Source organism: Porphyromonas sp. C0026D3, assembly GCF_056590775.1.
The window spans coordinates 1-115,343 of record NZ_JBWPWU010000006.1; the positions used below are offsets into that span (position 1 = coordinate 1).

Consider the following 115,343-nt stretch of genomic DNA (forward strand, 5'->3'; position numbering starts at 1 on the left):
ATTACGATGGGAGAGTAGGTAGCCGCCACTTATCGAGAGACGCATAGGAGCAACCCTCCTGTGCGTCTCTTTTTTTTGTCTTCTGCTAGATCTTTGTCTTGCTATGATCTTTTCCAGACAGACTTTGTAATGTCTTCAGCAGACGATAGTTCTTTTGAGTTATGCTTAATAGTCCTTTTTTATTTGTATATTTGGGAGGTTTTGCTGGTCTAATATATGGCAAAAAAGCAAAGCATAACACGAACTAACGATTGAAGACAACCATATACTCTATATGAATACACTTACGGCAACGAGCGGAGATGCTTTTGAGCAAAACTTGTTGAGTCTGCAAGGCAATATGTACAGTTTTGCCCTTTCTCTGACTGCTGACTCAACAAAAGCTCAGGATTTATTGCAAGACACCTCACTCAAGGTACTCTGTAACAAAAAGAAATACCGAAAGGATACCAACTTCAAAGGATGGGTCTTTACAGTCATGCGCAACCTTTTTATCAACGACTACTATCGTATGGCACGCACTCGTGATATATTTGATAGCAACGCCGATATCTCCTACCTAGGAGCTCAAAAAGACAGCGAGGGGATGCAGACGCCCGACCGAGCCGTCTCACTGCTAGAAATCAACCAAGCTATAGGTGATCTTGATGAAGAGTACCGTGACCCTTTCGGCATGTACTTGGCTGGGTATAAGTACCGCGAGATTGCCGACCGAATGAACCTACCGATTGGAACGGTCAAGAGTCGCATCTTTTTCGCCCGCAAAAAGCTACAAGAAAGCCTCAGTGACTACCGATAGTGGGAGTAGCCCATGCTCCAACGACTCAAAAAATAGGAATAATCTAAAACAGAAGCCGGATTTTTTGGGAGATAGGAGAAATGTGGGTACATTTGCACACACAATAGGAGGAAGTGTGGGTGAGTGGCTGAAACCACCAGTTTGCTAAACTGACGTACGGGTAACCGTACCGGGGGTTCGAATCCCCCCGCTTCCGCAGGAAAGAAACCGCTCAGAGCCTTATACGCTGGCTTTGAGCGGTTTTTTATTTGAAAACGTGGGTGCAAAATCGGGTACATCGGCATTGATAGGGTCTAATTTGGGTACATTTTCAAGGTTTGTCCCCGTTTGGGTACATAGACTGTTTTTTCGCATTAGTCACTCCCTTTATCTCCCATTAAATTAGTACCTTTATTGTGTTAATGGATTTAGGAATTACTAACCAAACGATAATGATTATGAATGCGAAGAGACTACTGATGGCGGTTGTGGCGGTGCTGATGGTCACCGCTTGCAACACCAATAAGCCGAATGGAAAACTACTAGACCCTAGTGCTATGCTATACGTTAATGTAAAGGATGAACTCCCCAGAGCTGAGAATGAGGGGACAGAGACAGAGGAAAGACTGCTTACCCCTGCGGAGATCGTAAAAGAGAGCCTAAACTTTTGCCTGGATACTCCTAGCGGTGTTATAAACGTCCTCAATGGTATTGGTGATGAAATGAAGGACTACGAAAACAACCGTATCAAGATGTGGGGGCAGCAGATCATTCGTGAAGATGGTAAGCTGGAGGAGTATTTCATCAAGTCTAAGAATGTGCGAATAATTGCTAGCAATGTACCTGGAAAGACTAATCCTACAGTTGACGAAGGTATCATTGCCTATATCCCCAATAAGGTCATGCAGGAGGGGTGGATTAAGATTAAGAAAGCATACGATGCAGGAAACTATGAGGAGGTCTATAGACTATTCCAAGAGGTTTACACTGCCATTCCAATCACTCCAAGTGAGTATGCCAAGCTGAGAGAAAAGGGGGAGAATTGATTGCCTCGAAATACAAAGAAAGACGGTACCGATGGTTAGGTCGGTGCCGTCTTTCTTTTTGTCCTACTCTGCCTTGAAGCAAACGTAGCTAAAGCCGTTGGGGGTCAGGTTGTCATTGTTGGTGATAATAGCTACCTCAAAGGAGTAGGCTTGGACGTTGAATACCCGTGCAGCCAAGCTCCAGCGGTCGTTGTTGTCATTGCTGTCGGTTATCTGCACGGTGGGTATGTACTTGTCGTCGGGGATGGAGTGGTAGACAGTGTATCGTTTGGTGCTGTAGCTATAGCTCACTTGTGGATAGCTCGTTCCACTCCTATTCTTGTACTTGCCAAACGCCTTCTCTATACCGCCACTACTGTTGACCATTACCCCGCAGAGTGGCATGCCCGGGGTGTCGATGTAGTCGGCTTTGAGCCCGCCCTTCATCTTGAGGGCGGGAGAGCCTGTGCCGAGGTAGTCGAAGTCTAAGTACCGTCCTGCTCCGCCGTAAAAGCGCACCCCTCTCGGTGTGATGATCGCTTGCTTGTAGTCGGAGTTGTAGACTTGGCGTACTTTTAGCCCCGTGACGGAGGCGTCGACGTTGGCGGGGTAGTCTCGGCGGAGTGCGTAGAGGTGAACCCATATCTCGTGACGGATGGTGTGCCTGCCCTTGTTGAGGACAAGTGTGGTGGTGAACTTGCCGGTACTGTCACTTGAGCTCTCGTATTGTTTGCTTTCTTCATTGTACCAGAGAAGGGGCAGTCCTTTGTCGTTTGGCTCGAGGATGATCCATTTTCCGCTGACCTCCTTGAGTGTGGTGCCGTCCACATAGAGCCGTGTGCCGTAGTATATGCAGCTTTCGAGGGCAACCTCAGATCGGTTAGGACGGAGCGGGTAGGAGTAGAGGTTTAGGTTGTCAAAGGATATGGTAACGGTGGTGCTGTCGTTGGCGACGGTAAAGGTCTGCTCGGCTTGGGCGGATGAGTAGGCTGTACTGATTGGCTTTAGGGTGAGTGCGGTGGTGGTATCAATGGCGTTGGCTCGGAGGACCTGCTCGATGGACTGCGTACTCATGCGCCCGACAGAGAGGTAGGGGGTGCTGTCTGTCGTGTCCTTGTAGTCAATACGGTCACCACCGAAGTGTATGTCTCCGAAGTGTCCGGTGCCGTCGTGGTTGATGGCTACCTCGGAGGTCTCGGTGCTTTGCCCGAAGTCCTTGATACCCGCTTTGATGAAGTTGCCCTTGCCCTCGTTGTAGCCCGATATGGAGGTGGTAATCTCGTTATCGTTGTTGCTCATCAGGATAGCCTTGAGCAGTATGAGTGCGCCGGCTATCTGTACTTTTTCGCCCTTGCCGAGAGCGTTGAGGAGGTACTGTATGTCCTCAAACCTGCTTGCGTCGAGCTTACCACTCTGCAGCTCCTTGCTTATCTTGTCGAGTGTGGCGATGGCGGTGTTGGCGTTGGAGAGACCTTGTCGGAGCTCTTCCTCGGGGTTGCTCCAAGGCTCCCATGCGCTGTCATCCTTGGTACCTTGGCGGATAAGCACCGTTGAGTTTTGCATGGTCGCTTTTTGTTGCACCGGACCACCTGAGCTATCACTCCAGTTATTTGTTGTCTCAAGCGTGCAGTAATACCCATCTCTCCAGCCGGTGGGGATTCCGATGGCGGACTGCAACTTAAACTCCTTGACGGTGGTTCTATTATAGTTTTGTCGGTACCACTTTGGCAGCTGGTTATCCTTGCGGGTGTCCTTGACATCTAAGCCGTCACCTTTATCGCCTTTATCACCTTTTACTCCATCCTTTCCTGGCTCTCCCTTGATTTGTATATATATTTCTGGCTTTGAGTTGACGAATCTTGTCATCCGCATGTATCTAGCATTACCAGGAACAGTGGTCGTTGTGTTCACATTACTCCAACTATCGGAGCAATACAGGTAATTGCCGATGTATTTCTTATCTCTGTCGTAAAAAAACAATCGGGTGCGCTCCTTGCTCTGAGCCATAGACTTAACTGGTGATTGCTTTATGACTAGCTTATCCTCGCCTAATATATCTATGAAGTTGGTCGCCCTTTCGATTGCGCTGAGATCAGAAAAAGTGTAGCCATTGTTTATGTCGTAAAAACCAGACAAAAAACTGAACAAATCCACCAAATTAGTACGTACTCCTGCTCCGTCTCGGCCTAGTGCCTTGATACCCGTGTCGGTGTACTTGGTGCCGTCCCACTCATGCCAATTGCCGTTGAGTATCTTGGGGGCCTTGCCGTCATCTCCTACACTAGTGCGCCCGGTATCGATGTACTTGCCCTGCGATGGGACATAGACCTCCCAAGTCTTTGTTGTTGGATTGATCCGTGGTGGGTTGGCGTTGATGGCGTCTATCTCTGCCTGTAGGTCTTCTGGTGCGGGGGTCCAATCGGTGGCGATGGTGCCACGCTCGATTTTGACTACGGGATTTGAGCAAGGGAAACCAATGCGGATATAGGCGGTCTTTGCTGGTGGTGTCAGGGTCTTTGTGTAGCCTGCCGGTCTCTCACTCCAGTCAAACGACCAGCCTATAAACACCTTATCCTTATCGTGGTAATGTATGATCGGTACTGACACCCCGCCCTTCTTGAGCTTAAATGTCAGTGGCATTGCTCCGTCCCACTCGTGGTAGGTCGGGTCGTAGGCAAAGTCTTTATACAGCATTACCTTGTAGTCCTTGTCTCCCGGGTTGCCTTTGTTGTAATCTCCAAAAAGATAGCCGGGTATCATCCTTGACATCACGGCGAGGTTGCGTCCACCTACCTGTATGTTATCAATTGATGCTTGCCGTGCTATCTCCAACTGCTTGTTGAGGGTGGCGTAAGCATCCTTGTAGACGGAGTAGCGTCTGTCTACCTCGGCTACCTCCGCCTTGGTGGCCACTCCATCTGCAATAGCCGATGTGATGTACTTAGTGAGGTTGTCAACAGCTCCGGCACAGCTCACCTTGGCATTGAGTAGGTCAGCAGAGTTGGCGAGTGAGCTATTGTAGAGCTTATCATACCTAGCTAGTACCCCTGACCACTCGGTGTTGACCACGTTGATGTAGCCCTTGATTTGTGTCGCTTCCTGCTGCGTGATTACTCCATCCCTAAATGCTCCGTCTACGTATGTCTTTAGGTCGGCACTAGCTTTGTTAGCGGTATCTACTCCTTTGCGTACATTATCTATCTCTGCCTGCACGTCCTCGGGGGAGGGGGTCCACTGCTGGGGTACGACTGTGCCTTTGACGAGTGCTATATGTGTGATGGTCGTGACAAACCCTGCCTTGCCCTGCTTGAGCTGTGCGGGGATGTAGAGGCGTAGGTAGGTGTTGTCGGCGTTGTGCTCGGGGTTGGTAGGGTGCTGGTGTCGCCAGGCAAAGGTGGCGTCCCATACTTTCTCGGTGGGGTTGTATTGAGTGTTTGCCAGTCCGATGTATCCTCCTGAGTTGTTGATGTACATGAGTGTGTCATCTGTGCCGATGTTGCCCCATATCCGTAGTGAGTAGGTGGCTCCCTCTATCATCTCGGTGGGGGTGGATATGCGGTACTCGGCCACTACGTAGTTTTGGTTGCTGATTTGGCGGTCGCTGTTCAGTATCAGGTTGCGCCCGCCGACCTGTATGTTGCCGTCCAGCTCTTTGGCTTTGGCAATTGCGTCGGTGTAGGCTTGCTTGGAGGTCTCTTTGATCACCGCCTCCACCCCTTTGGTGCTGCCGTCGGGACGGCGAAACTCTATGCTGTCGCTGTAGATGGTGCCGGTCTCGAGGTCGATCAGCATGTTGCCGGTGCGTGAGCGGATGAGCTTGGTGGCGATGTGCGAGGGGCTTATCTCCGTAAAGCCGTAAAGGGGCGTAAAGTCTCGGCTTCCCTCGGTGCCGTTGAGTAGCCCCACCAGCAGTCGGTCGGGGGTGACCTCTAGGGGCTTGGTGCTGACGACGTACCGTGGCGTGGGCTTTAGCTCGGTGTAGATGTAGGCCTGCCGGTCCTCTGCCTTGAGGGTGTAGGTGAGTGTGGGTATCGTGGTCTCCACGGTCTTTGGCTCGGGCTCTAGGGTCGTGCCCGGCACCCTCCGGCGTATCACCTGCCGGGGTATCGTCACGGCACCGCCCTTACCCTCGCTCCACTGAAAGCTACCGCCTACGAACTCAAACTGCAAAGCTGGTGAGCCGATGACGGCATACATCGTCTGCAGGGTCTCGGGCTTGAGTGCTTGGGTAAAGCCCTCCAGCTTTAGCTTCTCCACCATCTCCCGCACCGCTTGGGTGTCTTTGTAGGTGCGGTCTTGGAGCTTCACCAGCCCCGCCCGCAGCTCTTCACGCTGTCGCACCTCTGCATTCTCGAGGGTGGCGATTTGAGTGGCGAGCGAGCCAACCATATAGGGGGCGTTTGAAAAGGTGATGCGAGGGGTGTAGGGGCTGTTGAGCGACGTCCGCACCGAGCTAATCCGCACCTCACTAGAGGCACCCTCCAGCCTTACGATCGTGCCGACCACCAGCTTATGAGCCACCGTGCCCCAGTTCTTCTTAGCCCAGAGCCCATCCAACTCAGCACGGTACTGCAGGCGTGGCTCCAGTCGCTCCGCCATATACTCCGCCCCTTTGAGTAGCATCTCGCCCTCGGCACTTGTGATGTACTCATCGGGGAGCGAGCAACCAAAGATCGCATACTTATCCCCAACCGCAGGGTAAAAAGTGGTAGGTTCAGGCATCAACACCCCGTCCACTTCCTTACGCACCAGCCGGAACCGCTTCTCACTGTGGACATACCCGACCAGCTTATCCTCCTTTGTGGCGAGGTCAAAGGTGCGCCCCGCCAGGCGACCGCTCTGAAACTCCAGCCGCATCGTATCTCCTCCCACGCGGTGCCGGCCGTAGTCAATCGTATTGGCATCGTCCAGGACGTCCCATTCCTCACCCACTTGCTCCACCTTGCTCACCGTACCGACCCGCTTGGGGTAGACGGAGGAAGCGTCAAAGGCACGCTCCGAGGTATTGAGCCGTGTGTCCCCCTCTAGCGAAATGTACCGCCCTTCAGCGTCCGCAACAAAGGTGCGACCACCCACCGACACCTTGCCCCCCTTGGGGAGGTGAAGCACGTGCCCGCCATACTTCGCAGGGTCGATGTTGCGGTTTCCGCCCACCACATAGAGCCGACCTAGGGCCCTCTCCTTGGGGTCCGGCTCCACGGTGATGTCCTTTTTCAGCCCCTCGCGATAGGCGAGCAGGAGTGGATCCGCCTTGTGCCGCTCCACTCTGCCGAAAGAGATGGAGCCGTCCGTCAGCTGCACCTCCGTTTCGAACTTAGAAGCTACCATACGGCACGCCTCCAGTAGCGAGGTGTTGTTGAACGCCATCACCCGGGTAGCGTCGCCGGTGGTGCAGGCACCCACCTTCCAGCCGGTGAGGCAGCCCGAAATGAGTTCTGCGTATTGGTCTGTCCGTCCCGTAAAGACGAACTTCGTCCGCCCGAGCTTGTCTTTCACCAGCACCCGATCCAGCTCCATGTGTCGTCCCTCGAGGTTGAGTGTATAGCGGTACTCCCGTGTGCTTACCTTCACCACCTTGGGGGTAGAGAAAAGCGAGTACCGCTCCCCTCGCCACGTCACGTAGCAGAGCTCAGGCACCGGTGCCTCCTCCGCCAATACAAAGTCAAGGGAGATGCGGCCGAACCGCTCCAACGTCTCCTCACAAAAAGAGCTATCCAGGGCGACCACCTCGCGCCACAGCTCACCATCAGGTCTATATATCTTCATAACGTCAAAAAGTTTAGGTCCACCTCCCAATAAAACGTATCGCCATACAGCTCAAGGGCAGAGGTACCGCCCGATTGATACTCCATCTCCACGCCGTCCACCAGCGTCTTGGGGGCAAAAAGCACCGACACCAGTCGGTCGTACGCTCCCCATAGTTCCGCCCCTTTTGCCTTGATCAAAAGCTTCAGAGAGCGAGAGCTCCGCCCCTGTACCACCGTACCGTTCGTTACATAGAGACCGCCGACCATACCCGTTACCTGTTCCGAGGCTCCCGGCTTAATTGCCACCGTGCTACCTGCGAGTTGCGACCCCTCAAGGAGTGCCTCCGAAAGCGTCGTTGGCTCCTTGGATAGCACCACCTTGGGGGTGTCCAGCACGCCCGAGAGGCGCACCTCCGTAAGTGCGTCGCTGAACTCCTCCCGAGTGACGTTGGTAACCCGAAGTGGGACCACCCGACCGAGGAACTGCACCTCCGCCACCTCTTTAGTGAGCAGCGAAGCCCACAGCCCCGGCATCTGCGTAGGGGTTGCGCCAATGACTACCTCCACCTCCTTGCTACCGGGGTAGAGTGGCTCTGTGGTGTCCACCTCTGTAGGGGCATCGCCCCACTCGTTCACGAGCCGTTTCTTGGGCTTCGGAGGGGTGAAGAGCGAGGCGAGCGACCCTTGCTTTGCGTCTACGTCTATTCCGTTGATGGTCATCATCATAATATAGTGTGTTGTGTTTTTTGGGGGTAGGTGTCCGCCCGAGCAGAAGCCCGGCACCGGATGAGAAAAAGTATCTGATACTTTCGAGATGAAATATCCGATACTTTCGGAAGAAAATATAGGGAACTATTTTCCATGAGATGGGACAAGTCAAAGTGTTTCTATTTCACGTACCAAACGAAATGGTTTCACGTACCAAACATTTGTGTTGCTCTGCGGAGGGGTGCGTTACTTCATCGTTAGCCCGTTGGTCACCACGTCCTTGATGTTGGTGTCGATGCTTCGGGTGTGGCTCTCCACCTGCTCGGTGAGCGAGCGGATCGCCCGCACCTCTTGCCACCCTTTTGTCTGCAGACCTAGGAGCGTGACGGAGTAGGTGTCAAAGTTTTTGGAGAACTTATCCACCATCTGCACCTGCAGATTGAGGAGGGCGTTATTCTCATCCACACTCTCCTGCGACGCTTGTGCAATGCCCTTGGCCTCTGCGTGGCGACCATCCTCAGTGGAGAGAGCGTCACTGCCAATCGCACGAGCCATCGCCTCGTACTTCTTCCGTACCGCCTCCGTGGTGCTGTAGTAGCTCTGGCGAAGGGCTTCTATCTCCGCCTCCGTATAGGTGCCGTCCTCGCCTGCCTTGGCGAAGTTGTCGTACCACTTCTGCATCTCACGCACGAGATACTTATTCTTGATGATCCGCTTGATGGCTCCCTGCATGGTCTTTTCGAACGTCTCTGCAGGCGACTTCATGGCGTCATCGAGGTTGCTGATCCACTCGAGTGCGTCATTCGTCACCGCATCCAGGGAGGTGCCTGTGATGGCGTCCTTTCGCTCCTTCTCCGCATCTGCTATCTGCTTCTGCATCTCTAGGATATTGGAGTAGTAGTCCTGCATCTCTTTGCCTAGCGCACTCCATAGCTTTGGTGACTGCTTGAGCTTCTCGATCTCTTCGATAGAGAGCTTTTGGAGGTTTTCAAAAGCGTTCCAATTGCCCCCTAAAAAATGATTTCCTTGGAAGATGTCCCGCCCAAGTGTCTGCTTCAGCAACTCGGCCTCCTCCCTCAATCTGCCCACCACGTAAAAGCCGTGCGAAGACTTGGCACCAAAGCCGAGGAAGCCGTCCTTGGCACCGCTGGACATCCACTTCTCCATCATCTCGTAGGTCTCCTTTTGCCCCTGCTTGAGGAGGGCGAGCGTCTTTTTGTACGCCTCACCCACCTTGTCTGGGGCGAGGGACCGCATTAGCTCCATATTGGCGCGTGCCAGCTCACGGGTAGAGCTGATGAGCGACCGGTACGCCTGCTTCTGCTCCTCGCTCAGCTCGGTATTTTTTGAGAACCACTTCGCCACCATCTGCATGATAGAGATGGCGGAGCTGATGATCGATAGGATCACCGTGCCGGCCTCCAGGGTCTTCATGGCCTTTTGCGTCCCCGTGGTAGCTGTCTTCACCCCTTTGACAGAAGTGTTGGCAAAGGTCATGATGCCGTCGATCATGCCGATCACGGAGGAGGAGAGACTGCCCGCATCCTGTATGATACCACCGAGCGTGCCACCCACTGACTGGCCGAGCTTGTCAAAGCCACCCGTCAGGTTGGTCAGCGTCTTGTGGAGGTCTTGCCACTCCTTGAAGGAGCGACCGGTGCCACCCTTGCTCGCTTCCCGCTTTGCCTTCTTTACCGCCTCTGTCAGCTTCGTCGCCTCCGCGCGCTTTACGGCCAACTCTTCGGGGCTAACATCTGAGCCTGTCTCCATTGCTTGAAGGGCTGCCTGAGCTTCGGCGAGCTTCTGAATAAGGGCATCGAGAGACATATCTGCCATCTTGTCCAGCCACTCTTGGAACTCATCGCTGCGCATGGCAAACTGAAGGTCAATCGCCTCAAGGGCGGTCTTCTGCTTCTCCTCCGCCTCCTTGATATTGTCCTCATCGCCACGCTCACGAAGGACCGCAATCTCCGCTTCCGCTTCCTCCATCACCGCCCGTCGCTGTTGCTCATAGGTGGCGTACTTCTCGAGTAGGCTTTGGTAGTACTTATCCTTGTCCTGCGTCCACTTCTCCTCTGCCTGCGCCTCTAGGTCGTAGAATAGGGCGTTGGCCTGCTCTTGCGTCGCCTTGTGCTTGGTGATGTACTCCTGCTTGCTCTTCTCGATGTTGTTGAGCGTGGTTTGATACTGAGCCTCTATCAGCTCCATACCGGACAGACCGGAGAGGGCCGACTGCCGAAGGCTGTCTGCACCGCTCTCTACCTGCTTGTGCACACTCTCTTCAAACGACTTGCGGAGGCGTGCCGCTTCGTCCACCAGCTTTTTCGCTTTAGAGCCGCCACTGCCGGTAGTAGAGGAGCCGAGGAGGTTGTCGAGTGCTGACTTGGCGGTATTCAGCTCCTTCGTTTTCTCCTCAATGAGCGACGCAAAGGTCTGCCCCTCCTCTAGCTTCCAATCGCCCTTGCGGAGCTTGCGGAGGTCTTCCTCCAGTCCTTTTACCTTGGCTCTGGCACTATCCACCTCGTCACTGAAGGTAGCTTTCTTTACCTCCTTGTCAAAGCCTGATAGCGTCTCCTTGGCTGTCTTGATACTGCGGTCCAGCTTCTTCAACTTATCATCATCCTCTAGGGTTGTGAAGCCCTTGAGGTTGATGCCGGATACAATCTTCTCCCGCTCCTTGAGTAGTCTGTTCACCTCCTTCTCCTGCAGTGCCCGCTTGTCGGCTGTGGTCATGCGGGCGGTGGCTAGCTCCCGCTCCGACTTGGAGACATCCGCTTCGGCCGCCTTTATATCAGCCTCTAGGTGGCTCAGTCGCATGGCACTGCCTTGGTCGACTACCACGATGTTTTTCTTCTGCTTTCTTAGGTCGTCAAGGTGAGCTCTCTTCTTGGAGAGGAGTAGGTCCTCGTTGGCTCTGGTGAGCTCCTTGGTAAGCTGAGTGGCACTCATCAGCCTGATCTCCTCGTCGCTCATATTTTTGAATATCTTGGGGAAAAGGTCGTTGAGCCTGGAGCGAGCGTTGTGGAGCTCTAGGAGGGTGGAGGACTCGCTCTTCATCACCTGCACCGCTGCCATCGCCTTATCCTTAGCTTCATTAGCATCGGCCTTTGCCTTCTCATTCGCTTCGTTGAGGCGGTTTTGAGCCTTCTCCACCTCGGAGGTGCGGTCCCGAAGGATAGCGTAGGCAGCGACTAGGCCAATCACCGCCCCCACGAGAGCGACAATCGGGTTGCCCTTGACGGTAGTGTTGAAGATAGATTGCACCTTGGTGGCTACCTTGGTGCTGGCAATGTAGGAGGCCAACCCCTTTTGGTGAATGCCCATAGCCACGGAGCAAGCCACGATGGCTGCTCTGGCACTGCCGTAGGTGATGATAAAGGTGCCGAGTACACGGCCCACCTCTTTGTAGTGCTCCACTAGGAAGGAGACGCCCTGCAGACCCTTGGAGAGCATGCCCTCGCTCTGCTTGCCGATCTCGTTGATCATGATCTGAATGGCGTCCTGGATATTGGCGATCTGACCCGTGAGCGACTTACTTTGCTCCTCCATGAGGTTGTTGAAGCGAGTGGCACGCATGCTCTGCATCGCCTGCTCAAACTCCTTGGCCCCCACCTTGCCGGCAGTCACCAACTCGGACACCTTGTCCTTGGAGACGCCAAACTGCTTCGCCAGCTCTTCCGCCAAAGGAATACCACGTCCCATGAACTGGATCATGTCACGGGTGTAGACCCGCCCCTGCGTCATCGTGGTGCCGTAGAGGTAGACGAGGTCGGAGAGGGGGAGCGATAGCCCCGAGGCGATATCCCCCAGCATTAGGAGCTTGTCATTGATATCCTCTGCTGCCACCCCGTAGGCGAGGAGCTGCTTGGCCCCTTGCGTCACCCCTTGGAGGTCAAAAGGGGTCTTTGCTGCGGTGTCGGCCAGCTGTGTGATGAGTGTCTGGGCCTTGCCGGCACTGTGTAGCATCGTGCCGAAGGCAATCTCCAGCTGCTGAAACTCACCCCGCACCGCCGTCACCTGCTTGGCAAATGCAGCGACAGCCCCGACAGTGAGAAACTTTGCCCACTTGCCGGCCAAGAGATCCAAGCTCCCGCCATACTCAGAGCTCACCCTTGTGCCCGAGGTCATCGACTCCTCCAGCTCGCTTATCTTGGAGCGGAGACGTTCGACTTCTGCCGAACTCTTGGAGGTGTCTATCTCGGGGAGCCTAAACACCGTGGGCGGGAACTTGAGCCCGCCAAAAGGGTTGCTGGGGAGCTCAAGTTCCGCCTTGATCTTCAGGTGCCGCTGTATCATCTGCTCGGTGCGAGCGGTCATCTGCTGCAGCTCTCGGAGCTTCCGCCGAAACTCCCTATCGTCCAGGTCTATACTGTATGATTTGTGTGCCATCTCTATTTACTGTTGCTGTGCTTGTATCATTCGGGCAAAGTCGCCCATGCTCTTTGCCTCTCGGGTCTCAGAGGGTGCGGGGGTGTCGCTCTTACTCTCGTAGGAGGGGATCACTCGGGCATACATCACTAGGTCCTCCATCGTCATCTCATCGAGGATATAGTTGGGTGTGAGGTGGTAGTAGCCGGCGACACTCGCAATCACGCCCCAGAAGGAGTCTCCACTTCCCTCGTCGGGGCTAGTCGGCTTTGCCGGTGGCTTAGGAAAGTGGTAAAGACGAAAAAACCCTCAATCTCCTGCTCTGCCGTCAGCACCTCCAGCACAAAGTTGGCTACCTCCGTGGGTGTGCACCGCTTGGCGAGCGACTGCCTGAGCGAGGGACTGCCCTCTCCGTCGGTGAGGAGGAGGGCGGCCGCCTCGGTGAGGGCATCGGCCTTCTGTAGGTTCCGGATCATCTCCACGATGCTCACCCCCTCCTCAGTGTGGGGCGTGAGCTTCGTGAAGAGGGCTTCTATCTGTAGCGACGTGCGGACAGAGGGGCGAGGCACCTCCAGCTCCACCCCTCCGAGCTTTGCCCTGACAGGGGCTCTGGTGATGCTCTCCACCACTCGTACAATCTCCGACTCTGCTCTCTTGAATAGCTTCATAAAAGTCTGCGTAGTTTAATCACTCCTATAATGAGCACCACCAGCGTGGCACCGATCGCCACGCCCCATAGGGTGGCATTGACACGGCTTGGCAGTGTGGCGGTGGCGGGTGGCGGGGTGGTCACCTCTCTAATGGTGTCTCTTTGCACAATGTAAAGGGTGTCTCGCACCCGCTCCACCACTCGCACGAGCTCCCCTTGCTCTCTTACCTCCTCACGCTCCAGGGCTCCGGTAGGTAGAAACCAGCGTGCGGTATGGCGTTGGTAGGGTAAGCGAATGCTATCCCGCTCCAGCCTCACCCCCTGCTGTATCGTGGCGGTGTGGCTCCTCACCGCCTCTTTACTAGGTCGGCACTCTGCACAAAGGCAAGCGAGCAAAAGCACGGCAAGAGCTACCACGGCATACCCTGTAGCTGTCCGCCCACCTATTGGCTTCCTCTTCCTCATAGCCCGGCGAGGTCCAGCCCCTTATGGATGGTGGCGGGGTCGCCCGGCACGCCGCACTCCACCAGCCACATCGCTTCGATGAGGCGGTAGACGAGACTTCGGTTGGTGAGGTCCAGGGGCACATCTCTCTGCACCTTGGCTCTCGTGCTGACCCGCTCAATGTACCGCTCCGTGTGGTTTTCGTTCGTCGGTGCATACCTACGTATAATCTCGGTAAGGGTACGTAGGTGGTACCGCCGTTGGTAGTTCCGCATAATCACAATGGCGGCTCGCACCCCCCACTCAGGTGCCACAAATTGGCAAAAGGCGGGGTCGCTCTGCGTCGGTGCCAGCCCTCTCCAGCGGTCGCTTGTCCGTCGTATGTTGAGGGGGTTGTTATTCCTCAGTCCCCTTGGGGTTCTCTTTGCGGTCATCATCAGTAGTGGTTACATAGTTGTTGACGTTCTTCTTTAGCTCCTCTTCAGATATCTGGATACCTATCCTGTCGAGCAGCTTTGGTACAAACTTCACTGCGAGTATATAGTAGAGGAGTCGCACCCCTCGCGTCTTAGGACTAATCTGTAGGAAGTTTTGCAGTATCTTCACGGTATAGCCCCATAGGGCTATCCAGGATACTATCTTCACGGCAAAAAGGGCTTTGTCGTACTCTCCAAACAGATGAAAGGCGAGGTGAATGAGCACCACCAACAGCATATAGAATACCAGCTGTGTAAAAGCTCTCCAAAACTTGGTGAGGCTAAACCGCTCCCTTCTCGTGATGTAGTTGCTTTGGTAGCCTACAAAGGCATTCACCATCGCAAAGATTACGAGTGCAATCAGTGCATTGGTCGTCGGTGCAATCATGGCCATGATCACCGCCCAGGTGGACACAATGACGGTCTTGATTATATCTATTACGCTCCACATATATAAATAAATCCGGGGCGGGGAGGGAATTACTCCTTGCCCGCCCCGTGGTTAGTATGTTTCACTTCCCAATCACGCATTGGTGGTGCTCGCATCGCTGACGGTAAATAAGGTGCCGTCATCCTCTGCAATAGCGTTGTAGGTTACCTTCGTGCCGTATCCGCCATCTTCCGTGAAGACTGGAGCAACTGAGACAGTGCCCTTCTTGAAGCTAATTACCTCTCCTACTTTATCCTTCGGAGATACTGTAAGGGTAGTCTCTCCCGCTAGCACTGACTTAAAGGCACCAGCTTCAATGCCCTTTAACTCGTAGCTAACACGAATGGAGCCCTGCATCTGTCGCTTATCTACAACTCGTCCGCTGATGGCTTTCCACTCTTTGGTATTACCCTCCTGGTACTCCAGACTGTAGCTACCCTCTTTTACCACACCAGTGGGACCTTTGCCGAGCTTAAACTCAAGCTCACCCCACGCTGTTCCTTTTACTGCTGCCATAATATTACTTTCTATCAATTAATGCGTTATACTTATACTTGATTCGGAGCGTCACTCGTGTTGCTCCATTATCCTCTTCCGTCTGTACGGTGCGTTCAGTCCTTAGGTCGTACCCGCTTATCTTCGTCTCTTTTAGCATGTCAAGAAGTAATCTTGCCACGTCTGTGGAGCGGGCCACATTCTTAACCCTGTAAGTGTCTCCATTGCCTTCGTGAGGGACATAAACATTGACCACTACCACTCCCGTCTGTACTTGACCATCTAGCCCAGAGAGGAAGGACACAACTGCATCCTCTTTATCTCCTCTGTTTGTTGGTCTTGCGTCACGGCGGTAGATGTACCCATTGATGCGGCTGTTGAGGTACTCCTTCACGACGGTGTAGATGTCGCCCTCGACCTCTTCACTCGTCTTGAAATCTCCTCTTATCATTTGGCTTACCTTTGCCATTCTGTCATCAGCTTGTCAATGATTAACTCTCCTGCGGTATTCACGTCGTACCCGCTAGCTTCTACGAAGGTGGCATAGTGTTCACCAGCTACGAATATGAGACTTGTACCGTTGTTCGGCATCAGCTCTTCGATTAGCTTTTTGCCTTTCTTCCGACCATCTTCGCCGTTAAGTACCACGTTGAAGCCTCCCTCGTGACATATCTCGCCATCTCTGACAACTGCATAGCCGATTGAGCTGATGAGACACCCAGTACGGTCTTGGAATGCTCTTGAGTTGACTGCCATTTCGTAGGCTTCCTCGCCTACTAATATGAGCCACTCTAGCTGGTCCTGCCTCACCTCTTCCTTGAAGCTCTGTGCAAACTCACTAAACTCCATAAGGCTCTCCTAGCTCTATCTCGTAATGATCTAGCAGATAGGCTTTCGCCACACTCTGCACGCTGTACCCACCTAGCGACCGTCCTCCGTCTGTGAATAGCTCAGCTTGTGTGCTTTCTTCTATCCACTCTGGAGCGTCTGCGATATATAGGTGTACGTGGTAGAGTGACTGGCGAAAGTGACCATCTGAGTACCTTCCCCGAACGTCATCACGGACCGTTTGCTTCTGGCACGTGATGGGCTCCGACCATTCAAGAGAGGAGGTTGGCACCCCATATTCGTTTGGGGCATCTTCTCCGACTTTTCGGGAGAGCTTTATTAGTGCGTTGGGTACTAACATTTCGAGAGAAATTAGTAAATGGTAACCTTTGGCTTGTCCGCACCGTCTAGGATGTTTTCTAGTCCAAGTTCACGGCACTTTGTGCGGTAGTAAAGCCGCAAGGCCTCCTGCCCTGCTCGAGAGATGGATACCCCCAACTCGCTGATGCTAGTCGGTTGCAAAAGCACCTCCGGAATACGCTTTACAAACGCCCGCTCAACGGCGAGTAGGGTCTCACTCGTGAGGGGAGTGTCTGGGTCTAGCTCGCTTGCTATAACCACCGTCTCCACCTCGTGAGCGGGAACCATACCGCCTAGGCTGCGATACTTGCTCTCTATGAACTCCTTGACGGTCATACCATACTAGATTGCTTTTGTGAGGTCGATATTTACGATGGCACGGGCCTGCGTAAGCTCTGGCACCCACTTGCACTCGTACTCCATGAAGCGGCCCTTGTTGGTGCGCTCTGTAGCGACTAGGATGCCACCCTCCGACTCTGTGTACACCTTACCAGGTACACGGTCGCCAGCTTCGTAGGTACGCTTCCACCTCATATAGCCGAGGTTACCCTCAGGTATAAAGGCGAGCTTGCCCTCCTCTAGCATTGGGATATCCTCATCGTTGAGTGTCCTTACGAACTGCGATACCACACGCACTTTTGGAAGTCCGAAGCTCTCAAAGAGTGCGGAGAGCATGTCAATAGTAAGGAGCCCCGTTACGGTTGCTTCATTGGTGCCTAGCTTCTGCTTGAAGAGTGCTTTGAACTCATCGGAGAGCATGAAGTACTTAGCGAAGGTCTCGTTGCTCATCAGTACCTCACGGTAGCGGTAGCGGCGGTACTTGGTCGCTAGTTTCTGTAGGAAAGTGAAGAGCTTACCCTTGTCGGTGGTCTTCGCCTCCTCCTTATTGGTTGGCATCTCTAGGTCTAGCACCTGCACGCCTTGAGGGTTATCTTTAAGAGTGATGCTTGCAGTACCGTTAAGCATAAGGTCAGAAAGGACCTTATCCATACGTTTTTCAGGAGCTAGCACTAGCTCATTGAAGTCATCTACTAGGAAGTCGGTAACTTCTCGTACGCTCTCGGCGTCCATACCGCTACGGTTGAGACGATCGATAAGTGTCTGCAGTTGCTCTAGCCGAGCATTGTCCATCTGGAAGCGGTCACCGAGGTTGGCTACTTGAAGAGTGCCCTCTACTAGCCCTTGGCGGTTGCGAATTGGCTTCTCCGAGTAGGCATCGATGACGCTACCCATACGCACTGCCGACTTGGCTCCATAAGCGGTGGCGAAGATGTCGCTGTTGGTCTCACGGAAAGAGAGGTAATCCCGCCAGAATGGGTGGTCGTTCTGTACCGCCTTGGAGCGGTCGATAACTGCCCCGATGATTTGTGAGGAGCCTAGGATATCGTTGATTGTATAGTTCATGTTGTTACGCTAATTTGTTGTTAAACTGTGGCTGTGTTCTTTAAGAAAAGGAACCTTCCATTTGCTTGCAATGCCTTTACGACTGCGTCACTGAGTGGAATAAGCTCTGCCCGAACTTCGTCGGCTGCGTTCACCGCTGTAATGGTGGCTCCACTCTCTACCTTCACGCCTGTGTAAAGTAGTCGGTTGGTCTTTGCTTCGTCTGCTCCCTTAGCTACCTTGGCGGTGCGTTTCTCAAAGTCTACCACTAGTGGGGTGCCCTTATCTACGGTGCTTCCCTCTGTGAGACCAGTAGTGTCGAGGTTGTAACCTCCGCTATCTACGCGGACGGTGTCCTCTCTCCATAGTTCCTTGACACCTTGCACGGCGTCTTTGTTGTACGATATTTTCATACTTTTAGTCCTTTCATAAGTTCTGGTTATGATTATTTACTCGAGAGAGCATCGGTACCTTGCTGTATCAGTTTGGCGAGTGGGTCGGAGACATTGTCGCCAGCCGGGTCACCTTTATCTGGAGGGGTTACTCCATCAAACCGCTTCCCCGCTAGCTCCTTTTCCACTGCCTGCCAGCCGTTGTGGACTTTGGCAGCGTAGGTATCCACGTCAAAGTCCTCCCCGAATGTGCGTCCGCTGATAATAGGAGTGTAGTAGGCTTCCGGCACCTTCTGCTCTTTTAGGGTCGCTGTTAATTGCTCCAGCTTGGATTTCTGCGTATTGGCTTGCGTCATCTCGGTCACCTGCTTAGCTAGGTTCGCAAGGAGTGCTCGCAGCTCCTGCATCTCCCCGGTTGGCTCCTTTGTTTTTTTGTCTATGTCACCATTCGGGGTCGTTAGCTCTGCCTCGGGCTGCTTTTGTCTCTGCTCTGCTTCTACTTGCTCCGTCAGTGCCTTTAGTCGCTTCTCTGCCTCGGAGCGTGCGTTTCGCTCACGATCGAGCGACCCTTGCACACCTTTGAGCAGACCTTCGCATTCTGCCACCGCTGTATCAATCTGTGACTCCTCTTTGACGTTGTGTGAGAGAATCTCTGCCACCCCGTCCATTACGTCATCGCCTAACCCAGTATTGGAGTACTTCTGTTTTAGGGCTGATTTGATTTTTTCTTTCATTTTCAAAAATGATGCAACTAGTTGTGATACTACTGCCACAAAGATAGGAGGGGAGGGGGAAAAACGGAGTACTCGTGCCCTGCTGTGATGGAAACTCGGGTGCGAAGTTTCCAAATCCGTCCTTCCCGGGGCAAATGAAAAACCCCTGCCGACGCGCTGTCGACAGGGGTTCGGGGTTCGGGTAGACACGTGGGTCCGCCCCTACTCGATGGTGTAGGGGACGAGGCGGGGTGCGATGCGCATGTGCTCGGCGGCCTTGAGGTCGGGGTGGAGGGTGCCGAGGGCGTGGAGGAGGAAGTTGAGCCGTCGCTGCAGGTACTCGCCGACCACCTCCTCGTGGCTCTCTACGGCGAGGCGTATGCCGGAGAAGACGTACTTGAAGGCTTCGCCACTGGTGGCACCGGTGCCGGAGATCTCCTTGGGGGAGAGGCGGGGGGTGTTCATGATCTGGTAGGCGGTCTCCTCGAGCTTCTCTACCTCGGTGGTGACCATCTGGGGACTTTGGTTCCAGGTGAGCATCTTGATGTCGCCTCCGTTCTGTAGCTTGATGGTCTTGTGGCGTCCGGTGGGGTTGGTGTTGACGACCTCTATGTCTCCTGAGATGATCTGCTTGGGGGCGTAGTGGTAGTCGTTGCAGTCGGCGGAGTTGCTCCACACTTTCTCGATGCGGTCGCGTATGGTGCTGATCTTGTGGCAGAGTGGCTCGGGGCGATCCATGTAGATGAGGGGGAGCTTTTGGAAGCCGTGTGCGAAGCTCTTGTCCGCCACGGGGACCCACTCGCCTCGATCCAGGCGGAAGCCCTGCACGTCGGTGGGGGTGATGTAGCTCGCCCACTCGACTTCTCTACCCTGAGGGTCGCGGGTGGTGTAGAAGCGGTAGAAGCCGATGAGCTTGCCGGTGGAGTCTTTCTCGGGGATGAGCTTGTCGCCTCGGAAGGGACTCCAGAGCTCTACTCTCAGCTCCTTGGTGGCGGGGTCGACCCACCAGTACTCGGCGACCATGCACTCGGCGAACCAGGAGGTGACCGCTCGGCGGTTGTGGTACTTGAGCTTGGTGTCATGACCTACCTCGGTGAGGAGCTGTAGCATCCGGCTTTCGGCGGGTGTGGCGGGTGTGCAGTCGAGGAGTGGCTCACGTCCGACGGTGAAGGTGGTGTGCTTTTGTACGATGTCCTGCTCCATGGGGTAGGCGATACGGTTGACCTCCATGTCCTTGAGTACGGCGGGGATGAGCTTGCCATCCTCCCAGTGCTCGTCTCGTACCATCACCTTGTCACGTGGGCGGATGCTCTCGTCAAAGATGTCGTGCTTCTGCCACTCCCACTGACGGCGGTAGTCGTCGTATCGCTTTGAGTCATAGCTGCTGTATGCTTTTTTGATGTCCATTGGTCTCTATTTTTATGTGATTATATGCCGGTCCAGCACTGTCGCTCCTCTTTCCTCTGGCCGAAGAGTTGCCCCCAGACGTAGTAGCGGGTGGCGTCGATGGCGTGGTTGTCTCGGTCGATGGGCTTATTGGTGGGCTCGCCGAAGGGGTCTAGCTCCCAGCTGTATTTCTCCAGCTCGTAGCGGAGGTTCTTACTGGATCGGGTTACCTTGATGTGGAGGTCTTGCATCTTTTGCAGCCCTGCGAGGATGCTGCCTGCCCCTTTCTTGACGGGGAAGATGTTGATGCCCTTGCCCTCTGCCCGGCTCCCCTTGTAGATCTCGGCGATCTCTCGGGGCTCTGCACTGTCGGCAAAGACGGAGAGGTCGTCGTGCTCGGTGGCCCGCTGCAGTGCGTCAATGAGGTCTTGGTACCCCATGGCTCGCTTGTAGAATAGCTCGTGGAGGTAGAGGTCGTCGCCGTGGACACCGCAGAGGACGGCTGCGGAGGGGTCGTTGGTGTACCCGAAGTCCAACCCGATGGCTCTCTGGCGGAGGAAGTGGGGCAACTCGTCGATGACTTCATAGCTGGGGAAGATGAGCCCTCGCTTTTGGTTGCTCCACTGCCCTGCCACGATGTGTGCGTACTTCTCGGGGTTGCTCTCGCGGAGCTCTTCGACGGTGGTGACGAACTCGGGGGCGAGGTTGCGGATGTTGTCTCGGTAGGTGGTGTGTATGTGCAGTACCTGCGGGTGGGTGCTGATCTGCACGGGTACGCCTAGGTAGTCGACGATGCGGTGGGTGTCTTTGAGGTACTTTTGGTAGACGAAGTGGGAGGTGTCGGAGGGGTTCATCACGATGATGACGGTGTTTTTCACCCCTTTTTGGCGGAGGGAGAGGACGAGCTTCTCGTACTCGTCGGGGCTGACCCACTCCTCTGCCTCATCGACCACAAAGGTGGAGAGCCCTTGGATACTCTTGAGCTTGGCGGTCTGGTTGCCGCTGGAGGCTTTGATCCCCATGAAGATGATCTCGGACCGGGTGCGGAGGTTCTGGATGCGGTCCTGCTTGATATTGAAGTACTCGGCGGTGCCGTCGCCTTGGATCTTCTCTAGTACCTCTGGGATGATGGACTTGTCGGCACTGGTCATGGTGTAGCGACTGAAGAGGATCTTCTGCCCTTGCTCAAAGGTGAGCCGCTCGATGTAGCGGGAGACTTCGTAGCTCTTGCCGCTGCCACGGCCGCCCGTGATGAGGACGATGAACTTGTCGTCGTTGAGGTAAAGGGGCTTGTATACGCTGTGGATGGGTGTGGACATGGAGTGGAAGGGTGGCTAGGCGTCGGTATCGCCTTCATCTCCCGTTTGCTGTGGTGCCTCGGTATTGAGGGATAGCCACTTTTGGATAGGGATGCTGCCCTCCTTGAGGTTGATATTGACCTCCTGGGGGTTGTCGCCGAACCCTCGGTGCATGCCGTATATTTTCATTAGGCGGAGGAGGACGGCTTCGCTGGGTCGCTCTATCCACCCTCGAATCTGCTTGGTCTTGGGGTCGACGTCGGGGATACCTAGGGCGAGGAGCTCTGCGGTAGCCTCTAGCTTGTCCATCACGATTTCGCGGGGTGCGTTGAGGGCTTCGCGGAACCCTTTCTCCTCGTCGCGCCACTTGTAGACGGTGTCTGGAGAGACGTCGAATACTTCGGCTATCTTGCTGATGCGCCCTGATGTGATGCGTGCTGCCAGCTCGAAATCCTCTAGGGTAGGGGGTATGATACGCCCCCGTGAGTGGCGTCCCTTTTGCTTGCTCTCCTCGGATATCCTCTCTAGCACCTCCGGCTTTATGGTGGCTCTCCTCTCCTCTTGCACGGCTCTACTGGCTTTAATCTACTGGCTTTAATCTACTCGCTCAACTTGGTCGCTGAAGACTTCGCCCTTGATGATGTTGAGGTAGGGGTCGTAACCAAATCGGTGACAGAAGGCACTCTTGGCTTGGAAGGTGTCAAAGGAGAGCATGACGTAGGCGTTCATGTCCTTGGCTTTCTCCTCTGCCTCTGCCCTCACTTGCTGCTTGACTGCTTTCATGTGGGCTACTCGCTCGGCTTCGCTTTTCCGATCCTCTGCTCGCACCTCTTGCACGGGAGCGATCATGTCGGAGAGTGCGTCGGCGGTGGCGGCCTCTGTCTCGGTCTGTAGGAGGTAGTCGCACCCGATGAGGTTGAGGTCTATCTCGGAGAAGCCGACGTCACGGTAGTCGATACTCGGAATGAGCTCTCGGAGGGCGTCGTAGTCCCAGTCACCACCGACGTTGGGGTTGTTGAGGGTGATGTTGAGCTCCTTTTCTTTCTTCTCGTCTACGTCGATGAGCTCCACTCGGAGGGAGTAGTCGTTTTCGTGCGTCTCGGGGTTGTACTTCTGGAGCTCATCGAGGACGGATACCTTTTGGTGTCCGCCCACGATGGTGTAGCCTGTCCGCTTGTTCACGACGATACCTCCGACCACGCCGTAGAGGCGGATGGACTTCTTGAGGGCTTTCCTCCCCTCCGTTGTGATGGTGCGGGGGTTGTAGGTTGCCGGCTTGATTTGTGACCGCTGTATCTCTACGGAGCTACCGGTGAAGTACTTATTCTTGTCGCTCATGGTCGTATTCAAATAGGATCCGCTCACTCATCGGGAATGCTTGTAGGACCTTTTGGAGGTCCTGGGGTGCGTTGTCACGCATCCAGAGGAAGCACTCGAGATTGAACCCCACGCCACCGCTTGCGTTGTGTGAGTAGCGTACGGGCTGAGGGAGCTTCTTTTGTCTCATGTAGGCGAGTATATCCCGCTGTGTCCAGTCGGCCAGCGGGTAGACCAGCCCTTGATTTTCGTAGCCGTTGGATTGATAGCCGTTGAGCATGAGGCAACGGTTCATGCCGTCAGCCTTCTTCATGCCTATGAATGCGTAGTGTAGCCCCGTGCGTACCTGCATCGCCTCTACCACGTCACGGAGCTTCAGGAGCTTCACCTTGGGGTTGGGAACGCAGTAGGTCCCCGAGCGGAGTATGTAGGTGAGGTTCCAGTGTGGCACCTGCACCATCTCTATGCGTGGGTATCTCGCTCGGCACCACTTGATGTACCTCTCGATGTGGTCCAGCCCCTCTACAAAGTACATGAAGACGCAGACGATACGCTTAAACTTTGGGTAGATGAGGTCGAGCAGCACGAGGCTATCCTTGCCCATGCTATTAAAGAGCATCACCTCATCTGTTTTTGCACAGATGAGGTCGATGCTCCTATTGGCTTGGGCTATCTTTCCCATGGCTTAGCCTGCGCTCAGCCCAAAGGACACTCTGAGGTCACGATACCTCTGGTCTCGGGTGATGAACCTGCCACTATGCCCTAGCTTGCCACCGCTGCTCAGTGATGCAGCCCGTCTGCCACCTCGGTAACCCGATGTGCTGTTGGTGGTACTTCTACTTCTTGTTCTTGTTCTTTTCTGTCCGACTCGTCGTAATTCTTCAAAGGGGGGTTATAAAAAAATACTAGTAGTTGCTTCGCTCGATAATCTTGCCCAGCGTGTAGTCTATTTCGGCTTGTACGAACGTTTCGCCTTCGTAGTCATAGGTGACCTCATCACCATTCTCATCCACGATGTACACGACCTCTGCGTCCCTGACCTCCACGATGATGTAGGGGCGTTTGCCTGAGTAGGCACCTGTGAGAAACTTGATGGCATCGTACTTGATGGGCACCACGTCGCATAGGACGTCGTCCGGTATCTCTGAGTACTTATTGCCTGCATAGGTCTTGCCGTCATCACCCTCGTAGGTGATGTACCGCTGTGCGCTTTTCGGATGGATCTCGCGGTACTCGTGCGTCTTGGTACCTGCCACGATCTCGTCGAAATACTTTTGCTTGAGGTTGAGTGTTAGTACTTTCATACTCTTTTTTGTTTATTAGTTGCGGGGGCCGGACTCGAACCGGCGATCTCCACCAAGTCAAAGTGGCAAGCTACCCCTGCTCCACCCCGCTCTCGTGTCACAAATGTAACACAACACCTGCGGGCGGGGCGGTAAATTGATCTGCATATATGGAAACTCAGGTGCGAAGTTTCCAAATAACGAACTAAATGTACAAATTATATTGAGTCAGAGGTGACTGCTAGGTTGATCAGCTTGAAAGACCTGTACCCCTGTCTCTCTGTGTCCCAGTAGGTCTGTAGGTGCTCGTAGGGCTTGCGGTCGCCACCCTTCACCTCGCCGATCAGGTCACTTCTCAGGGTGCCAAAGGCCTGCCTCAGGGTACCGTCGGACTTTGTGAACCAAAACTCTACCACGCCCTGCTGCATTTCTTTGCGTAGCTTGAACCACGCCCACGCCCTCTTTAGTGCGTCGCTGAAAGTGGTGCCATAGGTCCTGAAAAGGTACCACGCCTTCTTCATAATCTCTCGTAATGTAGTGCGTTTCATATCCCATTTGTTTGATTAGTGGGGCGGTATCATCTACCGCCCCGTGTTATCTATTAATACCAACTAGTTTCTAAAACTGACCTGCCGTCCCACTTGCGGGCTTTTGCGTAATCAGAAATAGATATGTAGCCATATTTGTTTATTCTCTTAGTCATGTAGCCCTTCTTCTCGATATCGCCATTCTTATCGAATACGCAATACTCATCTATCTCATCTGTAGGTACTACATATCTGCTCAGGCTTGAGTCTACTACATCTGTCTTGCTCTTTACAGGCACTATCTTGAGGGTCTTAGCTGTAACCCCTACGACTTTATAAAAGTCTACGTTTGTCTGCTCATAGCCCCATGTACTGTATAGGTAGTCACCTACTTTGTACCCTTCGCTGCTTGCTGTCTGCTTCATCTCGTTTGTTGCTCGTGTTTAAGAGTTGGCTCATCTCTGTAGTGTTATTGTCTTATCTTTATATGACAAAGGTACACATAATAATGTACCCATGCAATAAAAAGTACACTCGATACATACTTTAACTTAGTTTAAGTACTCAATATTTTGTACCTTTATGTGTGTGTGGTACTTTTGCAGTAAACACAGACAATAAGGAGCTATGAGGATAAAAGAAGTACTCAAGGAAAAGGGTTTTACCTACAAGATGCTGGCTGATGAGATGGACGTAACTGAGCAGGCCATTAAGAATATGCTTAATTCTCCATCTATCACAACAAACACAGTTGAGAGGATCGCCAAGGCAGTTAATGTAAATGAGTGGGAGCTATTCGCCTCGCGCGATGAGGTGCTGGGCGAGGAGATGACGGCACTCATCTACCACAAGGGAGCGCACTACAGAGCCACGACGCTGGAGGAGCTGCGGAAGGTGGTCCGAGTGATCGAAGCAACGGAGCCGGCACGAGCCGAAAAGCAGACGGAGTGACGCAAAAAAAAGTATCCGATACTTTATCCAAAAAGTATCGGATATTTCATCTCGAAAGTATCGGATATTTTACAAATGAAATATAGGCTACTTTTTTCAGGCACAAAAAAAAGCCCCGACTCCACTGTGATGGAACCGGGGCGATGGTTTGGTGCTTGGAGAGGCTACCAGAGCGTTACTCTGCTAAGGGAGTTCCCTATACTCCTAAGTCCTTGGAGGATCTTTTCTTTCGCCATTCGGTCGGGGGCTTTTGTGCCGTTTTTGTAGGCGGAGAGCTGGCGTGGATTGAGGCCGCTGGCACTTGCCAGTGCCTTGAGAGATACGGGGAGCTCCCGTAGAAGTGCAGAGGTGGATAGAGACCACTCTATGAAGTAGGGTCGCTCCTCTGTCCTGTCGATTGATCCCAGCTTTGCCTCCAAAGCTTTCTTGGCATCATCCGGAGTGGCTCCCTCGGCGATCAGCTCTTTTTCGCAGTAGTGGGTGCGGGCTACGTACTTGTCTGCCGCCGTCCACTCCACCCGTGCCGAGATGCGCTGTGGTGCCACTCCGTCCTGCAATGCTTTTTGGCACTCTTCACTCAGTCCCTCGACCCGCCGCTTGGTAATCTCATAATTCGCCTGCAAGTCCATCCACATTCTTGCCTTGATCCCCAGGGCTTCCTCCAGCCTACAGCTAAAGTCCACCGTGAAGCTCCTCCTACCTGTGATGTAGTCGGACATGTTTTGTGGTGAAATGCCTACCCGACCTGCAAGCTCCTTGCTTGTGATCCCGCGTTCCTGTAGCTCCTCTTTTAGGATTTCTCCCGGATGTACCGGGTGAAAGGAGACAAATTCATTTCTTGTTGCCATAGTGTGTGTCATCTAATTCAATTATCACGACCTCCACTCCGCCCTCCATCTCTCTAAACAACAACCTCTCCACCCGCCGTGGGAGGATACGTATAGAGCTGAGATCGTAGTGCTTGAGCTTCTCATAGTGCAAAAAGCTATACTCCACCAACTCGGAAGTCCCTGCAACAGCCTGAAAGACTCCGATGGCTCTTTGCAAGGCTTGTGTAAATCGCTTGTCTTGGGCGTACTTTCTGTACTTCTTGGACTTACCTGTGGCGACATACTGCTCTAGCTCTTCTTCCTCAAAGAATACTTTCATTACGGTGTGACAGTGATTTGTATTTTCACTACAAAAGTACTCATTATTTGGGTATTTTGCAAGTTACTTCTTTCGAAACATCGGGCAGGCGGGGCGGGAGGTGAGGATGTAGTGCTTGCCTCCTTTGGCATGAGGACACTTGCACATCAGGAGCTTCTTGCCGTCGAGGCTCGGGGAGCAGTGGTCGAATGCCCGGGCGCACGCTCCACAGGTGTGGGCTGTCTTTTTCGTCTGTCTGCGGCTCATCTTGTGCTCTGCTCAGTGGTTACTTGCTCCAGTACACGGGCACTCACCCGGTCCACAAACGCCCTGAAGTCGGGGAGCACCTGGTACCTCACCCGTACATCGCCCGTCAGCTTGCTGATATAGGTGAGTCGGGTGCGTAGGGCCATCGAGAGCCGACGACTCACGCCGCTGACGACCCGACGATCCGAGAAAAGGCTCAGTGGGGAGTAGAGGCGGAGCACGACGCACACCGCTACATCTCGGTAGTCATGCTCCCCCGCAAGTCCATCGAGGCGGATGATCCGGCAGATGGACGGGATCAGGGTCGGGTCTGTCAGGAGCGGTGAGGATAGTGTCTCGAGTGCGTGGCGGCTCTCTTCGTTCCGTCGCTTTAGTTCTCTGTACTCGGTCAGGCTCATCATCCTACCAGTGGCGACAGTCTCATTTCGGCAGTCACTTCTGCCTTGATGGCGTCCATCAGGGCGTTTTGTGTCCTCTCCTTGCTCTGGAGGGCACCCACCACTTGCTCGTCTAGGGTATCGGAGCAGACGAGGTGGTAGATGGTCACCCGCTCCCGCTGCCCCTGGCGGGCGAGGCGGGCGTTCATCTGCTGGTAGTACTCCAGGCTCCAGGTGAGGGTGTACCAGATGATGGTATGCCCGCCGCTCTGGAGGTTGAGCCCGTGACCCATGCTCTGGGGGTGGCCGAGGAGGATGGGCACTTCGCCACGGCTCCATGCGTCGAAGACACCCGGCTCGTCGATGGTGCGGGCCTTGGGAAAGGTCTTGCGCAGTCGCTCTAGCTCGTGGCGAAACTCGTAGACGATGATGACGGGGGTGTGGATCTCCTCCATCATCTCGCGCAGCCGCTCAAGCTTGGCGGTGTTGGTCAGCCTGTAGGCGGTGCCGTCATCGGTGTAGAGGGCACCACCGGTCCACTGACGGAGCTTGCCGGAGAGGACTGCGGCATTGGCGGCGGTGATGAGCTCCGTGCCATTGTCCATCGCCAGCTCCAGTACCTGCTCGCGCTTGAAGCTGCGGTACTCTCCCATCTCGCCGCCGTCGAGACTTACCGGGATGCTGACGTACCGCACGGGTGGGAGGGTGAGGTAGTCCTCGCTCTTCATGCTGATGCAGAGGTCGCCGATGGCGGTGTAGATGGCTTGCTCTGCCCCTGGACGGAGCCCCCACTTGTAGACGATGTGCCCGTTGCCCCAGAGGGGGTAGAAGTACTGCTGCCTGAAGTGCGTGATGTACTGCCCGAGTCGTCCCCCACCGTCGAGCAGGTAGACCTGGCTCCAGAGGTCCTCGAGGGAGTTGGGCGCAGGGGTGCCGGTGAGCCCCACGAGACGGAGGTGTGGGTGTTTCTTTAGGAAAAACTTCATCGCCTTGAACCGCTTCGTGCCGGAGCTCTTGAAGGCAGAGTACTCGTCGATGACGATCATGTCGAAGGGACACTGCCCTTCTGCACAAAGGTCAAGGAGCCACACGAGGTTGTCGATATTGATGACGTAGAGGTCGGCCGGGGCGCGGAGGGCTGCCTCGCGCTGCTTTTTGCTCCCCAGTACCTTGCTGAAGCGGAGGGTGCGGAGGTGGTCCCACTTCTCTGCCTCGCTGTCCCAGGTGTGGAGGGCTACCCGCTTGGGGGCGACGATGAGCGTCTTTTTTACCTGCTCTGAGTCCATGAGCCGCCTGATCGCCGTGAGCGCACTGGCGGTTTTGCCCAATCCCATCTCGAGAAACACGCCACAACGGGGGGTGCTGAGGATATGCTGCACTGCTTTCTTTTGATAGCTGTGGAGGTTACTTTCGGTTAGTCTCATGGGCGTGAGCTTGGAGCTCGTCAAATCCCATGAGTATGCGGAGACCTATTCGCTCTGCGAAAATCTTTTCTATCCGGCACCCTGCGGAGCACCTCCACCCCGGGAGCATTAGCACGGCGTCGCAGGTGCTGAGTACCTCGAGGTCGCGGAGCATGTGAGCTTCCCAAGGTGTGTTGATGGGCAGGCCGTTGTCAAGCGGCGAAACGGGGAGGAAGTCGGAAATGGCTCTAATTTGCTTTTCTGCGACCTTAAAGTCCAAAGCAACCTCTAGGTAGCCCCGACCGCTGATCGGTGCGGAGAGGTATATTTTGAGCTGTTTGCGGGGCTGTTTGCGGGGCTGCTTGGCGTAGGCCAGCACTTCCTCCAGGCTCTCTTCACTGTCCACCACAAAGACGGGGGAGCCGATAGCCTCCAGCTCTGCACGGCGTACCTCTTGGAGCTTGCGGAGCTTCTCGCCCGGAGACTTCACCTCGACCCAGAAAGTGCGCCCATCCGGAGTGAGACAGAGCCGGTCCGGGTAGCCGACCTTGAATGGGTTGGTGTACTTCTCGCACCACACACCGAGGGCGTGGAGCCCGTCTGTTAGTTTCTTTTCCAGATACTTTTCGTTTATCATATCCATTTGTTGGTTTGTAAAAAATGTCTTTTTCGTTCTGTACTCGACGGTTTGTTTTTTTAGGGTGGCTTGGATGGCTCAGAGAATTGCCAACTCCTACAAAGCCCCTATTCTACATACCCACTTACTACCACTTACTATGTAAAACACCTATTTTATGTTTTTCTACTATTTTCTGATCCATCTGAGCCATTATAGTGTAGTTAGTAGTTATATAAGGGGTAGTAGGGGTGGATTAGACAGGAAATTCTCTGAGCCATTCTGATCCATCTGATCCACTTTTGATCCTCCAAGTGGATCAGAGAAGTTGCAAAGTGGATCAGAGTGGACCAGAGAAATCGGAGTCTGATCCACCTCTTTTTTACAATCTTTTGAATACCTTTTGTCTTCCATACCCACCTGTGAGACTTTTTCTATCTCCCGCCATCTCCCAGCCGTCCAGCTTCTTGAGCAGGTCGTTGGCGATGCGGCTCTGGCGGTTGCCCTTGCCGTTGTCCATCATAAAGAACTCATTGACCACCTCCACCGCCGAGATCTCGTCACGCTTCTTGGTGCCAATACTGGCTATCCCGAGGGCGGGGTCACGGTAGTAGGGGCGACCGCTCTTAGTCGCTGCAAAGTAGGCTCGTCGCTCCTCCATCCCAAAGGTGTGCCAGTCGATAGGCAGCAGCAGATCGAGAAACGCCTCCAGGGCGCCGATTTGGTCATTATCAGAGTCAAACTCCTTCTGCAGCTTCGTGAGCTCCCGAGCCTCCTTGCGGTCGAGATAAAGCGGGGTCTTCCCCTCCCTGTATAGACGATACGCCTCTGCCCATATCTGTGCGACATCGTGGTCCGTGAGGTCAAAGACACTCCTCTCGGGCGTACCACACTTCAGGATCCAAAAGCGTCGGTTGCCCGAGCTGTCGCGAAGGAATTCATCGTCGTTCGTCGTAGCAAAAAAGACGCACGTCCGCTTCACCGCTACCTTCTCACGGGCATAGGCGGGGCGAAACTCATCACTCTGCTTGGAGACGAAGCTCTTGATCGTATTCATATCCGCCTTATAGAAGCCCTCCAGCTCAGGTATCTCCACAATCCAAGACCCCACGACCGCCTCCTGCATCTTATTCGACTTCGTGTCCAGCGTGAAGGAGTCCATGAAGTACTTACCGCCCCCTGCCAACCTTCGGAGGATAGAGCTTTTGCCAATCCCCTGGTCGCCAACGATGACGATAATCTGGTCAAACTTTACCCCCGGGTCAAACGCACGGGCCACACACGCCACCAGCGAGCGGCGTGATATCTTACGATTGAGCGGAGTGTCTGCCACCCCGAGATATTTCATAAAGAGAGTATCCACACGGGGCACACCGTCCCACTTCTCACGGAGGATAAACTTGCGTACACCATTCTCTCTGAAAACATCCTCCCTAACTACTGCATCTAACATCATCTGTAAATCATTTTTGTTTTTAATTTTGTACATCTTCTCTATATAGAGAGCCACCTGAGCCGTATCGGCATCCGTCCAGAGGTCGCCCTCCTCACGCTCCCACTCTGGTGGTCGCACGATCACCTTGTCTCGCTTAAACTCATCGTAAACGACCCGCCCCTTGATCAGTTTTGGGTCATTCTTGAGGATAGTATAGAAGTTGTGGAGACTCTGCACCGTTGCCCCCTTCTCTGTCACCTCCAGCTCCTCCAGCCAGCTGTCATCAACGGCTTCCTCCGCCTCATCCGAGACGGACTCCGGCGGCTCCCCCTCTTGGGCTTCCTCCGCCTCATTGTAGACGGGCTCCAGCGGCTCCCCCTTTTGGGCTTCTGCCAGCTGATACTTGAGGTAATCCTGGCGCACCTCAGGGATACCGAGGGCATACTTCTGCATCGCCTGGTACGACGGCCTGCGGTCGATCCGTGTCGTCGGTGCCACCTCCTTATCCAGGTGCCCAAAAAGAGCCAACCGGGTCAAGTCCCATGAGTTGAGGAGCTGACCGGCGAGCGGGTCAGTGGCATGGTAGGAGTAAAAGAAGTCGCCACCGTCATAGACCGCCACGCCGCCAAACGAAGAGCCACCGGCGTAGGTAAACCGATTCAGCCCCGCAGGGACATAGAGCCCCGACAGTACCTCATTCAGCACGTGGTAGACATCAAAGGTGCGACACCAGGAGCCGATAATATTCTTCTTCTCCCTAGGGCACTCCTGTCTGGCACCACTCGCCACTTTTCGCTGCCTTGCACCACTCACAGCGGTCACACCGGGCTTGTCCCGAGTGGGCCACTCGTCGGTGTTGGTCCAGTCCTTGTAGGTTGCCAGTATGGCATCCACATCGAGAGGGTGCCCATCCTGAGCGTGGTAGATCGTCGGAGCGTCGCTAGGGGCGGATGCCCAGTACATCAGGCGCACCGGCTCGCACGAGGTCATGTCCACCTGCTCCACTCCCAGCCCCCCTGCCATACGGTGCGCCAGTGCAGAGTACTCCTGAGGTGTACAGGCTCTTGAGAGGGGCACTATCACACGGTAGCGGGGCTTGTCCACGGTGTGCGAGTGTGTCGAGTGGACGATCATCGCATAGTGTGGGTTGGGCTTCTCGGGCGGTGTGGTGGCATTGTCCACATCGAGGGTGAGGAGGGTACGGTTGAGGAGGTTGTCATTGCGTCGGTTGCCATCCTCCTTGAGTGTCCCGCCGACGAATCCGCCCACGTCCTTGATCTCTCCCCGCATCTCTTTGGTCATCTGCGTGTACTGCTCGAGTGTCTCTCGAGTACGCTGTGGCACGCATCTCTCCTTCAGCTCCTTCCAGCTTACGGAGGTATTGTGCCAGTTGGTATCCCTTCGTGAGCTCGCCACGGCGATCCTTATCTTTACTTCATCATTTATCACTTTGCTTCATAGTCCTTGTCTCATTAGCACCTCGTCCCACAATGGGTATTTATTATTCAGAGCATACCGTTCATTCGCACACTCCTCCACCGCCTTTCTCATTATTCCACCAGCGTATCGATCTGCTCTAGGAGTATGTCCACTAATGTATTGTCACCCTCCTTTTGCGCTTGGCGCATACGCCTGTAGAGCTTTGTCATCTTCGTCACATCCTCGACGACCGTCGTTTCCTCCATTTCCCACAAGAGACGCTCTATCTTGGAGAGTTTGTTGAAGACCTTACCCGTGGCTTTGTCTACATCACTCATCCAATCCTCAATCATAGAGACACTCTCTCCGATCTCATCTGTCAGCTTTGCTATCTCTTGTCGTTTGTCCTTTTTCATAGCTCTCTTCTGTGTTTGGTTGTTGATTACTTGCCCCCTACTTTCTCCACTTCGTCCAGCCTGCACTCAAACGCCCCCGCTTCGCTTCCCTCAAAGTCCAGAGACAAACACGCTTGGTCTAGTTGCCAGCTCAAATTCCAAAAGATACCCGTCACGACAAACTCAAAGCCAGTGCGCTTATCGCTCACCTTGTCGCCGATCCGTAGGTCGGTGACCTTTAGCTCTTGCTGTTTGTCCTTTTTCATCTTTTTCCCTTTCTCTAAAATTCCAATTTGTCTAGAGGTCATTTGAGCTATGTCGTTCCCTATCGTCACAACCACGTTTAACACCCCATCTCTATATTTTTCAACGCTTTTAACTATCCCCTTTATTCCATACTTGAGTATAACCACCGTATCGCCTACCTCTACCTCCTCTTTCTCTCTCCCCTCCCACTCCTCATAGATTGTGGTCTTTAAGTACGAATGGCTTAACTTATCATAGAATGAGACCTCACGCTCCACGTACCAATACGACGCACCTGTCTCTTTTAGTTGCTTACTCTCTTTCATCTTCCAAAATCTCCTCTACATATTTCACAATTCGCTCGTACTCCTGCCCACTCCTTTCGCTATCGGAGTAGGCTTTCTTGACCAGCTCCTCGCCCGAGCCGTGAAAGCAACCGACCCGCCACCTGTTGTTGCTCCGTGTCCAGGTGAAGTACCGGCCACTGCTCCACCAGTTTTTAAAAACGATATAGTCCTTGTCGCTTTCGACTTTGGCATCCCCACTCACTCGAGCTGTCCCATAAATCATTGCGTCCCCGTATGCTTCCGCTTCCCCGAACACTTCGGCATAGCCGTACACCAGTGTATTGCCGTGCACCCGCGCATTGCCGTACACTCTCGCATGGCCGAACACATCCCCTTTCCCGAACACTTCCGCATTGCCGTACACCTCCGCATAGTCACACACTTTCGCATAGCCGAACACTCTCGCCTCGCCGAACACCTCCGCATTGCCGTACACTTCCGCATTGCCGTACACTTTCGCCTCGCCGTACACTTTCGCATAGCCGAACACTTTCGCATCGCCGTACACCTCCGCATTGCCGTACACTTCCGCATTGCCGTACACTTTCGCCTCGCCGAACACCCAGCAGTCGCCGTCCTGCGACAAGTTCGCTTCGCTCTCGACATAGCCCCCCTTTTCCCCTTTGTTGACTAATCTAAAGGCTCTCAGGGCTTCGATACGGTACAGCGTCCGCCCGTCCACCTCTATTGTTTCATTCTCTAGTAGCTTGTATTTCTTCTCTTCCATGGTTGTAGTTTGTCTTGTTTTGTCTTATAGATAGATTATTGGCATTCCCAGCTCACGGGCCACCCGCCTCTCTAGGCAGGCACCTCGGCTACGAGCCCAGCCCGGTAGCAGGGCTATCCTATCGCAGTCCAGTAGCAACCGCAGGTCTGCTCGCATATGCTCCTCCCACGTATGGGCGTCGGTCAGTCCATCTGCCAAAGGATTCACCACCTCCCAGCCTAGCAACTCCAACTTCTCCTCGGCTCGCTCAAAGTCCTCACACACATCCTCGGGCAGGCGACCACTGATCGATCCACTGACATATATTCGCTTCTTCATGGCATAGATATTCCTAGGGCTTGCTCGGGCGGACACGTGGGTCCGCCCGTACATCATGAGCCATTCAAAAGGGCAGCTCATTGCCCCGGTTGTCGTAGTGGGCGGTGCCGCCTGTCGGCTGTGCCTGCTGTGGTGCCATGGGAGCCTGCTGTGGCAGTGGAGCTTGGTAGTCGCTTCCTCCGGCGGGGGTGGGGGTGATGGCGAGGGCATTGATATTGGTGTACCACTTGCCCTGATACTCACGGCTCTCGATGGAGATCTGCACCTGTACCGACTGACCTACCTGCAGGGGTACGATACGGGTGTTGAATAGATCGAAGGCGATGTGCCTCGGGTACTGCTCCTGTGTCTGCAGTACCGCGGTCTGCTTGCGCCACTCTTTGCCGCTTGACTTGCCTACGCCACTCTCCATGGGGAGTACGTGTGTGATGATACCTGTGATTACGAGTTGATTATTCATACTTTTTGTTGGTTGGTTATTAGTTATTGGTTATTGAAAAATGATACGATCCAGTCTGTAGGTGATGCCCGGCCCCGTGCGCCCTACGTGCCTGAGCGGAGTGAGGGTGAGGGTGCAGGTCGCGCCATCTCTGGGCGTGCCCACCACCTGCGGTGGCTCCCGCATGCTCTCGCTGCGCTTGGCGGTAAAGTAGTAGCAGCCCTTGTAGAGTGTGTGCTCCTTGAGGAGGTCGCCGTCCTTGAGGAGGTCGCCTGCGTCACACTTGGGCGCATGGCTCCGGATGTGCTCATCGAGGTCGTAGAGGGTGCCGGCATCCTGCTTGGGGATGAGTACGTCGAGGCGGTAGTACGCCTTGCTCTCGCCGGGGTAGCGCACCGGGTCGACTACGTGTACATAGTTGGCTATGGCGGTTATCTCCAGTCGCTTCACTTGAGGAGGAACCTCCTCATTCCGGGCTTCTCGGTGGTGTACTGCTTTGCCAGCTCGGGGTGGTCCCGCTCAAACGCCTGTCGGTCGAACGCACTCACGCCCCCTGTGCCCCGCCAGGTAGCCAGCAGCTCACCGTGAAAGACCAGCTCTGTAGCGTCGCTCATGGCGAGCTTGATCTCCTCCTCGAGCTCTTTTTTGCCCGTCTCGAGCTGTGCGATTTGGTCCCTTAGCATCTTGAGGCGTTGGCACGCTTGGTAGGTGCTCATCTCTGCCACCACCTCCTTGCCCTTGGTGCCGATGCCGTACTTCGCAAGGATGTCCTCGCTATGGATGGGCTTGGGCTCTTTTCGTCCTCTGACGTTTTCACACCAAAAGCACTCCGCAGACTCCCTGAGGAAGTCGTAGAACTCGGGTACCAGCTTGATGTGCCGGTAGCCAAAATTGCGCCCCGCCGTGAGCCATGCCAGCGTACCCTCGTGGATACCCGTCACGCCCATATTCATCTGCAGTTGGCAGAACCACCACTCGGGGAGGTTGTCGGGGTCTACCGTCATCTGTGTGGTCTTGATCTCCACCACTTCCCGAGTGCCGTCCGCCCTCGTGGCGAAGCGGTCGGGCGACACCCTCAGGTGCGGTGCCTCGCTGTCGTACACGATGAAGTCGCCCACACTCTCGGGGTCAATCACCGCCCCCGTCTCGTCGGCGTAGAGGGTGGCGACCGTGTCCTCCATCAGGTGCCCCAGCTTCATCGGCAGGGTTTCATCTTTTGCAGGGTCCAACCCCAGCTTTCTTCGCCAAAGGGAGTAGGGCGTTTCGTAGGGGTTGAGCCCCACAATCGTAGCGATGTCGCTTGCCCCGATACCTGCCGTTCGGCTCTCGAGCCAGTCCTCTCGGCTCGTGAATTTCTTAGTTACAATCATCTCTAAACTGCTCTGTGTAGGGGCGGACCCATGTGTCCGCCCGAACAGGGAGCCAAAATAATCGGCGTATCAAACGATTCTGTTTGGTACGTAAAACATTTCCGTTTGATACGTGAAATAGAAATGCTTCATACACCGATTATTTCAGCCCGTTATTGACACTATTTACTTGCTCTCTTTGCTCTCTACTGTCACCACCTCAGGCGCTGCCGTCGCTGTTACCTCTTGTGGCACCTCTGGAGTACTCTCTGCTTCCTCCGATACCGCTTTTGCCATCGCCTGCTTGGCTTTTTTCATTGCGGCAGCGGCTTGGCTTTGGCTGCTTGCCTCTGCCTCTGCCTCTGCCTCTGCGTCGTCCGACAGTGCCTCGCCATCCTGCGTGGGGCTCACCTCTTCGGCGGTGTACATTGTCCCGAGTAGAGAGGGGAACGCCTCACGGAGTGCCTGTACCTTGGCGACCTTGGCGATCATCGTGGACTTTTTTTCGTTCCAGACGCTCTGACGCTTGTCGTACTCGCTGAGGTTGACCTTGGCGATGACCGGATACTCTCGGTCACTGCGGTAGACCGTCGCCCACCCGCCGAGCAGCAGGTCGCCGGGGGCTAGGAATGTGCCATCCACCTCCAGCACCTCCTCGCCACGCAGGATGATCACGCCGGAGCGGATGCCCTTGTAGCTCGGGTGCTCCTCTGCCCGCTTGAAGTACGCCTCTTTCGAGGTGATCATCTGTGCGGGCTGTGTGCCGTACTTGACGAGGTATGCTTCGTTGAGGTAGGGGTTGAGTCGGTTGAATTTGCAAAGACTGATGAACATGATGATGTCCTGCGGGGTGGCCTTGCCATTGCCCCGTGTGAGGTAGTTGGCGACGGTGTTTGCCGTCAGTGTGACCTCATTGTCGCCTACCGTGTAGGTGGTCTTGATCTCGCCCGTCTGTGTCTGTGTCTGAATCTGTGTCTGTGCCATGGTATGTGTCTCTGTTTTTTTTAGTTGTGTTTTCATTGCCATATGTCGTTGAAGTCGTTGAACGCCTTATTGATGTCGCAGATGATGGTGCGGCCGTTTTTGCGGATCGCCCGCTTGAGCGTGCCGTCCTGTATGCGTCTGTCCAACGTGTCTACGGATATGCCGAGAGCCTTGGCGATGTTTGCCCTGCCGCTGACTATATTGGATGACGCGCCACTTGGCGTGGTCGCTGTGGTCGTGGATAGGACCACCTGCCGGATGAGCTCCACGAGGTCGCTTTCGGTGAGGTCGATCAGTCGTCTGTCGGTTGGATGTCCCATAGTTTGATCAGTCTGTAGGTGATGTACCCGCTGAGCAGTGCCAGTACCTTTGTGGCGAGTAGGGCGAGAATGTCTGTGCTATCCAGCCCTATCAGTACGACGGTGATGCCGATAAGCAGGTAGATGATGATGGATTTCATAGCTCGTTGAGTAGTGTCTTGAGGTGGTCCGCCGTCAGCTCCAGCACCCTGAGCTTGCCCAGCTGCTCGTGGAGCTTTTGTGCGGCGGTGCGGTCGTGGCTCGTGGCGTAGATGGCCTCTGTGGTGTGGTGGATCGCCCTGTCGATGGCGTCCCGTAGCTCTATGGCCCTGTCTACAGTCGTGTCCAGACTGCGGGCGATGTCGTAGTGTAGGCTCGGGGTCGGGGTGGTGTCGGTCGGTGTCATAGTCGGTCAAGTATCTCGGTGAGGGTGATCGGCTCTGCGAGGTCGACCTCGCTGTATATATCGTGGTTGTCGTAGCAGCGTAGGTCTATGATCTCCACCCGTCTCAGGTCGGGTGTCCGGCTGCTGTATCCCGGGTAGTCGTACGTCTGTGGCTCGTACTCTGTATGGTACCACGCCAGTACCTCACCGCTGACGCTGTACCTGTCATCGTCGGAGACGGTGTCGAAGCTCACGCTGTACCAGCCCGAGTCGTCGGCGGGATCGTCGAAGCCCCATATCGCCTCTCTGATGACGCCTGCTATCGCTCGGACGATGTCTGCTCTGGTCGCTGTGTCTACTGCTGTGTCTACTGCTGTGTCTATTGTTAATGTGGTCTGCATGGTTATCTGTCCCTTATGATATAGATGTGGTCTGTGCCACTCACTGTTATGTACCGTCTCTCTTGATACTTTAGTCTCACCTTTACGAGGTTCGCATTTACCGTCTCTCTGCGCTCGATGGGGTACTGTATCTTTTGCCCCACTCGCATTCTTTCGAAGGGCGTTACCCCGATCACTTCGTTGCTAGTCACTCTGTCTCATGTCTATTCTCATTTTATTTTCTACATTTGTATATATTGTATAGGTAGTAGTGACGCTGTTACCTCTATCGTTGGTACAAATGTAGACAATAATCGTCTACTGACAAAATAAATAGACGACATTCGTAGTTAAATAAAGTTAACTCTTGGGATATGATTGATACTAAACAACTTAACGATCTGAGGGATAAACTAATTGATATGCGTTTGGTTTATAACAACACTGACTTTGCCAAAAGAATAGGCAAGGGAAGAAGCTATGTATCAGAGGCACTGAATGGCAGGAGGATTATCACAGAACAATTTGTTCTATCCATTTGTGATGCTTTCCCCGAGATATCTAAGGACTGGCTCCTTACCGGAGAGGGAGAGATGCTCGCAAAGCCAAAAATAGAGCCGAATGCGGAGATGGTAGACCCGAGTACCATCCACTGGATCACTGTCCCTGTCATCCCCTACAAAGCAATGGCAGGGAGCACGGGCTGGTACGAGGATGTCTTTTCGGACGAATGGGGGGAGAGGCGGACCGTCATGGCACCTCCGGGCGCAAAAGCAAAGGAGCATGCCATCTTCACGGTCACAGGGGACTCCATGCTGCCGACCCTGATCGAGGGAGACGAGATCCTCGCCAAGCACGTACCGGTGGACTACTACAAGAGTTGGCGCCTGCATATATACAACTACAAGGTATGGATCATCGCCACACGAGAGGAGGGCATCCTCATCAAGAATATCACGGAGCACGACGTGGAGAACCACACCATCACCTGCCACTCCTTCAACGATAAGTACCCCGACTTCACCCTCGACCTTGCCGACGTCAAAGACATCTACCACGCCGTCTCCCTCATGCGCTACTACTAGCGGATGCATCTGTCCACAGACACTAAAACGATACAAGAAATAAAAACACCAAGAAGATTAATGATATGGGAACAGAATTAGTAATAATAGTACTTGCGACTGCCATCTGGTGCTGGATTGTCTCCCTTATATACTCGATCAAGAAGGACGCAAGGAAGATGAGAGAATCAATAGAGCTGCTGGTAGATGATCCGAATAAGGCTCTTTTTGTAGCAATGCAGAAAGGAGACAAAGATGCTTGCCAAAGTATACTGGAAAAAAGAATGTATCTTGACTTCTATACATCAGCGAAGACATATTACTACCAACCGGAAGGGGCATTGTATGATGATGATTTCGCCAAACGGAATACGCAACTAAGGAAAAAGTACACTGCACTCTATCAAATGTGCGAGATTGAAGTACCTGACATCGAAAAGCTGTGTGATATCGAAAACTTTAAGGCGTATTTCGAGCTACATCTATAGAGTACATATTGCTCAGGCTGAAATAAGTCTCCCGGGAGAGTGGCTGTCTTATGATACTATACGAGCTGTCGCAGGTGGCTCCGGTCACCGATGATAGCACGTGCTGTCGGATCCCAAACAATAGTCTTTGCAACATAAGTATATACCAGAGGAGGTATAATCAAATCGATGAAAAAGTCGTTACCTAACCCAAAAACTCAACCCCAGCCGTGATCAAGTGGACCTATAGTATAACACCATTCAGAGAGGAGGGCGGAGAAGCCTCCCTTAGGCTGAGAGTGTCCTTTAACTCAAAACGGGTGGATATGCTCCTCGGGCTAAAGGTGGAGGTGGCGAAATGGGACGGAGATACGATGCGGGTACGACCGAATACCTTCCACACAAAGAAGAGGGTGCCGGCCAACTACATCAATCGGACCATACAAAGCTACATTGACACAGTGGAGAGTATATTTTACAGCTATGAGGATAAGGGGATAGTCCCCACTGCGAGTAGATTTAGGGACGATTTTAACACACGACTAGGGAAGTCCACCGCAAGCTCTACCTCCCTCGTGGCTATAGCAGAAAAGATGATGAGGGAGGTCGGCCCAGTCCGACAGTGGGCACAGTCGGGGTATGATAAGGTGATAGCCATTATCGGGAAGATAAACGCAGTCTCCCCCGACTGTATGGTAGAGGATATCGACACCGAGTGGATGGACGGCTTTGTAAAACACCTCACCTACACGGAGGGGTTAAACAATAGCACCGTAGTGGGATACATCAAGCGTATCAAGGCCCTCCTAGCATTTGCAGAGAGAGATGGGCACACGGTTAGGGCGGAAGCAAAGGCATATACCAACCAACTAAAGACGATACCAAAGCCAGTGATATTCCTCAACTGGGAAGAGCTAATGAATATGCTTACCTTTGAGCTCCCCTACCCCTATCTTGAGAAAGCTCGCGACCTTTTCTGTATCTCTGCATTCACAGGGCTAAGGTACTCCGACCTCACGAAACTGCAGCCAAGTGACATCACGGAAGAGTATATAACAGTAGTCACGAAAAAGACCTCCGACCCACTCAGGATAGACATCAACAAATACAGCCGCCAGCTCCTAGACAAGTACGACAATCGGATACCTCAACTGAGCAACCAAAAGTGTAATAAATACATCAAGGAGGTAGGTATGTATTGCGGTATCAATGAGCCTATCCGTACCGTAGCAATCCAAGGAGGGAAGCGAGTGGAGCGAGTTCAACCAAAGTGGCAGATGCTAAGCACGCACGCAGGCAGGAGAACATTCATCTGTAACGCCCTGATGCTAGGTATTCCGCCCGACGTCGTAATGAAGTGGACGGGTCACAAAGACTACGATGCAATGCGGCCCTACATAGCCATAGCCGACGGAGTGAAAAAGGAGATGATGGACCGCTTCAACGCCCTCTAGTCCGACACTTCTGGGTACAATTTGGGTACAAAAATCACACACCAAACACCAAAACAAAACAGTTCGAATCCCCCCGCTTCCGCAGTGAAGGGTGTAGACCAACGTTTTACGTGGTTTACACCCTTTTTCGCACCAAAAAAAATCACTGGTCGGGATATTTGACTCAGCAACTTCGATGGTTTATGCTTTTCAATGTCTATCTAGAGTCTATCTAGTGGGGGCAAACCGCGATCTACTATTTGGATTAAGCTAGATTGGCGGAATCTGAGAATTTCAGTGAGTTTGGATAGAAAGCGATATTCCTTTATACAAGGGTGTTCCATACGACTGGCAGATTTTCGGGTAACGATTTGGCAACCATTCTATTTGCTATGCTCTGCTTTGTTTTGCTGGCAAAGAACTCTTTATCTTTGACAAAGATAGAGGATATTACCGAACAGCTTTTTCCTCTGTCATTGTTTCTTTTCAATCAAGAAAAAGAAGTTGGCATTGAGCATAGAAAGACTACTCTCCTGCGGCCCTTAAAAAATAGAGACACGATGTTGTAAAGAAATTGCGGATATATGGAATTGCTCCAATTACGGCATATAATTTTCGAGGACGCAGGTGGAATTTCACCTCATAATGAGGATTGATGAAATAGAATGTTCTGTCAATGGCTTCAAAACCTTCTTTTCTCATCGTGCTTTCAAATAATTCTATCGAACATTTGGTTTGCTTGATATTCAGCAATTCCCTGACACACCCGTCATCCTCTTTCCAAGCCCTTAGTATCCACTCATAAAATAAGGTTGGAAGCAGGTGGAAGAATGGCAGATGCGATAGGAAGCGGCTTCTGCATATCTGCTGATGTCCACCGAATGGCATCTGCCAAGCAGGAAAGGACATGAAAATCCCCCCCCCCCTGTTTTAACAGCTGTTTACACTTGCGCAAAAATCCCTCCTTATCGTCAATATGTTCTATCACATCATGGCATACAATTAAATCGAATTGATGCTTGAGTTCCTCCAACAGGAATACATCGGAAGCGATGAAACGCCCTTTTGCTCCATTCTCTTGGAAGAACTTTCTTGCGTCCTTTATCCGTCCCTCTGCCATGTCCACACCCACGACATCGCAACCCATGCATGAGAAAGGTAGGAGATTTCCACCGTCTCCACAACCTATTTCCAACACTTTCATTCCTTTCTCCACCTGCTTGTACCGTTGGATGTAAGGAATGAAATACTTCTTGCTTGTAGTTGCAAGTTCATAGAAATACTGCCTTCTGTTAAGTTGTCTTGACTGCATCGCACTTTGTATATACTATTAGTTCAAGTGCAAAGATAGTAAAACACAGAAAAAACATTGACTTCAAAAAAAATACCTATAAATAATGATGAGACAATATGAGATGAAATATTGTGGTAGGAATTTTATATCTGAGTGGCAATGGCTTCGTTAGAGCGGTTAATTTCAGAGATGCTATCGAGTCGGGCGAAGGAAGTGTTACTGACTGAGTGCTCCATACGTAGTATGCGATATCGTAGGGCGTAGCTTTCGAGGGATTGGCATTGTGGAGATAGACCATCCAACCGATAGTGCAGGCGGTGAGTACGATAGATATTCCCCAGATCAGCCATTCTATCCAACATTTGACATCAAAGAGGTAGCATTTCTTGCCCTTGGGATGAGATTGTGATTCTTCGATTTTTTCACAAAGGGTTGCGATGCTTTCAGCCTGCTTTTCTTGAGCGTTTGGAAGCGGAACTTGAATACAAAAAAGTCCCTTGTTGGTTGGAACAAGGGGCGGTCATTAGTTTGGGCTTGATGCGTTATAGAACAGTGTCAAGTTCCCACGCCGAAATATGGTCAATACCTTCATTTGTTGGCAGCTTGAAGTCATCCAAACTGACCACATACTTTTTGAAGTTATCTTCTATCGACAATAGAGAGCGGTACTCTCGCTCTATTGTCTCTTGCTCTGTTAGTTGTAGCGTGACTTGGAAGTATAATCTCTTGCTTCCTTTGATGGCGACAAAGTCGACTTCAGCCTCTTTATTCGTGCCCACATAGATTTGATATCCGGCTCGTCTAAGGCTTAAATAGACGGCATTCTCCAATAAGTGCCCCATCCCATAGCCAAATCCGGAATAGAGGTAATTGTGGTAGCATAAATCATTCAAATAGTACTTGTTATTGGCCGAAATAGTCTCCTTGCCCTTGATATTATATCTTTCTACCTTATGCACGAGGAAAGTACTATCGAGATGAGAAATGTAGTTGGAGAGCGTCTCGTAGTTGGTTTTCCTATTTCGAGACTTAAAGAAGTTGACGATGGAGATAATGTTGGAGGCGTTATTGACTAGATACACAAAGAGGTCGTCTAGGAGCTTCACATCCTTTACTTTATACCTAGCGACAATGTCACGAAGCATAACAGTGTCCTTTATCGAAGAGACGTAGTTTTGCTTCATCTCATCATTGGGGAGGTTGAAAAGCTCGGGCAGGGCTCCGGTTTGAAGGAAGTCTATATAACACTCTCTATTAGGCTCTTTCTGAGTGATGCCACAGAACTCTGAAAAACTCCGAATATGAATAGATCTCTCATGAACAAAGACCTGTACAGTCCAGCCTTCATACGGGCAAGTGTTCCTGCAGATAAAGAGAAACCTCTACAAGTTGCGCCCAAAACAACTCCGTGCAACGAGATCAAATGGTCTCGCATCATCCGACTTTCCCTACTTATGGGTATCCTATCGGGTGGAGTGTACTTACTCTCTAAGTTAGTCACAGCACAGGTCGTAACAGCTCTATTGATACTGATTGGTTTTGTGGTACTACGATTCATCGTTCGTACCGTTCTGCAAATCACATTTACGCTTCTACGCTACCTCTTTTGGCTTGTTGTACTAGCCGTAATACTGCTTTACGTGCTATGATATAGCACTTCTCTCACTTCAGAGAAACGACTCTTTGGGTGACTAGCTCTCTTCTGAGGCTGGTCACCCTTTTTGCTTCTTGTGTTTAGGTATTGCACTTCTGCTTCTCAGTCATAGCTCCCCAGTTATGCGGTGGTCAAATCGGAAGCTGATTCTTTTTCATCGCAAAGGTAGTATGGGGCTTAAAGGCTTTCCAAAGGTCAGACCATTCGGTTTGTCTGGAAAATCTCCACACCTATGCTGTTTGCTTCGGGGAGTATTTTTCGCCAAAATCTTGTGTACGTCTCGCCCCGCTACCTTGTTTTTGCTTGAAAAAAGGAATCGGCATACTCCGATCTTTGAACGCATAAAAGAGGTCTCTTATGAATAAGCAGAAAGTAAACATGACATCATCAATGAAAGAAAAAGGATATAGCTCCTCCTCTCATTACCGCATAAGTTCTGAGTTTGAACAAAGAGAGCAGGCGTTGGCTACCAAGTTCGTCCATTGGGACGTACCCCCATTGGAAAGCCTTTGTGACAGCTCTGTACATCTCCTGAGGGCAAAGCTTAATCGTGACGAGCGAATGAGCCGTGAGGATAAGGATTGGCTCTGTGAAGCGGTGAATAACAATACCTACTTCCGCTCTGCCGTACCGCTACAAGGATGGCGATTTGACTTCATCGATGTATTGAAGAAGTACCTCGTCAATCAATATGGACAGTGGGCAGAGTACTATGCTCCCGACCGCACCAGCCTACGCAACTACCTCTATGGACCTATCAACCAAATCGTAGAGATACCCAAGCAGTAACAGCACCAATACCGATAAGACAATGAAAGGAACAGAACAATTTACCCGAACGATAGCCGAATACCTTAATGGACGTGCGATGACAGACCCTTTGTTTGCGCCCAATCTACAGAAGCCCCATAAGAACATAGAGGAGTGCATTCTCTACATCTTGAGTGAGGTGCAAAGAAGTGGTTGTAATGGCTTTGCTGATGAGGAGATATACTCAATGGCAGTTCACTACTATGATGAAGATGATATAGAGGTGGACAAAGAAAGAATCAAAGAACTCCAGATGAAAAACCTTATTCCTTTTAACAGTGAGCTGAGATGGCTCTGAAAATCGAGTGGGTTGGGAATCGAAAGTTTTCTAACCTACTTTCATTATGACATGCCCGTCATACTGAAAAATGGGGGCATTTTGCACCCTCTCGTTCTCTGTTATTTTAGGATAAGGAATTTATTCCTCTCGCTTATACTTAGCGATGAGTTCTTTCAATATAGAAAATATGTCATCAATGGAAATGCCACTGCGCTCGCTCATCATAGCGATGGTTGCTTTAGGAACGATAATGCGTGCGAGAGGTGAATTGAGCATTTTAAAAGCAGAATTCATGCTTGGCAAATCTTGCCGTAGCTTTGGGTAGATTTTGAACAAATCCTGTAAGCGAGTATTGGCAGAGAGGTCTATTATCGAGCCTTCTCTTGTAGCAGGCGTATTGTCTGGAGTAGACTTTTTCGCCTCCATTGATTTTACTCCTTGTATGTCATTTGACCACGTCAGCAACGTACGTGAACCTTGAAGCTCACGAATACGATTACAATCTTGCATCATTTCGAGTACTCCCCTGAATCGTCCTTCTGAATCACGCACAGCAACATAATAAATATAGATGAATACACCGGGTTTGTTAATCCAAAAATCCACACTATCCTGCTCACCCGAGCGGAATTTGGCAATGATTTCCTCAACGAGGTGGACACTGGTGCGCGGATGGCAGTTCTTCACATCACGTCCGATAACATTCTTGCTACGTGGGAAGATGCGGTGGTTGGTATCTGAATAGAAGCGAACGAGTTCGTTTTCATCTACATAAGATATATCTATAGGAAGATGCTTGTAAATGAGGTTGATTTGTTCGAGGGAGAGTTTACCTGTTGTGACATCGAAAACACGGCATGTGTCGTCTCCCCCCAGACCATATTTACTAAGAAGCGCAGATAGTTCTGAGGTAAAACCGTCAGGGACTGTTGTGGGTTGGGGTTCTGTTTTGTCAGTATTTTGGAATTTCCCTACATCAATCCATGCAAAGCCAATTTCGTAATCTCCCGAACGCATCTGTTCGAATTCTTCTGGAGTTATCATCGCCAAAGCAGTTGGGTAGAGTACAGATTCTTCTTTCTGTAAAAGGTCCCGCACATCTGCCACAATAGTAGACTGCATCGCCAAAAACTCTTCTTCTTTGTCTTCTTCAATAAGGCTTTTAGCATCACGTATTTCGTCTCGTACAAAGTCATCGAGCAACCACATCGTAGTCGTTGGGCGGTCAAATCCTTTCTGTTCGAGTATGGAGTAGAGCTGATTCTGCTTACGTGAAAGGTGAGTGCGAAAAGCCGCTATTTGGTCGTACAATTCAAGCCACTGGTTCTTGATAATCGGATATTGTACAAGATCTTCTATAGAGAGCATAAAGCGACGCATTTCATCGTTCTCTCTGTAGTAGCACATGATAGGGTGGTTGAGAGGAAGATTTGGGCGACTAGTGTCCATCACTTCACCAAACAGCTCAATCATTTTTTGAATATCCTCCTTATGACACTCATTCTCTTCAATGGTTTTGAGTTCCTGTTCTGCCAATGCAATTTCATAAGGGTAGATTTTCCCAACTTGCTCTCTTATTCGGGTTCTACCCTCTTCCAATGAAATATCTCCTCGTTGGTATTCTTCTTTAATCTCGAGTATTTTGCCGAGTTTTTCAAGGTCTACATGCGGCAGATGTTTTTTCATATCCATAACGTCATTGTCTGTTGATGAGGTAAACGAAAAAATCACTCTCTTCTATGGCATTTAGGCCTACATGAGCTTCGCCGGGGAAATGTAGAACGGTACCTGTGCTGATACGATGTACCTCGGTATCGTCAAGAGTAACTTCCACAGTTCCTTTCACTATAGTGAAGTATACTTCCTGTCCTTTATGGTCATGTGAGGGAATTTGTTCTCCCCTTTTCAATTGCAGGTGTACCAGCATGAGTTCTTTGTTGTCAACAACCTTGCCTAAGACGCTGATTTTCTTGCCAATATGATTGGTTGTTTGTTCCATGATCCCTCTTTATTTGGTTATGATTAATACTTGTCTGCTACAAATGTACGTAAAACATTTTGAGACTGTTGCACATTCAAGTTTAGACGTTTTGGACTGACCTTTTTGCTGTTTTTCGTCTTGTCTGGCTTGAGAAATCGCCTTGCTATTTAATTTTCTCCTCTGTAAAAGCTCCAAATATGAGCTTTTACAGAGGATTTCTAGTACTTATCTCATAACAAGTGCTCCCCTTATAGAGGCTTCTTCATTTTCCAATATTTTATTGAGGTATAACCAGGGAGCCCTTTTGATATTGTAGCAAATGGCTTCAAGTATATTTTGTGCATGCGTCTTAGCTAATCCCCGATATCGACACCTTCCTCCGTGAAACCGGCGTCTGATACTTCCAAAGGTACGTTCAATTTTATTTCGATACCGGCTTATCTGTCGGTTGAATTCTTTATCTTTATCACCAAGAGGCTTCCCTTTTGTCGCTTTTCTCATTATCCCATCTTTGAGCCCGTGACCGGCTAGATGTTCTCTATTTGCCTTGGAGGTGTACCCTTTATCGGCTAATACCATTACTCCTTTTTGAAGGGCTCCTTTCTCTATGAGAGTTGGAAATTCTACAATCGCATTGCGAAAACGGCAAATGGTGCTGTGATCCGGAGAGACGTGTTCCAGATCAATGTCAAGAAACGTTCCAAAGCTGATGGAGTCGTTAATACGCTCTTCAACGGCTCGGTCACTCAAATTATACCACGTCTCCGGAAGCAGGATCTTAAACATTAGGACTCCATCATACGTAGGTTCGCCTTTCGCTTCAGCTCTCTTATTTAGCTGTTTATTTATGAGTGTTTGAAATGGTCTCCAATCAATGAGTTTGTCAATTTGCTCTGGAAACTCATTGCGTGCTCTAGAACTTCTTAATTCGGTAAACACCTCAGTAAATGAGGGCGCATTGTTGCTTGTTTGCTTGAATACTATAACTATTGTTTCTATAAATCAATACTATATTCTCCCCTTAATTATACACTAAAAGTGCTAACAACCAATGATATACGCAATAGCTTGAGCTGGTTTTTCGTGCAACATTCTCACAGAGTTACTCTTTTTTAGAGAAAACCGATTGAAACACATGAAATTTAATCCCTATAAGCAACAAATTTGAATTTTGCTTGGAGTAACGTCCATAAAAGCGTATCTTTATATTCTATGACTTCAACAACAAAAGAAAGTATATCAACAAATGAAGGCGATAAATAGAATTAAGGCTGTGCTGGCTGAAAAACAAGTGTCAGGTAAATGGCTAGCAAATGAGATTGGTCGTACCGAAAATACAGTTTCTCGGTGGTGTGCCAACAAAGTGCAGCCATCCCTCGAAAACTTACTTGATATCGCGGAAGCGTTAAAAGTCGATATAAGGGATTTACTTAGACCCTCGCAAGAGTAATGCTGTAATTCCTCGTATAAGTTTTCTCTAATAGTAAACTTCTCATAATAAAATACTATGTGAAGATAATACAGTCAAGAATTATGAGCAAAAAAGATTTGACCGAAGAAGATATAAAGTTGCGTTTTATAACACCTGCTATAATCAATGCAGGATGGAAAAACGAATATATCCGAATGGAATACTATTTTACCGATGGTAGGGTGATATTTCAAGGTAATATACATGCACGTCAAACTGGCAAGAAGGCGGATTATCTCTTATTTCACGCTGCCAATAAGCCTCTTGCTGTTGTAGAAGCGAAAGATAACAACAAGCCTCTTGGTGGAGGTATGCAACAGGCGATGGAATACGCTCAGATTCTTGATATCCCCTTTGCATACAGCTCCAATGGAGATGGATTCTTGGAGCATGATTTCTTGACAGGAAAAGAAACTGAACTCTCGTTGCAACAGTTTCCTGCACCTGACACATTGTATCAACGACTTATCAAAGCTAAACAATTAAGTGGTGAGGCATTGAAAATAGTAGAACAGCCGTATTATTCAGACCCATATACCTACGAGCCTCGTTATTATCAGCGTATAGCTGTTGAACGTACCATAGAGGCTATTGCCAAAGGCAAGAACAGAGTACTGATTGTAATGGCGACAGGCACAGGAAAGACTATCACTGCTTTCCAAATTATTCATCGTCTGAAAGCCTCTAACACAAAGAAAAAGATACTTTATCTCGCTGACCGAAATATTCTGATAGACCAGACAATGGCGCAAGACTTCAAACCTTTCAAAAAAGTCATGACTAAAGTACAAGGGGCTTCCATTGATTCAGCCTATGAGGTTTATATGGCATTGTATCACCAACTTGTATCCAATGAAGAAGGTATAGATGATCCCTTCAAACAGGTGCAACCAACTTTTTTTGACCTTATCATCGTGGATGAGTGCCATCGTGGAAGTGCGAAGGATGATAGTGCATGGCGCAAGGTGCTAGAGTATTTCAATACTGCCACCCAAATCGGCATGACAGCTACACCCAAGGCTGAGACTGGAGCTAATAATCTTGATTATTTTGGTGAGCCAATATTTACCTATTCGCTTTTGCAAGGAATACAAGATGGCTTCCTCGCTCCTTACAGAGTGACCAACAGTTATATAAGCATTGACCTTCAGGGATTCAAACCTGATGACGATGAGAAAGACTTGCTGGGAAGAGATATAGTACAACGATTATATGAACGCAAAGACATAGGCAGAGACATTGCTTTCACCAAACGGAGGGAGATTGTCGCAAAGCGTATCACCAAGATGCTGAAACAAATTGGCAGGATGACCAAGACCATCGTGTTCTGTACGGATATTGAAGAGGCAGAAGCCATGAGGAGCCTGTTGGTCAATTTGAATGCAGACTTGTGTAAAAAGGATGCACGCTACATCATGCGCATAACGGGTGATGATAATGTGGGGAAGAAACAGTTGGACAACTTCATTGATGTTGACCAACCCTACCCGACAGTTGTTACAACTTCAGAGCTGCTTGCTACGGGCGTGGACTGCAAGACCTGTGGGCTTATAGTCATTGACAAGGAAATAGATTCCATGACGGAGTTTAAGCAAATCATAGGACGTGGCACCCGACTGAGGACAGACAAAGGAAAGTGGCATTTGGAGATATTGGATTTCCGCAATGCCACAGCGAAGTTCAAAGACCCGAAATTCGATGGCGACCCGGCCCCCCCGCAAGGGAAAAGTGAAAAGCCATACACTATGCCAGAAGAACCGTCAAGTGTTGTCTCAGAGCCTCATGTCAAGTATCTTGTTGAGGGAGAGAAAATAGCAATAACTACTGAGATAGTCAGCATTCTTGGTGAAGATGGCAAAACCATGCGTACAGAAAGTATCACGGACTTCACGCGCAAACAGATCAGAAAACGTTATGCTACATTAAGCGATTTCGTAAAGAACTGGACTGAGACGGAGCGAAAGAAAGCCATTGTTGAAGAATTGAAAGACTATAGCGTTCTCGTTGATGCTGTCAGGGAAAAGAATCCAGCCTTGGCACATGCCGATATTTTCGATGTGATATGTCATGTGGCCTTCGACCAGCCACCTGTGACAAGGCGTGAAAGGGCTAACAATGTCAAGAAACGCAATTACTTTGCTAAATACGAAGGCAAAGCACGTGAGGTATTGGAGGCTCTTCTCGACAAATATGCTGATTATGGTATCTTGAACCTTGAAGACTCTGATATTCTTGATACCGCTCCATTCAACAAGATTGGTAAACCGCAGAAAATCGTGAAATTTTTCGGCGGACTGGATAAGTTTGAACAGGCATTAAAAGAACTTGAAAACGAAATATATAAAGTAGCATAAAGAAATGGCAGTAAACAATATAGTAAAGCGTCTGCAAAATATCATGCGCCAAGACGCTGGTATCAATGGCGATGCACAGCGCATTGAGCAGATGACATGGATGTTTTTTCTGAAGGTGTATGATACACAAGAGGAAACGTGGGAATATAAGGCAAGCAAAGAGCACAAGCCCTTTGATTCCATCATCCCCGAAGAATTGCGCTGGCGGAATTGGGCTGTAGACAAGAAAGATGGCAATGCGCTGACAGGCGATGCCTTACTCACGTTTATCAACGACAAACTCTTTCCCACGCTGAAGGCACTTGAAGTGACACGTGAGACCCCTCGCAGCAAGGCTATTGTCAAAGAGGTTTTTGAGGATTTGAACCAATATATGAAGAATGGTATTCTGTTACGTCAGGTCATCAATGTCATCAACGAGATTGAGTTTGATGATGCTGAAGACCGCCACATGTTTGGTGACATTTATGAAGGAATACTCAAAGATCTTCAGTCTGCTGGTAATGCAGGTGAGTTCTACACACCGCGAGCTTTGACGGATTTCATCATACAACAGCTTAATCCAGTGCTTGGCGAAACCGTTGGTGACTTTACATCAGGTACAGGCGGCTTCCTCACTTCGGCTTTAAACTATCTGCAGAAACAGGTACAGACCACGGATGACGGGCGACTCTACCAGCAGTCTGTCATCGGGCAAGAGTGGAAGCCTCTCCCATACCTTCTTTCCATCACCAATCTGCTCCTGCACGATGTGGACGCACCGAATATCCGCCATTGCGATTCGTTGCGCACGAAGATGTCAGACTTCAAGGAGACGGACAGGGTCAACGTTATTGCCATGAATCCACCCTACGGAGGAAGCACGAATGCAGCTGCTAAGAGCAACTTTCCGATGGAGTTTCGTTCGAGTGAGACTGCCGACCTGTTCATGGTGCTTATCATGTACAGGTTGAAACGTGACGGACGTGCCGCTGTTATAGTTCCTGACGGTTTCCTCTTTGGCATGGATGGGGCAAAACTTGCCATCAAGCAAAAGATGCTCCGTAAGTTCAATCTCCACACCATCATCCGTCTGCCAGGCAGCATCTTCTCACCATATACCAGTATTGCCACCAATATCCTGTTCTTCAATAACGAGCGAGTTGATGGAGCGGAAGAAGGATTTTCTACTGACAAAACATGGTTCTTTCGCCTTGACATGCCTGAAGGTTACAAGCACTTCTCAAAGACCAAGTCGATGAGACTTGAGCATTGCCAGCCAATCTGTGACTGGTGGAACGACCGTAAGGAGATTATTAGTGAAGATGGCGATGAAAAATCCCGTTGTTTCACAGCTCAGCAACTTCTTGACTTGGACTGCAACTTTGACCAGTGTAAATTTCCAAAGGATGAAGAGGAAATTTTGCCTCCCGCAGAACTCCTTGCAGATTACTTTAAGAAACGTGCTGCTCTCGACCATGAGATTGACTGTACATTGGTAGAGATACAAGAAATACTTGGCATAAAGATAGAAAAAGAATAAACACTCTTCAATCTTATTAAAATGAAGGATTTGACAGTATCAAATATTGAGCGTCAGAATATACTCAATAACCGTTTTGCCGTAGGCGAGATACAGAATCAATTAGACATCTCTGGAATGCTTTTTGAAGGAGAGTATTGGTTGACCAAAAAGATGGTAGCAGACTTCTACGAAGTTGATACATCTACAATAGACCGGTATTTGTCTGCAAATGCGGACGAATTAAAGCACAATGGATATTTTTTGTGTAGGGGTAAGCGATTGAAAGACTTTAAGTTGCAATTTGCTCACCTTATAAATGAGGCGAGCAAAACTACCCAGCTTGGATTGTTCAATTTCAGAGCATTCCTCAATATTGGTATGCTTCTCACTGAAAGTGAAAAAGCGAAGAGATTGAGAAGTCTGATTTTGGATTTAGTTATTGCAACGATTAATGAGAAAACAGGAGGTGGCACGAAGTTTATCAATCGTAGGGATGTAAACTACATTCCTGCTGCAATAACAGAGGAAAACTATCGTAAGAATCTCACTTCAGCTATTAGTCAGTATGTAGATGGGCATAAAACTTACAAGTATGCACAAATAACAGATTTTATTTATCAAGCTGTATTTAAGGAGAATGCAAAAGAATACAGAGAAATTCTACGTTTGGATATTAAGGACAAGGTGCGACACACGTTATATGCAGAGGTTCTTCTCGTTATATCTTCATTTGAAAATGGTGTTGGTGCAACTATACAAGAGAGGTTTAAGCAAAAAGGAAATAAAAAGCTCTCTGTAGAAGAAGTAGCCCAAATCGTCAATGAATTGGCTGAGCATCCTATGCAGAAGCCATACCTTAATGATGCCAGAACAAAGATGGCATCAAGAGACTTCAGCTTTAGGGATGCTTATCACGGAAATATAGCAGAATATCTAAAAGCTGTTACACCAGAAGAATTTGAACGTTTCATTGGAGATCAATCCATTGATTTCGACCATATATTGGAAGGTAACAAAGATGTTCTCAAAAGACTAAAGCAAGCAGAAGATGAATGAAGATATAAAATATATCACTTACGACGAAGTACTGTCTGTCTATCGTAAAATGATAGATGCGAGCGATGGCGGATTTGAAGGTATTCGCGATGAAGGAGGTATATTAGCCACATTGGAATTTATTCAGAACGACTCATATTACCCGACCTTTGCAGATAAGTTGTCGTATTTGGTATTCAAATTCTGTTCTGGTCATTATTTTAATGATGGAAACAAACGCATAGCCTTAACTTTAGGAGCATATTTCCTCCATGAAAATGGTTACCTATGGGAGGCTTGCATAGTCATGCGCCAGTTGGAAGCTATAGTTTATCATGTAGCCGCTTCGCATATTGACCAAGACCTTCTTTTGAGAATAATGACAGCATTCATGTCTGGAAAAGATTATGATGAAGAACTTAAAATTGACATTGCAAAAGCAATAGGTAATGGTGAGTTAGGTATAAATGGTGAAGATTACATATGAAGACGATAAAGAAAATACTAATTCTGTTCTGCATGTGTTTTGGACTTGTAGCTAAAACTCAAACTATAGACTATACTTATAATGCTCTTGCTGCCGAAGGTTGCACTATGAAGTATAGCGTCGCAAAACAAGGTACAGAGTACTCAATAGTTGCCACTGTACGCTCTGATAGAATGACTTTTCTCAGCAACCCTACAATGAAGATAAAAACATCCACAGGGGAATTTCTTGAATTGAAAGGAGCACTAATTGGAAATGTGACTCAATCAGCAGGTATCATCAGTGGTAATATGGTATTGCCTATAACAGAGATAAGTTTACTGCCCAATTTGAGATTACTCCGCAGCAGCTTGAAATTTTGAATGCAGGTGTAGCAAAAATCCGTTTATCCATGACACCAATGAATCATGAACGTACTTTCAAAAAAGACAAGATAGGAAAAAAGTTATATCAATTCTACTTGAAAGAAAAACAAAAAACGAGAATTTCTAAATCAAATAGAATACAATGAATGGCAAGCAACTTAAAAATAGCATACTTCAGTGGGCGATTCAAGGAAAACTTGTGCCGCAAGACAATAATGACGAGCCTGCATCTGTCCTGCTTGAAAAGATAAGGGCAGAAAAGGCTCAACTTGTAAAAGAAGGGAAAATAAAGAAAGATAAAAAAGAATCTATTATTTACCGTGGTGAGGACAATTCCTATTATGAGAAGTTGCTCGCTACGGGTGAGGTGAAGTGCATAGACGAGGAGATACCTTTTGAAGTGCCGTCTTCATGGAGCTGGTGTAGGCTCGGTACTATTTGCAACTATCTTCACAGAGGAAAATCTCCGAGATATGGTAACGATAAGATTCTTCCTATAATGGCTCAGAAATGTAACCAATGGGATAGAATCTACACAGATAGATGTTTGTTCTCAGATAAAGCCTTTATTGAAAAATATAAAGAAGAACAATACCTACAAGTCGGAGATGTTATCGTTAATTCAACTGGTGGCGGTACAGTAGGAAGAACGGGATATATTGAGAAATATGTATTTGAGAAATACACCAAGTTTGTAGCAGACTCTCATGTTACCGTTGTACGAACTAACAAACTTGTCTCTTCAAGGTACATTTATTATTATCTTATTTCTCCATTCATACAGATTGGATTGGAAGAACGATGTTCAGGAAGCACAAATCAGATAGAACTTGGTACCGCAAGTATCTATAACAATATCGTTCCCCTACCACCTTATGCCGAGCAGAAAAGAATAATTAAGAAAATCGCCGAGGTTATCCCCGTTGTTAACAGATTTGGAGAAAAACAAGAATTTCTCGAAAAACTTAATCAAGGACTGAAGCCTTCACTACACAAGTCAATTCTTCAGGAAGCGATTCAAGGGAGGCTTGTTCCACAAGACCCGAATGATGAACCAGCATCTGTTCTTCTTGAAAAGATACGAGAAGAGAAACAACGACTATTCAAAGAAGGGAAACTCAAGAAGAAAGACTTGGTGTCGAGTACCATTTACAAAGGAGATGATAACAAGTATTATGAGCAGGTAGGGAAAAAGTGCTTAGATATAACAGAACAGATACCTTTTGAAACTCCCAAGAATTGGGTATGGACAAGACTTTCTCATATTGCAAACATTTACACTGGCAACAGTATTAGTGAAACTGAAAAGAAATCAAAATTTACAGATGTTATAGGACGTTATTATATTGGAACTAAGGATATTGGTTTTAATAATCGGATTATTTACGATAATGGCATTGCGATTCCAAAACAATATGAACCTGATTTTAGACTTGCTCCCAATAACTCAATATTGATGTGTATTGAAGGTGGAAGTGCTGGAAGAAAAATTGCAATACTGAATCAAGATGTATGTTTTGGGAATAAGTTATGTTGTTTCTCACCATTTGTTGGAATCGGGAAATACATGTACTATTATCTACAGTCACCATTGTTCTTTGAACTATTTAACCTAAATAAAACGGGCATTATAGGTGGTGTAAGCATAGCAAAAGTAAAAGAAATATTAATGCCATTACCTCCGATTAAAGAACAACAACGCATTGTTGCTCAAATAGAAAAACTATTTGAGCAACTGCGATAGTTCATTTATCCGTTTTGCAATACGCTGCTGTTCTTGATAAGGTGGAATACCAATAGGCAGATTGTAGAATAACTCTTTATTGAGGTGCGGAATAGCCGCACCTCTTTTTGAATTTCTCAAAACCTCTTTATAGAACAGAATGAAAGCCAAAATATATGGTTTCCACATAGCCGAAGAGAGCCATAACTGTTTGAATGTACTCCCCATATACCCATCTTGCGGAACAGTGAAAACTTCACCAGAATTTTCACCATCTACAAGGATTATATTATCCCCTGTTCTTACGAACTTACCTTTGGATAGTAAATTTCCTGTAGATTTGCCTCGGAGGTATTTGGCATCTAAGCAAACGAAGTTCCCTTCACGCTTCTCACCATCTATAAGCCTACATATATGGGCAAGTCTGACTACTTCCCAATGGTTAGGAAAATCATAATCTGTTTCTATTTGTTGAGAAGTTCCACCTACCTGCTCATAATACTTGTTATCATCTCCTTTGTAAATGGTACTCGACACCAAGTCTTTCTTCTTGAGTTTCCCTTCTTTGAATAGTTGTTGTTTCTCTTCTCGTATCTTTTCAAGAAGAACAGATGCTGGTTCATCATTCGGGTCTTGTGGCATAAGTCGCCCTTGAATCGCTTCTTGGAGAATTGATTTTTGTAGGTGTTTTGCTAAGTTGGCATCCAGCTCTATTTTTCTTTCAAGTAGGCTAAGTAATTTATTCTGCAATCCCATCACGCAACACTGCTTTGCGGGAGGTCAACTTCTCATAATAGGAATTCTATGAATTTGTCAGTGCTATATATTATTAGTGATAGCAATTTTTTACTAATAATATATTGAAATGAACACTGAAAATTTTGAAATGTATTTGCGCCGAGGTAATATGTCGGAGAATACGATTGCAGCTTATCTTTATGCTGTAAAAGAGTATTATTCTCGAAACAAAGAGTTGAACAAGCGTAATTTGCTCGTTTATAAAACCTATCTTATTGAGAAATTCAAGCCTAAAACAGTAAATCTCCGTATTCAGGCAATAAATAAGTATCTTGATTATATGGGCAAATCTCGCTTGAGGCTTAAATCCGTCAAAGTGCAGCAGCGTAGTTATTTGGAAAACGTAATCAGTAATGCAGACTACATTTTTCTGAAAAATAAGCTAAGAAAGGAGGAGAACCAAGTGTGGTATTTTGTTGTTCGTTTCCTTGCTGCCACGGGAGCAAGGGTCAGCGAACTAATACAAATAAAGGTAGAGCATGTGCAAATAGGCTATTTTGACATTTACACCAAAGGTGGTAAAATACGCCGTATCTATATTCCAAAGTCTTTAAGCATAGAAGCCAACGAATGGCTTGGTAAAGTCAATCGCATGACAGGTTATCTTTTTCTCAACCGCTTTGGCGAACGTATTACAACAAGAGGAATCGCACAACAGTTAAAGAATTATGCTGTGAAATATGGATTGAATGAAAAAGTAGTTTACCCTCATTCGTTCCGTCATCGTTTTGCCAAGAATTTCCTTGAAAAGTTCAACGATATTTCTTTGCTTGCAGACCTTATGGGACACGAAAGCATTGAAACCACTCGTATTTATTTGCGCCGTACAGCCAGCGAGCAGCAGGCAATAGTGGACAAAGTAATTACTTGGTAGCCTCTTTTGCTTGAATTCTAATCGTTAGAATAATTGCTTGATGTTGTAGTCTGATGAGAACTTGGAAATAGGGTTCGAGCTTGTCGAGCATTCGTTGAGCAGTGGCAACAGAATGATAAGTATTGAGGGCTTTCACGGCTTCATTGTAAAGTACGTCTATCTTATTCGTCAAGGCAACGATTTTCGTGAGTCTCTCTAAGTAAGGGGATGCCGAGGGTTTTTCTACGATAACCTTAAAAGTTTCTCCCAAGAGTCTGGCTCGGACAAAATCAGTTTTTGATGCAGCACCAGACCTGCGGTAAAGGTCTAAAACTTTCTGTTAGTCTTCGGATTTAGGTATTCTGATATGCCATCTGTCCCTACGGGGGCAGGTGGCACGCTTGCCGTCTGGCATCTTCTGTTTCTGCTTTTTCATTGTTTTCTAATTATTGCTGTCCGTCTAAGTGATTGCTTCTATCCGTGAAAAGTGTTGCTTCTATCCGTGAAAAAGATCGCTTCTATTCGTGAAACTCAAGGGTTCTTGTAAGTGCCTGATTTTCAACGCTCCTAAGGGAGGCGTTTTTTGCCCGATTTGCAGTACTGTTTTGCGACCCCTGCCAGGGGTCGCAAAGCAGATCGACCGGTTGGCGACCCTTCTGGGTCGGGGGCTCGGTTTGGGCTCCGAGGACAATGGGCTTGGGGGGGGCTAAAGGGGTATCAGAGAAGTGATTTTCAACGGTCTCATATATTTTGTGTACCTTTGCGGTAGCCTACCTGATGAGGGGACTCCAAAGTTCTCTCTTTTTTGTACCCTATGGCGAGCAAAAAGGGGCTTTTGGTGAGGCGTAAAGTCCTCCGTAACAAGTTGGTAAGACGATCTCAATGGCACTACAATTGGACGACCTTCGGACATTGGTCGAGCACTATTTTCGGGACAAGGAGGGGTACTACATTTGTCAGCTGGTCGAAAAGCCCGGTGGCAGTGTGGAGCTGGATATTGATCACGATACCGAAGCGGTGTCGATGGACCTTGTGGTGGACCTGACCCGCTACCTGCGTGAGGCTCTCGGTGAGGCTCTGGATGATACGGACCTGACGGTGTCCAGTGCCGGCCTGACAAGCCCTCTGGTGGATCCTAGGCGCTTTCGCAAGTTTTTGGGCAAGCCCCTCTCGGTGTTGCTCAAGATGGGGGTGAAGGAAAACGGCCTCCTCAAGTCCGCCACGGATACGGGTATCGTGCTGGAGGTGGTGCGGATGATCAAGCCGGAGGGTAAGCGTCGCAAGGTGCCGACAGCGGTGGAGCTGTCTATTGCTTATGACGAGATCAAGCAAGCCGTGTATGACCTGAAGGTCTGAGCGGTCGTGAGAGAAAGAAACAAAGACAATTTTATAACTACAGCGAGAAAAGCTCATGAATAACAAACAGCGTAGCGCCCTCATGGATGCCCTGAAGGAGTACATGGGGCAAAAAAACATCGACGAGGATACGCTCTCAAAGGTACTGGAGGAATCCTTGCGTAGCTCTATTGCCAAGATATATGGCACGGATAGCAACTTTGACGTGATCGTGAACCCTGACCACGGCGATGTGGAGATCTGGCGCAACCGTACGATCGTGGCGGACGGTGCGGTGGAAAACCCGATGCAGGAGGTGAGCCTGAGCGAGGCCCATGCCAATGGTGGTGAGGATCTGGAGGAGGGCGAGGAGTTTATCGACAAGGTGGAGTTTGAGTCCTTTGGTCGCCGTGCGATCCAGAACCTCCGTCAGTCTATGGCATCGAAGGTGCTGGAGCTGGAGAAGGACACCCTCTATGCTGAGTACTCACAGCGTGTGGGCGAGATGATCCGTGCTGAGGTGTACCAGGTGTGGAAGCGTGAGCTGCTGCTGATGGACAGTGAGGGCAACGAGCTGATCCTGCCCCGCGCCCTGATGATCCCGCGCGATCGCTACAAAAAGGGCGACACCGCCACGGCCATCATTGAGCGTGTGGACTATAATAATAATAACCCCAAGATCATCCTTAGCCGAGTGAGCAACGAGCTGATGAAGCAACTTTTTGTGCGCGAAGTGCCGGAGCTGCAGGATGGTCTGGTGACCATCAAGGCTATCGCACGTATCCCGGGTGAGCGTGCCAAGGTGGCTGTGGAGAGCTATGACGAGCGTGTGGATCCGATCGGTGCGGTCGTGGGAGTGAGGGGCTCGAGGATCCAGGGGGTGGTGAATGAGCTGCGCAACGAGAGTATCGATGTGCTCCAGTATACCTCCAACCCCGAGCTACTGATCCAGCGTGCCCTCAACCCCGCCAAGGATGTGGTGGTGAAGATCAACCCCGAGTCCATGCGTGCCGATGTCTACCTGCCTCGTGAGGAGATCAAGAAGGCTATCGGTAAGATGGGGCAAAACATCAAGCTGGCAATGATGCTCACCGGCTACCAGATCGATATTTACCGCGATGAGGCACAGAGCATAGCGGAGGAGGATTTGTTCTTGACCGAATTTGACGACGAGATCGAGCAGTGGGTCATCGATGTCCTCATGGGTGTCGGCTGTGACACCGCCAAGGGTGTTTTGCGTCGCTCCAGACAAGATCTTGCTCGCGCCACAGACTTGGAGGAGAAGACCATCGAGCATGTGATGCAGGTACTCATGACTGAGTTTGATGACGATGAGTTGCCCAAGGACCAATTTCCCGACCTCCCCGAGCGTGACCCTAGGTACTACCCGGACGAGGAGTCGGATGGTGAGGCAGAATCAACAGCGGAAAAGGCTGCCGAAGAGGACGAAACCCACGATGGCAAATAAGTGGGAGACGGTGTGTATTTTTGTAAACGGATAAGATAACCCCAATAGAGTAAGCGTATGCCTGCAATAAGATTAAGTAAAATAGCAAAAGAGCTCCAAGTGGGAGTACAGACGGTGGTCGAGTTTCTGGTCAAAAGGAACCCCGACACCTCCTATACGCCCAATAGCAAGCTGACAGTGGACGAACTGAAGGCTCTGGTGAAGGATCACGGAAATGCGCTTACGACAGAGGAGAGAAAGACACTCGTAGATAAGTATATAGCCCCCAAGAGTCAGCCAAAGGAGGAGCCGGAGACCCCAAAGTCGGTGGCAGAGGAACCCAAAGCCGAGAAGCACTCAGCCCCATCAAAGGCGGAAAAGGAGGAGACGACGGCCGGGCCAAAGGTCCTCGGAAAAATAGAGCTGGACAGCCACGGCAATGTGGTAAAGCCCAAGTCGGAAGCTCCGGTGAAGAAAGCTGAGCCGGAGAAGAAGCCGGAGCCGGAGAAGAAAGCCGAGCCGGAGAAGAAGCCGGAGCCGGTGAAGAAAGCCGAGCCGGAGAAGAAGCCGGAGCCGGTGAAGAAAGCCGAGCCGGAGAAGAAGGCTGAGCCGGAGAAGAAGGCTGAGCCGGAGAAGAAGGCTGAGCCGGAGAAGAAGGCTGAGCCGGAGAAGAAAGCAGAGCCGGAGAAGAAAGCAGAGCCAGAGAAGAAGGCTGAGCCGGAGAAGAAAGCAGAGCCGGAGAAGAAGCCTGAGCCGGAAGTTGATGAAAAGACGGAGGGTGTCTACCGCATCGGTACCACTGAGGCTATCGGTGTGACCGTGGTGGGAAAGGTAGACCTTGATGCCATCGAGCCAACACGCCCCAAGCGAAGCAAGAAGCGGAAGCGTACCATCGTAAAAGGGGGTGGAAAGGTAGATATAGAAAAGCAGGCAAAGGAGCAAAAGACGGAGCCCGGGCGTTCGGACCGCACCAAGAGGGATAGTAATCGCCAGCAACAACAGCAACAGCAACCCAAGGGCCGCAAGGCAAAGCGCCAAAAGAAACTGGAGCAACGCCCCGAGGTGACCCAAGAGGATATCCAAAAGCAGATCAAGGAGACCATGGCCGCCATCCAAGGGCGTACCCGTGGTGGTAGCACATCTGCCAAGTACCGAAAGGATAAGCGCGAAGAGCGACGCAAGGAGGCCCGACTCCAACTCGAGCAAGAGCAGCTGGAGAGCAAGGTGCTGCAGCTCACGGAGTTTGTGACCCCTACGGACTTGTCCCAGTTGATGGATGTGCCGGTGAACGACATCATCTCCTTTGTTTTCAACATGGGTATGATGGTCAGCATCAACCAGCGTCTCGACAAGGACACCATCGAAATGATCGTCGCAGAGTACGGCTTTGAGCCGGAGTTTGTGGACATACAGATGATGAACGTGATAGAGACAGAGGAGGATCGAGAGGAGGATCTGGTACCCCGTGCACCGGTGGTGACTGTGATGGGGCACGTAGACCACGGCAAGACTTCACTCCTGGATGCTATCCGAAATACCGACATGACATCCCGAGAGGCCGGCGGTATCACACAGCACGTGGGCGCCTATCGGGTCAAGCTGGAGGATGGTCGGTCGATCACCTTCCTCGACACCCCAGGACACGAAGCCTTTACGGCGATGCGTGCCCGTGGTGCGCAGGTGACGGACGTGGTGATCATCGTGGTTGCGGCGGACGATGGCGTGATGCCCCAGACCAAGGAGGCCATCAGCCATGCTTCGCTGGCCGGTGTGCCGATCGTCTTTGCGATCAACAAGATAGACCGAGAGGGTGCCAATCCCGATCGTATAAAGGAAGAACTGGCGGCTATGAACTACCTGGTCGAGGACTGGGGTGGCAAGTACCAGAGCCAGGAGATTTCTGCCAAAAAGGGCATCGGAATACACGAATTGCTGGAGAAGGTCCTACTGGAGGCTGAAATGCTCGACCTCAAGGCCAACCCCAATAAGAATGCCGTGGGGTCCGTGCTGGAGAGTACGATGGAGCATGGCCGTGGCTATACGACCAAGGTGCTCATCGAGGACGGTACCCTCAAGGTCGGTGACCACATAGTAGCCGGTAGCAACTACGGTAGGGTGAAGGCACTCTTTGACGAGCACGGCAACACCGTCACCAGTGTGGGACCATCCGAGCCGGTGAAGATACTTGGGCTAAACGGTGCCACGGCCTCAGGAGAGACGCTCAACGTCCTCGACACAGAGGCAGAGGTACGCGAAATCGCCACCAAGAGGGAGCAGCTCCACCGCGAACAACGCGAGCGGACACAGCGAATCCCATCGCTCATGGATATCGGACGCCGCATAGCAGAGGGCAAGGTGCAGGAGCTCAATGTCATCGTCAAGGGAGATATGGATGGATCGGTGGAGGCTCTCTCCGACTCGATCGAGAAGCTCTCTACCGATGAAGTACGCGTGAATGTGATCTACAAGGCAGTTGGACAGATCACAGAGAGTGATGTGAGCCTGGCTGCCGCCTCCAATGCCGTGATCATAGGGTTCCAGGTGCGTCCGGCACAAGGTGCCAGACGTGTGGCCGAAGAGGAGGGAGTGGAGATCCGCACCTACTCGATCATCTACGACGCTCTCGATGATGTCAAGACAGCCATGGAGGGCATGCTCTCTCCGGAGATGCGCGAGACTGTCACGGCCAACCTGGAAGTACGCGATACATTCAAGATCTCCAAAGTCGGGACCATTGCCGGCTGTTTTGTGCTGGATGGCAAGATCTCTCGCAGCGACAAAGTACGGGTCATCCGCGATGGTGTGGTGATACATACCGGCGAACTGGCCTCTCTGCAACGCTACAAGGATGATGCCAAGGAGGTGACCGCCGGACTAGAGTGCGGTGTCAATATCGCCGGCTTGGACGACATCCGGACCGGAGACATCATCGAGGCTTACCGTGAGGTTGCAGTCAAGCGGACTTTGGACTAAAAGTATAGTTGTACCACGACCCCGGTGACTCCGGAGAGTCGTGGTACTTTTTTTGCGCTTTGGTGTGTGGGTCTGCCCGACAATAAACATGCCACTGCTTACCTGCGAAGAATCATCTGTCTATGCACTGGCTTGATATAGTATCGGTCGTCATGCTGGCCGGGGCCGCTCTGCATGGGTGGCGTTGTGGTGCGGTGGATCAGTTTCTCTCCCTCCTTGCGCTGGTGGGTGCTATCAGCCTCTCCGGCTATGTGCTACCCTACGTGGTGGGATGTATGGGAGTGGGGGTTGGTTTTTGGCCACAGCTCTTGGCCTTTTTGGTCACTTGGGTTGGGCTGGGAATGCTCCGAAAGCTCCTCGTTCCCATCCTGTCGGTGTCACTGGGCTTGCTGGACAAGGTGGGGGGCTTGTTGCTCTCCCTCTGTGTGACCCTCCTCCTCCTGAGCGTCCTCCTACAGGGGTGGTGCCTGCTATCGTCCATGTACGGGTTGCCGGAGTTGCCATCCGGCTTTTTGCTGAGGGACCTGCTCCTGGACTTTGGACAAACATTTTGCCCCGATCAGTTGTTTCTTCACCGAGGGGAAACGGCACCGGGTCCCATACCGTGATCGCGCTGTCGCCCAAAACGACTAAGATATGACAGAACAACAATCATTTGACGAAATACTAGACGACATCACCGGTCGGGAGTACAAGTACGGCTTCACGACCGACATCCATACCGAGTATATCCCCAAAGGACTCAGCGAAGAGACGATTCGCCTGATCTCTGCCAAAAAAGAGGAGCCGGACTGGATGCTAGAGTACCGACTGGATGCCTTTAGGGTGTGGCAAAAGATGGAGATGCCTCGGTGGGCACACCTGCAGATCCCGCCCATTGACTACCAGGATATCATCTACTTTGCCCGCCCTGTGCAGAAAAAAAATGCCGACGAGCCAATGGATCCCGAGCTGGAGCGGACGTTTGAAAAGCTGGGAATACCGGTCAACGAACGCAAGTTGCTGGCGGGCTACGCTGTGGATGCCGTCATGGACTCCGTCTCCGTGCGTACCACATTCCAGGACAAGCTGGCAGAAAAAGGGATCATCTTTTGCCCCATCAGCGAGGCCATACGCAGCTATCCGGACCTCGTCCGCAAGTACATGGGTACGGTGGTGCCGGCGCGAGACAACTTCTTCGCTGCCCTCAATTCCGCAGTCTTCTCCGATGGCTCCTTTGTCTACATCCCCAAGGGGGTACGCTGTCCCATGGAGCTCAGCACCTACTTCCGGATCAATGCCCTAAACACCGGGCAATTTGAGCGGACGCTGATTGTGGCCGAGGAGGGTGCTTATGTCTCCTATCTAGAGGGATGTACCGCCCCCATGCGAGACGAAAACCAACTCCATGCCGCCATTGTCGAGATCATAGCAGAGACGGACGCTGAGGTCAAGTACTCTACAGTCCAAAACTGGTTCCCCGGCGACAAGGAGGGCAAGGGCGGGATCTACAACTTTGTGACCAAGCGCGGGCTCTGCCGAGGCGATCGCTCCAAGATCTTTTGGACACAGGTCGAGACCGGCTCCGCCATTACGTGGAAGTACCCCAGCTGCATCCTCAAGGGCGACGACAGTGTCGGGGAGTTTTACTCCGTGGCTGTCACCAACAACTATCAGCAAGCCGATACCGGCACCAAGATGATCCATATAGGCAAAAACACCCGCAGCCGTATCGTCTCCAAGGGGATATCGGCCGGGCAGAGCCAAAATAGCTACCGTGGGCTCGTCTATATCGGCCCCAATGCCACCGGAGCGCGCAACCACTCGCAGTGCGACTCCCTGCTCGTCGGAGACCGTTGTGGGGCACATACATTTCCCTACACCGATGTGCAAAACGACAGCGGAATCATCGAGCACGAGGCCACTACCTCCAAGATCAGCGAGGATCAGCTCTTTTATTGCACCCAGAGAGGAATCCCCGAGGAGGAGGCCATCGGACTCATCGTCAACGGCTACTCACGAGAGGTGCTGGATCACCTACCCATGGAGTTTGCCGTAGAGGCTCAGAAGCTCCTCTCTATTTCACTTGAGGGTACTGTGGGCTGACCCTCGACGGTCGCCTCACAGCCTCCACACCACCACATAAATACCGCCAAACAAAATGTTAGAGATAAAAAAACTACATGCCAATATCGATGGCAAGGAGATCCTAAAAGGAATCAACCTGACCATCCCCTCCGGAGAGGTACACGCCATCATGGGACCCAATGGCTCCGGCAAGAGCACCCTCTCCAATGTCATCACCGGACACCCCGCATACGAGGTCACCCAAGGGTCTATCATCTACAACGGCAGAGACCTATTGGCGATGGAGCCGGATGAGCGCGCACACGCCGGAGTATTCATGAGCTTTCAGTACCCGGTCGAGATCCCAGGGGTCACGATGGTCAACTTTCTCCGCACCGCACTCAATGCCCGACGCACTGCCGATGGACTCCAGCCTCTCAGTGCATCCGAGTTTCTCAAGCTCGTTCGGGAAAAGCAAAAGATCGTCGAGATGTCCGGCAAATTCTCCTCACGACATGTCAATGTCGGCTTTTCCGGAGGAGAGAAAAAGCGAAACGAGATATTTCAGATGCTACTGCTGCGCCCCACACTCGCTGTACTCGACGAGACCGACTCCGGGCTGGATGTCGATGCCCTGCGCATAGTGGCACATGGGATCAACAGCATGCGGGGGTCGGACTTTTCCGCCATCATCATCACCCACTACCAGCGGTTGCTCGACCTAGCCAAGCCCGACTATGTGCATGTCCTGCTGAATGGTAGGATTGTCAAAAACGGTGGCCCCGAGCTGGCACTTGAGCTGGACCAAAAGGGCTACGACTGGATCAAAGAGGAGGCGGAGTCATGAGCAGAGAGATCACTCGCACTTTCTTGGACGAGGCTCCCACTGCCCCGCACCCCTCCCCCACACTGCAGGCGCTGAGGCTGGCGGCACGGGGTATTCTACAGGAGCATCCGTTGCCCTCTTTTGGCGATGAGGAGTACCGCAGGTTCAATATCACAAAGGTACTCACCGAGGCAGCCAAGCACCTCGCCACCCCGGCACAGCTATCCGACCGGCAGGATATCCGCAACTGCATCCTCAGTCGTATCTCCGACCTCCCCAAGGTCACCCTCCTCGAGGATTGCATCTCCGGATCGACTCGGGACGAGGATGGTTATTTCCTCGGAGAGTTGAGCCACTTTGAGCGACTCTACCCAGGGCTGGCAGAGCGATATATGGGCACCATGGACTCCCTCCGGACCGACCCACTGGCAGCTCTCAACACCCTGTACGCCAATGAAGTGCTCGTCCTCTACCTCCCCAGAGACCGACGCCTCGACACTCCCATACACCTACTCAGGCGAGCCGCACTTGTAGAGGGGCAGATACGCTTCTTTTGTCCACGCATACTCGTGATAGCCGACCAAGGTAGCTCGGCAAAAATCCTACTCTGCGATCATGTCGACCATGAGGATACCCCCTCCTACCGCAACTCCCTACTCGAGATCTATGCCGAGAGCGGTAGCCACATTGAGTGCTACGATATCGAGGAGACCACCCCACAGACTACGAGGCTGCACAGCGTACACATACAGCAGGCAGAGAAGAGCTTTGTCCTCACCAATAACCTCACCATCACCAACGGTGTCACCCGCAACAACTACTACTGCCAACTCCTCGGTCCTCAAGCTGAGCTCAACCTCGATGGTCTCGCCATCCTCGACGGTGATCAGCACGCCGACACCTACTCACTCATACGACACCTGGCACCCGACTGCCACTCGGATGAGCTATTTAGGTACACCCTCAACGACCGGGCGCAAGGAGCCTTTAGCGGAATGATCTACGTCGACCGAGCAGCCCAAAAAACCCTTGCCTACCAGACCAATCGCAACCTCCTCCTCTCGTCTCAGGCTCGTATGCACTCCAAGCCCCAGCTCGAGATCTACGCTGATGACGTCCGCTGTACACACGGACTGACGACCGGTGAGCTCGACACCAAGGCACTCTTTTACATGCGCCAGAGGGGAATCCCCTACGTAGAGGCTCGACTGATGCTCATCATTGCATTCATGAGCGATGTCCTCGACAAGATCGACCTCCCCGACCTACGCGAACGCTTGGCCGACGTCATCGATCGACGCTATCGAGGGATGCCGGCCGCCTGTGCGTACTAGAGGAGGGTAGGTCCTCTTCCTCCTACGCACGACTCCCGTACCGGAGGGTCCTTGCAGGTCCCCACACTTTCCTAAAAAACTGTTGTACAAGGGTAAAATCACCCCTGTGCGACAGTTTTTTTTTGTCCCCTCGTAACGTCCTGAAAAGCAACCACCTGTACGACCCTCTTTTTTTCACGGATAGAAGCGATCGGTTTCACGGATAGAAGCAAAAGTTTTCACGGATAGAAGCGATCCTTTAGACGGCACTAAATTTTTGTAGTTGCACAGGGTGTTTTTTCTTGCTCCTTGGTACTAAGTTTTTGGACGCTCCTTTGCCCTGCTCGGAGTGCTGTGATTTTTGCACTTTCCTTATCTCTAAGATTAAAAAAGAGTTAAATGGTATACTAATTACACTGTATGTGTAGACAAAGTGTATATTTGTGGTGTGAAAGAACACGCTAATTGTTTTTTGATATGGAAGTAAACAGACGAAAGGATAAGTACATAGACCGTGCTATTGCGGTGCTGAAGCAGGATGGACTGCGTCTCTCCTTGGATGAGATAGCGGCGAAAATGGGTGTCGCGAAGAAGACGCTGTACAACCATTTTAGTTCAAAAGATGAGTTGATCAAGGAGTCCATACGTGCGATCTCGTTGGATTTTCGAGAGGCATTGTCGGGTTTGGATGACCCGGATCGTCCGAGCATTGAGAGTCTTCGGGAGTCTTTTGCTCGTGTGGGAGAGCTTTTTATGGTCGTTAGTCCGGTGTTTTTTTCGGATCTGATGCGTGGCAATCCCAGCCAGGCTATGCTGGAGCACTTGGTGGGGTCCGACTTTTTTCAGCGCAAGATTTTGTCGAATCTCCGGCAGGGTATTGCGGAGGGTGTTTTTCGGGAGGATCTGGATGTGGAGTTTGTGAGTACCTATATGTCGTACTCTATTTTCGGTTTTTATATCAATGGTATTGTCCATGGCAATGCTCCGGTGACCTCGTCCTACTTTGAGGAGGTGCTGGAGTATCATCTGCGTGCGATTACGACAGCCAAGGGCAGACAAGTAGTAGATAGTAGTCATGAATGAAGAGATGCGTAAGAGGAGCCTGGGGGGCTTGGGGCTCATGGTCTTTCTTTTGGGGGTCGCTTTTTGCTCCGGAGGTGTGGTGCTGGCTCAGGGTGGATATACTCTGAAGGATTGTTTGGGGTACGCACTGGAGCACAACCGCGATATTCGCAAGTCGGCGTATGATCTGGAAAAGTCTCGCTACGCCCGTCGTGAAGTACTGGGAGCTTTGCTACCGCAGGTGAATGGGTCGGCCAACCTGAATGACAACCTGAAGAAAGCGAAGTTTGTGATGCCCAACTTCATGAACAACATGCTGCCACCCAATAGGCAGGATCCCAATGCCTCCAAGTATATCACGGTGGAGATGGGTACAAAGTACACGGCGAATGGGGGTGTGGCTCTGAATCAGCAGTTGCTCAACTTTTCGCTCTTCAATGCTCTGAACATTGCCAAGGAGGCGGAGCGCCTGGCCGCACTTGGCAGAGAGTCAACCGAGGAGGAGGTGATCGCCCAGACAGCGGCTCTTTTTTACGGTGTGCAGAGTACGGAGTATGCAGCGACGCAGATGGGCAAAAGTGTGGCACTGATGGAGAGGATGCTCCGGATGATGGAGGTCAACCATGCCAACGGACTGGTGAAAAAGGTGGATGTGGATCGCCTGAGGGTGAACCTGACCAACCTCCGGACGCAACAGTCGGCTATCGCCAATGTGGTGGCGGTCCAAAAGAACCTCCTAAAGCTACAGATGGGACTGGATATGGATGCCGAGCTAGGCATCGTGCCTATGGATCTCGGAGCTGTGGAGCAGGAGGTGGGTCTGCGCCCATTTTTGCCGGCCAACCATACGGCATACCGTCTGCTCTCGGAGCAGGAGCGGATGGTGGGGCTACAGAGGAGGTCAGCGATCTATGAGTATCTGCCGACGGTGTCTGTGATGCTAAACGTTCAGTACAACGGTGTGTCGGATCAGTTTTTCAGAGGAGAGATGAACTATTGGTACCCGACATCGATGGTCGGGCTAAGCCTGCGGGTGCCCATTTTTAGCGGTCTGAGTCGCCACTCCAAGGTGAAGCAGAGTGGGCTGGAGCTACTCAAGGTGCAGGAGGACCGTAGGACTCTGGAACAGTCACTGAGTATGGCGTATAAAAATGCACGTGCCAAGCTGGGGGATGCACATCGGACGATTGATCTCCAGAGGGAAAACCAAGCATTGGCCGAGGAGGTCTTTGAGATTGCCCAAAACAACTTTGTGCTGGGTGTCGCTTCGCTGTCGGATGTGCTCAATGCAAGCCAATCACTGATCCAAGCCCGAATGTCGTATGCGGATGCTGTGAATGACTACCTAAAGGCCACAATCGACCTACGAAAGGCGAATGGAACAATAAGGGAACTAATAAACTAAAAATAGAGATGAAGGATATGAAGCGAAGAACTTTTTTCTTGTGGGTCGTCGGTGTCGTGGGCGTGATTGCTCTAGTCCTTGTCACCAACAAACGTGCGACACTCTCCAAGACTCGTATGATCGAGGATCTGGATGGCAGTGTGGCGGTTCGCTCAACCGTGGTGAGGGATAGTGTCTACACGGTCGGATTTGAGGCAAATGGTGTGTTGTCGGCCTCTCATGACCTGTCACTTGTGTCCGATGCGGGCGGGCGTGTCCTGGAAGTTTTGGTACGGGAGGGTGACGTCGTCCGGAAAGGGCAAGTCCTGATCCGGCTGGATAGTGAGACGCTTCGTGCCGATGTGGAGTCCGCTCGTGTCGCCTATGAGGCATCGCAGAAGGACTACGAGCGGTACAAAAACGCCAATGCCCAGGGAGGTGTGACCGACCAGCAGCTGGCCGCCATCCACACCCAGATGGTTGCGGCAGAGAGTAGGTATGTGTCGAGCCGACGCCGACTCTCGGATGCAGCGGTCAAGTCGCCAATGTCCGGAAAGGTCTACAAAAAGTATGTGGAGGTCGGGAGCTACCTCAACCCCGGTGCCAAGCTATTTGATATCCTCGACGACTCTGCGCTGAAGGTGATGAGCGCACTCACCGAAAAGCAACGGATACGGACCCATGTGGGCGACTCTGTCCGACTGACGAGTGAGCTCTATCCCGAGACCCGGATTGGCGGGGTGGTGGCTTTCGTAAGCGACAAGGCGGATCGTACGCTCAACTTCCCGGTAGAGGTCAGGATCACCGACAGTACGGTCGAGCTACTGCCGGGTATGTACGTCACGATCGCTTTTGTCGGTGAGAGTCAGCGGGAGGGTCTGCTGGTTCCGCACAGCGCCATTACGGGAGGACGCGATGACGCCTACCTGTACACCATCCAGGGGGGTAAGGCGATCAAGACACCTGTGGTGACCGGTGATATGCTCGGAAGTCGGGTGGAGGTTCTCTCCGGCTTGCAACAGGGCGACAGCATAGTGCTGGAGGGGCTGATCAATATCTCCGACGGCACACCTGTCAAGAGTGTCCAATGACCTAAGCGACCTACATCATGAAAATAACCGAACTATCCATCAAGCGCCCGATATATGTGCTGGTGCTATTCATCGTGCTGAGCGTGCTGGGGTATCTGAGCTACCGGAGCTTGAGTGCCGAGCTGATGCCCAAGTTTACCCCGCCTGTGCTCAATGTCCGAGTCGTCTATCCCGGTGCCTCACCCACCGAGGTCGAAAACACCCTCACCCGACAGCTGGAGGACGCACTCTCCGGCATGGAGGGGATCGATCACCTGCAGTCTTTTTCCTTTGAGGGAATGTCCATGGTGTTGGTCACCTTTGACTTTGGTACAGATCTCGACAAGGCAATGACGGATGCTCAAAACCTCATCAGTGCCAAGCGGGCAGACCTCCCTCGCGATATCCTGTCGCCCACTATCTCCAAGATCTCGGTGGACGAAAAGCCCATCCTGATCCTCTCTGCCGTCTCCCGGATGGCGCCGACCGACTTTTACCAGCTGCTCGACAAGCGTATCGTACCCGAGCTGTCGCGTATCAATGGGGTCGCCAAGGTAGAGCACATCGGTGGTGCCGAGCGGGAGATACAGATCAATCTGGACCAGGCAAAAATGAGTCAATTGGGGCTGACCCCCATGATGATACAGGGTGCCATACGTGCTGCTGACTTGGACTTCCCCACCGGCTATCTGCGCAACGATGAGACGCAGACGGCCATCCGCCTCGCCGGTAAGCTCACTTCCATCGAGGAGCTTAGCCACCTCGTGGTACGTGTCACCCCTACGGGGATCCCCATACGTCTCTGTGATGTGGCAGAGGTGGTCGACACGGTCAAGGAGCCGGTCAAGCTGGGACGGGTCAACGGTGAGGATGCGATCCTCATCAACCTCCTCAAGCAGTCCGATGCCAACGCCATCAAGGTCAGCCAAGAGGTCTACAAAGCCATTGAACGACTGGAGAGCGACTACGACGATATAGGGCTAAAGATCAGTGTCACTCAGGACACCACCACCTTTACCCAACAGTCGATCGACTCGGTGCTCACGGACCTCCTGCTGGCCATCTTGCTGGTCACAGTGGTGATCCTTGTTTTCTTACACAGCTTCCGAAACGCACTGATCGTGATGGTCGTCGTCCCGGTATCGCTCATCGCATCATTCATCGGTATGAAACTCTTGGGCTTCACGCTCAACCTAATGTCTCTCCTAGCTCTCTCGCTCGTCATCGGGGTCATCGTGGATGATGCCATAGTGGTGATCGAAAACGTCTATCGACACATCGAGATGGGCAAAAATAGAGTGCGCGCCACATGGGATGCGATGCGAGAGATCGGTCTCACCGTCGTATCGGTCACGATGGTCTTGGCTGTGGTCTTTTTGCCGGTCATCTTCACCGACACGCTGGTATCCGACATCCTCCGACAATTCTGTGCAGTCATAGTCATTGCCATCCTATTCAGCCTGTTGGCGGCACTAACACTGGTGCCGATGCTGACCTCCAGGTACAGCGATCTCTACGAGCTCACAGGCAAAAACGCCTATGAGCGAGTGCTGCTGGCCTTTGAGGCACGGGTCGAAAAGTTTGCCACCTGGGTGTCCGACCTTTCTCGCTGGGGTCTTGGGCACAAGCGACGTCTCGCTCTCGTGATCCTGCTGATCACCCTGTCGGTCTTTGCCCTCTTCCCTTTGGGGTTCATCAACTTTGAGTTTCAGCCCTATATCGACCGTGGAGAGTTCATCGTCCGTCTCGAGATGCCCAAGGATATCTCCATGAAGGAGTCCAACGCACTGGTCCAAAGAGCCGAGCAGTGGTTTAGGGAGCGACCGGAGGTAGACGAGGTGGTCACCATGGTCGGCCTTACCGGCGACAATACCCAGAGCAACAAGGGGACCCCCTACCTGGCTGAGCTCAATGTCAAGCTAAATAAGCAAAAAGAGGGCACCGAGCAGTACATTACCCGGATCCGAAAACCCCTATCCGACTATCTCGTCAATGCCAAAGTAAGCCTCTTTAGTGTCAGTCTTGCCGGGACAGCCACCAAGGCCAATATTGAGTACATTATTACCGGAAACGACACCGACTCCGTCATGCTCTATGCCGAGCGAGCACTCCACACACTGGGCAGTATCCCCGGAGTATTGCAGCAGAGCTTGTCGGTCGAAAACACCACCCCCGAGGTCACTGTCCGAGTCAACCGCGACAAGATGGCCGAGCTGGGGCTCACTCTCGAGACTGTGGGTATGCAGATGCAAATGCACTTTCAAGGCAATAATCAGCTAAAGTACACCGAGGGAGACAACGACTACGCCATCAATATTCGGGCCGACAAGGACTACCGTCGGCAGGTCGACCATGTCGCCAATATGGTCCTCCTCGCACAGGATGGCAGTGCAGTCCGACTCTCACAGTTTGCCGACGTCACTCTGGGTACAGGCCCCAGTCGACTTGAGCGATACAACCGCAGTCGATCCGTGACCCTACAGGCTCAGACCTATGGGGTCCCGGCCGGAGCCATCTCCAAGCAATTCATGAGCAAAATCCGGCAGGACAACATGCCCCGAGGGGTCCGCATCCAGACCGCCGGAGATATGAAAAAGATGTCCGACTCCATGGGTGTCCTCACCGCTGCCCTCCTCCTATCGCTCATGCTGATCTATCTGGCGATGGTCCTGCTGTACAACAACTGGCGAGACCCCGTCGTCGTGATGATATCCATACCGCTCTCCATCGTCGGTGCGCTTTTGGCACTGGCACTCACCAATACCGCCATAAGTATCTACGCCATGCTGGGGATTGTCATGCTCGTGGGGCTGGTGGCCAAAAATGCAATCCTGCTGGTAGACTTTGCCAACGATGCCCTGCGTGACGGCATGAGCATGGATGACGCACTGATACAAGCCGTACGGATCCGTACACGCCCAATCCTCATGACCGCACTCTCCACCATCATTGGTATGCTCCCCGTCGCACTGTCTCGAGGATCGGGCGCCGAGCTACGCAATGGCATGGCCTGGGTAATCATCGGGGGTATGTTTGTCTCTACATTTCTCACCCTGATCGTCGTCCCGGCAGTCTACAAGGTGATCCACTCCGGCCAAAAGCAGTCGGTCGCTCCGGACGATATAGAGCGTCTGATGTACGAGTGACGCACCAAGAGTCACCCAGTGGTGAGCAAGAGGGGGTGCCCCGGCAGCTTGTCGGGTGCACCCCCTCTCGCTTGACCTTTTTTGCCCAAATCTGCTCGCCCTTTTGCCCCCAATCCGACCTCTTTTCTCGACCGAACGACCTCTCCAAAAAGCTCCCAAAAAGGACTAAAAAAAGCCCCTCTCGGGGGCTTTGATAATCAAGTATTTACACAGAGCCTTGAGTTTCACGGATAGAAGCGATCGTTTTCACGGATAGAAGCAAAACTTTTCACGGATAGAAGCAATCGCCCCGACGGATAGAAAGAAAAAATAGGTCGGGCCGAGGCGACCCTCCTCTCTCTGTTTTCGGACGACAGTCTTTGCCCAAATAGGCCCGTTTTTGGGGGACTCAGGGCATCGTATCCGATCCGATGACGCTCATCGGGCTCTCTGCTTGGGCATGGGTGCGGATTTCGCGGACGATGCGGACGGCTTCGACAGCTTGGCGAACATCGTGTACGCGGATAATGTGTGCGCCCTCCAGTAGCGCATAGGTGTCGAGTACGGTGGTGCCATTGAGCATCTCTTGGGGGGTGCCTCCGAGTAGGCGGTAGAGCATGCTCTTGCGACTGATACCGACCAGTAGAGGGTAGCCTAGTGCGACAAACTTGTACAGGTCGGCCATTAGCTCGTAGTTTTGCTCCAGAGTTTTGCTAAAGCCAAAGCCCGGGTCGAGGATGATGTTTTCGTCTTTTAGACCGAGGTCCCTGACGATCGAGACGCGGTGCAGTATCTCGCGGAGTACCGTGTCCGCCACTCGTCCGTCGTACCGGCAGAGGCTCTGCATGGTCTTGGGGGTGCCACGCATGTGCATGAGTATGTAGGGGACCTGTAGGTGAGCCACGGTCTCGGCCATGCGCTCATCGATGAGTCCGCCCGATACGTCGTTGATGATGTCCGCTCCACCCTCCTCGACACAGAGTCGTGCCACATCGGCCCGAAACGTGTCCACACTGACAATGGCCTCGGAGTGCACTTCGCGGATGGCGGTGAGGACCTCCCGCAGTCGGCGCCACTCCTCCTCCGGGGTCACCTCCTCGGCATCGGGGCGTGTAGAGTAGCCTCCGACATCGATGATCTCCGCTCCCTCGCTGAGGATCTGCTCGATACGGTCGTGGATCTGTAGGGTGCCTTGGATCCGGCTGCCGGGGTAGAAGGAGTCGGGAGTGTGGTTGAGGATACCCATGACGATGGGTTGGTCGGTGAGGTCCAGTAGACGACCTCGCACCTGTAGGGTGGTGTGGCGGAGTGGGGTATTGGTGTCCATGGTTGTTGTCGGTATAGGGTATGGGCTCGGGTAAGTGGTTGGCCGAGTCTCTGCTCCTGCAAAGGTGACAAAAAAGGCCGAACTTTCCGTGTCGGACAAATTCGTTATCTTAGTACTCCAAAGTAGTATTGACAGACAACCTTTTTCCCCATTTTCCAAGATGAAAAAAACGCTATTCCTACTGCTCACTTTCGTAGTCGGTTTTGCCACCTTTGCACAAAATGCCAAGCCCTTTGTCGTACCTGAGCTGAAGAGCTGGGTGGGTACCAAGGGGTACTTTTGGGTAACCCCACAGACTTCCTTGTCCTCCTCGCCTGAGCAAAAAGTGCTGCGCGACGACCTGGCACAACAACTCGAGATACTGCTCGGGCAGCCGGTCGTCACCGCTGAGGCAACTGCGCAGGGCGGTATCATCCTGGAGCAGGTGATTGATGCCGACCTCACCGCCACCAATGAGGCCTACCGCATCCTGATCACTCCCGACGAAGTGCGGATACAGGGAGGCAATACCGGATCCATACGGTGGGGGTGCCAGACGATACTCCAGATGCTGGAGCAAAATAGGGCACTTCCATGTGGGACGATCCTCGACGAGCCGGAGTATGCGGTGCGGGGATTCATGCTTGATGTGGGGCGCAAGTTCTTTGATACGAACTTTATTCGCGCCACCCTCAAGATGATGGCCTACTACAAGATGAATGTCCTGCACATCCACCTCAACGACAATGGATTCAAGCAGTTTTACGGCGACGACTGGGACAAGACCTACGCCGCCTTTCGCCTCGAGAGTGAGCGCTATCCGGGGCTGACCGCCAAGGATGGACACTATACCAAGGCTGAGTTTCGAGCACTCCAAAAGGAGGCCAACGACCACTATGGCGTGACGATCGTACCGGAGATCGATGTGCCGGCTCACTCACTCGCTTTTGCGCACTACATGCCGGAGCTGGGCAGTGAGCAGTATGGACGAGACCACTTGGACCTTTTCAACCCCAAGACCTACGAGGTGCTCGACAATCTCTTCGACGAATACCTCTCGGGCGAGGACCCCGTCTTCGTCAACCGCTACGTGCATATCGGCACCGACGAGTACAGCAACAAGGACCAAAAAGTGGTGGAACAATTTAGAGCCTTCACCGACCACTACATCCGCAAAGTGGAGCAATACGGCAAAGTGGCGGCCGTATGGGGCAGCCTCACTCACGCCAAGGGCGAGACCCCTGTAAAGGTCGACAACGTCCTCATGTACTGCTGGAGCAAAGACTACTCCCTCACCTCCCAGATGATCGACCTGGGCTACGACATTGTCTCCGTCCCGGACAACTGGATGTATATCGTGCCGGCCGCCGGCTATTACTTTGACTACCTCAATATCCGCCGCATCTACAACGACTGGACGCCGGCCGTGACCGTCGGCGGTGAGGTCTTTGAGGAGCGTCACCCAAAGATCAAGGGCGGGATGTTTGCAGTCTGGAACGACCACTGCGGCAATGGTATCAGCGCACAAGATGTCTTTCACCGCATGTTGCCGGCCACACAGACAGTGGCGACCAAGATGTGGACCGGCAGGCATGTGTCACTGCCTTTTGAGCTCTTCGACACCAAGCGCAAAGCACTCAGCGCCGCACCCGGGGTGAACCTGCTTGGTCTGCCAAAGGGGCGGATCCCGGCCACCATAGCGGAGGTCGCCACCCCCAATCCCGGACTGCTTGCCCTACCTATGGATGAGATAGGGTACAACTACCGTGTCTCTTTTGACCTGCGCATCGGCAAAAATCCTGCAGGGACGGCACTCTTTTCGTCGCCATACAGCACGCTCTACCTGTGCGATCCCGAGAGCGGACGACTGGGCTACGAGCGGGATGGCTACCGCTATACCTTCGACTACACCGTGCCGATCGGACGCACCGTCAGCATAGCGATAGAGGGTACCAACCGTGAGACGAGACTCTTTGAGGATGGTCAGCTCATCCAGACACTTGGCATCATCCCACACCCCGAGGACAAGCACCTCGACCGTCCACGCCACTTCGTCCGGACCCTGGTATTCCCTCTGGCCAAGCTTGAGCCGATTCACGGCACACTGCGCAACCTCAGAGTCGACTATCTCGGCGACTGATAGCCCCTACGGAGTAAACACTTTTTGGTACTTTTGTGCGGAAGCAATATTTTCAACCACATATACTTAGTCACATCTCATCATGCACTTACTTGATACCTTGGTCCAAAAAGCCCAAAAGGCCCCCAAGACTATAGTCCTACCCGAGGGTACGGAAGAAAGAACACTCATTGCGGCCGATAGGATCCTCGCCAATGCTGTCGCCAAAATCATCCTCATCGGAGAGCCGGAGGCCATCCATGCCGAAGCCCAACGCCTAGGCCTCACCCACATCGACAAGGCCCGCATCATCTCCCCGACCCAAAACCCCGACAAACAAAAGCACGCCGACCTACTCTACGACCTCCGAAAGAGCAAGGGTATGACTCCCGACGAAGCGCTCAAAAAGGTGGAGGACCCCCTCTATCTCGCCACCCTGCTCATCAAGAGCGGTGAGGCGGATGGCGAAGTAGCCGGTGCGCAAAACACCACGGGCAACGTCCTCCGACCCGCACTGCAGATCATCAAGACCAAGCCGGGCGTACGTGTCGTGAGCGGTGCATTCATCCTCATCATGAATGAGGCCCTCAAGGGACACTACTATGGAGAGGATGGGATCCTGGTGCTGGCGGACTGCGCGGTCATGCCCGACCCCACAGCCGACGAACTGGCACAGATCGCTGTCTCCTCCGCTGACACTGCACGGGCCATCGTCGGGATCGAACCACGGATAGCCATGCTCAGCTTTAGCACCAAAGGGAGTGCCAAGCACGACCATGTGGACAAGGTCGTAGAGGCGACCCGCATTGCACACGAGCTGGCTCCCGCTCTGCAGATAGATGGCGAGCTGCAGGTAGATGCGGCACTTGATCCCAAGACCGGAGCGCAAAAAGCCCCCGGCAGCACAGTCGCTGGCAAGGCCAACGTCCTCGTATTCCCCGATCTCCAGAGTGGCAACATCGGCTACAAGCTCGTCCAACGCCTCGGAGGAGCCACAGCAGTAGGCCCCATCCTGCAAGGAATAGCACACCCGGTCAACGACCTCAGTAGAGGTTGCTCCGCCGACGACATCTACTACATGATCGCCATCACGAGCCTACAAGCCGCCGCGGCCGCTCATTGATCCCCCAAAAACACCAACCACACTCAGAAAAACAATCAAGACATGAAAATACTCGTACTCAACTGCGGAAGTTCCTCCGTGAAGTATAAGCTCTACGACATGGCCAACGAGCAAGTCATCGCTCAGGGAGGCGTGGAGCGTGTAGGGCAGGAAGGCTCCTTCCTAAAGTTCAAGGACAGAATGGGCGAGTCCGTCACGATCGAAAAATACCTACCCGAGCACACCACAGCGGTGGAGCTCATCCTGGAGACCCTCCAAGACCCCAAGCACAAGTACATCGACTCCATCAACGAAATCGACGCCGTAGGTCACCGAGTAGTGCACGGAGGCGAGACCTTTAGCAAAAGTACGCTCATCACCGATGAAGTGATCCAAAAGGTCAAGTCGCTCAGCGACCTTGCCCCCTTGCACAACCCCGCCAACCTCAAGGGCGTGGCCGCCATCTCCAAGCTCCTACCCCACGTGCCTCAGGTGGCGGTATTCGACACCGCATTTCACCAGACCATGGAGCCCTATGCCTACATGTACCCACTCCCCTATAGGATGTACAGCGACTACAAGGTACGCCGATACGGATTTCACGGCACCAGCCACCGCTACGTGAGCAAGCGCGGAGCCGCATTCCTCGGATTGGACTACGACACCGCACGCATCATCACCTGCCACATCGGCAATGGCGGATCCATAGCCGCCGTCCGTGGTGGACAAGTCGTGGACACCACCATGGGGCTCACCCCTGTCGAAGGACTGATGATGGGCACCCGAACGGGAGACATCGACCCCGGTGCACTCGTCTACGTCATGCAAAAAGAGGGCCTCGATGCGGATGGGCTCAACAAACTGGTCAATAAGGAGTCCGGTGTCCTCGGGTTCAGCGGTATCTCCAGCGATATGCGCGACATAGAGTCCGGCATGGAGTCCGGAGACGAGCGATCCATCCTCACCATGCAGATGTACAACCATCGGATCAAAAAGTACGTCGGTGCCTTTTTGGCCGAGCTGGATGGTGCCGATGCGATCATCTTCACCGGTGGTGTGGGCGAAAACCAGGCCATCACACGCGAGTACGTCTGCGACAATATGGACTACGCCGGTATCAAGATCGACAAGGAGCTCAACCGCAAGGTCCGCGCCAAGGAGGTACTCCTCTCCACACCGGACAGCAAGGTAAAGGTTGCCATCATCCCCACCGACGAGGAGTTGCTCATCGCCAAGGATACCCACGATATTGTACTGAGCCAAGACAAGGGACGTTGATCCCTCCTCGCTTTGGTGTGATAGGATAACCAACCATTGAGGGTGTGCCGAAACAATTGTTTTGGCACACCCTCTTGCTTTGTGTGCAACAGGCTCAAAAGCCTACCAAAAAGGCCCCAAAAACAGGCGATTTTTTGGCCAAAAATGCCTCCTTCGGTGAGTGTTGATAATCAGATAGTTATAGGTAGACTCGAGTTTTACGGATAGAAGCGAAAGTTTTCACGGATAGAAGCGAAAGTTTTCACGGATAGAAGCGATCAATTAGACGGATAGAAGGGGAAAACAACACCCAGTTTTGCGCCCCCAACTTTGCCGATCTGCTTTGCGACCCCTTGCGGGGTCGTGAGGTGGGGGCCGTTCTTTCCGGGGGTCATCGTCGGGGCTTTGGTCCCTCCTCGACCGCCCGGCTATGAAGGAGCGACCCCTTGCGGGGTCGGCAGCCCCTTTTTGTTTCCCCTCTGTCCGATCTGTTTTGCGACCCCTGTCGGGGTCGGCAGACCTTGCCATCGGATCCGTTATTTGGGCAAAGCGGGTCGGCAATATCGGGTCGGCAAAATTGGGTTGCAGCACCCCGTTAGGGGTGCCTCTTTCATAGCCCGGGTGTCGAGGGGCGCAGCCCCGAAGACCCCGGGACCGCAGTCGCCCCGAAAAAACACGACCCCGCCAGGGGTCGCAAAGCAGGGTGGACGGTTGTTGACTCCCGGTGGGGTCGTGAGGGTGATCATTTTTTGGGGGTTGATCCGGTGGTTTTTAAGTTTTTTTATCTGTTTTTTTTTGTTTTTGCTCGGCTTTTGTACTTTTGCTCGCTAAAAGACTGGTTTTGATCATGCCTTTGGTTTTGTAGATGGCTTGTCCTTTTTTCTTTCCCTTTTCATTGGGAAGGAGAAGAGACAGATTCGGGCCGAGTATCACTTATCCGTTGACTATTTTAGGTTAAAGCAATGATGGAGAAAGATAGAGCCGGTCTCAGACGAAATATAAGAGTGGAGCTTATCCGCACTCCTACTGTCGCATGACGGATGGGGGGCGGACTTGGGGAGACGGATGTTCCGCATTTTTTAGGATAAACATACAGATATAGATGATGGGTAGGACAATAGGTTGTTTGGGGAGCGCATTCGGTCGTCTGTTGCCGATGCTCCTTTTGCTCGTCAGTGCTCCTCTGCTGAGGGCACAGACTGTGACGGTCTCTGCCGGAGCAGTGGCCGGCCCGACTATACATGAGGACTCTGTGCAGGTGTACTTTGCACAGGGCAGTAGTCGACTGGATCCTCTGTTTGGGGAAAATGGCAGTCGCCTCCGCAGCTTTGCAAGTTGGTTCAACGAGCTGATCCGTGATGGCAAGGTGAGGCCCAAAGGCATCCGCATCGTCTCTACGGCCTCTCCGGAGGGGAGTGTGGCGATCAATGATCGTCTGGCCAAGAAGCGTGCCGATGCGATTGTGGACTATATGTATGGTCAGTGTCGCCTGTCGACGACGACTATCGATGTGCGGGGGCTGGGTGTGGACTGGAGTAGTCTGGCCACTATGGTGAGGGAGGACTCCTTCTTTCCCTACAAGGAGGAGACGATGGCCCTTTTGGCCACCGTGCCGGAGGGGGGCTTCCGAAACGATACAGATGCCTATCGGCTCAAGGTTCGCCTATCGGAGGTGGGAGGTGGTGTGCCCTGGCACTATATGGAGGAGCACTTTTACCCAAAGATGCGTCGGACGATGGTGCATGTGGTCTTTGAGCCCAAGCCGGAGCCGGAGCCATCTGTGGCGCATGTGGTGGACACTGTGCTGGTGAACCGAGTGGACACTGTGCTGGTGAACCGAGTGGACACCGTGCTGGTGAACCGAGTGGACACCGTGCTGGTGAACCGAGCGGATGCCGTGAAGGTGAACCAAGTGGACACTGTGGAGATAGTACGGGTGGATACCGTGGTGGTGGAGAAGTGTCCTGATCCTATTTTTGTGTCTATTCCCGGTTTTAGGCCGGAGCCCAAGCCTGTGCCTTTCTACATGTCTTTGCGGACCAACCTCCTCACGACGGTGGCACTTGTGCCCAATATCGGGGTGGAGTTTTACCTCCGGGATGGCTACTCGCTCCTGGGGTCGTGGAGTGCGGCTTGGTGGAAAAACGACCGCATACACACCTACTGGCGTATCTACGGTGGGGAGGTGGAGGTCCGTCGCTATTTTGGCAAAAAGGCGCAGGAGAAGCCTCTGCAGGGGCACCACTTGGGGCTGTATGGCCAGTGGTACAGCTGGGACTTTGAGGTCGGCAAGTGGCATCGTGGCTACCAGAGTGCCGATGGCACCTGGAGTGCCGGGCTAAACTACGGCTATGCATTGCCGATCGGGCGACGATTCAATCTCGACCTCGAGGTGGGAATGGGCTACCTGCAGGGGATCTACCAGGAGTGCCTGCCCCAGGTCTACGGTGGAGAGCTGCACTATGTATGGCAGGCGACCCGTCGATTGCGGTACTTTGGCCCCACCAAGGTGGGGGTCACGCTCACGTGGCTGCTGGGCTATGGCAACTATAATAAGAGGTGAGGAGGAGAGCTATGATGACCATGAATCCTATAGAATCGAGATATAAAGGACTGTGGGGGGCTATTGCCCACCTGTCAATCGTTTTGCCGTTGCTGCTCACGCTGCTTCTCCTCTGTGGTTGCCGGCACCGTCTCTTCACGATGCCCGATGCCGGTGGTGTGGAGGTGCAGGTGATCTACGATTGGGAGAGCACGGTGACCGAGCTGCCCAAGCAGATGAGCCTCTACCTCTTTCCGGTGGATGCCAATGGGGTGAAGCGTGGGGGTATGATGCGCTTCGACAGTGCGGACCCCAAGGGGCATGTGATCGCTGTGAGGCCCGGCCTCTACCATGCGATCTGCGTGAATAGCGATGTGCGCGGTACCTATATGCGCGGTGACGACTTTGAGCACTTCTTGGTGACCACGCAGGAGAATCGCCTCCTGCTCAACCGCCTGCTGAGCATGCCGGCGGTGTCGGTGCCTAGGGCGCGCGGTACGGAGGACGAAAAGGTGATGGAGCTGCCCGACCTGCTCTACTCCGACAAGGTGCGCTCTTTTGAGGTCTTGGCTCCCGAGAGTGGGACGACTCTGCACCAGACTCTCGTGATGAGGCCTCGCAAGGTGACCACTACGCTGCGGGTCATGATCGACCGGATCAAGAATAGCCGGCACCTGGCAAAACTGACCGGCACTCTCACCGGATTGGCGACCGGGTTGCACCTCAGTGGCCCAACCGCCACGGAGACCCTAGCCACACTCCCTTTTGCCCTCGCCAAGGAGGGTGAGGGGGCCACCGCCACGGTGGAGAGCTTTGGCCCGGCAGGGGGGGGCGGACCCATGCGTCACGTGCTGGTCGTCTATGCGATACTGGACAGCGGTGAGTCCTTCAAGGGTGAGTACGATGTGACCGACCTGATCCGACAGGCACCCGATCCACTCAATAGGACCATCCATATCCCTCTGCTGGAGCTGCCAACCCCGATCTATACGGGCAAAAAAGACCCCATACAGGTGGAGCAGTGGAAGGAGGTCAAGGTGCCTCTGCCTATGTGGTGATGATGAGATAAATTCTTTTTAGGGGGAAGCTAAAGTCTTCCCGGAGAGTATTTTTATTTTTAATTTCAATACGTTTTTTATCAACATGAAGAAAAACTACCTAATGCTTGCGGCTACTGCCGCATTGATGATGGCTTTCTCCGCCTGCAACAAGATGGAGACGATCAACGCCGTCAGTGAGGCGGGGAGCATCAGCTTCCGCACCAACCTCGACTACGCCCGTCTGCGTGGTACTGAGGTCAACCTAACCTCTATGCAGACCTCCGGCTTTCAGGTGCTTGCCGTGAGAGAAGCAGGTACGCAGCTATTCAACGAGCGCGTGACCTACAATACACCCATCCCCAATCGCTGGTCAACCGCCACTCCCTACTACTGGCCCGACAACGAGACGGTGAAGTTTTGGGCGTATGAAAACGCAGGTGCCGGCACAGCAAACGTCAGCACCACGGAACAAAAGATCAAGGACTTTGAGCCTGCAGCCGCTCATGGCTCCACAGAGGCAATGGTAGAGCTGCAGAAGGACCTGACCGTAGCCTACAACGAGGGTACCAAGGCTGCGAACGAGAGCACCGGCTTGGAGCTGACCTTCAACCACGCACTGGCTCAGATCGAGATCAAGGCCAAAAACGAAAACACAACCCGTGGTGTCAAAATCCTGGGTGTACAGATCGTCGGAGTGGATGGCAAGGCTACCCTCTCACTTCCGGCCAGCGGCACAGCGCTCGCATGGGCTGAAAACGAAGAGGTGAACGGTAGCAACGGCGCACACTACTGTGACCTCGGCAATGCAAACACCGCTGTGACACTCGACGGTACGCCAAAGCGAATCATGAAAACCGTAGAGGGCAACAACTTCATGCTGATCCCTCAGCAACTGACGGCCTGGAACTACAAGGAAGAGGCAGCAACCAAGGACTTCACAGGCGCCTACATCGCCGTGATGATGCAGGTGACCGAAAACGGTGCTCCTCTCTATCCAAGCTCAGCCCAGCTGGCCGCCAATGACCAGTCTTACATCATCGGTACTGTGGCGATCAACACCAAGTGGGAAGCCGGCAAGAAGTACATCTACACGCTGGACTTCACCAACGGTGTCGGTAACATGCCCCCCACAAAGCACCCTGAGCCAACACCCAACCCAGGTGTGACCCCCACACCTAGTCCCGTGGTGCCTCCTGTGACTCCTGTCCCTGATCCCGGAAAACCAATCCTAGGTCAGCCCATCACCTTCACTGTAGTGGTTACGGACTTTGAGGCCGTGGATGTACCGGTAGCAATGCCTTGATTATGAGTATGGCTGAATAGCCATCCCTAAAAAATATGCCGGAGGGGGTTGGACAACCTCAGCGGTTGGGGCCCTGTGCCTCTCCCCCTCCGGCAACAAAACAAAAGCGAGCTACGGACACCCGGGTACACCAGATAAGCCCCGCATACTCCACTGCTCGTGCACTCAACAGCCAAATAAGTAAGGGAAAAAAGATATGATACCAAATGGATCAATGAAAAGCGTGCAGCGCCGGTCGCTTTGGTCGGCCACGCTTGTGGCGGTAGCTCTCTCTCTGTCCGCTTGCAAGTCCGATATTGACTTCGGCCCCGGAGTCGGCTCGGGAGAGCTCTCCAACTCCATAGCCTTTCAGGTGTGGACGGATGATACTTTTGCCCCCCTGCCACATGGCAACGCCACACGAAGCGTTGAGAGCCACGACACCACCTACGTGGTGCCACTGGAGGTGACCCCGATCGGAGCAACGACTGCCGATACAGCCGACAAGCGTCCGCAGTACTACCTCCATATCCGGGTCTCCGACCGGGATAAAGCCCCTGACAACTCGTCACCCACTCGCGCTACCTTTTACGACACAAACACGATCGACAACGTTGGTTTTTATGCTGTCTCATGGAAAGCCGGCAATCGTGCTGCCACTGAAAGAAAACTGATTGTCAATGAAAAGTTGATCCGTCAGGCGCGCTATTTCATTAGCTCGTATCAATGGGTGTACGACATTCGCCCCGATGAATTGGCTGAGTTTTATCTTTACGCTCCGCACAATGCTCGAGGGGTGGATCTCAGTAGCATGAAGAGGGTAATATATAGATCTAGACCTGTTCCTGCACGTTCCGCTCAAAGCTTTGTCTACACAATACCCACTGAACCTGCAATGCAGCAGGATCTGCTCATTGGTGGGCTTACCGGTTCATTCCAAGATTTCCCTCATGGTCTGCCCGGTGATTATATGATTCGCATGCGAAATAGTTTAAATGGGTCTATCCGACTACCTATGTTTCATGCACTCACAGCACTGCGATTCGAACTAGAGGAAGGCTTCCTACCGGGGGTAGTGAAGAGTGTTGGCTTTCAGCAAGTTTGTCAAAAGGCTCGTTGTTTTTTCATCTCAGGTATTGTCCCGGGTAATGCGTTTTATGACAATTATCACTGTTATCCTGTGTGGAAGATGTATGATAATAGCTCGAAGCAGGACGTCACCATTCCGATCAACAAGAGCCATACAGGGGTTGCAGGCACGCAACTTCTCGAGGAGCCTTACCTGGTGATTCCGCAAGAACGGGGTGGCACGAAGATGACCCTGCAGGCCAGCGATCGCTATGGAGATTTTGAACTGACCTATACCTTCCCTGAGTTTACTGCATGGAATAGAGGTCAGCAGATCACCTATACCATCTCCACCTCGAATGTCATCGCCACTGAGTATGCGCTTGATGTTGACCATGATGCATTGCTCTTCCCCGACTCGTCCACTAATCCTAGCGTGAAGGTACGTGTCAAGGCGATCAAGAAGAGTGTACGTACTACAGGAGGTACCACCTCCACCGCCATTGAGGAGGAGCTTCCCCTCGACGACGTGGAGATCACCTCATCTGATCCCAACAATATATTCATCACGAGAGAGCCGGCAACGGGTAGCTTCAGGGTCAATGTCAGAGACCTCAGCTCCATGTATGAGCACTACGAGGGTTCTGTCACGGTCCAGATCAAGAGTGCTCTCACAGGCAACCAAGTGATCAAAAAGGAGCTTCCTCTATATCAGAGCTTCATGAATCCGCTCGCCTATTTTTCGGAGTATAACATGGCTGACCTCAATGGCACCTTTGCACCGGTAAAGCGGGGAGAGGGTGCTACGCATAAGTTCACCTGGGACGAAGCGATGACCTACGACACCACACCGGCCACACTTGATGGTAAGCAATACTACATGCCTACCTTCAAGGAGTGGAGCGCAGTCTTTCCCTCTGCATTTGAATATTATAGAGAAGGCTACCCGACACCTGTGTGCCCCATCTGGTTTGCTGCGATGTGGACCTCACCTGTAGACATGCAGCCGTATGAATTTCCTCAACCGACAATTGTTATCCCAGTGACTTTTGGAGGCAAAGACTACACGATGGAGTTTTGTTCGATATGTCGTATGGTGCGTAGGGATCCCGAATTCAGCAATTACACATACACCATCAGCACCATTACCTATAGCTTGTGTTCCGATCCGTCAAAGAAGATTTATGTGGCAGCTCGCTATTATATAATGAAAAGTTCAAAGCCAAGTAGTGGACAAGATCTGCGGGTTGAAATGTTGCGCACGGACAGACCACTTGATATTAGTGAGATAAAGGCAAAGGAGACTAAGGATCCATCGGACCCAACTTCCGAGAGTATTTTTACCAGTAGTCCAACGGTCATCACTCGGATCTTTCCTGTTTTTAATCATCGCTATGATAATTATGGGCATTTCTGGTCGTCATCTGTGGAAAAAAGCCTATTCTCCAAACCGAATGAGGCCGATGTTATGATGTTTGGTAACTTGTTTGTCAACATCGCCGGCCTTAAAAAGAGTGAAGGGGCTTCTATCCGCCTACTCACTAGGTAGAGCTAAGTGAGCCAATCTGCTCACGCTTTTCCCCACCTTCCCCCGTTTTGTGCCCGGTTGGGCCTTCGGGAGGGGGTGGGGTCGTTTTTTTTGATTGGGTCGGTAGCCCAGGGTTCGCCCCCAATAATTCAGAAAAACGGATGGGAGTGGAAGAGGTCTCCGGTACACGCTTTCGCCTCAGTTGTCTCTTCTGCCCGATATATTTTGGTATATTGTCGGAAACAACACTTCCACAGGCATCGGCGGTCCTCACTCTTGAGGGTGGGGCAAGCGTGCTATGGGAGGATAACCGGGTCTACGTGACAACTTTGCACCGATATATGTTCAGAGGAAAAACAATAGTGTACACATCAGGGACATTCGACATGTTTCATGCCAACCACCTGCGTATGATCAACTACGCACGTGCCTTGGGCGACATCCTGATCGTGGGGATCAGCACGGACGAGCTGGTCAAGAGCTACAAGCCCGCTCCCATCATCCCATTTGAGGAGCGGCGAGAGATCATCGAGGCGCTCAAGGCTCCCGACATTGTCATCCCACAGCACTCGCTCAACCATACGGAGATCGTCCGGAAGCTCAATATTGATGCTTTTGTGGTGGGTGACGACTGGGAGGGCAAGTATGATTACCTGCGGGACTTGGGTGTGCAAGTCTTTTATTTCCCCTACGGCACCGGGGTGTCGAGTACTCATATCAAGGAAGCAGTGGCAGAGTCCTACCATGCTCGTCTGGTCAAGGAGCAGGCCCAAAAGCCCAATCCCGAGAAAGAGGAGCTCCGGTAAAGTCGCCATGCGTGCATGAGTATGCCCAACCGAATACTGATCACCGGTGGTACCAAGGGGATAGGCCGAGCCGCCGCTGAGGCCCTTCTCGCCTCTCCGCAGACGGAGGCTGTGTGGCTGACCTATGCTACGGATGCCACGTCGGCGGAGTGTTGCCGTGCGGAGCTTCAGAGTGCGCACCCCGGCAAGGAGGTGTCTGTCTTTGCTCTGGACGTGACGGATCCCGATGCGCCCAAGCAGGTGGTGGACAGGATCGTCGCCACCGGCAAGTGCCCCACCGCTGTCCTCTACAATGCCAATATTACGTACCGAGAGGAGTTTGGTGCGTACGATCCGGCGAAGTGGGCCGCAACGTTTGCCGGAAATGTCCACTTCCCCGTCTTTTTGACCCAGATGCTAGCCCCGATGATGCCGCGGGGTGGGGTCTTTGTATTCACCGGCTCCATGATGGCGGTCCAGCCACACGGCACCTCGCTCGCCTATGGGGTGACCAAGAGTGCGGTGCATGCTCTGGTCCGAAACTTGGTCAAGCACTTGGAGCCCTATCAGCATCGGACCGTCGGTATAGCACCGGGGTTCGTCGACACCGAGTGGCAGAAAAACAAGCCGGACGAGATCCGGCAAAGTATAGAGAAAAAGGTCGCCCTGCACCGCTTTGCTACTCCGGACGAGGTGGGGGAGCTCTTTCGCCTAGCGGTGGAAAACACCTACCTCAATGGCGACATCATCACCATATCGGGTGGCTACTGCTACCAATAACCCACAACCCTGACAACAAAACCCAACCATGTCTCAAATCGAAATAGAGCTGGAAGAAAGCCCCGAATACCTCAGTTCGCTCAAGTCCTTGGAGACCGAAAACCTAGTCGATCGCATCTTTTATAGGCCGATTGGTTTTCGGATCGCCCGGTGTCTGCGGCATACGCCCATCTCCCCCAACCTCGTCACCGTCGTCAGCATCTTTGTCGGGATGGCGGGTGCTTGGTGCTTTCGCTACCCCTCTCTGTACCTGACCCTCTTGGCGATACTGCTCATGGTGAGTGCCAATATCCTGGACTGCGTGGACGGTCAGCTGGCGCGTCTCACGGGTCGCTACTCCCCTATCGGTCGCATCCTTGACGGTATGGCGGGTGACTTTTGGTTCATCACCCTGTATGTGGCACTGAGCCTGAGGATATACGAGCAGTATGGGTGCTGGGTCATCTTCCCGGTCGCGGTACTGTCGATGCTGAGCCACTTTCAGCAAGCTTTTGTGACGGACTACTACAAGACCCTGCACCTGCGCTTCATCAGTCCCGATACCGGCAAGGAATTTGCGACCTATGCCCAAGTGCTGGATCGGTACAACCGTATGCCGCGTGGGTACAAGCGGGTGTTTTTCAGGCTCTATGTCTGGTACACCTATCTCCAAGGCAGGATCACGCCGGATATGGGGCGGATGCTGAGCCTCCTCCGGTGGGACCGGCTCACGCACGAGGAGTGTGAGCGCTTCCGATCCGGTAGCCGGATCATCATGAAGTTGGTGGACCTCATGACCTTCAATGGCCGGACGATCCCGCTATTCATCATCGCACTCACCGGTCAGGTGTGGCTCTACTTTGTGTACGAGGTGGTCTTCCTGAATATCGTCCTCTACACGGCGCGAAAGCAGCACGAGATGCTTTGTCGCGAGTTCACGGCTCAGCTCCGGTAATCCGCTATGAGCAAGTACGACCCCACCAAAGTCCTCACCCTGGAGGATCTGGGAGATATCCTAGGTCCTTTCTTTAGGACCTCTCTCGGCCGAGTGGTCGGGAGGTTGCTCTTCAGGGTCTCCGGAGTGGATGGTGTCAATGCCATCTCGGGACGCCACTGGGAGCTACGGCATGCGGCCTTTGCACAAGCGGTGCTGGACGACCCGGATGTGCAGGTCGGCTACCGGATCCACGGTCGGGAAAACCTAGACTCCATGAGGGCCGAAAAGTCATTCCTGACCGTCTCCAACCACCCCTTCGGTGGCTTGGACGGACTGATACTGGTGGCGATCATTGGGCAGATACGCCCGGACTTTAAGGTCTTGGTCAATAACTTCCTGACCAATATCACCCCGCTCACCGACACTTGGATACCGATACAGCCCCGCAAAAACAAAAAGAACTACCGGCATGCCCCGGAGAAAAATATCTCCGGACTGCGCATGGTCGCCGCTCAGCTCGCCGAGGGGCATCCCATGGGCATCTTCCCTGCCGGAGGCATCGCACACTACGATTGGGCGAAAGGGGCACCGAAGGAGCAACCCTGGCAGATGAATAGCATCCGCATCCTCAAGCGAGCCGAGCAGCCGATGTATCCTGTGATGTTTGGGGGGCAAAACTCCCGCCTCTTTTACCTACTCTCTCGCCTTAGCTACAACCTCAATCTCCTCCGGATACCGGCCGAGATGCTCAACAAAAGAGGCCGTACCATCGATGTCTACATAGGGGAGCCCATCCGTCCGAGTGAGTTGGAGGCCCTGCCCACCCTGGAGGCTACACGCGACTACCTCATGAGCCGGTGCCTGGGACTAATCAAGTAAGCCACACACCGCTCTCGTCGGAATTGGCTAATTTTGCCCACAAAAGTCTACCTCAGTATCCGATGCAAAAACAAGTCAATACTCACACGCTCCCCCTAGCGACACTCCTCCTCCTGGTCGCACTGGTCTACGGCTGTGCCAACCGTGTCTCACCGGGCGGAGGACCCTACGACGACACACCCCCCAAGCTGATCAAGATGGTGCCTGCCGATGGCGCACTCAACGTCACCGCACGACGCATCACCCTCACCTTTGATGAGTACATCACCCTCAAGGAGCCCCAAAAAAGGGTCATCATCTCCCCTCCTCAGCTCCAGCGTCCACAGATCCAGGCACTCGGCAAGCAAGTGGTGGTGACTCTCGAGGACACCCTAGCCCACAATACCACCTACACCCTCGACTTCACCGACGCCATACAAGACAACAACGAGGGAAATCCGCTCGAAAACTTCTCGGTCGCCTTTTCCACCGGATCGGTCATCGACACCATGGCCTTTGGGGGGATGGTGCTCAATGCCCGCAACCATGAGCCGGTACAAAATGTGGTGGTCGGTATCCATCCGCAGGACAGTACCCGGGCTGCCTTTCGCGATACCTCCTTCATGCGCATGAGTAGGACCTCCGACAATGCCCGCTTTGTCATCCGCAACATCAAGCAAGGCACCTACGACATCTTTGCCCTAAAGGAGGCGGATGGCAACTACCGCTACGACAACCCCACTGAGGGTATCGCCTTCCTCGACAGCGCCATCACCACCCGATGCGAGCCCGCTATGCGCAACGACACCATCTGGCGCGACTCCCTGACCATAGACACCATCCGAGAGGTACACTACACCAGATACCTGCCGGACGACCTGGTCCTGCTCTTTTCGCAGCCCGCCAATGGACGCCGATTTGTCTCCAAGCGAGAGCGCCCCGAGCCCTATCGGCTCAACCTCACCTTCAACGAGCTGCCGGACACGGCCCTGGCACTCCAGCCCATCGACACCCTGCCACAGCCCGCCCCAGGCTGGTACGTCCTGGACCGGGATCCGGCCACCAAGATGGTCTCCGTATTCATCACCGACAGTGTCGCCCGGAAGCACGAGCGCTTCGCCGTCAGCTACCACACCGTGGACTCGCTCAACCGGGTTACGATGAAGGTCGACTCCATCACCCTCAAGCAACCCAAGCCCAAGCCCCAAGTCAAGGAAAAAGAGCCAAAAGCACCAAAAGCACCTACCGACAGTCTGCCCACGGCCAAAAAAGCTCCCCGCAGTCCGTTGTCTGTCACGGTGGAGCACAAAGGCACGGGAGGAGTGGTGGACAGCCTCCTATTTAGTACCACACTGCCGGTAGATACCGCCACACTGGGGGCGATCAAGCTCTACAATGCCAACGACAGTGTCCTCCGGCCGGTGCCCATCACGGACGTGCGCTTGCTGCCGGGACGTACCACTGTGGGACTGATCACCGCACCACTCCAGTACGGCACCCAGTACGAGCTGCACATAGACAGCCTCATACTGCGAGATGTCTACGGACACAGTCCGGACAAGATGGTCATCGACGGCTTTAGCATAGGCAAGCGCGACCAATTTGCCTCCCTCCAGATCACCGTCCACGATGTACAAGGGCCGGTCATTGTCGAGCTGCTCAACACCCAGGACAGCCCTGTACGGACCGCATACAGCGACAGCACCACGGTCCGATTTGAGGACCTCAAGCCCGACAAGTATGCCCTCCGTGTCATCCTCGACCGCAACGGGAATCACCGATGGGATCCGGCCGACTTTGACACCCGGACACAAGCCGAGCCGGTGTACTATGCCCCCAAGGTATTTGAGCTGATGAAAAACTGGGAGATCAAGGAGAACTTTTATCCCCTACGGGTCCCCATATCGCGACAAAAGCCACGGGAGCTGATCAAGACCAAGCCGGAGGAGAAAAAGAAGCGCGACCGCAACGCTGAGCGGGAGCGCGACCACCAATCTCAGCGAGAGCGGGAGCAGTCGGTGACTTCGCCATTCAGGTTCTAAAAAAAAATGCTTTGAGTGGGAGCCCTTTCGGCTTCCGAGGGGTGTGCTATCCCTCGGGGGCCGAAAGGGCTTTCTTTTTTGTCGGGGAGAAAAAACCGCCTCTGTCGGAGAAAAAGAGACGCAGGTCCAAGGAAAAGATAAAATCACTATGTGATTTATTGAAATCACACTGTGATCTGAACAAATCACTTAGTGATCTGAATAAATCACACAGTGATTTGGACTTTTTCGTCCGGAAGAAATAGTTTGTCTGCACAGAGGGATGACTTTGTCTCCTTGCTCTCTGGGTTTCTCCCCTTGGCTGAAGCCGGTGCGAAGCTCCGATGACCATGGGTGAGCTCTCCTGCGATTGCGCCCCTCCCCCGTGACACCGCCTCTATACAGTCGGCGGGATGCAGATGGGTATGGGGGATGTGTCGTTGAATAAATTGGTACTTTTGCGAGGACAGGAGTTGTCCGCCCTCCTCACTTTTTTTGTGACTGACTGATCTTGAATACACACACCTACTTCACTCATACACTCTCCAATGGCCTCTCCGTCGCGCTCCTGCCGGTGCGGAGCCGTGCCGTCTATTGTGGCTTTGCGGTCCGTACCGGCAGCCGAAACGACCCCTCCGACCTACCGGGTCTGGCCCACTTTGTGGAGCACATGCTCTTCAAGGGGACGACGAAGCGGCGAGCCAGGCACATTATTAGCCGGATGGAGGCGGTGGGCGGTGACCTCAATGCCTATACCTCCAAGGATGAGACCTTTTTTTACACTTCGGCACCTCGTCCGGCACTGGTACGCAGTATGGAGTTGCTGAACGACCTGGTCCGCCATGCGACTTTTCCACTCCATGAGCTGGTGAAGGAGCGCACTGTGGTGGAGGATGAGATCAACCTGTACCGAGATACGCCGTCGGACCAGATCTTTGACGACTGGGATGAGCTGCTCTTCCGTGGCACAGCACTGGAGCATCCGGTCCTCGGCAACCCGCACTCCCTCGCTCGGATGACCCCGCCGGATCTACTAGCCTACACCCGGCGGTACTTTACGCCTGACCGCCTTCTCTTTTTCTGCATGGGACAGGTGAGTGTGGAGCGTTTTTTGGAGCTGGCGGAGCGGTATCTCTCGGAGCCGTTTGCGGATCGGGAGCCGGAGCCGAGCCGGGAGGGGAAGGCGACTTTGCCGACCTCTGTCTCCCCTTTTTGCATCCAAAAGAAGACCCCCACCTACCAAGCGCACACCCTCATCGGTGGACTGTGCTACGATATCCACAATCCCCGCCTCACCGAGGCCAACCTCCTGTGCAATATGCTGGCCGGAAATGGGATGAATACTCGACTGAATATCCTGCTACGCGAGCAACGTGGCTGGGTGTACGATGTGGACGCATCTCAGTCGGCTCTCTCCGATACGGGGGTGTGGCAGATCTACTTTGGCAGCGACCCGGTGCATGCCGCTCCTGCACTGGAGGTGACTCTCGAGGAGCTGAGACGCATCCGACGTGTGCCACTCAAGCCGAGAGAGCTGCACGCATGGATCAAGATGATCAAGGGGCAGATCACCATGAGTGCGGAGCAGAGTGAGGGCCTTTTTTTGAACTTTGGACGACAGCTCCTCCACAAGGGACGCTACGAGACCATCCCTCAGATATACGACAGCCTGGAGCGAGTGACACCGGAGAGTATCCTAGAGGTCGCCGACAAGCTTTTCGCTCCCGAGAATATCCACACACTGGTCTACAGCGGGCGCAAGAGCTGAGTGGCAAGGAACCAGCGGTGTGGCAGCAGTCACTCAGCCTCTTTCCCCCAAAAAAGAAGTGATACATGATCGGGCAATAGCCCGATATGTACCACTTCAGTAATCCATGCACGGCGGCCATCGATCCTCACGACAGACAGCGCAGCCTGGTCTGCTATATCTTGCCACAAGCCCGGCAAGGAAACTCTTGTGCTTGTTGGAAAGGGAATTGTGAACCAAGAGTCCCTTTGTTGCCAAATCCTGGTGGCATCTCTCCTAACCCTCGAGAGAGATACGTATATGAATGCACGTAACGGCAGGTTTTCTGACTTCCTCCCCTCGGCAGTACCTTCCCATGGCGTGGGTGCCACAGTGGTGTTTTGGAAAAGGGAGGTGAGCTATCGGGGGTCAGCTGACGCTTTTTTGGCGTGCATATCCAGCTGTCCGGCTCGGAGTGTTTTCCCTTTTTCTGCCGAGAGTTGATGAGGTACACAGCAGCGGGGCTGTACGAGAGTCTCACTCGTTTCCCTCTTCTTTCGCCCGATCACGACGAAAGCACCGTTGGTGCAAATATAGATAATTTAATCCTAATCACCACCCATCCTCTACCCTCTCCCCCCATGCGAAAAGTGGTGTCGGCCAAAGCACTGTGGTATCAAAAAAATAGGTAACTTTCTGTGCCGATAAAAACATCGCCCAACCAATAAACCACTACATAACCATAATCAGTATGAAGAGAGACCAAAAGGTCTTTGACCTAATCCGACAAGAGCGCGAACGCCAACAAAATGGGATCGAACTGATTGCCTCCGAAAACTTTGTGAGCGATCAAGTGATGGAAGCAATGGGCAGCGTCCTGACCAACAAGTATGCCGAGGGCTATCCCGGCCACCGCTACTACGGTGGTTGCCAAATCGTCGACCAAAGCGAGCAACTGGCGATCGACCGTATCAAAGAGCTCTACGGAGCCGAGTATGCCAATGTACAGCCACACTCCGGCGCACAGGCCAATATGGCGGTGCTCCTCACGATCCTCAGTCCGGGTGATACCTTCCTGGGGATGAGCCTTGATCATGGCGGACACCTGAGCCACGGATCCCTCGTCAATAGCTCCGGTATCCTATACAACCCCGTCCCCTACTTTGTCCGCAAGGAGGATGGCCGAGTCGACTACGACCACATGGAGGCTCAGACCAAGAAGCACCGCCCCAAGCTCATCATCGGTGGGGCATCGGCCTACTCCCGCGAGTGGGACTATAGGCGGATGCGAGAGATAGCGGACAGTGTCGGAGCACTGCTGATGATCGATATGGCTCACCCGGCTGGGCTGATTGCGGCCGGGCTGCTGGATAACCCCGTCAAGTACGCCCATGTCGTGACCTCCACGACGCACAAGACCCTTCGTGGCCCGAGAGGGGGTGTGATATTGGTCGGCAAGGACTTTGAAAACCCGTGGGGCAAGACCACCAAAAAAGGCAAAGTGAGACTCTTCTCCGAGCTGTTGGACTCCGCAGTATTCCCCGGTGTGCAGGGCGGACCGCTGGAGCATGTGATAGCGGCAAAGGCAGTGGCATTTGGCGAAGCGTTGGATCCATCGTTTGCGGACTACCAAAAGCTGGTGAGAAAAAATGCCCAAACTATGGCGGATGAATTTGTGGAGCTAGGCTATGGAGTAGTCTCCAATGGTACGGACAACCACCTGATGCTGATCGACCTCCGAAAGAAATTTCCCGAAATGACCGGCAAAGTGGCAGAGAATGTACTGGTGCGCGCCGACATCACTTGCAACAAAAACATGGTGCCCTTTGACGACCGATCTGCTTTCCAGACGAGTGGCATACGTATTGGCTCGCCAGCAATATCCACCCGTGGCGTACAGCCCGACGAGGCTAGGCATATCGTGCGGCTCATCGACCGAGTGCTCACGGACTACGAGAGCGAAAGCACCATAGCCGCAGTGCGGAAAGAGGTCAACGAGCTCATGCACGATCGACCACTCAATGCTTGGCAACCGGCAGAGTAATAGATAGAGAAGCCCCATTGCTTCAAGGAAAAGGGGGTGTGCCAAAATTAACTTTGGCACACCCCCTTTTTTCGGACGAGAGGGGCACTAAGGGCTTCCCCCTTTTTCAGAGTATCAGTTTGTGTGAAGCAAGAAGCGCTCAGCCTCCAGTGCCGCTTTGCAACCCGATCCTGCCGCTGTGACCGCTTGTCGATAAGTGGGGTCGGCCACATCGCCGGCAGCGTAGACACCGGGTACTTTGGTGCGTGGGGTGCCATTCTCGGTCACGAGATAGCCCTTGTCGTCGGTGTCGAGTTGGCCGTCGAGGAACTTCGTGTTGGGGGTGTGCCCGATGGCTAGGAAGAAGCCGTCGATCTTGATGTCCACATTTTCTTCGTTGGCCTCACCCTTGTTTTTTATCAGGTGAGCACCCTCGACGCCGTTCTCGCCAAATAGTCCGGTCGTCTGGTGCTTCCATAGGACCTCTATCTTGTCGTGGTTGAGTACGCGCTCCTGCATGACCTTGGAGGCACGCAGCTCATCTCGGCGGACGATCATGTAGACCTTGGCGGCGATGCCGGCGAGGTAGAGAGCTTCCTCACATGCTGTGTCGCCGCCTCCCACCACGGCTACCACTTTTCCGCGATAAAAGAAGCCATCGCAGGTTGCGCAGGCACTGACTCCCATGCCCTGGTACTTACCCTCGTCGGGCAACCCCAGGTACTTGGCCGATGCTCCGGTGGCGATGATGACGGTCTCGGCGGTGATGGTGTACTCGCCATCGTTGATTGTGGCAACGTAGGGACGCTTGGACAGGTCGATGCCGGTCACGATGCCGGTGCGTATGTCGGTGCCAAAGCGCTCTGCTTGGGCACGGATGCCCATCATCATTTCCGGTCCGGTCATGCCTTCCGGGTTGCCGGGGAAGTTTTCCACCTCCGTGGTGGTGGTGAGTTGTCCGCCGGGTTGTAGTCCCTCGACTTGGATGGGTGAGAGGTTGGCGCGCGAAGCATAGATGGCGGCGGTGTATCCGGCGGGGCCTGCTCCGATGATGAGGACTTTTGTGGTATTGCTGTTGGCCATAGTTTTTTTGTCGTTTATGTGGTTGTTACGTAATATATTGTGCAGTGGGGTTTTATCTCAGGTCTATAACCTGTTTGCCGGGCATTTTGTTCGGGGTGTACTTGAAGTAGTTTTTGTCCCTCATTCCCTCAAAAGCACCTTTCTTCAGGTTGGTTACCCGGACGATTATCGGTTTTGGCCGTCCCTCTTCGTAGATATGGATTAGGGTGGGTGTATATTGCTTGTCGGCATGGACGACCAGCTTGTCCAGTGTCTCGTTGGGATCCTTTTTTTTGCGCACGGCGGTCAGAGAGACGCCACCATCGTTCTCCTTTTTCAGGGATAGCGCAAAGTCCTTGCGGTTGATCGTGTTGAGCCTGAGGAGGGGGTTGAGTAGGACGAGCTCTTGCTTCATGGGGACCGATAGGTTGATCTCATCGTTTTCGGCCAGGTAGACCCATAGGTTTTTGCCGTCGTACCAGGCCTTCATCTGCTCTGTGGTGTAGTGAAAAGCACTTCCCAGTCCACGGTACTCTCCTGTCACGGACTGTGTCAGGTCCGGGTCGGATATCTCAAAGGATACCTGCAATCCTTTGGAGGGATCGAGTTGTTCGATCATCTTGTCGAGTGTCGCCTGCTGTGCTGTGGTGGGCTGAGCGAAGAGGGTCAAAAGGGGGATGAGGAGGGAAAGTGTGCTTTTGGTACACATGGCAAAAAGGGTGGGGAAAAGGCTAGGGTTGGAGTATGTGTTGGAGTTGGTCGAGTGTCTGCGGGATGACTTCACCGGGCTTGGAGCCCACTGCGGGGGTCACCACGCCGGCCGCCTCCAGCTGAAGCATCAGGCGTGCGGCACGGTTGTAGCCGATGGCAAACTTTTGCTGAATAAAGGAGATCGAGGCACGTTTCTCGAGTACGAGCATCTGTGCCACTTCGTCAAAGAGGACATCTCGTTCGTTGGGATCGATGGCGGCACCACTGCCCGGTGTGGTGGGAGCTGAGTTGTCGACGACCTCCGGCAACTCATACGCTTGGCTGTAGCCGCGCTGGTCGGCTATGTACTGTACGATGGCGTTGACCTCCGGGGTGTCCACAAATCCGCACTGCACACGGGTGAGGTTGCTGCCGGACTGGAAGAGCAGGTCGCCCTTGCCGACCAGCCGATTGGCTCCGGTGACATCCAGGATGATGCGGGAGTCGATGGCCGAGGTGACTCGGAAGGCAATGCGCCCCGGGAAGTTGGCCTTGATCGCACCGGTGATGATCTTGGCAGTGGGTCGCTGAGTGGCTATGATGGCATGTATCCCTATGGCACGTGCCTTTTGGGCCAGTCGTGTGATCGGGATCTCGATCTCCTTGCCGGCTGTGATGAGGAGGTCGCCGTACTCATCTATGATCAGCACGATATAGGGTAGGTAGCGGTGTCCTTTTTCGGGATTGAGTTCACGGTTGACAAAGCGTTCGTTGTACTCCTTGATGTTGCGCACATGGGCCGAGGCGAGTAGCTCGTAGCGGTCGTCCATCTCCTGGCAGAGGGAGTTGAGCGTTGTGGCCACACGCTGGGTGTCCGTGATGATGGTCTGCTCCTCGTCCGGCAACTTTGCCATATAGTGCTTCTCGATGAGTGCGTACATCGAAAACTCCACCATCTTTGGGTCTACCATCACAAACTTTAGCTCGGATGGATGCTTCTTGTAGAGTAGGGAGGTGATGATGGCGTTGAGCCCGACCGACTTTCCCTGTCCTGTGGCACCGGCCACCAGTAGGTGTGGTACTTTGGCGAGATCAAAGACAAAGACCTCGTTGGTGATGGTGCGTCCCAGTGCGACCGGTAGCTCCGCATGCGACTCCTGGAAGCGCTTGGAGGCGATCAGGCTGCGCATACTCACGATCAGAGGATTTTTGTTGGGGACCTCCATGCCGATGGTCCCTTTGCCCGGCATAGGTGCGATGATACGTATCCCGAGTGCCGACAGGCTCATCGATATATTGTCTTCCAGCCCACGGATCTTGGATATGTGCACACCGGCCGCCGGTACCACCTCGTAGAGTGTGATTGCAGGGCCCACTGTGGCAGTGATGGAGATGATCTCGATATTGAAGCTCCGCAGAGTATTGGTGATCATCTCCTTGTTTTCTTGTATCTCGGCTTGGTCGATCTCGGCATTTTCTTGCCCGTACTTCTTGAGGAGGTCGAGGGTCGGGAAGGTGTAGCGGGGCAGATCTTTGCGGGGGTCGTAGGGGCCTTGCTCTCGGACCAAGCGTTCGGCCATGGTCTTGGGGTCTACCTCCTCTTCCTCTTCTTGTGTGCGTCGGTCCACCACCATTAGCTCCACCTCCTTGCTTCCCTCGGTCGGAGGGGTGTCGAACGTGAGAGTGGCGAGGCCCTCGGGATCGGGTATAGGGGCTACGGGCACGGTGTTTGCCGGCTCCTCGGGAATCGGCAGTTGCTCCTCTTCTTCTTCTTTCGTCTCCTCCTCATATTCGTCTGGTGCCTCATCATCCGGGATGTTGTCGGAGGCTTCGTCGGGCAGGTCGTCCGGTTCGTCCGGACGCTCGGCCATCTTTTGCTCCGCCTCCTGTCTGGCTCTATTTTGTCGCTCACGCTCCAAAGCCCAGGCACTGTAGCGTTGTTGCAGCCCGGAGAGTGACAAAAAGAGGACCACCGTGAGTGTCAGAGCCAATACCAAGAAGACACCCACTCCACCGATAGTGGCGCAGAGATAGGTCGCCATGCTGTGTCCCACGACACCACCCGGGAGGAAGAAGCAACGCTCCAGCCATCTCTCCGGTAGCATGCTCAGAGCCAAGGCCGTCCAAAAGGCCATCACTGTGGAGAAGATGATCTGCTTGGGGTAGTTGGTCCTCGTGGCGAGCAGGAGGCCGCGACTCACGATCCACATGAGGTATAGGACAAATATCAGGCCGACCCCGAGCCAGCCGTTGACCAGGTTGTGCATGAGGTTGACCCCGTGGATCCCTACATTGCCCCGCACCTCTTTGGCCAGTTGCATCGTGCCGGCACCGGTGTCATCGATCACCAAGCTCTGATTGGCAGCTCCGGTGATCAGGTACGACCCAAAGGAGACCGACAGATAGAGGGTCAGCGCGCCTAGGCATATCCCGCCCAAAAACGACCAGATGTGCCTGGGTGCCACGTTTTTGGGGATCTGCCACCGGATGGGGTTGGGTCGCTTGGACCGAGTGCGTGAGGTCTGTTGGCGACCGTTCATGCTTACTTTCTTTGCCATTATACTCTCTCTTTCTCTCTCAGGGTGCCTGCGCTAGTGGCTCCCAAGTGGAGCCACCCGACAAATTTACCCATTTCTTGTCACCTCTCTGCTTTTTGAGCGAGGTGCCTTTTTTGAGCCCTTTTCATTGGGCTGATTTGGACAAAAGGGGAGAGCGGTGTCGGGGTCTCATTTTTTCTTTCTATCCGTCTAAGCGATGGCTTCTATCCGTGAAAAGTTTCGCTTCTATCCGTGAAAACTTTTGCTTCTATCCGTGAAACTCGAGGTCTGTCATAACCATCTGATTATCAACGCTCCTCTGAGATGGCTTTTGGGGACCCCGAAATCGCCCGTTTTTTGACTTTTGGCGGAGCTGTCCAAACGAAGTATGAGGCGGAATTTGGGTTGCGGGGGTGGGGTGTGGCATCCTTTGCTCCGAAGTCCTCCTTTTTTCTGTCCGTGAAGGTGGACAATAGGGGTGTTTTTCGGGCCTGTGCCCTTTTCCAAAAGCCTCTTTGTGTGGAAAAAGGGGTAACTTTGCACCGTACTGTATACATTTTGAGATAAGAATTGAAAAAATTTCTTTGAGTCTTTTAGAATATGCCGACGCGAAACAATAGAGAAAAACGTGCTGAACTAAGGCAGCTCCACGACTTTAGGAGCCTGACCTGGAAGGGGGCTCCTCTCGATGGTCTAAAGGAGTATCTGGTGGAGAATGTGGATCTGATCAGTACCTATCCGGAGGAGGAGACTGAGGAGGTCCAGCACCTACTGAGCCGACGGCTAGAGGTGAAAAGCGATGAGCTCCTCATCACCAACGGCACCCTCAGTGCCTACTATATTGTCGCCAAAGCCTATGCCGGAGCACGCTCCCTGATCCTGTCGCCCACCACCAACGAAGTGCGTCAGGCACTGACCTGGGCCGAACACAAGGTCGTGGAGTGCCGGGATGCCAAGGATCCCGCGAAGGTGGATCTGAACGAGGTGGACATCGTATGGCTCCAAAACCCCAACTCCCCCGACGGCCGATCCTATCCTAGGAGAAAGATACTGTTGCTACTCAAGGAAAATCCGGACAAAAAGTTCGTCATCGATCTATCCATGACCAACTACCTCATAGAGCCGGGAATCAAGGCGGGAGATGTGTCGAAGTACCCCAACCTGATCGCTCTCTCCTCCTTTTCGTACAGCTACAACCTGCCGGGCCTGAGGATTGGCTACTTGGTGGCTGAGGCCGGTGAGCTAAAGCGTTTTGGAAGCTATGCGTTGCCCTACAGCGTCAGCACCTTGGCCCTCTCGGCCATCCACTTCGTCCTGATTCATCCGGCGGTCTTTACGATCCCTCTGCGCAAGTGGTTGCGTGAGTCGCAAGACCTTGCCGACCTGCTGAGCCGTGTGGAGGGAGTGGAAGCCCGCCCGAGCAGTGCCCCTTTCTTCACCGTGGATCTGCCGGATGACCGTGCCAAGGAGCTGGCCGAGTATCTCCTCGAAAAACACAGCATACTGGTGGGAGTGGCGGAAGACAATATCGACCTAGCCCCGAATCAGATACGCGTCTGTCCACAGGCCAAGTACGACACGAACGAACTACTTGTGCGAGGGGTGACAGAGTTTTATAGTTTATAGCCCATCCGCACCAGATTGCCCATGCGTCACACCCAGCTTTTCTCTCTCGCACTCGCTGTCGTGGCAGTGCTGAGTACCCATGTTGCATGCACCCACAAGGCGGTCAACGCCGGTGAATTGCCGGCACTTGTGCCGATGCCTCAGTCGGTGGTCTGGCACGACTCCACTGTGGTCGATTTGCCCAAGCCCTATATCGCCTCTTTTCCACTGGACAGCCGCCAAAATCGCCTGCTCGTCGAGGAGCTAAATCGGAGCCTCCGAAGGGCCGGGAAGGATACCCTCTCTTTTGAGGAGGAGGCACCGGTAGGTGCGATCAAGGCTGTCATTGATAACCAAAACTACAAGGGCGGAGAGTATGTGATCCAGGTGACCCCGGCCGATGGAGTCCAGATCACTGCCGGTGACCAGGATGCTCTGGGGTATGCGGTCCAGACCCTGCGTCAGCTCATTACGCCCAAGGGTATCCCCACTGTGGTGATCCATGATGAGCCGAGGTTCCGATACCGAGGACACATGCTGGACGAGAGTAGACACTTCATGGGCATGGCGTATGTCAAGGAGCTGCTCGATGAGATGCAGTACTACAAGCTCAATAGGTTTCACTGGCACTTGGTGGATGCCGGGGGCTGGCGCCTGGAGATCAAGCAGTATCCCGAGCTGACCGAGCGCACTGCCTACAGGACCATGAGCGACTGGAACAAGTGGTGGATCCAAAAGGATCGTCGCTACACTACGGCTGAGGACTCCACCGCCTACGGGGGGTACTATACACAGGATGAGATCCGAGAGATCGTCCGGTATGCTGAGGACCGAGGGATCACAGTCATCCCCGAGATAGAGATGCCCGGACACAGCGAGGAGGTACTCTATGCCTACCCGTCGCTTAGCTGCAGTGGCAGAGCCTTGTCCGATGAGAGTGACTTTTGTGTCGGCAACCCCCACTCCTTTGAGTTTTTGGAGAACGTATTGGATGAGGTGATGGAGCTTTTCCCCAGCCCCTACCTGCACATAGGCGGAGACGAGGCGGGCAAGACGGCTTGGAAGCGTTGCCCCAAGTGCCAAGCCCTGATGCAGGACGAAGGGATGACCTCCGTAGATGAGCTCCAGAGCTACATGATCCACCGTATCGAGAAGTACGTGAACGACCATGGACGCAGCATCATCGGATGGGATGAGATACTCGAGGGTGGACTGGCTCCCAACGCCACTGTGATGTCGTGGCGTGGCGAGGAGGGAGGCAGACAAGCAGCGGAGTCCGGTCACGACGTGATCATGTCGCCCAACTCCCACTTTTACCTTGACTACTATCAAGAAAACCCCATTACGGCCTCCCGAAAAGCCATAGGAGGCTATCTGCCACTACAGCGTTGCTACAGCTACGATCCTGTGCCGGAGGGTTCTTCCGATCTACTCCACAGGCATGTGATCGGTGTGCAGGCCAACCTATGGACGGAGTACATCGACAGCCGAGACTATGCGGAGTACATGACTTTCCCGCGGTTGCTGGCTTTGGCTGAGGTCGGCTGGACACTCCCGGAAAACAAGGACTGGGACTCCTTCGTCCGGCGTACCACAGCGCATATTCACAGACTGCACGAGCAGGGTATAGAGGCATACGATCTATCCAACAATATCACCATCGATATGGACATTGACTACGACAATCGTGAGATCACCGTAGGACTGACCCCCGAGTACGATGGTACCGAGATCCACTATACGATCGACGGCACGATCCCCACGATGGAGAGTCCGCTCTATCGTCCCGAACGGCGCATCGTGGTGTCGGACAGTGCTCTATTGGTAGCTGCGGGTTTTGTGGATGGGGAGCGTATAGGTGCGCCGGTGGAGCAGCGCTTCGACTACCACTTGGGCATCGGGCATACCGTCGAGTGGGACAAGCCCTTGCGTGGTGGCTATCCCGCCGGTGGGGAGCAGACAGCCCTCCTGGATGGGATCCGAGGATCCTTTACCTACATGGACCGCAAGTGGCTGGGCAATATAGGATCACTCAGTACCATCGGCACCATAGATCTAGGACAAGAGACGGAGCTACACCACCTTCTCACCCGTTGTCTCCACGACCTCGACCCCTGGGTGCATATGCCACAGTATGTCGAGCTATCCCTATCCAAGGATGGCAAAAACTACCAAGTGGTCGATCGCGTCTACTCCAAGACCGACCCCAACGACAACCGCACCCGCATGGAGACCTTTCACTTTTACCCCAATACGTCCGCACGATACATTCGTATCGAGTACCGAATGACCGGGACGCAACAATTCCTTTTTACCGACGAACTAGTAATCTGGTAGACGAAAAAAAGACTATGATAGAACGAGATAAAAACAGAGACAAGATCATCGTCCTCTCCGGTGGTGTGGACAGTGTGACGCTTTTGCACGAATATGCGTCGGAGATCTGCCTGGCACTGACCTTTGACTATGGATCCAATCACGCCAAAAACGAGATAGCCTGTGCCAAGTACCACTGCGAGCTCCTCAAGGTCCCGCATCGGGTCATCCCGATGGGCTTCATCAAGGAGGACTTTCACAGCAGTCTGCTGGAGGGAGCCAATGCTATCCCGACAGAGCCATACGACTCGGACAACATCATGTCCACCGTAGTTCCCTTCCGGAACGGTATCATGCTCGCCATTGCCGCCGGCTATGCAGAGTCTATGGGGGCATCCTCGGTGATGATTGCCAACCACTCTGGGGACCACGCCATCTATCCCGACTGTACAGCCAACTTCATTGATGCTATGGACAAGGCGATCCTAGCCGGCACCTACAACAACGTCCGACTCATCGCACCCTACACCTCCCTGACCAAAACCGAGATTGTGGCCATTGGCAAAAATCTCGGCATCGACTATAGCACCACCTGGAGTTGCTACAAGGGAGGCGACAAGCCCTGTGGCGAGTGTGCCACCTGCCGTGAGCGGGAGGAGGCACTGAGGGCCAATGGACTGCCACTGTCATGATCACGGCTGAGAGGTACCACGACATCTCCTGCGGGCATCGTGTCGTAGGACATGAGAGTAAGTGCAAGCACCTGCATGGGCACAACTACCGCATACACTTCGCCATCGTGGCTGAGGAGCTTGATGGTGTGGGGCGTGTGCTTGACTTCTCAGTCATCAAGGAGACCCTCTGCATGTATCTCGAGCGAGAGTGGGATCACAAGATGTTGATCTGGACGGAGGACCCCCTACTGCCGGCACTCCGTGAGCTGGATCCGGAGGGGATCTGTGTCGTCCCGTTCAACCCCACGGCCGAAAACATGGCCTCCTATCTCCTACACACCGTCGGCCCCAGGCTCTTGGCTCCACACCACTGTAGGCTGCACACCTGCCGGATAGAGGAGACTCGCAAGTGCTCGGCCACAGCCACGCTATGAGGGTCGTCGAGATCTTTACATCCATTCAGGGCGAGGGGGCCAATTGTGGTCTCCTCGTGACATTTGTACGTCTTGCCGGGTGCAATCTTGCCTGCAGCTACTGCGACACCGACTTCCATACCGGTACCGACTACAGTCTCGAGGCACTGACCGAAAGGCTTGTTCGGGAGCGAGGCGAAGGAGGCCCCCGACGCATCATCTGGACCGGTGGCGAGCCCACGTTGCAGCTCACCGAGGAGATCGTGCGTCACTTCTCCGACCTGGGCTACTGGCAGGCTATTGAGACCAATGGTACCCGTACTCCTCCCCGAGGACTGGACTACATCACCGTCTCCCCCAAAGTGAGTGTGGGGACGTTGCTCAAAAACTTCCGAAACATCGCCATCGGTGAGATCCGCTACCCTGTGGGTGCCGAGACCATCGTGCCAAATATCGAGGAGCTGCCACCTGCGGATCACTACATACTCTCGCCGATCTTCCTCCCGGCCGAGGAGGATCGTGGTACCGACCGCAACCTTATCTCCCGTACCAACCTCAGCCACTGCCTTTGCCTAATGCGACAAGACCCTCGCTGGAGACTTTCGGTGCAGTTGCACAAGCTCCTTCAGCTCCCCTAGAGCACCTTGGCGGGGTCGATGGGTCAGCCCTAGGCCCTGTTTCGCATCCGTTTGGGGATTCACCATATGGATCGTTTCCCTCCTATCCGTCTAAGCGATTCCTTCTATCCGTGAAAACTTTCGCTTCTATCCGTGAAACCGATCGCTTCTATCCGTGAAACTCGAGGGTTTTTGTAACTATTTGATTGTCAATGCTCTCGAAAGGAGCTTTTTGATCCCAAAAATTGTCCTTTTTGGGGGACGTTTTGCCCCACTTTTTGGGGGAAATTTTCCCCGATCGATCGGACGGGGTGGGGGATTCTCCGGACAGAGGGATTGGGGAGCGTGCTAACTAAAAAAGTGGTAACTTTGGGGTGTCCTAATTAGCACGATGAGAAGAAGAGCAACTCATGCCTAGACTTGCGAAGCGTATCTGGTCACTCCTTCAGAGACTCTGGCAGAGGTTGAAGGGAGTTCACCCTTTTGTCTTGATGCCGGTGATTTTTTTGATCTACTGGGCGATCCCCCCATTTTCGCGACAGTACAGTCTGTGGAACCAACTCAAGACGCAGTATCAGCTGCGGCAGGTTCGGTCGGAGTACGACAAGCTGACGGAGGAGATCGATCTCTCGCGTCGGCACCTCAAGGAGCTGCAGCTACACCAGGATATGCTGGAGAAGTATGCCCGAGAGAAGTACTTGATGAAAGCTGAGGACGAGGATCTTTTTTTACTAAAGAAATAGTGTGATGCGCTTGCCCCGAGACCCCTATATCCTACTGAGTGCCGGCCTCCTCACGGAGGTGCTGGGTGCTCTGCTCTACCTCCGCACGACCTCCTTTGCAGCCGGGGTGTTGATGGTGGGTGGGCTGCTGATCGCCATAGCCTATCTGGTAGTAAGTGCCTCTACCCGTGAGGGGACGGTACGGCGCAAGCGGTTGGATCGGATGGGGCTGCTGGGTGGCCTTTGCTACCTGGTGGCGGGTGGCTTTGCCCAGGATGGGCAGCGCGGGGTGTGGATCCTCCTTTTTGTGATCGCCACGATACTGACGGTTTACAGTATATTTGTGAAAGACAACATAGAGCGTAAGTCATGACCAAGCAACTGGTAATCATACCGACCTATAACGAGATAGAGAATATCCGTGATATCATACGGGCTGTCCTGAGGCAGCCGGTACCCTTTGACATCCTGGTGGTGGATGACAACTCTCCGGATGGCACGGCCTCGGTGGTGCGTGAGCTGATGGCGGAGCATGAGGGGCGTGTGCACCTCTTGGAGCGTCCCGGCAAGCAAGGGCTGGGGACGGCTTACTTGGCAGGATTTGCCTGGGCACTGGAGCAAGGCTACCACTATATCATAGAGATGGATGCGGACTTTAGCCACAACCCCGATGATCTGCCCCGGCTGTACAAGGCCTGTGCGGAAGAGGGTGCGGATGTCGCTGTGGGGTCGCGGTATGTGAGTGGCGTGAATGTGGTCAACTGGCCCCTGGGTCGTGTACTGATGAGCTACTTTGCCTCCGTGTATGTCCGTATGGTGACCGGTATGGCTGTGCGTGATGCGACAGCGGGTTTTGTCTGCTACCGTGCCGAGGTCCTCTATACGATGGAGCTGGACAAGGTCCACTTCAAGGGGTATGCCTTCCAGATCGAGATGAAGTACACAGCGACGCTGTGTGGATTTGTGGTCCGTGAGGTACCTATCATTTTTGTCAACCGCAAGCGGGGAACGAGCAAGATGAGTTCGTCCATCTTTGGCGAAGCCTTTTTGGGCGTGCTCAAGTTGCGCTGGTGGGGCTGGACCCGTCGTTATCCGCAAAAAGGCGATAGGAGGCTGGAGGCATGAAGAGTACACTGCTCCACAATATCCGGATCGTCAACGAAGGCAAGACGTATCCCGGTTCGCTCCTGATAGAGGGCGATCGTATCGCCAAAGTCCTCGCACCCGATGAGGAGGTGCGTGCCGATCGCACAGTGGATGGTCGGGGTCGGCTCTGCCTGCCCGGTGTGATCGATGACCAAGTACACTTCCGCGACCCCGGGCTGACGCACAAGGGGGATATAGCGAGCGAAAGCAGTGCCGCACTTCTGGGTGGGGTCACCTCCTGGATGGAGATGCCCAATACGATGCCACAGACCACCACCCCCGAGGCTTGGGCGGCCAAGATGGCGCATGCGGCAGAGGTGGCGCGGGGCAACTATGCCTTTTACTTTGGTGCCACAAATGACAACGCGGATCTCCTACGGGATATCGACACAGCTCATACCCCGGGGGTGAAGGTCTTCATGGGGGCAAGTACGGGCAATATGCTGGTGGATCGTGAGGAGTCTCTGCGTAGGATCTTTTCGGAGAGTCCTATATTGATCGCTGTGCATAGTGAGCGTGAGGAGATTATCCGGGCCAACAAAGCCAAGTACTGCGAGCGGTACGGCGAGGACCCGCCAGTGGAGTGTCACCCACTGATCCGCAGCCGTGAGGCCTGCTACGAGAGTACGGTGCGTGCCATCGCCTTGGCCAAGGAGACCGGAGCCAAGCTACATGTACTGCACCTCTCCACGGCTGATGAGGTGCCACTCTTTGGGGGGCAGAGTGCCGACCTGAGGCAAAAGCAGATCACGGCAGAGGTGTGTGTCCACCACTTGTGGTTCGATGAGACAGCCTATGCGCGACTGGGGACAAAAGTGAAGTGGAATCCCGCCATCAAGACAGCAGCTGATCGCGAGGCGCTTCGGCAGGGTCTTTTGGACGGTACACTGGATATCATAGCTACCGACCACGCCCCTCACCTGCTCTCCGAGAAGCAGGGTGGTGCGCTGGGTGCTGCGAGTGGAGGACCATTGGCGCAGTTTTCGCTCGTGATGATGCTGGAGCTCTGCCGTGAGGGGGTCTTCACACCGGAGCAGGTAGTGGGCTGGATGTGCCACCGTCCGTCCGACCTCTTTGGCGTACAGCGGCGAGGCTACATCCGAGAGGGGTACTATGCCGACCTGGTGCTAGTGGACGACCGGTGCGAGTGGCAGGTGGAGCGGGAGATCATCCGCAGCAAGTGTGGATGGAGTCCGCTGGAGGGTGAGCGCTTTCACCATCGAGTGACGGATGTATTCGTCAACGGTGAGCAGGTGGTGCAGGATGGAGTTGCGGACGAGTCGCTGGCTGTGACTGCGGCCCGTGCTCTGGAGTTTCGGCACAAGGCATGAAGCAATACCTCTGCCTCCTGATCGCACTCCTGGTGTGGCTCCCGACCGAGAGCCGGGCGCAGGGCTTGGACATGGATCGACAGCTACATGAGCGTCGGACCACCAAGAAAAAGTACGAAGACACGGATGCAGACAGGCACAATGGTGCCCTAAAGGCGTGGTACCTGACCCCTCGGACAGGCGACAGTATGCCGGCCTATATTGATACGATGAGGCTCAACTCCTATCACCGTAGCTACCTCGAGGGCCTTGCCACAGCCGAACTCTATCGGGGGATCCGCCCCGGACCATATCTGAGCCTAGACTACTTTGATCGGCCGGTGGACTTTTGGAATGAGTTTTTTTTCACCAAGCCCTACAGTCACTTGATCAACACCGACTCAAAGGTCCGCTACTTTGACTCCAAGGTGCCGTACTCCTATCTCCGGTATCTGACCAGTGGCTCCGGTGATGATCAGGAGCAGAGCTTGGGAGCGTTGCTGACCTCCAACCTGGGGCCGAATGTCAATATCGGCCTAGAGATCGACCTAGACCATGCCGAGGGGATCTACAACTGGAGTGCCGCAAAAAATATCACCTACCGCGTCTTTGCCTCCTATACCAAAAACCGCTACGAGATCATGGCCTCCGTAGGCAATACCAACGTGGTCAATCAAGAGAATGGCGGTATCACGGATATGCGGTATGTGACGAATCCGGATGACTTTCAGGAGGGACGACGGGCACTTTTACCCAAAGACATACCAACCAAGTATCGAAACATGTGGAACCGCATCATCTACGGTGAGGGACGGCTCCACCACCGGTACCGATTTGGTTTTTACGAAGAGCTGGATGAGGAGGGAAATGTGGTGGAGAAGCAAGCTCCGGAACCTCTGCCTACCGCTCCGGAGAGTGCGTCCACAGACAGCCTGCCCCCCGTGGCACCGGCCGACAGTATAGCCCCGCCGCCACTCCTCCGCCGCACGACGCAGCCCATGAACCAAAACATGCGAGCCGGAAAGGGCGATGAGGCACCGGATCAGGAAGAAGAGGAGGAGGAACCACGGCGTAGGTTTGTCCCAGTCACGAGTATCTTTCACGACTTCTCGTACCAAAAGGGAGAGCGATTCTTTGTCTCCCAAGACCCCAATCTGCTGAAGGAGTATCCCACCCCGATCCTGCCACGGCTCGAGGGACAGCGGTACTATCCGTACGACTACTTCTCCACTCTCACGATCTCCAACGCACTGGGTGTGGAACTGATGGAGGGCTTTCACAAGTGGGCAAAGATGGGGCTTGCGGCTTTTGTCGCACTGGACTACGAGCAGTCTCGCCAACCACTCATCTCGAGAGAGGATGCCAAGCGTCTCCGGCTGGACTACCAGGAGCTGGGCTCAAAGTCACACACCATATATGTGGGCGGTCGGATGAGCAGCAGTTCATTCAAGCACCTCAACTACTACGTATGGGGGCAAGTAGGCCTTGAGGGATGGCAAGCAGGCGAAATCGATGTCAATGGCTATGTGGAGACGAACTGGCAACTCTGGGGCAAGCCGATGGTCCTGAGGGGCGAAGGTGTCTTTCGGAACAGCATACCTCCTTTTGTGCTACGGCACTTCAAGTCCACCCTGCACGAGTGGAACTACAGCCCGGTACCTGTACAGACTCTCCGCCTGGGAGGTACCCTGGATCTGCCGGTCACAGGGTCGACCCTGCGTGCCAATATGGAGATGATCCAAAACCCCATACGAGTGATCGCCAATGGACAACCCCTCCAAAAGAAGGCCAATGTACGCATCGTGTCGGTCGGACTGCGCCAGCACCTTGAGTGGAAAGCCCTCAACCTGGATGGTGACCTACTCTGGCAAAACTCTAGCGACCATGAGGTGGTGGCACTGCCTATGCTCTCCGCCTATGCCAACCTCTATGCCAAGCTCATGGTGGCGGATGTGCTGACACTCCAACTGGGCGTCGACGCCAAGTGGCACACCAAGTACCATGCGCCCTACTACGAACCTACGACACAGCTCTTTCGGCCACAGACAAAGGTGCTGATCGGAGGGCAGGCTCCTCTACTCACCGCATACGCCAACGCACACCTCAAGCGTACACGATTCTTTGCGAAGTACTACAATGTCGGCTCACTGTTCCTAAAACCGGCCAACTTCACAATGCCCTACTATCCATCCTACCCGGCACTCCTGCAGCTAGGTGTAGTGGTGGACTTGCGTAACTAGCTCCGGATATGACGACAAAACAAACCATCTGGCCCGGAATTTTGCGTAGGGGGTTGTTCATCTTCCTCTTTTGCAGTCTCCTCTGGCTTATCGGACGCCATCGTGGATCCTCCGAGTCGACGACCGAGTCGGCCGGACTGAGGGTCGCAACGGACTATACCCCCGACAACTTTGTCATCGGAGACTCCGGCGCATTTGGTGGCCGCCAAGTAGAGTTGGCGACTCTGCTCCTGCCGGACACGACGCTTCTCTGGTCTTTGGTCAAGGATCGAAGCGAGGCGTTGCAAGGATTACGGGATGGGACAATCGACCTCTATGCCACCTCCATTCCCCTATCTACCGGAGAGTCGTCCGACTCCGGTCGAGCCACTTTGCCCCTCTATTCATCGACATACGTCCTGTTTTGCGCTGATGGGACCAATTGGGCCCGAGACTTCACCGGGAACAAAAAAGTGCCGATCTATCTCTCCCAAGGGGATAGAGCGGCGCAGATTGTAGCACAAAACATCCGCGACCTCGCCTATCCTGAGGTTTGCCCCACTTTGTTACCCGACACGCCTATGCGACTCGCCACTCGTGTGGCCCACAAAGGGCTCAAGTACGTGGTCATAGACCGTACTCTGGCTGAGGCAGTGCACCAAGCAAGCCCGTCCACACAGGTCGTGCCGGACCTGTTTTTTGAGACCAAGCAAGTATGGCTTGTCTCATCACACAACCCCCACCTTTTGGACACCCTCAATCTCCGTATTGCGAGGCTACAAGGGACTCCGGAGTGGCAATACATCATTGATAAAACAGCAAAACATTGAATACAACCAACAACGACACCCCACAGCAAGACCTCACGTTTTGGGATTTTGGACTTCATCCGCTCGTGGAAGACGGGCTCGAGGCGATGAACTTTGACAAGCCATCCCCCGTCCAAGCAGCTGCCATTCCGCTCATCCTAGAGGGAAAAGATGTCATAGCCTGTGCGCAGACAGGCACTGGCAAGACCGCTGCCTATCTCTTGCCCATTCTTAGCGAACTCGCCACAGGTGAGTACCCCGAAGACTACATCAACGCACTCATCATGGCTCCCACACGGGAGCTAGCACAGCAGATCGACCAGCAGATCGATGCCTTCTCCTACTTTGTCGGTGCAAGTGCCGTGCCCATATACGGTGGCACAGGTGGGGTCGAGTGGGAAGCTCAGAAGCGCGCGCTCAAGCTCGGGGCAGATATCATTGTGGCCACTCCGGGTCGGCTGATCGCTCACATGAACATGAGCTCTGTCGATCTGTCACGCACTTCCTTTTTTGTACTCGACGAGGCCGACCGCATGCTGGATATGGGCTTTCATGAGGACATACTTGAGATCTACAAGTATCTCCCAAAGGATGTCCAGGTGATCATGTTTTCAGCCACCATGCCCCCCAAGATTCGGACCCTGGCCAAGGAGATTGCACACCGGCCTACCGAGGTCAATATCGCGATCTCTCGTCCACCTGAGTCCATCCTACAGCAGTCCATTCGGTGCCAAAACGAGGATAAGATGCCGCTACTCACTCGGATCCTCATCGACGAAAAGCCCGACAAGTGTATTGTCTTTTTTGCCTCAAAAGAGCGTGTCAAGCAGGCTTGCCGCGATCTGAAATCACAGGGGCTCAAGGTCCGGGAGATGCACTCCGACCTCGGCCAGGATAGTAGAGACGAGGTCATGCATGCCTTCAAAAATGGGCATACCAATATCATCGTCGCCACAGATATCCTCTCACGCGGTATTGATGTGGACGACATAGACATGGTGGTCAACTTCGACGTCCCATCCGATCCGGAGGACTATGTTCACCGTATCGGCCGTACTGCCCGTGGCAAAAACCTGCACGGGTCGGCACTGACTTTTGTCAGCCCGAGAGACAACCTGAGGTTCGACACCATCGAGCACTTCTTGGGCTACAAAGTTCAGCCCCATCCCCTCCAGCCGGCGAATAGCACTCCCGACACCGCAGAGCGCACTCAAGCGAGGCCAAAACGCAACCCACGTCGCACCCCCTCTCGCACCAAGAGACAAGGGGAGAACAAGACAGAGAGCACGGACAAAAACAGAAGCTCCAAAAACAACAAAAGCCGGCGAAACAGACGGCCAAAAAGCACCAACCCGACATCCAAATGAAGCCAACCTTTCCGGTCGAGACACTAGAGACCATCCAAAACCTCCTCAGCAAGCCCAAGCAGATCGTCCTCCTCGGGCATACCTCCCCCGATGGCGATGCACTGGGTAGCACTTTGGCCTTTTCGGCCCTCCTGCGCCAATTGGGACACGACACACAGGTCCTCTATCCGACCGCCTATCCGGCGAGCTTTGGGATCATGACCGGCATCCGGGAGAGCATCATCTCCCGAGACACCCCCGACGGTGCCACGCAGGCCATCTCCTCTGCAGACCTCGTGATCTGTATGGACTTCAACGACTCCAAGCGTCTGGGAGACCTCGAGCCAGCCATACTGGACAGCACCGCCCCAAAGATCCTCATCGACCATCACCTGCACCCCACCGGTTTTGCCGATCTCACCATCTCATACCCCGAGATCAGTAGCACATGTCTACTCCTCTACCACCTCATCGAGGCTCTTGGTCTCAAGGGTAGCCTGACCAAAGAGGCGGCAGAGTGCATCTACATAGGTATGATGACCGACACCGGCAACTTTAGCTACAACTCCGAGGACCCACAGATCTACACCACCATATCGGCCCTCCTCGAGCTAGGCATCCACAAAGACGAGATCAGCGACCGGATCACCCGCAGCTACAGTGTGGACAAGATCCGTCTCAACGCACACCTCCTCGACAACAACCTCACCATCCTGCCCGAGTACAAGACTGCCATCATCACCATGAGCATGGCGGAGAAAAATAGGTTTGGCTACCAAGTCGGTGACACCGAGGGGTTGGTCAACGAGCCTTTGGCCGCCAAGGAGATAGAGTTCTCCATATTCCTGCACGAGATGAGCAAGTACACCAAGATCTCGTTGCGCTCCAAAGGAGACTTCCCCGTCAATGAGTTTGCTCAAAAGTTCTTCAACGGCGGAGGACACAAAAACGCCAGTGGAGCCGAGTACTACGACACCCTCTCCGGTACACTTAGGACCATCAAAGAGGCCGTCAAGCTCATGCACCCCTAGTCCATTCAGAGCACCACTCGACCGAGGTGTCACGCAAATCAAAACCTCATGAATACCACTCTGCAGGACCACAATCCGGACCGACTACTGCACCCCCTTTTCCCCAACGACCCGGAGCGTGCACATCGCCCCCTGATCATAGCGGGGCCGTGCAGTGCCGAGAGCCCGGAGCAGATGGAGCAAGTCGCCTCCCGGCTCAGTCGCCTCGGTGTGCACCACTTCAGAGCAGGGGTTTGGAAGCCCCGCAGCAAGCCGGGTGACTTTGAG

General features: G+C 52.9%; 107 protein-coding genes, 2 tRNA genes, 3 pseudogenes and 1 riboswitch (1 of these 113 running past the window's edge). Of the genes and pseudogenes, 57 read left to right on the forward strand and 55 right to left on the reverse strand.

Translation table 11 applies throughout. From position 1 onward, the window contains the following. Nucleotides 1–274: 274 nt before the first annotated feature. From AC1EK1_RS05760 to AC1EK1_RS05770, 3 genes are all read left to right on the forward strand, one after another. Complete coding sequence (locus AC1EK1_RS05760) at nt 275–799, forward strand: RNA polymerase sigma factor (RefSeq protein WP_480306277.1); 525 nt, start codon at nt 275–277, stop codon at nt 797–799. A 109-nt stretch (nt 800–908) separates the two neighbouring features. Then, nucleotides 909–995 (forward strand) — tRNA-Ser (locus AC1EK1_RS05765). Between the two features lie 241 nt (nt 996–1,236). Beyond that, nucleotides 1,237–1,824 (forward strand): hypothetical protein, encoded by a 588-nt coding sequence (locus AC1EK1_RS05770; RefSeq protein ID WP_480306275.1) that lies wholly within the window; start codon nt 1,237–1,239, stop codon nt 1,822–1,824. Between the two features lie 63 nt (nt 1,825–1,887). Here AC1EK1_RS05770 and AC1EK1_RS05775 read toward each other — a convergent pair whose 3' ends face one another. From AC1EK1_RS05775 to AC1EK1_RS05895, 25 genes are all read right to left on the reverse strand, one after another. After that, a complete protein-coding gene (locus tag AC1EK1_RS05775) occupies nt 1,888–7,569 on the reverse strand; it encodes a hypothetical protein (protein ID WP_480306273.1) in 5,682 nt (1,893 codons plus the stop codon). After that, on the reverse strand, nt 7,566–8,276 hold the full coding sequence (locus AC1EK1_RS05780; RefSeq protein ID WP_480307288.1) for a hypothetical protein: 711 nt from the start codon (nt 8,274–8,276) through the stop codon (nt 7,566–7,568). Before AC1EK1_RS05780 ends, AC1EK1_RS05775 begins: the two co-directional genes overlap by 4 nt. Before the next feature lie 228 nt (nt 8,277–8,504). Beyond that, nucleotides 8,505–12,647, reverse strand: a complete 4,143-nt coding sequence (locus AC1EK1_RS05785) for a tape measure protein (RefSeq protein ID WP_480306270.1) — start codon at nt 12,645–12,647, stop codon at nt 8,505–8,507. A gap of 6 nt (nt 12,648–12,653) precedes the next feature. Further along, nucleotides 12,654–12,851: a hypothetical protein gene (locus AC1EK1_RS05790; protein ID WP_480306269.1), complete on the reverse strand. Its 198-nt coding sequence runs from the start codon at nt 12,849–12,851 to the stop codon at nt 12,654–12,656. After that, complete coding sequence (locus AC1EK1_RS05795; RefSeq protein ID WP_480306268.1) at nt 12,848–13,294, reverse strand: hypothetical protein; 447 nt, start codon at nt 13,292–13,294, stop codon at nt 12,848–12,850. The genes AC1EK1_RS05790 and AC1EK1_RS05795 overlap by 4 nt, the downstream gene beginning before the upstream one ends. Continuing rightward, the gene (locus tag AC1EK1_RS05800) at nt 13,291–13,740 is read right to left on the reverse strand and encodes a hypothetical protein (RefSeq protein WP_480306267.1); all 450 of its coding nucleotides are present in this window, start codon (nt 13,738–13,740) and stop codon (nt 13,291–13,293) included. The genes AC1EK1_RS05795 and AC1EK1_RS05800 overlap by 4 nt, the downstream gene beginning before the upstream one ends. Further along, nucleotides 13,737–14,153 carry a structural protein P5 gene (locus AC1EK1_RS05805; RefSeq protein ID WP_480306266.1) on the reverse strand — a complete coding sequence of 139 codons (417 nt, stop codon included), beginning with the start codon at nt 14,151–14,153 and terminating at the stop codon, nt 13,737–13,739. Before AC1EK1_RS05805 ends, AC1EK1_RS05800 begins: the two co-directional genes overlap by 4 nt. Continuing rightward, on the reverse strand, nt 14,116–14,646 hold the full coding sequence (locus AC1EK1_RS05810; protein ID WP_480306265.1) for a hypothetical protein: 531 nt from the start codon (nt 14,644–14,646) through the stop codon (nt 14,116–14,118). The genes AC1EK1_RS05805 and AC1EK1_RS05810 overlap by 38 nt, the downstream gene beginning before the upstream one ends. A 72-nt stretch (nt 14,647–14,718) precedes the next feature. Next, nucleotides 14,719–15,141, reverse strand: a complete 423-nt coding sequence (locus tag AC1EK1_RS05815; RefSeq protein WP_480306263.1) for a hypothetical protein — start codon at nt 15,139–15,141, stop codon at nt 14,719–14,721. A 4-nt stretch (nt 15,142–15,145) separates the two neighbouring features. Beyond that, complete coding sequence (locus AC1EK1_RS05820) at nt 15,146–15,589, reverse strand: hypothetical protein (protein ID WP_480306262.1); 444 nt, start codon at nt 15,587–15,589, stop codon at nt 15,146–15,148. Continuing rightward, on the reverse strand, nt 15,577–15,969 hold the full coding sequence (locus AC1EK1_RS05825; protein WP_480306260.1) for a hypothetical protein: 393 nt from the start codon (nt 15,967–15,969) through the stop codon (nt 15,577–15,579). The genes AC1EK1_RS05820 and AC1EK1_RS05825 overlap by 13 nt, the downstream gene beginning before the upstream one ends. After that, complete coding sequence (locus AC1EK1_RS05830) at nt 15,959–16,309, reverse strand: hypothetical protein (protein ID WP_480306259.1); 351 nt, start codon at nt 16,307–16,309, stop codon at nt 15,959–15,961. The genes AC1EK1_RS05825 and AC1EK1_RS05830 overlap by 11 nt, the downstream gene beginning before the upstream one ends. A gap of 11 nt (nt 16,310–16,320) precedes the next feature. Next, nucleotides 16,321–16,644: a DUF6706 family protein gene (locus tag AC1EK1_RS05835; protein ID WP_480306258.1), complete on the reverse strand. Its 324-nt coding sequence runs from the start codon at nt 16,642–16,644 to the stop codon at nt 16,321–16,323. Between the two features lie 6 nt (nt 16,645–16,650). Further along, a complete protein-coding gene (locus tag AC1EK1_RS05840) occupies nt 16,651–17,712 on the reverse strand; it encodes a hypothetical protein (protein ID WP_480306257.1) in 1,062 nt (353 codons plus the stop codon). A gap of 20 nt (nt 17,713–17,732) precedes the next feature. Beyond that, complete coding sequence (locus tag AC1EK1_RS05845; protein WP_480306256.1) at nt 17,733–18,104, reverse strand: hypothetical protein; 372 nt, start codon at nt 18,102–18,104, stop codon at nt 17,733–17,735. A 32-nt stretch (nt 18,105–18,136) separates the two neighbouring features. Beyond that, nucleotides 18,137–18,817, reverse strand: coding sequence for a hypothetical protein (locus tag AC1EK1_RS05850; protein WP_480306255.1), 681 nt, complete (start codon nt 18,815–18,817; stop codon nt 18,137–18,139). 201 nt (nt 18,818–19,018) lie between these two features. Next, nucleotides 19,019–20,203, reverse strand: coding sequence for a phage portal protein (locus AC1EK1_RS05855; RefSeq protein ID WP_480306253.1), 1,185 nt, complete (start codon nt 20,201–20,203; stop codon nt 19,019–19,021). Between the two features lie 20 nt (nt 20,204–20,223). Then, a complete protein-coding gene (locus tag AC1EK1_RS05860) occupies nt 20,224–21,501 on the reverse strand; it encodes a PBSX family phage terminase large subunit (RefSeq protein WP_480306252.1) in 1,278 nt (425 codons plus the stop codon). 15 nt (nt 21,502–21,516) lie between these two features. Beyond that, the gene (locus tag AC1EK1_RS05865) at nt 21,517–22,047 is read right to left on the reverse strand and encodes a hypothetical protein (RefSeq protein ID WP_480306250.1); all 531 of its coding nucleotides are present in this window, start codon (nt 22,045–22,047) and stop codon (nt 21,517–21,519) included. Nucleotides 22,048–22,074: 27 nt separating this feature from the next. Beyond that, on the reverse strand, nt 22,075–22,818 hold the full coding sequence (locus AC1EK1_RS05870; protein WP_480306249.1) for a ParB N-terminal domain-containing protein: 744 nt from the start codon (nt 22,816–22,818) through the stop codon (nt 22,075–22,077). Further along, nucleotides 22,802–23,479: a phosphoadenosine phosphosulfate reductase domain-containing protein gene (locus AC1EK1_RS05875; protein WP_480306247.1), complete on the reverse strand. Its 678-nt coding sequence runs from the start codon at nt 23,477–23,479 to the stop codon at nt 22,802–22,804. Before AC1EK1_RS05875 ends, AC1EK1_RS05870 begins: the two co-directional genes overlap by 17 nt. A 223-nt stretch (nt 23,480–23,702) precedes the next feature. Further along, nucleotides 23,703–24,101, reverse strand: coding sequence for an ASCH domain-containing protein (locus AC1EK1_RS05880; RefSeq protein WP_480306245.1), 399 nt, complete (start codon nt 24,099–24,101; stop codon nt 23,703–23,705). Nucleotides 24,102–24,120: 19 nt separating this feature from the next. Continuing rightward, nucleotides 24,121–24,192, reverse strand: a tRNA-Val gene (locus tag AC1EK1_RS05885). Between the two features lie 106 nt (nt 24,193–24,298). Then, nucleotides 24,299–24,628, reverse strand: a complete 330-nt coding sequence (locus AC1EK1_RS05890) for an SH3 beta-barrel fold-containing protein (RefSeq protein WP_480306244.1) — start codon at nt 24,626–24,628, stop codon at nt 24,299–24,301. Between the two features lie 53 nt (nt 24,629–24,681). Further along, entirely contained in the window at nt 24,682–25,032 is a 351-nt protein-coding gene (locus tag AC1EK1_RS05895; protein WP_480306243.1) for a hypothetical protein, read from the reverse strand. A 202-nt stretch (nt 25,033–25,234) separates the two neighbouring features. Between AC1EK1_RS05895 and AC1EK1_RS05900 the strand changes: the two genes are divergently transcribed. Beyond that, nucleotides 25,235–25,558: a helix-turn-helix domain-containing protein gene (locus AC1EK1_RS05900; RefSeq protein ID WP_480306242.1), complete on the forward strand. Its 324-nt coding sequence runs from the start codon at nt 25,235–25,237 to the stop codon at nt 25,556–25,558. A 164-nt stretch (nt 25,559–25,722) separates the two neighbouring features. Here AC1EK1_RS05900 and AC1EK1_RS05905 read toward each other — a convergent pair whose 3' ends face one another. From AC1EK1_RS05905 to AC1EK1_RS05995, 19 genes are all read right to left on the reverse strand, one after another. Then, nucleotides 25,723–26,406: a HigA family addiction module antitoxin gene (locus tag AC1EK1_RS05905; protein ID WP_480306240.1), complete on the reverse strand. Its 684-nt coding sequence runs from the start codon at nt 26,404–26,406 to the stop codon at nt 25,723–25,725. Beyond that, complete coding sequence (locus AC1EK1_RS05910; protein ID WP_480306238.1) at nt 26,390–26,707, reverse strand: hypothetical protein; 318 nt, start codon at nt 26,705–26,707, stop codon at nt 26,390–26,392. Before AC1EK1_RS05910 ends, AC1EK1_RS05905 begins: the two co-directional genes overlap by 17 nt. A 63-nt stretch (nt 26,708–26,770) precedes the next feature. Beyond that, nucleotides 26,771–26,953 (reverse strand): hypothetical protein, encoded by a 183-nt coding sequence (locus tag AC1EK1_RS05915; protein WP_480306237.1) that lies wholly within the window; start codon nt 26,951–26,953, stop codon nt 26,771–26,773. Further along, nucleotides 26,950–27,354, reverse strand: coding sequence for a hypothetical protein (locus tag AC1EK1_RS05920; RefSeq protein ID WP_480306235.1), 405 nt, complete (start codon nt 27,352–27,354; stop codon nt 26,950–26,952). Before AC1EK1_RS05920 ends, AC1EK1_RS05915 begins: the two co-directional genes overlap by 4 nt. After that, nucleotides 27,351–28,754, reverse strand: a complete 1,404-nt coding sequence (locus AC1EK1_RS05925) for an SNF2-related protein (protein ID WP_480306234.1) — start codon at nt 28,752–28,754, stop codon at nt 27,351–27,353. The genes AC1EK1_RS05920 and AC1EK1_RS05925 overlap by 4 nt, the downstream gene beginning before the upstream one ends. Continuing rightward, nucleotides 28,735–29,376: a DUF4406 domain-containing protein gene (locus AC1EK1_RS05930; protein WP_480309162.1), complete on the reverse strand. Its 642-nt coding sequence runs from the start codon at nt 29,374–29,376 to the stop codon at nt 28,735–28,737. Before AC1EK1_RS05930 ends, AC1EK1_RS05925 begins: the two co-directional genes overlap by 20 nt. Before the next feature lie 355 nt (nt 29,377–29,731). Then, complete coding sequence (locus tag AC1EK1_RS05935; RefSeq protein WP_480306232.1) at nt 29,732–32,233, reverse strand: virulence-associated E family protein; 2,502 nt, start codon at nt 32,231–32,233, stop codon at nt 29,732–29,734. 101 nt (nt 32,234–32,334) lie between these two features. Further along, nucleotides 32,335–32,619 carry a hypothetical protein gene (locus AC1EK1_RS05940; RefSeq protein ID WP_480306231.1) on the reverse strand — a complete coding sequence of 95 codons (285 nt, stop codon included), beginning with the start codon at nt 32,617–32,619 and terminating at the stop codon, nt 32,335–32,337. A 26-nt stretch (nt 32,620–32,645) separates the two neighbouring features. Further along, entirely contained in the window at nt 32,646–33,170 is a 525-nt protein-coding gene (locus tag AC1EK1_RS05945) for a hypothetical protein (protein ID WP_480306230.1), read from the reverse strand. Further along, nucleotides 33,157–33,918, reverse strand: coding sequence for a hypothetical protein (locus tag AC1EK1_RS05950; protein WP_480306229.1), 762 nt, complete (start codon nt 33,916–33,918; stop codon nt 33,157–33,159). The genes AC1EK1_RS05945 and AC1EK1_RS05950 overlap by 14 nt, the downstream gene beginning before the upstream one ends. Before the next feature lie 24 nt (nt 33,919–33,942). Continuing rightward, complete coding sequence (locus tag AC1EK1_RS05955; protein ID WP_480306228.1) at nt 33,943–34,236, reverse strand: DUF4406 domain-containing protein; 294 nt, start codon at nt 34,234–34,236, stop codon at nt 33,943–33,945. A gap of 64 nt (nt 34,237–34,300) precedes the next feature. Continuing rightward, nucleotides 34,301–34,696: a DUF3127 domain-containing protein gene (locus tag AC1EK1_RS05960; protein ID WP_480306227.1), complete on the reverse strand. Its 396-nt coding sequence runs from the start codon at nt 34,694–34,696 to the stop codon at nt 34,301–34,303. Nucleotides 34,697–34,726: 30 nt separating this feature from the next. Continuing rightward, nucleotides 34,727–35,125, reverse strand: a complete 399-nt coding sequence (locus tag AC1EK1_RS05965) for a hypothetical protein (protein WP_480306226.1) — start codon at nt 35,123–35,125, stop codon at nt 34,727–34,729. Continuing rightward, nucleotides 35,122–36,045 carry a YqaJ viral recombinase family nuclease gene (locus AC1EK1_RS05970; RefSeq protein ID WP_480306225.1) on the reverse strand — a complete coding sequence of 308 codons (924 nt, stop codon included), beginning with the start codon at nt 36,043–36,045 and terminating at the stop codon, nt 35,122–35,124. Before AC1EK1_RS05970 ends, AC1EK1_RS05965 begins: the two co-directional genes overlap by 4 nt. A gap of 165 nt (nt 36,046–36,210) precedes the next feature. Next, complete coding sequence (gene bet, locus AC1EK1_RS05975) at nt 36,211–37,050, reverse strand: phage recombination protein Bet (protein ID WP_480309164.1); 840 nt, start codon at nt 37,048–37,050, stop codon at nt 36,211–36,213. Further along, entirely contained in the window at nt 37,041–37,328 is a 288-nt protein-coding gene (locus tag AC1EK1_RS05980; RefSeq protein WP_480306223.1) for a DUF3853 family protein, read from the reverse strand. The genes bet and AC1EK1_RS05980 overlap by 10 nt, the downstream gene beginning before the upstream one ends. Next, nucleotides 37,301–37,468: a hypothetical protein gene (locus AC1EK1_RS05985; RefSeq protein WP_480306222.1), complete on the reverse strand. Its 168-nt coding sequence runs from the start codon at nt 37,466–37,468 to the stop codon at nt 37,301–37,303. The genes AC1EK1_RS05980 and AC1EK1_RS05985 overlap by 28 nt, the downstream gene beginning before the upstream one ends. Further along, nucleotides 37,465–37,713, reverse strand: coding sequence for a hypothetical protein (locus tag AC1EK1_RS05990; RefSeq protein WP_480306221.1), 249 nt, complete (start codon nt 37,711–37,713; stop codon nt 37,465–37,467). The genes AC1EK1_RS05985 and AC1EK1_RS05990 overlap by 4 nt, the downstream gene beginning before the upstream one ends. Next, complete coding sequence (locus tag AC1EK1_RS05995) at nt 37,710–38,093, reverse strand: hypothetical protein (RefSeq protein ID WP_480306220.1); 384 nt, start codon at nt 38,091–38,093, stop codon at nt 37,710–37,712. Before AC1EK1_RS05995 ends, AC1EK1_RS05990 begins: the two co-directional genes overlap by 4 nt. 401 nt (nt 38,094–38,494) lie before the next feature. On the opposite strand from AC1EK1_RS05995, the gene AC1EK1_RS06000 reads away from it, so the two are divergent. The 3 genes from AC1EK1_RS06000 (at nt 38,495) to AC1EK1_RS06010 (ending at nt 41,057) form a co-directional block, all read left to right on the forward strand. Further along, nucleotides 38,495–39,157, forward strand: coding sequence for an XRE family transcriptional regulator (locus tag AC1EK1_RS06000; RefSeq protein WP_480309165.1), 663 nt, complete (start codon nt 38,495–38,497; stop codon nt 39,155–39,157). A 65-nt stretch (nt 39,158–39,222) separates the two neighbouring features. Beyond that, on the forward strand, nt 39,223–39,624 hold the full coding sequence (locus tag AC1EK1_RS06005) for a hypothetical protein (protein WP_480306216.1): 402 nt from the start codon (nt 39,223–39,225) through the stop codon (nt 39,622–39,624). 209 nt (nt 39,625–39,833) lie between these two features. After that, a complete protein-coding gene (locus AC1EK1_RS06010; protein ID WP_480306214.1) occupies nt 39,834–41,057 on the forward strand; it encodes a site-specific integrase in 1,224 nt (407 codons plus the stop codon). A gap of 504 nt (nt 41,058–41,561) precedes the next feature. Here AC1EK1_RS06010 and AC1EK1_RS06015 read toward each other — a convergent pair. Both AC1EK1_RS06015 and AC1EK1_RS06020 read right to left on the reverse strand, forming a co-directional pair. Then, a pseudogene (locus AC1EK1_RS06015) lies at nt 41,562–42,348 on the reverse strand (class I SAM-dependent methyltransferase). Nucleotides 42,349–42,872: 524 nt separating this feature from the next. After that, nucleotides 42,873–43,514, reverse strand: coding sequence for an ATP-binding protein (locus tag AC1EK1_RS06020; RefSeq protein ID WP_480306213.1), 642 nt, complete (start codon nt 43,512–43,514; stop codon nt 42,873–42,875). 132 nt (nt 43,515–43,646) lie between these two features. On the opposite strand from AC1EK1_RS06020, the gene AC1EK1_RS06025 reads away from it, so the two are divergent. The 3 genes and pseudogenes from AC1EK1_RS06025 to AC1EK1_RS06035 form a co-directional block, all read left to right on the forward strand. Beyond that, nucleotides 43,647–43,979 (forward strand): hypothetical protein, encoded by a 333-nt coding sequence (locus tag AC1EK1_RS06025; RefSeq protein ID WP_480306281.1) that lies wholly within the window; start codon nt 43,647–43,649, stop codon nt 43,977–43,979. 362 nt (nt 43,980–44,341) lie between these two features. Then, complete coding sequence (locus AC1EK1_RS06030) at nt 44,342–44,773, forward strand: hypothetical protein (protein WP_480306212.1); 432 nt, start codon at nt 44,342–44,344, stop codon at nt 44,771–44,773. A gap of 22 nt (nt 44,774–44,795) precedes the next feature. Further along, nucleotides 44,796–45,077 (forward strand): annotated as a pseudogene (locus AC1EK1_RS06035) (PcfK-like family protein); the annotation flags it as partial. A gap of 135 nt (nt 45,078–45,212) precedes the next feature. On the opposite strand, the gene AC1EK1_RS06040 reads toward AC1EK1_RS06035, so the two are convergent. The 3 genes from AC1EK1_RS06040 to AC1EK1_RS06050 all read right to left on the reverse strand — a co-directional run bounded on the left by AC1EK1_RS06040 (nt 45,213) and on the right by AC1EK1_RS06050 (nt 47,994). Beyond that, a complete protein-coding gene (locus AC1EK1_RS06040) occupies nt 45,213–46,766 on the reverse strand; it encodes a DUF438 domain-containing protein (RefSeq protein ID WP_480306211.1) in 1,554 nt (517 codons plus the stop codon). Between the two features lie 4 nt (nt 46,767–46,770). Then, nucleotides 46,771–47,073 (reverse strand): cupin domain-containing protein, encoded by a 303-nt coding sequence (locus tag AC1EK1_RS06045; protein ID WP_480306210.1) that lies wholly within the window; start codon nt 47,071–47,073, stop codon nt 46,771–46,773. 207 nt (nt 47,074–47,280) lie between these two features. Beyond that, entirely contained in the window at nt 47,281–47,994 is a 714-nt protein-coding gene (locus tag AC1EK1_RS06050; RefSeq protein ID WP_480306209.1) for a transposase, read from the reverse strand. Nucleotides 47,995–48,301: 307 nt separating this feature from the next. Between AC1EK1_RS06050 and AC1EK1_RS06055 the strand changes: the two genes are divergently transcribed. The 7 genes from AC1EK1_RS06055 to AC1EK1_RS06085 all read left to right on the forward strand — a co-directional run bounded on the left by AC1EK1_RS06055 (nt 48,302) and on the right by AC1EK1_RS06085 (nt 56,015). Next, nucleotides 48,302–48,505 carry a helix-turn-helix transcriptional regulator gene (locus AC1EK1_RS06055; protein WP_234200983.1) on the forward strand — a complete coding sequence of 68 codons (204 nt, stop codon included), beginning with the start codon at nt 48,302–48,304 and terminating at the stop codon, nt 48,503–48,505. Nucleotides 48,506–48,588: 83 nt separating this feature from the next. Continuing rightward, nucleotides 48,589–50,880, forward strand: a complete 2,292-nt coding sequence (gene hsdR, locus AC1EK1_RS06060) for an EcoAI/FtnUII family type I restriction enzme subunit R (RefSeq protein WP_480306208.1) — start codon at nt 48,589–48,591, stop codon at nt 50,878–50,880. 4 nt (nt 50,881–50,884) lie between these two features. Further along, nucleotides 50,885–52,402, forward strand: a complete 1,518-nt coding sequence (locus tag AC1EK1_RS06065) for a class I SAM-dependent DNA methyltransferase (protein WP_480306207.1) — start codon at nt 50,885–50,887, stop codon at nt 52,400–52,402. 21 nt (nt 52,403–52,423) lie between these two features. Next, entirely contained in the window at nt 52,424–53,440 is a 1,017-nt protein-coding gene (locus tag AC1EK1_RS06070; RefSeq protein ID WP_480306206.1) for a DNA-binding protein, read from the forward strand. Then, nucleotides 53,433–53,906, forward strand: a complete 474-nt coding sequence (locus tag AC1EK1_RS06075) for a type II toxin-antitoxin system death-on-curing family toxin (protein WP_480306205.1) — start codon at nt 53,433–53,435, stop codon at nt 53,904–53,906. The genes AC1EK1_RS06070 and AC1EK1_RS06075 overlap by 8 nt, the downstream gene beginning before the upstream one ends. Further along, nucleotides 53,903–54,268, forward strand: a complete 366-nt coding sequence (locus AC1EK1_RS06080; RefSeq protein WP_480306204.1) for a hypothetical protein — start codon at nt 53,903–53,905, stop codon at nt 54,266–54,268. The genes AC1EK1_RS06075 and AC1EK1_RS06080 overlap by 4 nt, the downstream gene beginning before the upstream one ends. Nucleotides 54,269–54,413: 145 nt before the next feature. Further along, entirely contained in the window at nt 54,414–56,015 is a 1,602-nt protein-coding gene (locus AC1EK1_RS06085; RefSeq protein ID WP_480306202.1) for a restriction endonuclease subunit S, read from the forward strand. Here the strand turns inward: AC1EK1_RS06085 and AC1EK1_RS06090 are convergent. Continuing rightward, nucleotides 55,995–56,750, reverse strand: a complete 756-nt coding sequence (locus AC1EK1_RS06090; RefSeq protein WP_480306201.1) for a restriction endonuclease subunit S — start codon at nt 56,748–56,750, stop codon at nt 55,995–55,997. The genes AC1EK1_RS06085 and AC1EK1_RS06090 overlap by 21 nt on opposite strands. A 109-nt stretch (nt 56,751–56,859) precedes the next feature. Between AC1EK1_RS06090 and AC1EK1_RS06095 the strand changes: the two genes are divergently transcribed. Further along, entirely contained in the window at nt 56,860–57,666 is an 807-nt protein-coding gene (locus AC1EK1_RS06095; RefSeq protein ID WP_480306199.1) for a tyrosine-type recombinase/integrase, read from the forward strand. Here AC1EK1_RS06095 and AC1EK1_RS06100 read toward each other — a convergent pair. Further along, nucleotides 57,656–58,081 (reverse strand): annotated as a pseudogene (locus AC1EK1_RS06100) (plasmid mobilization protein). The gene AC1EK1_RS06095 and the pseudogene AC1EK1_RS06100 overlap by 11 nt on opposite strands. 446 nt (nt 58,082–58,527) lie before the next feature. Between AC1EK1_RS06100 and AC1EK1_RS06105 the strand changes: the two are divergent. From AC1EK1_RS06105 to AC1EK1_RS06155, 11 genes are all read left to right on the forward strand, one after another. Then, nucleotides 58,528–59,001: an LSm family protein gene (locus AC1EK1_RS06105; protein ID WP_480306198.1), complete on the forward strand. Its 474-nt coding sequence runs from the start codon at nt 58,528–58,530 to the stop codon at nt 58,999–59,001. A 55-nt stretch (nt 59,002–59,056) separates the two neighbouring features. Beyond that, entirely contained in the window at nt 59,057–60,448 is a 1,392-nt protein-coding gene (nusA, locus tag AC1EK1_RS06110; protein ID WP_480306197.1) for a transcription termination factor NusA, read from the forward strand. Nucleotides 60,449–60,505: 57 nt separating this feature from the next. Beyond that, nucleotides 60,506–63,400, forward strand: coding sequence for a translation initiation factor IF-2 (infB, locus tag AC1EK1_RS06115; RefSeq protein ID WP_480306195.1), 2,895 nt, complete (start codon nt 60,506–60,508; stop codon nt 63,398–63,400). Between the two features lie 122 nt (nt 63,401–63,522). After that, a complete protein-coding gene (locus tag AC1EK1_RS06120) occupies nt 63,523–64,008 on the forward strand; it encodes a CvpA family protein (protein ID WP_480306194.1) in 486 nt (161 codons plus the stop codon). Between the two features lie 28 nt (nt 64,009–64,036). Continuing rightward, the gene (sufB, locus tag AC1EK1_RS06125; RefSeq protein ID WP_480306193.1) at nt 64,037–65,485 is read left to right on the forward strand and encodes a Fe-S cluster assembly protein SufB; all 1,449 of its coding nucleotides are present in this window, start codon (nt 64,037–64,039) and stop codon (nt 65,483–65,485) included. Nucleotides 65,486–65,540: 55 nt separating this feature from the next. Beyond that, nucleotides 65,541–66,293: a Fe-S cluster assembly ATPase SufC gene (sufC, locus tag AC1EK1_RS06130; RefSeq protein WP_480306192.1), complete on the forward strand. Its 753-nt coding sequence runs from the start codon at nt 65,541–65,543 to the stop codon at nt 66,291–66,293. Then, nucleotides 66,290–67,606: a Fe-S cluster assembly protein SufD gene (gene sufD / locus AC1EK1_RS06135; protein WP_480306190.1), complete on the forward strand. Its 1,317-nt coding sequence runs from the start codon at nt 66,290–66,292 to the stop codon at nt 67,604–67,606. The genes sufC and sufD overlap by 4 nt, the downstream gene beginning before the upstream one ends. 456 nt (nt 67,607–68,062) lie before the next feature. Then, nucleotides 68,063–68,668, forward strand: a complete 606-nt coding sequence (locus AC1EK1_RS06140; protein ID WP_480306188.1) for a TetR/AcrR family transcriptional regulator — start codon at nt 68,063–68,065, stop codon at nt 68,666–68,668. A 4-nt stretch (nt 68,669–68,672) separates the two neighbouring features. After that, nucleotides 68,673–70,052 (forward strand): TolC family protein, encoded by a 1,380-nt coding sequence (locus AC1EK1_RS06145; RefSeq protein WP_480306187.1) that lies wholly within the window; start codon nt 68,673–68,675, stop codon nt 70,050–70,052. 17 nt (nt 70,053–70,069) lie between these two features. Further along, a complete protein-coding gene (locus tag AC1EK1_RS06150; protein WP_480306186.1) occupies nt 70,070–71,122 on the forward strand; it encodes an efflux RND transporter periplasmic adaptor subunit in 1,053 nt (350 codons plus the stop codon). Nucleotides 71,123–71,139: 17 nt separating this feature from the next. Further along, the gene (locus AC1EK1_RS06155) at nt 71,140–74,247 is read left to right on the forward strand and encodes an efflux RND transporter permease subunit (RefSeq protein ID WP_480306185.1); all 3,108 of its coding nucleotides are present in this window, start codon (nt 71,140–71,142) and stop codon (nt 74,245–74,247) included. Nucleotides 74,248–74,635: 388 nt separating this feature from the next. Here AC1EK1_RS06155 and folP read toward each other — a convergent pair whose 3' ends face one another. Next, the gene (folP, locus tag AC1EK1_RS06160; RefSeq protein WP_480306184.1) at nt 74,636–75,553 is read right to left on the reverse strand and encodes a dihydropteroate synthase; all 918 of its coding nucleotides are present in this window, start codon (nt 75,551–75,553) and stop codon (nt 74,636–74,638) included. A 160-nt stretch (nt 75,554–75,713) separates the two neighbouring features. Between folP and AC1EK1_RS06165 the strand changes: the two genes are divergently transcribed. The 14 genes from AC1EK1_RS06165 to glyA all read left to right on the forward strand — a co-directional run bounded on the left by AC1EK1_RS06165 (nt 75,714) and on the right by glyA (nt 96,600). Continuing rightward, nucleotides 75,714–77,672: a family 20 glycosylhydrolase gene (locus AC1EK1_RS06165; RefSeq protein WP_480306183.1), complete on the forward strand. Its 1,959-nt coding sequence runs from the start codon at nt 75,714–75,716 to the stop codon at nt 77,670–77,672. A gap of 82 nt (nt 77,673–77,754) precedes the next feature. Beyond that, complete coding sequence (gene pta, locus AC1EK1_RS06170) at nt 77,755–78,774, forward strand: phosphate acetyltransferase (RefSeq protein ID WP_480306182.1); 1,020 nt, start codon at nt 77,755–77,757, stop codon at nt 78,772–78,774. 42 nt (nt 78,775–78,816) lie between these two features. Continuing rightward, nucleotides 78,817–80,031: an acetate/propionate family kinase gene (locus tag AC1EK1_RS06175; RefSeq protein WP_480306181.1), complete on the forward strand. Its 1,215-nt coding sequence runs from the start codon at nt 78,817–78,819 to the stop codon at nt 80,029–80,031. 1,081 nt (nt 80,032–81,112) lie between these two features. Next, on the forward strand, nt 81,113–82,573 hold the full coding sequence (locus tag AC1EK1_RS06180; RefSeq protein ID WP_480306180.1) for a DUF3575 domain-containing protein: 1,461 nt from the start codon (nt 81,113–81,115) through the stop codon (nt 82,571–82,573). An 11-nt stretch (nt 82,574–82,584) separates the two neighbouring features. Then, the gene (locus AC1EK1_RS06185; RefSeq protein WP_480307277.1) at nt 82,585–83,610 is read left to right on the forward strand and encodes a DUF5119 domain-containing protein; all 1,026 of its coding nucleotides are present in this window, start codon (nt 82,585–82,587) and stop codon (nt 83,608–83,610) included. Between the two features lie 85 nt (nt 83,611–83,695). Next, nucleotides 83,696–84,895 carry a fimbrillin family protein gene (locus tag AC1EK1_RS06190; RefSeq protein ID WP_480306178.1) on the forward strand — a complete coding sequence of 400 codons (1,200 nt, stop codon included), beginning with the start codon at nt 83,696–83,698 and terminating at the stop codon, nt 84,893–84,895. Between the two features lie 196 nt (nt 84,896–85,091). Continuing rightward, entirely contained in the window at nt 85,092–87,491 is a 2,400-nt protein-coding gene (locus AC1EK1_RS06195; protein ID WP_480306177.1) for a hypothetical protein, read from the forward strand. 320 nt (nt 87,492–87,811) lie between these two features. Continuing rightward, the gene (locus AC1EK1_RS06200) at nt 87,812–88,276 is read left to right on the forward strand and encodes an FAD synthase family protein (RefSeq protein ID WP_480306175.1); all 465 of its coding nucleotides are present in this window, start codon (nt 87,812–87,814) and stop codon (nt 88,274–88,276) included. 21 nt (nt 88,277–88,297) lie between these two features. Further along, nucleotides 88,298–89,035, forward strand: a complete 738-nt coding sequence (locus AC1EK1_RS06205) for an SDR family NAD(P)-dependent oxidoreductase (protein ID WP_480307278.1) — start codon at nt 88,298–88,300, stop codon at nt 89,033–89,035. Between the two features lie 28 nt (nt 89,036–89,063). Then, nucleotides 89,064–89,969 (forward strand): CDP-alcohol phosphatidyltransferase family protein, encoded by a 906-nt coding sequence (locus AC1EK1_RS06210; protein ID WP_480306173.1) that lies wholly within the window; start codon nt 89,064–89,066, stop codon nt 89,967–89,969. A gap of 6 nt (nt 89,970–89,975) precedes the next feature. After that, a complete protein-coding gene (locus AC1EK1_RS06215; RefSeq protein ID WP_480306172.1) occupies nt 89,976–90,830 on the forward strand; it encodes a lysophospholipid acyltransferase family protein in 855 nt (284 codons plus the stop codon). Between the two features lie 62 nt (nt 90,831–90,892). Continuing rightward, entirely contained in the window at nt 90,893–92,851 is a 1,959-nt protein-coding gene (locus tag AC1EK1_RS06220) for an Ig-like domain-containing protein (RefSeq protein ID WP_480306171.1), read from the forward strand. Nucleotides 92,852–93,341: 490 nt separating this feature from the next. After that, nucleotides 93,342–94,598 (forward strand): M16 family metallopeptidase, encoded by a 1,257-nt coding sequence (locus tag AC1EK1_RS06225; RefSeq protein WP_480306169.1) that lies wholly within the window; start codon nt 93,342–93,344, stop codon nt 94,596–94,598. Nucleotides 94,599–94,875: 277 nt separating this feature from the next. After that, a riboswitch (cobalamin riboswitch) is annotated at nt 94,876–95,154 on the reverse strand. Nucleotides 95,155–95,307: 153 nt separating this feature from the next. Continuing rightward, nucleotides 95,308–96,600 carry a serine hydroxymethyltransferase gene (gene glyA / locus AC1EK1_RS06230; protein ID WP_480306168.1) on the forward strand — a complete coding sequence of 431 codons (1,293 nt, stop codon included), beginning with the start codon at nt 95,308–95,310 and terminating at the stop codon, nt 96,598–96,600. A gap of 114 nt (nt 96,601–96,714) precedes the next feature. Here the strand turns inward: glyA and trxB are convergent, their stop codons facing one another. Genes trxB through AC1EK1_RS06245 form a run of 3 tightly spaced genes read right to left on the reverse strand, consistent with a single transcriptional unit; the run spans nt 96,715 to nt 100,889 of the window. After that, nucleotides 96,715–97,662, reverse strand: a complete 948-nt coding sequence (gene trxB, locus AC1EK1_RS06235; RefSeq protein ID WP_480306167.1) for a thioredoxin-disulfide reductase — start codon at nt 97,660–97,662, stop codon at nt 96,715–96,717. 52 nt (nt 97,663–97,714) lie between these two features. Continuing rightward, entirely contained in the window at nt 97,715–98,350 is a 636-nt protein-coding gene (locus AC1EK1_RS06240) for a LolA-like putative outer membrane lipoprotein chaperone (RefSeq protein ID WP_480306166.1), read from the reverse strand. A 22-nt stretch (nt 98,351–98,372) separates the two neighbouring features. Beyond that, nucleotides 98,373–100,889: a DNA translocase FtsK gene (locus AC1EK1_RS06245; RefSeq protein WP_480306165.1), complete on the reverse strand. Its 2,517-nt coding sequence runs from the start codon at nt 100,887–100,889 to the stop codon at nt 98,373–98,375. Between the two features lie 579 nt (nt 100,890–101,468). Between AC1EK1_RS06245 and AC1EK1_RS06250 the strand changes: the two genes are divergently transcribed. From AC1EK1_RS06250 to AC1EK1_RS06315, 14 genes are all read left to right on the forward strand, one after another. Further along, nucleotides 101,469–102,494 carry an aminotransferase class I/II-fold pyridoxal phosphate-dependent enzyme gene (locus AC1EK1_RS06250; RefSeq protein ID WP_480306164.1) on the forward strand — a complete coding sequence of 342 codons (1,026 nt, stop codon included), beginning with the start codon at nt 101,469–101,471 and terminating at the stop codon, nt 102,492–102,494. Nucleotides 102,495–102,515: 21 nt separating this feature from the next. Beyond that, nucleotides 102,516–104,810 carry a family 20 glycosylhydrolase gene (locus AC1EK1_RS06255; protein WP_480306162.1) on the forward strand — a complete coding sequence of 765 codons (2,295 nt, stop codon included), beginning with the start codon at nt 102,516–102,518 and terminating at the stop codon, nt 104,808–104,810. Nucleotides 104,811–104,824: 14 nt separating this feature from the next. Beyond that, a complete protein-coding gene (queC, locus tag AC1EK1_RS06260) occupies nt 104,825–105,481 on the forward strand; it encodes a 7-cyano-7-deazaguanine synthase QueC (RefSeq protein WP_480306161.1) in 657 nt (218 codons plus the stop codon). Continuing rightward, nucleotides 105,478–105,897, forward strand: coding sequence for a 6-pyruvoyl trahydropterin synthase family protein (locus tag AC1EK1_RS06265; protein ID WP_480306160.1), 420 nt, complete (start codon nt 105,478–105,480; stop codon nt 105,895–105,897). Before queC ends, AC1EK1_RS06265 begins: the two co-directional genes overlap by 4 nt. Continuing rightward, entirely contained in the window at nt 105,894–106,514 is a 621-nt protein-coding gene (locus tag AC1EK1_RS06270; RefSeq protein ID WP_480306159.1) for a 7-carboxy-7-deazaguanine synthase QueE, read from the forward strand. Before AC1EK1_RS06265 ends, AC1EK1_RS06270 begins: the two co-directional genes overlap by 4 nt. 389 nt (nt 106,515–106,903) lie before the next feature. Continuing rightward, nucleotides 106,904–107,236, forward strand: a complete 333-nt coding sequence (locus AC1EK1_RS06275) for an FtsB family cell division protein (protein WP_480306158.1) — start codon at nt 106,904–106,906, stop codon at nt 107,234–107,236. Between the two features lie 4 nt (nt 107,237–107,240). Then, entirely contained in the window at nt 107,241–107,588 is a 348-nt protein-coding gene (locus AC1EK1_RS06280; RefSeq protein ID WP_480306157.1) for a hypothetical protein, read from the forward strand. Then, nucleotides 107,585–108,340: a polyprenol monophosphomannose synthase gene (locus tag AC1EK1_RS06285; RefSeq protein WP_480306156.1), complete on the forward strand. Its 756-nt coding sequence runs from the start codon at nt 107,585–107,587 to the stop codon at nt 108,338–108,340. The genes AC1EK1_RS06280 and AC1EK1_RS06285 overlap by 4 nt, the downstream gene beginning before the upstream one ends. After that, a complete protein-coding gene (locus tag AC1EK1_RS06290) occupies nt 108,337–109,692 on the forward strand; it encodes a dihydroorotase (protein WP_480306154.1) in 1,356 nt (451 codons plus the stop codon). Before AC1EK1_RS06285 ends, AC1EK1_RS06290 begins: the two co-directional genes overlap by 4 nt. Then, nucleotides 109,689–111,911, forward strand: a complete 2,223-nt coding sequence (locus tag AC1EK1_RS06295) for a putative porin (RefSeq protein WP_480306153.1) — start codon at nt 109,689–109,691, stop codon at nt 111,909–111,911. The genes AC1EK1_RS06290 and AC1EK1_RS06295 overlap by 4 nt, the downstream gene beginning before the upstream one ends. An 8-nt stretch (nt 111,912–111,919) precedes the next feature. Then, a complete protein-coding gene (locus AC1EK1_RS06300) occupies nt 111,920–112,720 on the forward strand; it encodes a transglycosylase SLT domain-containing protein (RefSeq protein ID WP_480306152.1) in 801 nt (266 codons plus the stop codon). Nucleotides 112,721–112,806: 86 nt separating this feature from the next. Continuing rightward, nucleotides 112,807–114,066: a DEAD/DEAH box helicase gene (locus AC1EK1_RS06305; protein WP_480306279.1), complete on the forward strand. Its 1,260-nt coding sequence runs from the start codon at nt 112,807–112,809 to the stop codon at nt 114,064–114,066. Continuing rightward, on the forward strand, nt 114,063–115,076 hold the full coding sequence (locus AC1EK1_RS06310) for a DHH family phosphoesterase (RefSeq protein WP_480306151.1): 1,014 nt from the start codon (nt 114,063–114,065) through the stop codon (nt 115,074–115,076). The genes AC1EK1_RS06305 and AC1EK1_RS06310 overlap by 4 nt, the downstream gene beginning before the upstream one ends. A gap of 48 nt (nt 115,077–115,124) precedes the next feature. After that, on the forward strand, nt 115,125–115,343 hold the 5' end (the start) of the coding sequence (locus tag AC1EK1_RS06315) for a chorismate mutase (RefSeq protein WP_480306150.1). Its footprint extends 894 nt past the window's final position; only the first 219 of its 1,113 coding nucleotides appear in the window; its start codon is at nt 115,125–115,127; its stop codon lies beyond the right edge, outside the window.

Coding starts and splice junctions, on each gene's coding strand:
- AC1EK1_RS06140 (WP_480306188.1), top strand. CDS start 68,063: ATGGAAGTAAACAGACGAAAGGATAAGTACATAGACCGTGCTATTGCG.
- AC1EK1_RS05820 (WP_480306262.1), bottom strand. CDS start 15,589: ATGGCAAAGGTAAGCCAAATGATAAGAGGAGATTTCAAGACGAGTGAA.
- AC1EK1_RS06165 (WP_480306183.1), top strand. CDS start 75,714: ATGAAAAAAACGCTATTCCTACTGCTCACTTTCGTAGTCGGTTTTGCC.
- AC1EK1_RS05825 (WP_480306260.1), bottom strand. CDS start 15,969: ATGGAGTTTAGTGAGTTTGCACAGAGCTTCAAGGAAGAGGTGAGGCAG.
- AC1EK1_RS05900 (WP_480306242.1), top strand. CDS start 25,235: ATGAGGATAAAAGAAGTACTCAAGGAAAAGGGTTTTACCTACAAGATG.
- AC1EK1_RS05870 (WP_480306249.1), bottom strand. CDS start 22,818: ATGAGCGACAAGAATAAGTACTTCACCGGTAGCTCCGTAGAGATACAG.
- bet (WP_480309164.1), bottom strand. CDS start 37,050: ATGGCAATGAAAACACAACTAAAAAAAACAGAGACACATACCATGGCA.
- sufD (WP_480306190.1), top strand. CDS start 66,290: ATGAGCAGAGAGATCACTCGCACTTTCTTGGACGAGGCTCCCACTGCC.
- AC1EK1_RS06295 (WP_480306153.1), top strand. CDS start 109,689: ATGAAGCAATACCTCTGCCTCCTGATCGCACTCCTGGTGTGGCTCCCG.
- AC1EK1_RS06005 (WP_480306216.1), top strand. CDS start 39,223: ATGGGAACAGAATTAGTAATAATAGTACTTGCGACTGCCATCTGGTGC.
- AC1EK1_RS06075 (WP_480306205.1), top strand. CDS start 53,433: ATGAATGAAGATATAAAATATATCACTTACGACGAAGTACTGTCTGTC.
- AC1EK1_RS05930 (WP_480309162.1), bottom strand. CDS start 29,376: ATGGATATGATAAACGAAAAGTATCTGGAAAAGAAACTAACAGACGGG.
- queC (WP_480306161.1), top strand. CDS start 104,825: ATGATAGAACGAGATAAAAACAGAGACAAGATCATCGTCCTCTCCGGT.
- AC1EK1_RS05915 (WP_480306237.1), bottom strand. CDS start 26,953: ATGAGCCGCAGACAGACGAAAAAGACAGCCCACACCTGTGGAGCGTGC.
- AC1EK1_RS05910 (WP_480306238.1), bottom strand. CDS start 26,707: ATGAAAGTATTCTTTGAGGAAGAAGAGCTAGAGCAGTATGTCGCCACA.
- AC1EK1_RS05995 (WP_480306220.1), bottom strand. CDS start 38,093: ATGCAGACCACATTAACAATAGACACAGCAGTAGACACAGCAGTAGAC.
- AC1EK1_RS06205 (WP_480307278.1), top strand. CDS start 88,298: ATGCCCAACCGAATACTGATCACCGGTGGTACCAAGGGGATAGGCCGA.
- AC1EK1_RS06300 (WP_480306152.1), top strand. CDS start 111,920: ATGACGACAAAACAAACCATCTGGCCCGGAATTTTGCGTAGGGGGTTG.
- AC1EK1_RS06210 (WP_480306173.1), top strand. CDS start 89,064: ATGTCTCAAATCGAAATAGAGCTGGAAGAAAGCCCCGAATACCTCAGT.
- AC1EK1_RS05830 (WP_480306259.1), bottom strand. CDS start 16,309: ATGTTAGTACCCAACGCACTAATAAAGCTCTCCCGAAAAGTCGGAGAA.
- AC1EK1_RS06105 (WP_480306198.1), top strand. CDS start 58,528: ATGGCACTACAATTGGACGACCTTCGGACATTGGTCGAGCACTATTTT.
- AC1EK1_RS06070 (WP_480306206.1), top strand. CDS start 52,424: ATGAAGGATTTGACAGTATCAAATATTGAGCGTCAGAATATACTCAAT.
- AC1EK1_RS06085 (WP_480306202.1), top strand. CDS start 54,414: ATGAATGGCAAGCAACTTAAAAATAGCATACTTCAGTGGGCGATTCAA.
- AC1EK1_RS06120 (WP_480306194.1), top strand. CDS start 63,523: ATGCACTGGCTTGATATAGTATCGGTCGTCATGCTGGCCGGGGCCGCT.
- AC1EK1_RS05840 (WP_480306257.1), bottom strand. CDS start 17,712: ATGAACTATACAATCAACGATATCCTAGGCTCCTCACAAATCATCGGG.
- AC1EK1_RS06090 (WP_480306201.1), bottom strand. CDS start 56,750: ATGGGATTGCAGAATAAATTACTTAGCCTACTTGAAAGAAAAATAGAG.
- AC1EK1_RS06265 (WP_480306160.1), top strand. CDS start 105,478: ATGATCACGGCTGAGAGGTACCACGACATCTCCTGCGGGCATCGTGTC.
- AC1EK1_RS05795 (WP_480306268.1), bottom strand. CDS start 13,294: ATGAAGCTATTCAAGAGAGCAGAGTCGGAGATTGTACGAGTGGTGGAG.
- AC1EK1_RS06030 (WP_480306212.1), top strand. CDS start 44,342: ATGAATAAGCAGAAAGTAAACATGACATCATCAATGAAAGAAAAAGGA.
- infB (WP_480306195.1), top strand. CDS start 60,506: ATGCCTGCAATAAGATTAAGTAAAATAGCAAAAGAGCTCCAAGTGGGA.
- AC1EK1_RS06055 (WP_234200983.1), top strand. CDS start 48,302: ATGAAGGCGATAAATAGAATTAAGGCTGTGCTGGCTGAAAAACAAGTG.
- AC1EK1_RS06190 (WP_480306178.1), top strand. CDS start 83,696: ATGAAGAAAAACTACCTAATGCTTGCGGCTACTGCCGCATTGATGATG.
- folP (WP_480306184.1), bottom strand. CDS start 75,553: ATGGACACCAATACCCCACTCCGCCACACCACCCTACAGGTGCGAGGT.
- AC1EK1_RS06080 (WP_480306204.1), top strand. CDS start 53,903: ATGAAGACGATAAAGAAAATACTAATTCTGTTCTGCATGTGTTTTGGA.
- AC1EK1_RS06200 (WP_480306175.1), top strand. CDS start 87,812: ATGTTCAGAGGAAAAACAATAGTGTACACATCAGGGACATTCGACATG.
- AC1EK1_RS06250 (WP_480306164.1), top strand. CDS start 101,469: ATGCCGACGCGAAACAATAGAGAAAAACGTGCTGAACTAAGGCAGCTC.
- glyA (WP_480306168.1), top strand. CDS start 95,308: ATGAAGAGAGACCAAAAGGTCTTTGACCTAATCCGACAAGAGCGCGAA.
- AC1EK1_RS05985 (WP_480306222.1), bottom strand. CDS start 37,468: ATGAAATCCATCATCATCTACCTGCTTATCGGCATCACCGTCGTACTG.
- AC1EK1_RS05860 (WP_480306252.1), bottom strand. CDS start 21,501: ATGTCCACACCCATCCACAGCGTATACAAGCCCCTTTACCTCAACGAC.
- pta (WP_480306182.1), top strand. CDS start 77,755: ATGCACTTACTTGATACCTTGGTCCAAAAAGCCCAAAAGGCCCCCAAG.
- AC1EK1_RS06285 (WP_480306156.1), top strand. CDS start 107,585: ATGACCAAGCAACTGGTAATCATACCGACCTATAACGAGATAGAGAAT.
- AC1EK1_RS06000 (WP_480309165.1), top strand. CDS start 38,495: ATGCGTTTGGTTTATAACAACACTGACTTTGCCAAAAGAATAGGCAAG.
- AC1EK1_RS05805 (WP_480306266.1), bottom strand. CDS start 14,153: ATGACCGCAAAGAGAACCCCAAGGGGACTGAGGAATAACAACCCCCTC.
- AC1EK1_RS05815 (WP_480306263.1), bottom strand. CDS start 15,141: ATGGCAGCAGTAAAAGGAACAGCGTGGGGTGAGCTTGAGTTTAAGCTC.
- AC1EK1_RS05940 (WP_480306231.1), bottom strand. CDS start 32,619: ATGAAAAAGGACAAACGACAAGAGATAGCAAAGCTGACAGATGAGATC.
- AC1EK1_RS06065 (WP_480306207.1), top strand. CDS start 50,885: ATGGCAGTAAACAATATAGTAAAGCGTCTGCAAAATATCATGCGCCAA.
- AC1EK1_RS05895 (WP_480306243.1), bottom strand. CDS start 25,032: ATGAAGCAGACAGCAAGCAGCGAAGGGTACAAAGTAGGTGACTACCTA.
- AC1EK1_RS05960 (WP_480306227.1), bottom strand. CDS start 34,696: ATGAATAATCAACTCGTAATCACAGGTATCATCACACACGTACTCCCC.
- AC1EK1_RS05810 (WP_480306265.1), bottom strand. CDS start 14,646: ATGTGGAGCGTAATAGATATAATCAAGACCGTCATTGTGTCCACCTGG.
- AC1EK1_RS05955 (WP_480306228.1), bottom strand. CDS start 34,236: ATGAAGAAGCGAATATATGTCAGTGGATCGATCAGTGGTCGCCTGCCC.
- AC1EK1_RS06180 (WP_480306180.1), top strand. CDS start 81,113: ATGATGGGTAGGACAATAGGTTGTTTGGGGAGCGCATTCGGTCGTCTG.
- AC1EK1_RS05990 (WP_480306221.1), bottom strand. CDS start 37,713: ATGACACCGACCGACACCACCCCGACCCCGAGCCTACACTACGACATC.
- sufB (WP_480306193.1), top strand. CDS start 64,037: ATGACAGAACAACAATCATTTGACGAAATACTAGACGACATCACCGGT.
- AC1EK1_RS05880 (WP_480306245.1), bottom strand. CDS start 24,101: ATGAAAGTACTAACACTCAACCTCAAGCAAAAGTATTTCGACGAGATC.
- AC1EK1_RS06195 (WP_480306177.1), top strand. CDS start 85,092: ATGATACCAAATGGATCAATGAAAAGCGTGCAGCGCCGGTCGCTTTGG.
- AC1EK1_RS05785 (WP_480306270.1), bottom strand. CDS start 12,647: ATGGCACACAAATCATACAGTATAGACCTGGACGATAGGGAGTTTCGG.
- nusA (WP_480306197.1), top strand. CDS start 59,057: ATGAATAACAAACAGCGTAGCGCCCTCATGGATGCCCTGAAGGAGTAC.
- AC1EK1_RS05950 (WP_480306229.1), bottom strand. CDS start 33,918: ATGGAAGAGAAGAAATACAAGCTACTAGAGAATGAAACAATAGAGGTG.
- AC1EK1_RS05775 (WP_480306273.1), bottom strand. CDS start 7,569: ATGAAGATATATAGACCTGATGGTGAGCTGTGGCGCGAGGTGGTCGCC.
- AC1EK1_RS05845 (WP_480306256.1), bottom strand. CDS start 18,104: ATGAAAATATCGTACAACAAAGACGCCGTGCAAGGTGTCAAGGAACTA.
- AC1EK1_RS06145 (WP_480306187.1), top strand. CDS start 68,673: ATGCGTAAGAGGAGCCTGGGGGGCTTGGGGCTCATGGTCTTTCTTTTG.
- sufC (WP_480306192.1), top strand. CDS start 65,541: ATGTTAGAGATAAAAAAACTACATGCCAATATCGATGGCAAGGAGATC.
- AC1EK1_RS06175 (WP_480306181.1), top strand. CDS start 78,817: ATGAAAATACTCGTACTCAACTGCGGAAGTTCCTCCGTGAAGTATAAG.
- AC1EK1_RS05945 (WP_480306230.1), bottom strand. CDS start 33,170: ATGAAAGAGAGTAAGCAACTAAAAGAGACAGGTGCGTCGTATTGGTAC.
- AC1EK1_RS06245 (WP_480306165.1), bottom strand. CDS start 100,889: ATGGCAAAGAAAGTAAGCATGAACGGTCGCCAACAGACCTCACGCACT.
- AC1EK1_RS06150 (WP_480306186.1), top strand. CDS start 70,070: ATGAAGCGAAGAACTTTTTTCTTGTGGGTCGTCGGTGTCGTGGGCGTG.
- AC1EK1_RS05925 (WP_480306234.1), bottom strand. CDS start 28,754: ATGAGACTAACCGAAAGTAACCTCCACAGCTATCAAAAGAAAGCAGTG.
- hsdR (WP_480306208.1), top strand. CDS start 48,589: ATGAGCAAAAAAGATTTGACCGAAGAAGATATAAAGTTGCGTTTTATA.
- AC1EK1_RS05855 (WP_480306253.1), bottom strand. CDS start 20,203: ATGGACATCAAAAAAGCATACAGCAGCTATGACTCAAAGCGATACGAC.
- AC1EK1_RS06240 (WP_480306166.1), bottom strand. CDS start 98,350: ATGTGTACCAAAAGCACACTTTCCCTCCTCATCCCCCTTTTGACCCTC.
- AC1EK1_RS06275 (WP_480306158.1), top strand. CDS start 106,904: ATGCCTAGACTTGCGAAGCGTATCTGGTCACTCCTTCAGAGACTCTGG.
- AC1EK1_RS06045 (WP_480306210.1), bottom strand. CDS start 47,073: ATGGAACAAACAACCAATCATATTGGCAAGAAAATCAGCGTCTTAGGC.
- AC1EK1_RS05980 (WP_480306223.1), bottom strand. CDS start 37,328: ATGGGACATCCAACCGACAGACGACTGATCGACCTCACCGAAAGCGAC.
- AC1EK1_RS05780 (WP_480307288.1), bottom strand. CDS start 8,276: ATGATGATGACCATCAACGGAATAGACGTAGACGCAAAGCAAGGGTCG.
- AC1EK1_RS06040 (WP_480306211.1), bottom strand. CDS start 46,766: ATGGATATGAAAAAACATCTGCCGCATGTAGACCTTGAAAAACTCGGC.
- AC1EK1_RS06185 (WP_480307277.1), top strand. CDS start 82,585: ATGATGACCATGAATCCTATAGAATCGAGATATAAAGGACTGTGGGGG.
- AC1EK1_RS06305 (WP_480306279.1), top strand. CDS start 112,807: ATGAACTTTGACAAGCCATCCCCCGTCCAAGCAGCTGCCATTCCGCTC.
- AC1EK1_RS05835 (WP_480306258.1), bottom strand. CDS start 16,644: ATGACCGTCAAGGAGTTCATAGAGAGCAAGTATCGCAGCCTAGGCGGT.
- AC1EK1_RS06270 (WP_480306159.1), top strand. CDS start 105,894: ATGAGGGTCGTCGAGATCTTTACATCCATTCAGGGCGAGGGGGCCAAT.
- AC1EK1_RS05970 (WP_480306225.1), bottom strand. CDS start 36,045: ATGATTGTAACTAAGAAATTCACGAGCCGAGAGGACTGGCTCGAGAGC.
- trxB (WP_480306167.1), bottom strand. CDS start 97,662: ATGGCCAACAGCAATACCACAAAAGTCCTCATCATCGGAGCAGGCCCC.
- AC1EK1_RS06025 (WP_480306281.1), top strand. CDS start 43,647: ATGAACAAAGACCTGTACAGTCCAGCCTTCATACGGGCAAGTGTTCCT.
- AC1EK1_RS05875 (WP_480306247.1), bottom strand. CDS start 23,479: ATGGGAAAGATAGCCCAAGCCAATAGGAGCATCGACCTCATCTGTGCA.
- AC1EK1_RS06155 (WP_480306185.1), top strand. CDS start 71,140: ATGAAAATAACCGAACTATCCATCAAGCGCCCGATATATGTGCTGGTG.
- AC1EK1_RS05890 (WP_480306244.1), bottom strand. CDS start 24,628: ATGAAACGCACTACATTACGAGAGATTATGAAGAAGGCGTGGTACCTT.
- AC1EK1_RS06290 (WP_480306154.1), top strand. CDS start 108,337: ATGAAGAGTACACTGCTCCACAATATCCGGATCGTCAACGAAGGCAAG.
- AC1EK1_RS06310 (WP_480306151.1), top strand. CDS start 114,063: ATGAAGCCAACCTTTCCGGTCGAGACACTAGAGACCATCCAAAACCTC.
- AC1EK1_RS05770 (WP_480306275.1), top strand. CDS start 1,237: ATGAATGCGAAGAGACTACTGATGGCGGTTGTGGCGGTGCTGATGGTC.
- AC1EK1_RS06280 (WP_480306157.1), top strand. CDS start 107,241: ATGCGCTTGCCCCGAGACCCCTATATCCTACTGAGTGCCGGCCTCCTC.
- AC1EK1_RS05850 (WP_480306255.1), bottom strand. CDS start 18,817: ATGAAAGAAAAAATCAAATCAGCCCTAAAACAGAAGTACTCCAATACT.
- AC1EK1_RS06215 (WP_480306172.1), top strand. CDS start 89,976: ATGAGCAAGTACGACCCCACCAAAGTCCTCACCCTGGAGGATCTGGGA.
- AC1EK1_RS06220 (WP_480306171.1), top strand. CDS start 90,893: ATGCAAAAACAAGTCAATACTCACACGCTCCCCCTAGCGACACTCCTC.
- AC1EK1_RS06095 (WP_480306199.1), top strand. CDS start 56,860: ATGAACACTGAAAATTTTGAAATGTATTTGCGCCGAGGTAATATGTCG.
- AC1EK1_RS06255 (WP_480306162.1), top strand. CDS start 102,516: ATGCGTCACACCCAGCTTTTCTCTCTCGCACTCGCTGTCGTGGCAGTG.
- AC1EK1_RS05800 (WP_480306267.1), bottom strand. CDS start 13,740: ATGAGGAAGAGGAAGCCAATAGGTGGGCGGACAGCTACAGGGTATGCC.
- AC1EK1_RS05905 (WP_480306240.1), bottom strand. CDS start 26,406: ATGGCAACAAGAAATGAATTTGTCTCCTTTCACCCGGTACATCCGGGA.
- AC1EK1_RS05760 (WP_480306277.1), top strand. CDS start 275: ATGAATACACTTACGGCAACGAGCGGAGATGCTTTTGAGCAAAACTTG.
- AC1EK1_RS05920 (WP_480306235.1), bottom strand. CDS start 27,354: ATGATGAGCCTGACCGAGTACAGAGAACTAAAGCGACGGAACGAAGAG.
- AC1EK1_RS06020 (WP_480306213.1), bottom strand. CDS start 43,514: ATGAAGCAAAACTACGTCTCTTCGATAAAGGACACTGTTATGCTTCGT.